Annotated in this window: 104 protein-coding genes and 1 pseudogene (2 of these 105 running past the window's edge); 40 read left to right on the top strand and 65 right to left on the bottom strand. The window is 64.2% G+C overall.

What is annotated here, in order from left to right:
* Together I3J27_RS26055 and I3J27_RS26060 are read right to left on the bottom strand one after the other, a co-directional pair.
* Nucleotides 1–336, bottom strand: partial view of a hypothetical protein gene (locus I3J27_RS26055; RefSeq protein ID WP_270161754.1) — the 5' portion only. 1,755 nt of this gene lie to the left of the window's left edge; 336 of the gene's 2,091 nt are visible here — the first part of the coding sequence; the start codon lies at nucleotides 334–336; its stop codon lies off the left edge, out of view.
* A gap of 149 nt (nucleotides 337–485) precedes the next feature.
* Nucleotides 486–2,066, bottom strand: coding sequence for an MATE family efflux transporter (locus I3J27_RS26060; RefSeq protein ID WP_270161755.1), 1,581 nt, complete (start codon nucleotides 2,064–2,066; stop codon nucleotides 486–488).
* A 133-nt stretch (nucleotides 2,067–2,199) separates the two neighbouring features.
* Here I3J27_RS26060 and rffA point away from each other — a divergent pair, with 133 nt between their 5' ends.
* On the top strand, nucleotides 2,200–3,342 hold the full coding sequence (gene rffA / locus I3J27_RS26065) for a dTDP-4-amino-4,6-dideoxygalactose transaminase (protein ID WP_270161756.1): 1,143 nt from the start codon (nucleotides 2,200–2,202) through the stop codon (nucleotides 3,340–3,342).
* A 10-nt stretch (nucleotides 3,343–3,352) separates the two neighbouring features.
* On the opposite strand, the gene I3J27_RS26070 is transcribed toward rffA, so the two are convergent.
* Nucleotides 3,353–4,060 (bottom strand): hypothetical protein, encoded by a 708-nt coding sequence (locus I3J27_RS26070; protein ID WP_270161757.1) that lies wholly within the window; start codon nucleotides 4,058–4,060, stop codon nucleotides 3,353–3,355.
* Nucleotides 4,061–4,361: 301 nt separating this feature from the next.
* On the opposite strand from I3J27_RS26070, the gene I3J27_RS26075 reads away from it, so the two are divergent.
* Complete coding sequence (locus tag I3J27_RS26075) at nucleotides 4,362–7,961, top strand: autotransporter outer membrane beta-barrel domain-containing protein (RefSeq protein ID WP_270161758.1); 3,600 nt, start codon at nucleotides 4,362–4,364, stop codon at nucleotides 7,959–7,961.
* Nucleotides 7,962–7,976: 15 nt separating this feature from the next.
* Here the strand turns inward: I3J27_RS26075 and gspM are convergent, their stop codons facing one another.
* The 9 genes from gspM to I3J27_RS26120 all read right to left on the bottom strand — a co-directional run bounded on the left by gspM (nucleotide 7,977) and on the right by I3J27_RS26120 (nucleotide 15,662).
* Nucleotides 7,977–8,570, bottom strand: a complete 594-nt coding sequence (gene gspM / locus I3J27_RS26080; RefSeq protein ID WP_270161759.1) for a type II secretion system protein GspM — start codon at nucleotides 8,568–8,570, stop codon at nucleotides 7,977–7,979.
* Nucleotides 8,567–9,604, bottom strand: coding sequence for a PilN domain-containing protein (locus I3J27_RS26085; RefSeq protein ID WP_270161760.1), 1,038 nt, complete (start codon nucleotides 9,602–9,604; stop codon nucleotides 8,567–8,569). Before I3J27_RS26085 ends, gspM begins: the two co-directional genes overlap by 4 nt.
* 1 nt (nucleotide 9,605) lies before the next feature.
* Nucleotides 9,606–10,511, bottom strand: coding sequence for a type II secretion system minor pseudopilin (locus I3J27_RS26090; protein ID WP_270172885.1), 906 nt, complete (start codon nucleotides 10,509–10,511; stop codon nucleotides 9,606–9,608).
* A 5-nt stretch (nucleotides 10,512–10,516) separates the two neighbouring features.
* A complete protein-coding gene (locus I3J27_RS26095; RefSeq protein WP_270161761.1) occupies nucleotides 10,517–11,236 on the bottom strand; it encodes a general secretion pathway protein GspJ in 720 nt (239 codons plus the stop codon).
* A complete protein-coding gene (locus I3J27_RS26100) occupies nucleotides 11,233–11,628 on the bottom strand; it encodes a PulJ/GspJ family protein (RefSeq protein WP_270161762.1) in 396 nt (131 codons plus the stop codon). Before I3J27_RS26100 ends, I3J27_RS26095 begins: the two co-directional genes overlap by 4 nt.
* Nucleotides 11,606–12,100 (bottom strand): prepilin-type N-terminal cleavage/methylation domain-containing protein, encoded by a 495-nt coding sequence (locus tag I3J27_RS26105; RefSeq protein WP_270161763.1) that lies wholly within the window; start codon nucleotides 12,098–12,100, stop codon nucleotides 11,606–11,608. The genes I3J27_RS26100 and I3J27_RS26105 overlap by 23 nt, the downstream gene beginning before the upstream one ends.
* Entirely contained in the window at nucleotides 12,063–12,518 is a 456-nt protein-coding gene (gspG, locus tag I3J27_RS26110; RefSeq protein ID WP_270161764.1) for a type II secretion system major pseudopilin GspG, read from the bottom strand. Before gspG ends, I3J27_RS26105 begins: the two co-directional genes overlap by 38 nt.
* Before the next feature lie 25 nt (nucleotides 12,519–12,543).
* Nucleotides 12,544–13,755, bottom strand: a complete 1,212-nt coding sequence (locus I3J27_RS26115) for a type II secretion system F family protein (protein ID WP_270161765.1) — start codon at nucleotides 13,753–13,755, stop codon at nucleotides 12,544–12,546.
* 218 nt (nucleotides 13,756–13,973) lie between these two features.
* Nucleotides 13,974–15,662: a GspE/PulE family protein gene (locus I3J27_RS26120; protein WP_370691865.1), complete on the bottom strand. Its 1,689-nt coding sequence runs from the start codon at nucleotides 15,660–15,662 to the stop codon at nucleotides 13,974–13,976.
* A 136-nt stretch (nucleotides 15,663–15,798) separates the two neighbouring features.
* Here I3J27_RS26120 and gspD point away from each other — a divergent pair, with 136 nt between their 5' ends.
* On the top strand, nucleotides 15,799–18,174 hold the full coding sequence (gspD, locus tag I3J27_RS26125) for a type II secretion system secretin GspD (protein ID WP_370691866.1): 2,376 nt from the start codon (nucleotides 15,799–15,801) through the stop codon (nucleotides 18,172–18,174).
* A 3-nt stretch (nucleotides 18,175–18,177) separates the two neighbouring features.
* A complete protein-coding gene (locus tag I3J27_RS26130; protein WP_270161768.1) occupies nucleotides 18,178–18,774 on the top strand; it encodes a prepilin peptidase in 597 nt (198 codons plus the stop codon).
* 112 nt (nucleotides 18,775–18,886) lie between these two features.
* Here the strand turns inward: I3J27_RS26130 and I3J27_RS26135 are convergent, their stop codons facing one another.
* Nucleotides 18,887–19,426, bottom strand: coding sequence for a tetratricopeptide repeat protein (locus I3J27_RS26135; RefSeq protein WP_270161769.1), 540 nt, complete (start codon nucleotides 19,424–19,426; stop codon nucleotides 18,887–18,889).
* A 192-nt stretch (nucleotides 19,427–19,618) separates the two neighbouring features.
* Here I3J27_RS26135 and I3J27_RS26140 point away from each other — a divergent pair, with 192 nt between their 5' ends.
* Nucleotides 19,619–20,308 carry a WbqC family protein gene (locus I3J27_RS26140; RefSeq protein WP_270161770.1) on the top strand — a complete coding sequence of 230 codons (690 nt, stop codon included), beginning with the start codon at nucleotides 19,619–19,621 and terminating at the stop codon, nucleotides 20,306–20,308.
* A gap of 68 nt (nucleotides 20,309–20,376) precedes the next feature.
* Here the strand turns inward: I3J27_RS26140 and I3J27_RS26145 are convergent, their stop codons facing one another.
* Both I3J27_RS26145 and I3J27_RS26150 read right to left on the bottom strand, forming a co-directional pair.
* Complete coding sequence (locus tag I3J27_RS26145) at nucleotides 20,377–21,297, bottom strand: hypothetical protein (protein WP_270161771.1); 921 nt, start codon at nucleotides 21,295–21,297, stop codon at nucleotides 20,377–20,379.
* Nucleotides 21,298–21,766: 469 nt separating this feature from the next.
* Nucleotides 21,767–24,124 (bottom strand): FG-GAP-like repeat-containing protein, encoded by a 2,358-nt coding sequence (locus I3J27_RS26150; RefSeq protein WP_270161772.1) that lies wholly within the window; start codon nucleotides 24,122–24,124, stop codon nucleotides 21,767–21,769.
* Nucleotides 24,125–24,399: 275 nt separating this feature from the next.
* Here I3J27_RS26150 and I3J27_RS26155 point away from each other — a divergent pair, with 275 nt between their 5' ends.
* From I3J27_RS26155 to I3J27_RS26170, 4 genes are all read left to right on the top strand, one after another.
* Entirely contained in the window at nucleotides 24,400–24,612 is a 213-nt protein-coding gene (locus I3J27_RS26155) for a hypothetical protein (protein WP_306417028.1), read from the top strand.
* A gap of 124 nt (nucleotides 24,613–24,736) precedes the next feature.
* Nucleotides 24,737–25,699, top strand: coding sequence for a methyltransferase domain-containing protein (locus tag I3J27_RS26160; protein ID WP_270161773.1), 963 nt, complete (start codon nucleotides 24,737–24,739; stop codon nucleotides 25,697–25,699).
* A 22-nt stretch (nucleotides 25,700–25,721) separates the two neighbouring features.
* A complete protein-coding gene (locus tag I3J27_RS26165) occupies nucleotides 25,722–26,387 on the top strand; it encodes an acetyltransferase (protein ID WP_270161774.1) in 666 nt (221 codons plus the stop codon).
* A gap of 162 nt (nucleotides 26,388–26,549) precedes the next feature.
* Nucleotides 26,550–27,326 (top strand): glycoside hydrolase family protein, encoded by a 777-nt coding sequence (locus I3J27_RS26170; protein WP_270161775.1) that lies wholly within the window; start codon nucleotides 26,550–26,552, stop codon nucleotides 27,324–27,326.
* Between the two features lie 3 nt (nucleotides 27,327–27,329).
* Here I3J27_RS26170 and I3J27_RS26175 read toward each other — a convergent pair whose 3' ends face one another.
* Together I3J27_RS26175 and I3J27_RS26180 are read right to left on the bottom strand one after the other, a co-directional pair.
* Nucleotides 27,330–27,995 (bottom strand): class I SAM-dependent methyltransferase, encoded by a 666-nt coding sequence (locus tag I3J27_RS26175; RefSeq protein WP_270161776.1) that lies wholly within the window; start codon nucleotides 27,993–27,995, stop codon nucleotides 27,330–27,332.
* Nucleotides 27,992–28,978 carry a glycosyltransferase family 2 protein gene (locus I3J27_RS26180; protein ID WP_270161777.1) on the bottom strand — a complete coding sequence of 329 codons (987 nt, stop codon included), beginning with the start codon at nucleotides 28,976–28,978 and terminating at the stop codon, nucleotides 27,992–27,994. The genes I3J27_RS26175 and I3J27_RS26180 overlap by 4 nt, the downstream gene beginning before the upstream one ends.
* A gap of 235 nt (nucleotides 28,979–29,213) precedes the next feature.
* Here I3J27_RS26180 and I3J27_RS26185 point away from each other — a divergent pair, with 235 nt between their 5' ends.
* Nucleotides 29,214–30,407: a CaiB/BaiF CoA transferase family protein gene (locus I3J27_RS26185; protein ID WP_270161778.1), complete on the top strand. Its 1,194-nt coding sequence runs from the start codon at nucleotides 29,214–29,216 to the stop codon at nucleotides 30,405–30,407.
* Nucleotides 30,408–30,648: 241 nt separating this feature from the next.
* On the opposite strand, the gene I3J27_RS26190 is transcribed toward I3J27_RS26185, so the two are convergent.
* The 9 genes from I3J27_RS26190 to I3J27_RS26230 form a co-directional block, all read right to left on the bottom strand.
* The gene (locus tag I3J27_RS26190) at nucleotides 30,649–31,518 is read right to left on the bottom strand and encodes an outer membrane protein (protein WP_270161779.1); all 870 of its coding nucleotides are present in this window, start codon (nucleotides 31,516–31,518) and stop codon (nucleotides 30,649–30,651) included.
* 162 nt (nucleotides 31,519–31,680) lie between these two features.
* Nucleotides 31,681–33,198: a tripartite tricarboxylate transporter permease gene (locus I3J27_RS26195; protein WP_270161780.1), complete on the bottom strand. Its 1,518-nt coding sequence runs from the start codon at nucleotides 33,196–33,198 to the stop codon at nucleotides 31,681–31,683.
* Nucleotides 33,199–33,209: 11 nt separating this feature from the next.
* On the bottom strand, nucleotides 33,210–33,752 hold the full coding sequence (locus I3J27_RS26200) for a tripartite tricarboxylate transporter TctB family protein (RefSeq protein ID WP_270161781.1): 543 nt from the start codon (nucleotides 33,750–33,752) through the stop codon (nucleotides 33,210–33,212).
* 168 nt (nucleotides 33,753–33,920) lie between these two features.
* Nucleotides 33,921–34,895, bottom strand: coding sequence for a tripartite tricarboxylate transporter substrate binding protein (locus I3J27_RS26205; protein WP_270161782.1), 975 nt, complete (start codon nucleotides 34,893–34,895; stop codon nucleotides 33,921–33,923).
* Nucleotides 34,896–35,118: 223 nt separating this feature from the next.
* Nucleotides 35,119–39,033, bottom strand: a complete 3,915-nt coding sequence (locus tag I3J27_RS26210) for a beta strand repeat-containing protein (protein WP_270161783.1) — start codon at nucleotides 39,031–39,033, stop codon at nucleotides 35,119–35,121.
* A 600-nt stretch (nucleotides 39,034–39,633) separates the two neighbouring features.
* A complete protein-coding gene (locus I3J27_RS26215; protein ID WP_270161784.1) occupies nucleotides 39,634–40,431 on the bottom strand; it encodes an enoyl-CoA hydratase/isomerase family protein in 798 nt (265 codons plus the stop codon).
* 27 nt (nucleotides 40,432–40,458) lie between these two features.
* Nucleotides 40,459–41,658 carry a pyridoxal-phosphate-dependent aminotransferase family protein gene (locus tag I3J27_RS26220; protein WP_270161785.1) on the bottom strand — a complete coding sequence of 400 codons (1,200 nt, stop codon included), beginning with the start codon at nucleotides 41,656–41,658 and terminating at the stop codon, nucleotides 40,459–40,461.
* A gap of 125 nt (nucleotides 41,659–41,783) precedes the next feature.
* Nucleotides 41,784–43,067, bottom strand: coding sequence for an MFS transporter (locus tag I3J27_RS26225; RefSeq protein ID WP_270161786.1), 1,284 nt, complete (start codon nucleotides 43,065–43,067; stop codon nucleotides 41,784–41,786).
* Nucleotides 43,068–43,121: 54 nt separating this feature from the next.
* Nucleotides 43,122–44,324 (bottom strand): pyridoxal-phosphate-dependent aminotransferase family protein, encoded by a 1,203-nt coding sequence (locus I3J27_RS26230; RefSeq protein WP_370691867.1) that lies wholly within the window; start codon nucleotides 44,322–44,324, stop codon nucleotides 43,122–43,124.
* 133 nt (nucleotides 44,325–44,457) lie between these two features.
* Between I3J27_RS26230 and I3J27_RS26235 the strand changes: the two genes are divergently transcribed.
* From I3J27_RS26235 to I3J27_RS26245, 3 genes are all read left to right on the top strand, one after another.
* The gene (locus I3J27_RS26235; RefSeq protein WP_270161787.1) at nucleotides 44,458–45,195 is read left to right on the top strand and encodes a GntR family transcriptional regulator; all 738 of its coding nucleotides are present in this window, start codon (nucleotides 44,458–44,460) and stop codon (nucleotides 45,193–45,195) included.
* 106 nt (nucleotides 45,196–45,301) lie between these two features.
* Complete coding sequence (locus I3J27_RS26240; protein WP_270161788.1) at nucleotides 45,302–48,280, top strand: FAD-binding and (Fe-S)-binding domain-containing protein; 2,979 nt, start codon at nucleotides 45,302–45,304, stop codon at nucleotides 48,278–48,280.
* Nucleotides 48,273–48,701: a GlcG/HbpS family heme-binding protein gene (locus I3J27_RS26245; protein WP_270161789.1), complete on the top strand. Its 429-nt coding sequence runs from the start codon at nucleotides 48,273–48,275 to the stop codon at nucleotides 48,699–48,701. The genes I3J27_RS26240 and I3J27_RS26245 overlap by 8 nt, the downstream gene beginning before the upstream one ends.
* A gap of 190 nt (nucleotides 48,702–48,891) precedes the next feature.
* Here I3J27_RS26245 and I3J27_RS26250 read toward each other — a convergent pair whose 3' ends face one another.
* Both I3J27_RS26250 and I3J27_RS26255 read right to left on the bottom strand, forming a co-directional pair.
* Entirely contained in the window at nucleotides 48,892–49,674 is a 783-nt protein-coding gene (locus I3J27_RS26250) for an enoyl-CoA hydratase/isomerase family protein (RefSeq protein ID WP_270161790.1), read from the bottom strand.
* A gap of 135 nt (nucleotides 49,675–49,809) precedes the next feature.
* The gene (locus I3J27_RS26255) at nucleotides 49,810–51,900 is read right to left on the bottom strand and encodes a molybdopterin oxidoreductase family protein (RefSeq protein WP_270161791.1); all 2,091 of its coding nucleotides are present in this window, start codon (nucleotides 51,898–51,900) and stop codon (nucleotides 49,810–49,812) included.
* A 233-nt stretch (nucleotides 51,901–52,133) separates the two neighbouring features.
* Here I3J27_RS26255 and I3J27_RS26260 point away from each other — a divergent pair, with 233 nt between their 5' ends.
* Genes I3J27_RS26260 through I3J27_RS26275 form a run of 4 tightly spaced genes read left to right on the top strand, consistent with a single transcriptional unit; the run spans nucleotide 52,134 to nucleotide 56,418 of the window.
* Nucleotides 52,134–53,108 (top strand): Bug family tripartite tricarboxylate transporter substrate binding protein, encoded by a 975-nt coding sequence (locus I3J27_RS26260; protein WP_270161792.1) that lies wholly within the window; start codon nucleotides 52,134–52,136, stop codon nucleotides 53,106–53,108.
* A gap of 15 nt (nucleotides 53,109–53,123) precedes the next feature.
* Nucleotides 53,124–53,594 carry a (2Fe-2S)-binding protein gene (locus tag I3J27_RS26265; RefSeq protein WP_270161793.1) on the top strand — a complete coding sequence of 157 codons (471 nt, stop codon included), beginning with the start codon at nucleotides 53,124–53,126 and terminating at the stop codon, nucleotides 53,592–53,594.
* Nucleotides 53,591–55,723: a xanthine dehydrogenase family protein molybdopterin-binding subunit gene (locus tag I3J27_RS26270; protein ID WP_270161794.1), complete on the top strand. Its 2,133-nt coding sequence runs from the start codon at nucleotides 53,591–53,593 to the stop codon at nucleotides 55,721–55,723. Before I3J27_RS26265 ends, I3J27_RS26270 begins: the two co-directional genes overlap by 4 nt.
* Complete coding sequence (locus I3J27_RS26275) at nucleotides 55,720–56,418, top strand: molybdate ABC transporter substrate-binding protein (RefSeq protein WP_270161795.1); 699 nt, start codon at nucleotides 55,720–55,722, stop codon at nucleotides 56,416–56,418. Before I3J27_RS26270 ends, I3J27_RS26275 begins: the two co-directional genes overlap by 4 nt.
* 14 nt (nucleotides 56,419–56,432) lie before the next feature.
* On the opposite strand, the gene I3J27_RS26280 is transcribed toward I3J27_RS26275, so the two are convergent.
* From I3J27_RS26280 to I3J27_RS26295, 4 genes are all read right to left on the bottom strand, one after another.
* Nucleotides 56,433–57,239 (bottom strand): SDR family NAD(P)-dependent oxidoreductase, encoded by an 807-nt coding sequence (locus I3J27_RS26280; protein ID WP_270161796.1) that lies wholly within the window; start codon nucleotides 57,237–57,239, stop codon nucleotides 56,433–56,435.
* 24 nt (nucleotides 57,240–57,263) lie between these two features.
* A complete protein-coding gene (locus I3J27_RS26285; protein WP_270161797.1) occupies nucleotides 57,264–58,556 on the bottom strand; it encodes a TRAP transporter large permease in 1,293 nt (430 codons plus the stop codon).
* Nucleotides 58,547–59,095, bottom strand: a complete 549-nt coding sequence (locus I3J27_RS26290) for a TRAP transporter small permease (RefSeq protein WP_270161798.1) — start codon at nucleotides 59,093–59,095, stop codon at nucleotides 58,547–58,549. Before I3J27_RS26290 ends, I3J27_RS26285 begins: the two co-directional genes overlap by 10 nt.
* Before the next feature lie 80 nt (nucleotides 59,096–59,175).
* Nucleotides 59,176–60,147: a TRAP transporter substrate-binding protein gene (locus tag I3J27_RS26295; RefSeq protein ID WP_270161799.1), complete on the bottom strand. Its 972-nt coding sequence runs from the start codon at nucleotides 60,145–60,147 to the stop codon at nucleotides 59,176–59,178.
* Between the two features lie 295 nt (nucleotides 60,148–60,442).
* Here I3J27_RS26295 and I3J27_RS26300 point away from each other — a divergent pair, with 295 nt between their 5' ends.
* On the top strand, nucleotides 60,443–61,219 hold the full coding sequence (locus I3J27_RS26300; protein ID WP_270172888.1) for a cyclase family protein: 777 nt from the start codon (nucleotides 60,443–60,445) through the stop codon (nucleotides 61,217–61,219).
* Nucleotides 61,220–61,229: 10 nt separating this feature from the next.
* Here the strand turns inward: I3J27_RS26300 and I3J27_RS26305 are convergent, their stop codons facing one another.
* From I3J27_RS26305 to I3J27_RS26315, 3 genes are all read right to left on the bottom strand, one after another.
* A complete protein-coding gene (locus I3J27_RS26305; protein ID WP_270161800.1) occupies nucleotides 61,230–61,958 on the bottom strand; it encodes a Crp/Fnr family transcriptional regulator in 729 nt (242 codons plus the stop codon).
* A gap of 276 nt (nucleotides 61,959–62,234) precedes the next feature.
* Nucleotides 62,235–62,369: a hypothetical protein gene (locus tag I3J27_RS26310; RefSeq protein ID WP_270161801.1), complete on the bottom strand. Its 135-nt coding sequence runs from the start codon at nucleotides 62,367–62,369 to the stop codon at nucleotides 62,235–62,237.
* Nucleotides 62,370–62,465: 96 nt separating this feature from the next.
* Nucleotides 62,466–63,179 (bottom strand): helix-turn-helix domain-containing protein, encoded by a 714-nt coding sequence (locus tag I3J27_RS26315; protein WP_270161802.1) that lies wholly within the window; start codon nucleotides 63,177–63,179, stop codon nucleotides 62,466–62,468.
* Nucleotides 63,180–63,330: 151 nt separating this feature from the next.
* Between I3J27_RS26315 and I3J27_RS26320 the strand changes: the two genes are divergently transcribed.
* Nucleotides 63,331–63,648, top strand: coding sequence for a c-type cytochrome (locus I3J27_RS26320; protein WP_270161803.1), 318 nt, complete (start codon nucleotides 63,331–63,333; stop codon nucleotides 63,646–63,648).
* A gap of 6 nt (nucleotides 63,649–63,654) precedes the next feature.
* On the opposite strand, the gene I3J27_RS26325 is transcribed toward I3J27_RS26320, so the two are convergent.
* The 3 genes from I3J27_RS26325 to I3J27_RS26335 are packed head-to-tail and all read right to left on the bottom strand — an operon-like array spanning nucleotide 63,655 to nucleotide 66,668.
* Nucleotides 63,655–64,758, bottom strand: coding sequence for an ABC-type transport auxiliary lipoprotein family protein (locus I3J27_RS26325; RefSeq protein ID WP_270161804.1), 1,104 nt, complete (start codon nucleotides 64,756–64,758; stop codon nucleotides 63,655–63,657).
* Between the two features lie 3 nt (nucleotides 64,759–64,761).
* Nucleotides 64,762–65,529 (bottom strand): ABC transporter ATP-binding protein, encoded by a 768-nt coding sequence (locus I3J27_RS26330; RefSeq protein WP_270161805.1) that lies wholly within the window; start codon nucleotides 65,527–65,529, stop codon nucleotides 64,762–64,764.
* A 2-nt stretch (nucleotides 65,530–65,531) separates the two neighbouring features.
* Nucleotides 65,532–66,668, bottom strand: coding sequence for an ABC transporter permease (locus I3J27_RS26335; protein WP_270161806.1), 1,137 nt, complete (start codon nucleotides 66,666–66,668; stop codon nucleotides 65,532–65,534).
* A gap of 195 nt (nucleotides 66,669–66,863) precedes the next feature.
* Between I3J27_RS26335 and I3J27_RS26340 the strand changes: the two genes are divergently transcribed.
* Both I3J27_RS26340 and I3J27_RS26345 read left to right on the top strand, forming a co-directional pair.
* Nucleotides 66,864–67,121 (top strand): hypothetical protein, encoded by a 258-nt coding sequence (locus tag I3J27_RS26340; protein ID WP_270161807.1) that lies wholly within the window; start codon nucleotides 66,864–66,866, stop codon nucleotides 67,119–67,121.
* A complete protein-coding gene (locus I3J27_RS26345) occupies nucleotides 67,122–67,604 on the top strand; it encodes a phage holin family protein (protein ID WP_270161808.1) in 483 nt (160 codons plus the stop codon).
* A gap of 9 nt (nucleotides 67,605–67,613) precedes the next feature.
* Here the strand turns inward: I3J27_RS26345 and I3J27_RS26350 are convergent, their stop codons facing one another.
* On the bottom strand, nucleotides 67,614–70,307 hold the full coding sequence (locus I3J27_RS26350; protein WP_270161809.1) for a bifunctional acetate--CoA ligase family protein/GNAT family N-acetyltransferase: 2,694 nt from the start codon (nucleotides 70,305–70,307) through the stop codon (nucleotides 67,614–67,616).
* A 68-nt stretch (nucleotides 70,308–70,375) separates the two neighbouring features.
* Complete coding sequence (locus I3J27_RS26355; RefSeq protein WP_270172889.1) at nucleotides 70,376–71,215, bottom strand: universal stress protein; 840 nt, start codon at nucleotides 71,213–71,215, stop codon at nucleotides 70,376–70,378.
* Between the two features lie 185 nt (nucleotides 71,216–71,400).
* Here I3J27_RS26355 and I3J27_RS26360 point away from each other — a divergent pair, with 185 nt between their 5' ends.
* Nucleotides 71,401–72,924, top strand: coding sequence for a bifunctional aminoglycoside phosphotransferase/ATP-binding protein (locus I3J27_RS26360; RefSeq protein ID WP_270161810.1), 1,524 nt, complete (start codon nucleotides 71,401–71,403; stop codon nucleotides 72,922–72,924).
* Nucleotides 72,925–72,949: 25 nt separating this feature from the next.
* Nucleotides 72,950–73,924, top strand: coding sequence for a CHAD domain-containing protein (locus I3J27_RS26365; protein WP_270161811.1), 975 nt, complete (start codon nucleotides 72,950–72,952; stop codon nucleotides 73,922–73,924).
* Here the strand turns inward: I3J27_RS26365 and I3J27_RS26370 are convergent.
* Nucleotides 73,921–75,762 (bottom strand): PHA/PHB synthase family protein, encoded by a 1,842-nt coding sequence (locus tag I3J27_RS26370; RefSeq protein WP_270161812.1) that lies wholly within the window; start codon nucleotides 75,760–75,762, stop codon nucleotides 73,921–73,923. The genes I3J27_RS26365 and I3J27_RS26370 overlap by 4 nt on opposite strands.
* A 209-nt stretch (nucleotides 75,763–75,971) precedes the next feature.
* Here I3J27_RS26370 and I3J27_RS26375 point away from each other — a divergent pair, with 209 nt between their 5' ends.
* On the top strand, nucleotides 75,972–76,700 hold the full coding sequence (locus tag I3J27_RS26375) for a CBS domain-containing protein (RefSeq protein ID WP_270172890.1): 729 nt from the start codon (nucleotides 75,972–75,974) through the stop codon (nucleotides 76,698–76,700).
* An 18-nt stretch (nucleotides 76,701–76,718) separates the two neighbouring features.
* On the opposite strand, the gene I3J27_RS26380 is transcribed toward I3J27_RS26375, so the two are convergent.
* The 3 genes from I3J27_RS26380 to I3J27_RS26390 form a co-directional block, all read right to left on the bottom strand.
* Nucleotides 76,719–77,177: a RidA family protein gene (locus tag I3J27_RS26380; RefSeq protein ID WP_370691983.1), complete on the bottom strand. Its 459-nt coding sequence runs from the start codon at nucleotides 77,175–77,177 to the stop codon at nucleotides 76,719–76,721.
* A 21-nt stretch (nucleotides 77,178–77,198) separates the two neighbouring features.
* The gene (locus I3J27_RS26385; protein WP_270161814.1) at nucleotides 77,199–78,890 is read right to left on the bottom strand and encodes a benzoate-CoA ligase family protein; all 1,692 of its coding nucleotides are present in this window, start codon (nucleotides 78,888–78,890) and stop codon (nucleotides 77,199–77,201) included.
* 147 nt (nucleotides 78,891–79,037) lie between these two features.
* On the bottom strand, nucleotides 79,038–79,529 hold the full coding sequence (locus I3J27_RS26390) for a MarR family winged helix-turn-helix transcriptional regulator (RefSeq protein ID WP_270161815.1): 492 nt from the start codon (nucleotides 79,527–79,529) through the stop codon (nucleotides 79,038–79,040).
* A gap of 276 nt (nucleotides 79,530–79,805) precedes the next feature.
* On the opposite strand from I3J27_RS26390, the gene I3J27_RS26395 reads away from it, so the two are divergent.
* On the top strand, nucleotides 79,806–80,981 hold the full coding sequence (locus I3J27_RS26395; RefSeq protein ID WP_270161816.1) for an ABC transporter substrate-binding protein: 1,176 nt from the start codon (nucleotides 79,806–79,808) through the stop codon (nucleotides 80,979–80,981).
* Nucleotides 80,982–81,011: 30 nt separating this feature from the next.
* Complete coding sequence (locus tag I3J27_RS26400) at nucleotides 81,012–81,470, top strand: cupin domain-containing protein (RefSeq protein ID WP_270161817.1); 459 nt, start codon at nucleotides 81,012–81,014, stop codon at nucleotides 81,468–81,470.
* Between the two features lie 9 nt (nucleotides 81,471–81,479).
* On the opposite strand, the gene I3J27_RS26405 is transcribed toward I3J27_RS26400, so the two are convergent.
* From I3J27_RS26405 to I3J27_RS26415, 3 genes are all read right to left on the bottom strand, one after another.
* A complete protein-coding gene (locus tag I3J27_RS26405) occupies nucleotides 81,480–82,730 on the bottom strand; it encodes a flavin-dependent oxidoreductase (protein ID WP_270161818.1) in 1,251 nt (416 codons plus the stop codon).
* Between the two features lie 139 nt (nucleotides 82,731–82,869).
* Nucleotides 82,870–83,706 (bottom strand): enoyl-CoA hydratase family protein, encoded by an 837-nt coding sequence (locus tag I3J27_RS26410; protein ID WP_270161819.1) that lies wholly within the window; start codon nucleotides 83,704–83,706, stop codon nucleotides 82,870–82,872.
* A gap of 43 nt (nucleotides 83,707–83,749) precedes the next feature.
* Complete coding sequence (locus I3J27_RS26415; protein ID WP_270161820.1) at nucleotides 83,750–84,511, bottom strand: SDR family NAD(P)-dependent oxidoreductase; 762 nt, start codon at nucleotides 84,509–84,511, stop codon at nucleotides 83,750–83,752.
* Between the two features lie 214 nt (nucleotides 84,512–84,725).
* On the opposite strand from I3J27_RS26415, the gene I3J27_RS26420 reads away from it, so the two are divergent.
* Genes I3J27_RS26420 through I3J27_RS26440 form a run of 5 tightly spaced genes read left to right on the top strand, consistent with a single transcriptional unit; the run spans nucleotide 84,726 to nucleotide 90,435 of the window.
* Nucleotides 84,726–85,523, top strand: coding sequence for an alpha/beta fold hydrolase (locus tag I3J27_RS26420; RefSeq protein ID WP_270161821.1), 798 nt, complete (start codon nucleotides 84,726–84,728; stop codon nucleotides 85,521–85,523).
* A 12-nt stretch (nucleotides 85,524–85,535) separates the two neighbouring features.
* A complete protein-coding gene (locus I3J27_RS26425; protein WP_270161822.1) occupies nucleotides 85,536–86,825 on the top strand; it encodes an acyl-CoA dehydrogenase family protein in 1,290 nt (429 codons plus the stop codon).
* A 2-nt stretch (nucleotides 86,826–86,827) separates the two neighbouring features.
* Nucleotides 86,828–88,354: a class I adenylate-forming enzyme family protein gene (locus I3J27_RS26430; RefSeq protein WP_270161823.1), complete on the top strand. Its 1,527-nt coding sequence runs from the start codon at nucleotides 86,828–86,830 to the stop codon at nucleotides 88,352–88,354.
* Complete coding sequence (locus I3J27_RS26435) at nucleotides 88,351–89,439, top strand: NAD/NADP-dependent octopine/nopaline dehydrogenase family protein (RefSeq protein ID WP_270161824.1); 1,089 nt, start codon at nucleotides 88,351–88,353, stop codon at nucleotides 89,437–89,439. The genes I3J27_RS26430 and I3J27_RS26435 overlap by 4 nt, the downstream gene beginning before the upstream one ends.
* 3 nt (nucleotides 89,440–89,442) lie before the next feature.
* A complete protein-coding gene (locus I3J27_RS26440) occupies nucleotides 89,443–90,435 on the top strand; it encodes a 3-hydroxybutyryl-CoA dehydrogenase (RefSeq protein ID WP_270161825.1) in 993 nt (330 codons plus the stop codon).
* On the opposite strand, the gene I3J27_RS26445 is transcribed toward I3J27_RS26440, so the two are convergent.
* The 6 genes from I3J27_RS26445 to I3J27_RS26470 all read right to left on the bottom strand — a co-directional run bounded on the left by I3J27_RS26445 (nucleotide 90,432) and on the right by I3J27_RS26470 (nucleotide 96,784).
* Complete coding sequence (locus tag I3J27_RS26445) at nucleotides 90,432–91,478, bottom strand: 2,5-dihydroxypyridine 5,6-dioxygenase NicX family protein (RefSeq protein ID WP_270161826.1); 1,047 nt, start codon at nucleotides 91,476–91,478, stop codon at nucleotides 90,432–90,434. The genes I3J27_RS26440 and I3J27_RS26445 overlap by 4 nt on opposite strands.
* Nucleotides 91,479–91,515: 37 nt before the next feature.
* Nucleotides 91,516–92,283 (bottom strand): ABC transporter permease, encoded by a 768-nt coding sequence (locus I3J27_RS26450; protein WP_270161827.1) that lies wholly within the window; start codon nucleotides 92,281–92,283, stop codon nucleotides 91,516–91,518.
* Nucleotides 92,280–93,065 carry an ABC transporter permease gene (locus tag I3J27_RS26455; protein WP_270161828.1) on the bottom strand — a complete coding sequence of 262 codons (786 nt, stop codon included), beginning with the start codon at nucleotides 93,063–93,065 and terminating at the stop codon, nucleotides 92,280–92,282. Before I3J27_RS26455 ends, I3J27_RS26450 begins: the two co-directional genes overlap by 4 nt.
* Nucleotides 93,062–93,907: an ABC transporter ATP-binding protein gene (locus tag I3J27_RS26460; protein WP_270161829.1), complete on the bottom strand. Its 846-nt coding sequence runs from the start codon at nucleotides 93,905–93,907 to the stop codon at nucleotides 93,062–93,064. The genes I3J27_RS26455 and I3J27_RS26460 overlap by 4 nt, the downstream gene beginning before the upstream one ends.
* 123 nt (nucleotides 93,908–94,030) lie before the next feature.
* A complete protein-coding gene (gene ilvD / locus I3J27_RS26465) occupies nucleotides 94,031–95,725 on the bottom strand; it encodes a dihydroxy-acid dehydratase (RefSeq protein ID WP_270161830.1) in 1,695 nt (564 codons plus the stop codon).
* Between the two features lie 75 nt (nucleotides 95,726–95,800).
* Nucleotides 95,801–96,784 carry an ABC transporter substrate-binding protein gene (locus I3J27_RS26470; RefSeq protein WP_270161831.1) on the bottom strand — a complete coding sequence of 328 codons (984 nt, stop codon included), beginning with the start codon at nucleotides 96,782–96,784 and terminating at the stop codon, nucleotides 95,801–95,803.
* A gap of 138 nt (nucleotides 96,785–96,922) precedes the next feature.
* On the opposite strand from I3J27_RS26470, the gene I3J27_RS26475 reads away from it, so the two are divergent.
* Nucleotides 96,923–97,858: an NAD(P)-dependent oxidoreductase gene (locus tag I3J27_RS26475; RefSeq protein ID WP_370691868.1), complete on the top strand. Its 936-nt coding sequence runs from the start codon at nucleotides 96,923–96,925 to the stop codon at nucleotides 97,856–97,858.
* A 25-nt stretch (nucleotides 97,859–97,883) separates the two neighbouring features.
* Here the strand turns inward: I3J27_RS26475 and I3J27_RS26480 are convergent, their stop codons facing one another.
* From I3J27_RS26480 to I3J27_RS26505, 6 genes and pseudogenes are all read right to left on the bottom strand, one after another.
* A complete protein-coding gene (locus I3J27_RS26480) occupies nucleotides 97,884–98,447 on the bottom strand; it encodes a flavin reductase family protein (RefSeq protein WP_270161832.1) in 564 nt (187 codons plus the stop codon).
* Between the two features lie 9 nt (nucleotides 98,448–98,456).
* The gene (locus I3J27_RS26485; protein ID WP_270161833.1) at nucleotides 98,457–99,662 is read right to left on the bottom strand and encodes an acyl-CoA dehydrogenase family protein; all 1,206 of its coding nucleotides are present in this window, start codon (nucleotides 99,660–99,662) and stop codon (nucleotides 98,457–98,459) included.
* A gap of 206 nt (nucleotides 99,663–99,868) precedes the next feature.
* Nucleotides 99,869–101,131, bottom strand: coding sequence for a CaiB/BaiF CoA transferase family protein (locus tag I3J27_RS26490; RefSeq protein WP_270161834.1), 1,263 nt, complete (start codon nucleotides 101,129–101,131; stop codon nucleotides 99,869–99,871).
* A 243-nt stretch (nucleotides 101,132–101,374) separates the two neighbouring features.
* Nucleotides 101,375–101,803: a GNAT family N-acetyltransferase gene (locus I3J27_RS26495; protein ID WP_270161835.1), complete on the bottom strand. Its 429-nt coding sequence runs from the start codon at nucleotides 101,801–101,803 to the stop codon at nucleotides 101,375–101,377.
* Between the two features lie 114 nt (nucleotides 101,804–101,917).
* Nucleotides 101,918–102,193 (bottom strand): annotated as a pseudogene (locus tag I3J27_RS26500) (phage terminase large subunit); the annotation flags it as partial.
* 386 nt (nucleotides 102,194–102,579) lie between these two features.
* Nucleotides 102,580–102,918 (bottom strand): hypothetical protein, encoded by a 339-nt coding sequence (locus I3J27_RS26505; RefSeq protein WP_270161837.1) that lies wholly within the window; start codon nucleotides 102,916–102,918, stop codon nucleotides 102,580–102,582.
* A 546-nt stretch (nucleotides 102,919–103,464) separates the two neighbouring features.
* Between I3J27_RS26505 and I3J27_RS26510 the strand changes: the two genes are divergently transcribed.
* The 5 genes from I3J27_RS26510 (at nucleotide 103,465) to I3J27_RS26530 (ending at nucleotide 107,645) form a co-directional block, all read left to right on the top strand.
* The gene (locus tag I3J27_RS26510; RefSeq protein WP_270161838.1) at nucleotides 103,465–103,935 is read left to right on the top strand and encodes a response regulator; all 471 of its coding nucleotides are present in this window, start codon (nucleotides 103,465–103,467) and stop codon (nucleotides 103,933–103,935) included.
* A gap of 230 nt (nucleotides 103,936–104,165) precedes the next feature.
* On the top strand, nucleotides 104,166–105,698 hold the full coding sequence (locus I3J27_RS26515; RefSeq protein ID WP_270161839.1) for an FAD-dependent monooxygenase: 1,533 nt from the start codon (nucleotides 104,166–104,168) through the stop codon (nucleotides 105,696–105,698).
* Between the two features lie 190 nt (nucleotides 105,699–105,888).
* Nucleotides 105,889–106,833 (top strand): hypothetical protein, encoded by a 945-nt coding sequence (locus I3J27_RS26520; protein WP_270161840.1) that lies wholly within the window; start codon nucleotides 105,889–105,891, stop codon nucleotides 106,831–106,833.
* Nucleotides 106,834–106,987: 154 nt separating this feature from the next.
* Nucleotides 106,988–107,266 (top strand): hypothetical protein, encoded by a 279-nt coding sequence (locus tag I3J27_RS26525; protein ID WP_270161841.1) that lies wholly within the window; start codon nucleotides 106,988–106,990, stop codon nucleotides 107,264–107,266.
* 187 nt (nucleotides 107,267–107,453) lie between these two features.
* Nucleotides 107,454–107,645, top strand: a complete 192-nt coding sequence (locus I3J27_RS26530) for a CsbD family protein (protein WP_212240885.1) — start codon at nucleotides 107,454–107,456, stop codon at nucleotides 107,643–107,645.
* A 180-nt stretch (nucleotides 107,646–107,825) separates the two neighbouring features.
* Here the strand turns inward: I3J27_RS26530 and I3J27_RS26535 are convergent, their stop codons facing one another.
* From I3J27_RS26535 to I3J27_RS26550, 4 genes are all read right to left on the bottom strand, one after another.
* Complete coding sequence (locus tag I3J27_RS26535; RefSeq protein WP_270161842.1) at nucleotides 107,826–108,281, bottom strand: hypothetical protein; 456 nt, start codon at nucleotides 108,279–108,281, stop codon at nucleotides 107,826–107,828.
* A gap of 71 nt (nucleotides 108,282–108,352) precedes the next feature.
* Nucleotides 108,353–109,999 carry a hypothetical protein gene (locus I3J27_RS26540; RefSeq protein WP_270161843.1) on the bottom strand — a complete coding sequence of 549 codons (1,647 nt, stop codon included), beginning with the start codon at nucleotides 109,997–109,999 and terminating at the stop codon, nucleotides 108,353–108,355.
* 353 nt (nucleotides 110,000–110,352) lie between these two features.
* Nucleotides 110,353–110,976 (bottom strand): imm11 family protein, encoded by a 624-nt coding sequence (locus I3J27_RS26545; protein WP_270161844.1) that lies wholly within the window; start codon nucleotides 110,974–110,976, stop codon nucleotides 110,353–110,355.
* 214 nt (nucleotides 110,977–111,190) lie between these two features.
* Nucleotides 111,191–111,964, bottom strand: coding sequence for a DUF4261 domain-containing protein (locus I3J27_RS26550; protein ID WP_270161845.1), 774 nt, complete (start codon nucleotides 111,962–111,964; stop codon nucleotides 111,191–111,193).
* Between the two features lie 186 nt (nucleotides 111,965–112,150).
* Here I3J27_RS26550 and I3J27_RS26555 point away from each other — a divergent pair, with 186 nt between their 5' ends.
* The 3 genes from I3J27_RS26555 (at nucleotide 112,151) to I3J27_RS26565 (ending at nucleotide 113,243) form a co-directional block, all read left to right on the top strand.
* The gene (locus I3J27_RS26555; RefSeq protein WP_270161846.1) at nucleotides 112,151–112,615 is read left to right on the top strand and encodes a GNAT family N-acetyltransferase; all 465 of its coding nucleotides are present in this window, start codon (nucleotides 112,151–112,153) and stop codon (nucleotides 112,613–112,615) included.
* A 236-nt stretch (nucleotides 112,616–112,851) separates the two neighbouring features.
* Complete coding sequence (locus I3J27_RS26560; protein WP_270161847.1) at nucleotides 112,852–113,052, top strand: hypothetical protein; 201 nt, start codon at nucleotides 112,852–112,854, stop codon at nucleotides 113,050–113,052.
* Nucleotides 113,049–113,243, top strand: a complete 195-nt coding sequence (locus I3J27_RS26565; RefSeq protein WP_270161848.1) for a hypothetical protein — start codon at nucleotides 113,049–113,051, stop codon at nucleotides 113,241–113,243. Before I3J27_RS26560 ends, I3J27_RS26565 begins: the two co-directional genes overlap by 4 nt.
* Nucleotides 113,244–113,265: 22 nt before the next feature.
* On the opposite strand, the gene I3J27_RS26570 is transcribed toward I3J27_RS26565, so the two are convergent.
* A complete protein-coding gene (locus tag I3J27_RS26570; RefSeq protein ID WP_270161849.1) occupies nucleotides 113,266–113,526 on the bottom strand; it encodes a hypothetical protein in 261 nt (86 codons plus the stop codon).
* A 123-nt stretch (nucleotides 113,527–113,649) separates the two neighbouring features.
* Nucleotides 113,650–113,690: the 3' portion of a hypothetical protein gene (locus I3J27_RS26575; RefSeq protein ID WP_270161850.1), read on the bottom strand. It continues 208 nt past the right edge of the window; only the last 41 of its 249 coding nucleotides appear in the window; its start codon lies off the right edge, out of view; the stop codon is at nucleotides 113,650–113,652.

Here is a 113,690-nt window from a genome sequence, read left to right on the forward strand (position 1 = left end):
GAAATCGATCAGTTCCGCCGTGCCGAGGAGAGGGTTTGCCCAGATGTCGACGAATCGAAAGTCGCGCAGATGCACGAAATCCAACAGATAGCCTATCCTGTGGGTGAGCGTCAGCAGCACGTACATGCCGGCCGTCGGATGCGTGATGTGATCCGGGAGCACGCCCCCCCTGATCAGCAGCACGTCGAGCGCCGTCAGCTCATCCATGTCGTCGAGCGCGTAATACGGATAACGCGCATTGTGGCCCTGGAACAGCGCCAGGCTGATGAACGCCAGCAGGACGATGACGAGCCAAGCCGGCCACCTCCCGCGGAAAGTCGATTGTTCCTGTCCCATGCAATCATTAGTTGGAGCGAAGTACATTCTGTCAAGATAGCCGAATGATCCCTCTTCCGAATCGAAAAGGCCGCAGTCTCTGTCGCTGTTTGCCTCCATTCTCCGCACAGCTACACGAATCTATGATTGCGAACTTGTGACTCGGGACCCTAGGCCGGAATCAACCACCGCAAACGCTCGCGCCGCGCCCTGCTCAGCAGCGGACTCGTCAGCACACCGACCGCGGCCAGCCAGATCGTGCACTCCACGATGAAGTGGACGAGCCCGCTCCCCGGCACGAGCGCGACAATCGCCTGCCCGATCAGCCAGCCCGACATCACGATGACGACGGCCATCAACATCAGAAATGCGACATGCCAAAGCGGCTGACGCAGGGTCTGCCGCATGATCATCAGTGCGAGCAGGCCGAACTGGACGAAGATGTCGCTCGCGACCACGGCGAGCGCGGCGCCAAGCGGTCCGAACTGCGGGATCAGGACGAAGGACAGAACCAGGAAGACGATGAGCTGAAGTCCCTTGGTGCGGATCAGGAGGTCGCCGCGATTGCTGTGGTTGGCAAAGCCCAGCGCCAGCAGCGACGGCGCCACCGCCGCAGAGCCGAGCAGCAACGTCACCGTAAGCGGCACATCGTAGGGGATGCTGCCATGGGTCCACAGCGCGAAGAAGTCCGGCCAGAACGGCAGCAGGCCCGCGACGATCAGGCAGGCGAGGCCGGTGACGAACACCGAGCCATGGGCGTAGAGCCGGCGCAGCCGCTCCTTGTCGCCGATCGCATGATCATGGCCGAGCTCGGCGGCGATCGGGAGCGTGACCTGGAGGCAGAGGCCGCGCACCAGGCTCGCGATCACGCGCGTCAGGCCCCATTGCGCCACTGCGACGCGGTTGGGGACCAGCGCCGAGACCAGCAGCACCGGCACGTTGACCAGCGCAAGCTCGGTGACGTTGGCGACCGCGAAGGGCAGCGCACGACCGAACTGTCCGGCGCTCCAGCGCAGCGAAGGCATTGCGGATGGCGGTCTGCCGGCACGGCGCAGGAACGGAAACATCCGCGGCGCGTCGAACGCGGCAAGGAAGATCGTGAACAGGAGCTGCATCGACACGAAGGCGATCGCTACTGCAAGCAGGCTGCCGAACATCGCCAGCGTGGCAAGCTGCGCAATCTGTCCGAGCAGCAGCGCGCCGTTTTGCAGCCAGACCGTCCGGCCGTATTGCCCACGCACGCGATAGAGGCCGGAAGCGAGGTTGGCGGGCAAGGTCAGCACCATGCCCAGCGTCATCACCAGCATGGCGGCATCGAAGGTCGGTGCAGCGCCAAAGCCGAGGACCGTTGACGGCGGCGCAAAGTATATCGCCGCGCACAGGAGAACACCCAGCACCGCGATGACGGCGAGATAGATCCGCAGCATGGCCGCATAGAAATTCGCCGTGCGCCCGTCGCAGTCGACGCAAGCCTTGAACGCGAGGAAGCGGTTGATCGCACGAAGCTGCAATCCGGCGTCGGCCACGACGACGAGACTGCCGGCCGCATAGATCGCAAGCCACGCCGCCAGCAGATCGCCGGTCCAGACATGCAGGAAGGCGGGGATGAGAAGCAGTTGCTGGGTCAGCCCCAGCACCATCTGGACCAGGTTTGCCGACCAGCCCCGCAGCAGCCGGCGGCCGCGGCCGGCGCCACCGAGGCCACTCGAACTGCCGGCCTCGCCGGGCGCGTCAATTTGCGTGTCGGACAAGCCGCATCCTTCCCGGCAAGCGATCGGCCCAGCGCGCCAGCGCCAGTTGATTCCCGCAACGAAAGCCGCCAATTTGACGCGATCGGATTGGGGCGTTGAAGGCGCGTCTTAAGGCGGTTAGACAGCTTAGGCAATGGCATCCGAAATCATCCCCTTCAACCGGCCCCATGTCACGGGCGGCGAGCAGGCCAATATCGAGCAGGCTCTGAAGAGCCATCACTTGTCCGGCGACGGGGCCTTCACCCGGCGCTGCCACCAATGGCTCGAACAGCGCACCGGCTGCGCCAAGGCGCTGCTCACGCATTCCTGCACCTCGGCGCTCGACCTCGCCGCGATCCTGCTCGACCTCAAAAGCGGCGACGAGGTCATCATGCCCTCGTTCACCTTCGTCTCGACGGCGAATGCCTTCGTGCTGCGCGGCGCCGTTCCTGTTTTCGTCGACATCCGCGAGGACACGCTCAACCTCGACGAACGCCAGATCGAGGCTGCCATCACCTCGCGCACCCGCGCGATCGCGCCGGTGCATTATGCCGGCGTCGCCTGCGAGATGGATCCGATCGGGACAATCGCGAAACGTCACGACCTTCGCATCGTCGAGGATGCGGCGCAGGGCATCATGGCGAGCTACAAGGGCACGCCGCTCGGCGCCATCGGCGATCTCGGCAGCTTCAGCTTCCACGAGACCAAGAACATTCAGTCGGGCGAAGGCGGCGCGCTGCTGGTGAACGATCCCGCGCTCGCCTTGCGCGCCGAGATCATCCGCGAAAAGGGCACCGATCGCGGCCGCTTCTTCCGCGGCGAGGTCGACAAATACACCTGGCAGGACGTCGGCTCGTCGCTGCTGCCGAGCGATCTGACCGCAGCCTTCCTGTGGGCCCAGCTCGAGGACGCCGGGCGCATCACGAGCGAGCGGCTTGCGATCTGGGACCGGTACCACGCCATGCTGGCGCCGCTCGAGCAGCGCGGATTGCTGCGTCGTCCGGTCGTACCCGGCCATTGCACGCATAATGGCCATCTCTATTACGTGCTGCTGCCGCCGGGCACGAGTCGCGGTGCGGTGCTCGGCAAGCTGCGGGAGGCGGAGATCCGGGCCGTCTTCCACTACGTGCCGCTGCATTCCGCACCGGCCGGGATACGGTTCGGACGTGCGCATGGCGATCTGCAGCGCACCACCGATCTGTCCGAGCGCCTGATCAGGCTGCCGTTCTGGATCGGCCTGCAAGAGGCGCAGCAGCAGCGCGTCTGCGAAACGCTCGGCGCGATTCTCGGGCGTTAAAAGCTCTTGCTCAGAGTCCGTCCGACTCGCCGTTCTTCGGCGTCGAGCGCGGCACGAAGGGCGCGAACGACGTGTCCGTCGTGGTCGGCATGGTCAGCTTGCCGCCGGCATCGGGCGGGCCGGCCGCAACCGCGGGTGCGCCGGCGGGCGGAGCGGCGGGCGTTCCGTCCGGCCGTTGCAGCGCCAACACCTCGCTGCGATCGCCCTGCTTGAGCGTCACCTCGCGCGGCTGAACCTCGGTCAGCGACCAGCCGCCGAGCGATTCGCCCTGGCGCAGGCGCACGACCTTCTGATCGGTGCGGTTCACGAAGATCGCGATGGCCTCGCCCTCGCCGACCACGGCCCCGACCAGCAGCAGCGGCGGCGGCGCCTCGACCGCCTTGGGCGGCGCCGGCACATTCACCTCTTCGACCGGAGACGCGGCCACCGCGCGCGGCGGCGGCCGGCGCATCGCCGAGAAGATCGGGCGCTCCTGGGTCACGGTCAGCGCCGAGAGCGGCACCGACCACAGCGGATTGCCGCGGGGGATCGGCTTGCTCGCAGCCTGCGCCGGCCGCGCGATCGGCCTCACTGCACCGACATCGACGCTTTCGGCGGCGCTCGGCGCGGCATCGTCGGACAGGATGTCCATGCGCGACGAGGTGGCCGCCGAGGTCTCGGCAATCCCCGCTACCGCGCACAGCACGGCCAATCCAGTCGCTCTCAGCCAGCCGGACATCGAACTTCCCTTGCAGCCGCCAGCATGCGGCAAACCCGCAGCAAGCTAATTCCGATGCGGCCGACCATCAAGCCGCGTCGAAAAGCGCCATGCCATCCGGCGGATGTTGCAACGCATGAAAATGTTGCCCAACGGCCACGATCATTGAAATTGCACGCGGAACCGCCGGGAACCCGGCGCAAATGGACGTCCGTTCATTGCGAGGCGCTGCGGCGCCGTGAGACTATGGCACGGGGCCGGGCTTTGCCACGCGCTTGAGTTGCATGTTTGCGATGATTTCATTTCCGATTTGAGAACACTGATGGCCGGACCGATGATGGCGCGTGAGAGGATCGCAAGCAGGCTGGGGTCCCTCCTCCGTCACTCGCTGGCGACTTTGCTCGCAACGACCGCGCTCGGAATCGTCGCCGCCCACGCCGTCGACGGCACCTGGACCGGCGCCTCGTCCACCGAATGGACGGATGGCACGAACTGGACATCGACTCCCGACGTGCCTGACGGCACCGCCACCTTCACCAACACCGGCCCTGCCACGGTCGACAGCAACGGTTTCGTCAACATCGGCGCCGTCGTGTTCACGGCCGCCCCCGATGCACAACCCTATACCGTCAACACCTACGACATCTTCGTGGTGAACGGCGCCGGCATCTCGAACAATTCGACCAACGTGCAGACGTTCAACGTCAACTCCAGCATGGTGTTCACCAATTCGAGCAGCGCCAGCGCCGGCAGCAATGTCGTGACGTACAATGTCAGCGGCGGCGGGATGAGCTTCGCCGACACCTCGACCGCCGGCACGGCCGCCATCACCAACAACGGTGTCGTCGAGTTCAACGGCAGCAGCAATGCGGGCACCGCCACGATCACCAACAACATCGTGTTGAACTTCAACGACACGAGCTCGGCGAACGGGTCCAGCATCACGAACAGCGCGACCGGCTTCGTGGCCTTCAACGCCTCGTCCACCGCGGGCACGTCGACGATCTCCAACAGCGGCTCGCTGACCTTCGTCAACTCCGCCACCGCCGGCAGCGCCACCATCACCACCGAGAATTTCGCCACCACGAGCTTCACCGGCACGTCGACCGGCGGCAATGCCCGCTTCATCACCAATGCCGGCGGCACCTTCGACATGTCCGGTCTCACCAGCACCGGGATGACCGCGGGCTCGATCGAAGGCGCCGGCGACTATGTGCTCGGCGCCAAGACGCTGACCACCGGCAGCAACAACCTCTCGACCCAGGTCGACGGCGCGATCTCCGGCGCCGGCGGCGGATTGACCAAGGTCGGCACCGGCACGCTGACGCTCACCGGCGGCAACACCTACACCGGCGCGACGACCGTCTCGGGCGGAACGCTGACGCTGTCGGGTTTCGGCATCCTCTCGGGCTCCAGCCTCGTCACCGTGAACGCGACGCTCGACATTTCCGCGATCACGCCCTCGTTTGCCGCCATCACGACGCTCGCCGGCAGTTCGAGCGGCGTCGTGAATCTCGGCAGCAAGTCGCTCTTCATCACCGCCGGCTCGACCGAGTTTGCGGGCGTCATTCAGGGCAGCGGTGGACTGGAAATCGGCGGCGGCATCCAGACGCTCACGGGCGTCAACACCTACACGAATGCGACCCAGATCGACGGCGGCGCCACGCTGGCCCTGAAAGGCGGCGGCTCGATCGCGAGCTCGCTCTATGTTGCGCTCGCCGGCGCCGGCGCCACGTTCGATATTTCCCAGACCACGTCCGGCGCCTCGGTTGGCGGGCTGTTCTCCTTGAGCACGGTCGGCACCGTCTCGCTCGGGTCGAAGACGCTGACGATCACCACCGGCAGCTTCTTCGGCGGCGTGATCCAGGACGGCGGCATCGCCGGCGGCACCGGGGGCAACCTTGCGATCGCAAGCGGCGCCACGCAGCAGCTCTACGGCACCAACACCTATACCGGCACCACGACCATCGCGAGCGGCGGCGAGCTGGACCTGATCAATTTCGGCGGCAGCGACGGCAGCATCGCGACCTCGAGCAATGTCGTCGCCAACGGCATCTTCGACATCCAGGGCTTGAGCGGCGGCACCTCGATCAAGTCGCTCTCGGGCTCGGGCAACGTCAATCTCGGCGCCAACACGCTGACGATCACCGCCGGCAATAACACTTTCGCGGGCGTGATCGACGATGGCGGCGCGGGCGGCGGCCTCACGGTCGCCGGCGGCACCCAGACACTGACCGGCGCCAACACCTATGTTGGCGCCACCACCATCAACGGCGGCACGCTGGTGGTGGACGGCTCGATCGTCAGCGCCTCCACCGTCAATGCCGGCGGCACGCTCGCCGGCAGCGGCACGGTCGGCAGCGTCGCGGTGACCGGCGGCACGCTGGCGCCGGGCAGCACGGCAACCCCGTTCGGCCCGCTGACGGTGAACGGGCCCCTGAGCTTCACCGCGGCCTCGACGTATCTGGTGCAGGTGTCCTCGACCAATGCCAGCCTCACCAATGTCACCGGCGCGGCCACGCTCGGCAATGCGACGGTGAGCGCGAACTTCACCTCGGGCACGCTCAAGAAGCAGTACACCATCCTGTCGGCGGCCGGGGGCCTCGCCGGCACCAGCTTCAACGCGGCCGTCGTCTCCAACATGCCGACAATCTCCGCGACGCTGAGCTACGACCCCAACAACGTCTTCCTCAACGTCAACGTCGATTTCGCGCAGGCCGGCGGCCTCAACGTCAACCAGCGGAACGTCGCCAACACGCTGACCAATTTCTTCAACGCCACCGGCAGCATTCCCGCAGCCTTCGCCGCGCTGACGCCGGCGGGGCTGACGACCGCCTCAGGCGAGCTCGGCACCGGCATCATCCAGTCCGCCATCAACGCCGACGGCCAGTTCCTCAACCTGATGCTCGACCCGACCGTGATCGGCCGCTCGGGCGGCTTCGCCAAGGCCGGCAGCGTCGCGCAATTCGCCGACAGTGACGACATGTCGGCCTACGCCAAGATGCGCCCCGCCAATGCGCGCGAGCGCGAGGCCTATGCGATGGCGAACAAGGCGCCGCTGCTGTCCTCGCAGCCGAGCAGCCGCTGGAGCGTCTGGGCCGCCGGCTATGGCGGCTCGGCGCAAATCGGCGGCAATGCGCCGGTCGGCTCGCAGGATTTGACCGCGCGGGTCTGGGGCGGCGCGGCCGGCGCCGACTACCGGCTTTCGGTGGACACGCTGGTCGGCTTCGCGCTCGGCGGCGGCGGACTGAACTACTCGCTCGCCAACGCAATGGGCTCGGGCTCGGCCGATTTGTTCCAGGCCGGTGTCTATGGCCGGCACAATTTCGGACCGGCCTACATCTCGGCCGCGCTCGCCTATGGCTGGCACGACGTCACCACCAACCGCACCGTGGCGCTCGCGGGCACCGACCAGGTCCAGGGTCGCTTCAAGGCCGACACCTTCTCGGCCCGCTTCGAAGGCGGCTATCGCTTCGCAACGCCGCTGGTCGGCATCACGCCCTATGCGGCGGCGCAGGTGACGAACTTCAACCTGCCGAACTATTCCGAAGTCAGCCTCAATGGCGGCGGTCTGTTCGCGCTGAACTATGCTTCGCAGTCGCTGACCGACACCCGCTCCGAGCTGGGCTTCCGCACCGACAAGTCCTACGCGATGCAGAACGGCGTGCTGACGCTGCGCGGCCGCGCCGCCTGGGCGCACGACTACAATCCGAGCCGCGCGGTCACCGCGCTGTTCCAGACCCTGCCCGGCACCAGCTTCGTCGTGAACGGCGCCAGGGTCGACGCCGACTCCGCGCTTCTCAGCGCCAGCGCCGAGATGAAATGGCTGAGCGGCTTCTCGATCGCCGGCACTTTCGACGGCGAGTTCTCCGGCAACGTCACCAGCTATTCGGGCAAGGGCGTGTTCAAGTACAGCTGGTGAGTGCTGCGGATCGCATTACTTCCCCGCCTGCCACTGGCCGGAGACGCCCAAAATCACCCTGACGCGGCCGGTGGCGGCCTCGTTCAGTGCGGTCGCCTGCGGCACCTGGACGTCGAGCTGATCGACGAACAGGAACGGCATGCCGGCTTCGAGATCGTAGAGCACCTTCTGGAGCGCGGGCTGGTCGAGTTCGCAGCTCACGACGAGGCCGACGAAGCCGTCCTTCACCTGCGCGCCTGAGACGTCGACCTGCGAGGACTGCACCGAGCCGCCGACATTGCCGACGGCGGCGGCAACCCGCTGCAGCAGATTGGCGCCCGCGACCGTCACCGTCGGCCCTTCCAGGAACGGCGTGCCGGGATGCTCGGCCATTGCGGCTGCCGCATTCTTGGCGCCGCCCTTGCGGCCACGCAGCTGGTCGAGCAGGTCGGAGGTCTGCGCCAGCGCCTGGCGGTGGGCAATGACATCGGCGATCGACAGGCCCGCCATCAGCAACAGCCCGCCTGTCACCGCGACGTAGAGCGTGACCGCGATCAGCGGCGAGCCGGCGAGCGCCCGGCTGACCGCATTTCCGCTTCCGATCCCTGCGCCGCTCATGCCACTGCTCATGGCGCATTCCTCGGCTCGATCTGCGCCTCGATGTGGAAGCGCTCGCCGGGATCGGAGGAGCTCCGCGTCGTCGGCGCATAGAAGGTCGCGCGGGTGAAATGCTGCGACTGCTCGATCAGGGGGATCAGCGAGGGCGCATCGCGCGTGATGCCGCCGATCTGGATCTTGTTGCCGGAAAGATGCAGCTCGGTGACATAGGTGTGATCAGGCAATATCCGGCTGAGCGATTCCAGCACGATCACGCTCGCTGCGGTCTCGTATTTGCGGCGCTCGAGCAGCGCGAGCGGCGAGCGCTCGCCGCCGTCGCCGCCGCGAAGCGCGGCACGGCGCTGGGTGATCTGGCGGTCCAGCTCGCTCTCCTGCGCGCTGAGGCTGTCGGCGAGATAGCCGGCGGCGACCGATCCGATCACCGCGGCGACCGCGACGAGGACCAGCACAGCTTGCAACATCCGGCTTAGCCGCGCGGGATCGACAGCGCCGCGCGACTTCTGCTCGAACACCTTGATATGCGCGCCGGCGGGCCCATCGGTCGCGATCGCGATCGCGGAGGGGTGGAAGCCGGACAGCGCCTCGACATAGCCCATCGCCAGCTTGCGCGGCGCCGCCGCGATCTCAGTCGTGATGCTCTCGCGGCCCTGCGCCAACGGACGGCTGCAGCCGAACACGGCCTCGCTCGCGCTCCAGGGCGTCAGCCGGTCGATCTGCGCCCGCACGATGCCGTCGAGGAAGTCCGCCGCGCGGGCCGGCAGCTCCAGCGGACGGAACAGGAAGCGCTGCGGCCGCAGCACGATCTCGACGCGGCTGCCGCGGACGATCTGCGCGAGATTGGGACTGGCGAACTTGCCGTCCTCGAACGCGATCTCCTTCGGGACGTTCTCCGACTTCGCGACCTCCAGCGCGAACGCGCCGGTCTCGCCTTCGACCAGCCGCACCACGCGCGGCGACACCATCCGCTCCAGGGTGGCCACGAGCGTGCCGGCCACGGTGCCGGTCCAGGCATCGACGATGGCGCGAAGGGAATTGAGCGAACTCATCTCACAGAGGCTTTCCGGCGGAGCCGTCGAAGGCGTTGTGCCACGACAATACACGATAGGGCTCATCGCCGCTTTCGAGAAGCAGGATGACGATCTCGGCCGAGCTCTGCCGGCGCGACGGCGCCTCGACGGCCACCGTGAGGCGGTAGGCCCTCGAGCCCTCGACGGTCGCGTTGGTGCCGCCGGCCAGAGTGATCAGGGAGCGCGGATCGATGTTGGGATCGGTGCGGTCGCGCAGCAGCTGTTGCAGCGTCTGCGGCGTCATGCCGGGCAGCGCCGCCACCACCTGCGGCGCAGCGTCGAGCACGTTCACCGCCCGCATGTTGCTGAACACGGTGACGAAAGGCAGCACGCGCTCGACCACGGCGGGCGGAATGCCGCGCACCAGCCAGAGCTCGTCGCTGTGCGGAAACGGCGCATGGCGCGGCAGATAGGACGCACCAAGCGTGCGGTAGTAGGAATCCTCCGGATTGTCCTGGCCGGGCTCCATCGACGAGCGCCAGGCGAGGATCCGGTCGGCGTAGACAGGTGCATTGTCCGCGGAAACGCCCAGCGCCGTCATCAGGCCCGCGAGGACCGCCTTCGGCGCCATGTTGAGATCGACGCGCGCGGCCTCCGAACGGAACGTCACGCTCACCCGGCCGGCCCCGACACGGGCGTTGAAGGTGCCGCTGGTCGGGCGCACGGCCTCGTTCTGCGCCGTCAGCCGGTAGGCTGCAAGCTCGAGCCCGGCATTCACCAGCGCATCGGCCTGCAACCGGTCGGAATTGACGGCGACCGTGACCGCGGTGTTGGTGACATAGGTCAGGTAGATCAGCGCGAGCGCGGCCAGCGCCGCCAGCATCCAGAGCACCGCGACGACGATGAAGCCGCGGCGATCGCGAAGCGCGCCGATCTCGTGCCTCACGCCGCTCAAAGCTGCTGCTCCTCTTTCTCCGCCTGTTGCGGCCGGCCGCGCGCCGCCACGCAGGTCGCCGCGTTCTTGGCGCGCGCGCATTCGGCCGGCGCATTGATATGCGGAACCGCCGCGGCCGAGACCGCCAGCACCTGGCCGCTGGCGCCGTCCCGCACGGTGATGCGGATACGGTCCGGCAGTTGCGGCTGGCCGCGCCAGACCGGCTGCCACTGACCATCAGGCCCGGCATAGGAAAAGCTGACGCGGAACGGCGCGCGGATCAGCACGACCTGATCGACGAAGCGGATCTGCCCGTCGGTCGGCATCGGCTGGAACGGCGCGCGCTCGCGCACCAGCGCCAGCCCCTGCGCATCGGCCTTCTCGATCAGGCGGATGAATTCGAGCCCCGGACGCGCACTCGGGCCGAGCGCGGTGCGCAGGAAGGTCACCGACAATTCGGCGCCGTCGAACAGCGGCGCCCTCGCGTCGCCGTTCACCGTCATCTGCTCGGCGACCGAGAGGTCGGCGACGATGCGGTCGAGGCCGGTGGCGAGGCGCTCGGCGCGCTGCACCCGGGCGATGCCGCGATTCCAGTTCGGCAGCCATTGCGCCGTCACCGTCGCCAGCGCCGCCAGGATCACGGTCATCAGCAACGTCGCCAGCAGCACTTCGAGCAAAGTGAAGCCGGCCTCATCGGCGAGCGCGCGGCGCAGGCGGTTGATCGCCAAACCCTTCATCGCGTGCCCCGCGGCACCAGCTTCACGGTCGTGACCTGGATCGCGCTGCCGTCGGCGCGCTGCAGGCGCAGATTAACGGCCATCGGCACGAAACGATCGGTGGCGGGATCGCCGCCGGCCACGTTCATCGGCGCGACATCGACGCGCCAGCGGCTGCCGGCGAGCTCGCCGCTCTGCCGGCCGGGCTTCAGCAGTCCGCGCGCGGGCAGGTCCGCCAGCAGCCGCTCGGCCGTGCCCGAGAGCGCCAGATGCTGGTCGATCGAGCGCGTGCCTTTCGCCGTGGTGGCGATCACCGAGCCGATCGTGCCGAGCATGACCGCGATGATCGCGAGCGCGACCAGCGCCTCGATCAGGGTGAAGCCGGCGGCGTCAGAGCAGCTTCTGCGGGACAATCTCGACGCCTCCGGTCAGCCAGTTGACGCGCACCTCGTAGCCCATGCCGGGCCGCGCCAGTGCGATCGTACCGCCGCACGACATGCCCGACGGAAAGAAATCGATCGACCGCCCGGTCGCGCGATCGGCGCAGCGCGAGGCCAGCGTCGCCTGCACGACCACATCGCCCGGCAGGCGGATGGTCCGCCCGGTGACGCCGGAGCGGATCGCGCGCGCCTCCGCGTCCACCTGCGTCACCACCCGCACCTGCCGGCGCAACGCCGCGTTGCGGTCGGCCTTGAGCAGCGCCGCGGTCTCGACCGCGTAGCTCTCCAGCCTGGCACGCGTCGTCGAGCGCGGAATCGCCGGCAGGATGATCGCTACCAGCAGGCCGATGATCGCGAGCACGCACAGGATCTCGATCAGCGCGAATCCGCGTGCGTCGCGAAGACCTTCAGCGCGCGTTGCTGACGATGTCGGCTGCCGTTCCACTGCCGCCTTCCTGACCGTCCGATCCGAGCGAGATGATCTCGTAGGGCGCGCTCGCACCCGGCGATCGATAGACATAGACGTGGCCCCAGGGATCGTTCGGCACCACGCCGCCACGCAAATAAGGCCCGTTCCAGCCGGCCTGATTGTTCGTGCGCGTCAGTCCGACGAGGCCTTCATTGGAGGTCGGATAGCGGCCGACATCGAGATAATAGAGGTCGAGTGCGCTCGAGAAGCTCTCGATCTGGATCTTCGCCGCCTTCGCCTTGGACTCGCTGAGATAGTTCAGCACCCGCGGGCCGACCAGCGCCATGATCATTCCGATGATGGTGATGACGACCAGCATCTCCACCAGGGTGAAGCCGGCCTCCCCTCGCCGCGCGCGCCGCCGGCCGCGCCTTAACGATGGATCTTTGGTCACGTCAAACCCCTCCCGCTTCCCTGTCCTAACCGACAATCTGGCTCACCGACATCAGCGCCGTCATCACCGAAGTGATCAGGCCGCCGACGACGAGCGAGATTGCGATGATCGCCGCAGGCCCGGCGATGCCGACCGCGCGGTCGAGCGTGCGCTGCAATTTGGCTTCGTAGAATTCGGCAACGCGCCCCGAGAGCATCGGCAATTGTCCGGTCTCGTCACCGAGCCTGAGCATGCGCACTGCCATCGGCGGCAGCGCTTCGGTCTCGGCCAGCGCGTCGGACAGTTTCGAACCGTGGCGGACACGGTCGGCAGCATCGCTCCAGACCGCAGACGGGCCGGTCGTCGCCATCATGTCGATCAGGATGCGCAGCGTGGTGGTGAGATTGACGCCGCTGCCGAGCAGCAGGCCGAGATTGCGGCAGAACAGCGCTGTGCGGTACGCGCTCATGATGTTGCGGATCGCCGGCAGCCGCACGATCACATTGGTGATGCCGCGGCGGATACGCTCCTGCCGCAGCACGAGCCATGTCGCGGCGATGACGGCCGCAAGGCCCGCCAGCACCGCATCGGAATTGCCGCGCAGGAAGGTCGAGATGTTGAGGAAGACGCCGACGACCGGATCGACCTTGGCGCCGAAATCCTGCAGCACGCTGGCGAACTGCGGCAGCACGAAGGTGAGGAAGAACAGCAGCACGCAGCCGGCCGCGCCGAGCACGAACAGCGGATAGCGGATCGCGTCCGACAGCCGGCGCCGCAACGCCTCGCTGCGCGCGCGCTCGCCGGCCAGCACCTCCAGCACCTGATCGAGCGATCCGGAGGCCTCGCCGACCCGGACCAGCGCGATATACATCGGCGGAAACAGCCCCTCGTGCCGCGCCAGCGCTTCGGCAAAGCTCTCGCCCGAGATGACGCGCGACCGGATGTCGGCAACGACCGGACGCAGCCGGCCGAAATCGGGATCGGCCGCGAGCAGCTCCAGTCCGTCATTGATGCGGGCGCCGGCGCGCAGCAGCAGCGCGAGATCGCGGGTGAAGATGGTGACGTCTTCCGGCTTCGGCCTGCTGAACAGGCTGAAGACACTGCCCGCCGCGCCGCCCTCTTCCGGGGTGACGTTGTCGACCAGAACGAGGCCAAGCCGCTCGATCCGCTGCGCGACGTCGCCGGGCGCGGGCGCGGCGATGGCCCCGGAGACCAGTTCGCCGTTGGCATTGAGCGCGCGGTAGCGATAATTCGGCATGGGCCTCAACGCAGGATAAGCTTGGGTTGAAACGATTGGCCGCGAAGTCGGTACACCTCTCCCGCAAGCGGGAGAGGTCGCGCCAAAGGCGCGGGTGAGGGTTCTCTCCTCTGGGGGGCTCTCGATCGCGGAGACACCCTCTCCCCAACCCTCCCCCGCAAGCGGGGGAGGGAGCATACCTCCCTCGGAGCTGCGTCTGAACCTAATCTCATCATGATCTAGCGCACCGTCGTGACGCGGAAGACTTCGGGCACGGTGGTCAGACCCGCCCGGCATTTGGCGACCGCGTCCTCCAGCATCGTCGTCATGCCGCCTCGCATCGCGGCGGCATCGATCGAATGGGAGTCGGTCTGCGGGCCGATCAACGTACGCACCTCGTCGGACATCTCTAGGATCTCGAACACGCCGTTACGGCCGCGATAGCCGGTGCCGCCGCAGCGTTCGCAGCCGCCGGCCTCGTGCACGACCTCGCCGCACTTGAAGCCGATCACGGCAAAGCGCGGATCCCTGGCGAGATCGGCCTCGGTGAGCGTGTGCGGCACCTTGCAGCGGTCGCACAGCATGCGCACCAGCCGTTGCGCGACCACTGCCCGCAATGTGGACTTCAGCAGGAAGCCCTCGATGCCGAGATCGATCAGGCGTGGCACGGCGGCCGCCGCGGTCTCGGTGTGCAGTGTCGTCAGCACGAGATGGCCGGTCAGTGCGGCATGGATCGCGATATGCGCCGTCTCGGCGTCGCGGACCTCGCCGACCATGATCACGTCGGGGTCCTGGCGCACGAAGGCGCGCATGGCGGAGGCGAAGGTCAGCCCGATCGACGGCTTGACCTGCGACTGGTTGATGCCGGGGATCTCGTACTCGACGGGGTCTTCGATGGTGAGGATCTTGCGCGTCGGCTCGTTCAGGATCGACAGCATGGTCGCGAGCGTCGTGGTCTTGCCGCTGCCGGTCGGTCCCGTGACGACGATCATGCCGTGCGGCATCGCCAGCAGCCGCGTCATCGCGCTCTCGTCGCGCGTGGCGAGGCCCAGCTTGCTCATCTCCAGCAGGCCGCGGTCGCGCGGCAACAGGCGGATGACGGCGCTCTCGCCATGCTGCGTCGGCATGGTCGCAACGCGGACGTCGATCTCGCTGCGCCCGACCCGCACGCGCGCGGCACCGTCCTGCGGCAGCCGCCGTTCGGCGATGTTGAGGCTGGCGAGAATCTTGATGCGCGAGATCAGCGCTTGCGGCGGGATGCCGTGCGGCGACGGCAGCGCGCGCAACAGGCCATCGACGCGCATGCGCACCGTGAGTCCGGCGCGGAATGGCTCGACGTGAATGTCGCTGGCTCGTAGATCCACCGCACGCTCGAGGAGATCGTTGAGCGCACGCACCACCGGCGCGCCGCTGGCGAGATCGCGCAGGCTCTCGATGTCGTCGTCGGACTGCTGCGCAATGCCCTTGCCGGTTCGATCGGCACTTGCATCATCGGCATCGGCCCGTTGATCGAGGACCGTGGTAATATCCTCATATGACGCCACGACGACATCGACCGGCGCTCCGAACACGATTTCGGCGGCGCGAATGGCGGCCGTGTCAGAGGGGTCGGCGACAGCCAGCCGAAACACGTCATTCGGCTCATAAAAGGGAAAGATGGTGGATTCACGCAGGAAACGGCGCGAAAAACCGTCGAGGCGGGGCGTGGCCGCGAGCAATTGCGGAAGGCTCAGCCGCGGCAAACCAAAATAATCGGAGACTTCATCGGCGAAGTCGGCTGCGGAAAGATCGGTGGCCTCCCACAATTCGCGCAAGGGGCGCGTGAGCGCGGGATTGGCTGACTTGTCCACATGGGCGTGCGCCCGCAGCGGCAAAGAATATTTTTCGAGGAGATGCTGCCGGAAGCTCTCTGCGGAAAGGTCTCGCATCGCACTCACAGCTTGCCTTGTTACCTGAAAGCAACAGCCTCCGCAGTCAACGGAAGGTCCTTTACCCTTGACTTATTTGTTAGCAAAAACATAATCGTGGCGCAAATTATTGCGCGTCCGAACCGAGGGGGATCGGATGCAATCTCCAGTCACACCCAGAGTTGGCAGGCGTATCTTGTTTGAAGTGGTCCAGCCGCTTTTGCGCCTTCGCTCAGCGTTGCCTGGAACGCTCGTTCTGTTGTCGTCAGCCTTCCTGCTCGCCGCCTGTATCGTGACGGCCGACCAGTCGATCGAGGCGGATCCCAAGGATCCTCGCGCGCAAGACATCGCCGACAAGATCCGCTCCCTCGATCTCCAGCCACGGCAACCCGGGGACACAGGATCGGGCGGCGTCGCCCAGGCCAAATCGTCGAGGCCGGCGATCTATCTCAGCGATGGTGCAACGCCACAGGGCGGTGCGCTTGCCGAGCGCGATGACTCCGGCGGCAGCGGCTACGACCTCAATTTCGAGAACGCACCGGTGGCGACCGTCGCAAAGGTCATCCTCGGTGACGTGTTGAACGTCGGCTACACCATCGACCCGCGCGTGCAGGGAACCGTCACGCTCGCCTCGGTGCGGCCGGTGCCCAAGGCGGACGCGGTCTACGTGCTCGAAAACGCGCTGCGCATGTCGGGCGTCGCATTGGTCCGTGATCGCACCGGCTATCGCCTGCTGCCGGCGCCGGAGGCCGGTCCCGGCGGCGTCGACCGCTCGATGAACGCGGCAGCCGGCCAGGGCATCACGGTGGTACCGCTGCGCTACGTCTCGGCCCAGAACATCTTCAAGCTGCTCGACGCCTTCGGCGTGAAGGCCCAGGCCATGCGGTCCGACAATGCCCGCAACACGCTGATCGTCAGCGGCAGCGGCAGCGATCGCGCCACCGCGGTCGACACCATTCTGTCATTCGACGCCGACTGGATGCGCGGACAATCCGTCGGCATCTTCCCGGTCCGCAACTCCACGCCCGAGCCCGTGATCACCGAGATCGAGAAGATCATGGATTCCGGCGAAGGCGGCATGAGCCAGAACGTGATCAAGTTCCAGCCGATTTCGCGGCTCAACTCGATCCTCGTGGTCAGCCAGAAGCCGGAATATCTCAAGCGCGCGCAGACCTGGATCGCGCGGCTCGACCGCTCCGACACCGACGGCGTGAACCTGAAGTCCTATCCGCTGCGCTACGGCAATTCCAAGCTGATCGTGTCGATGCTGAACGACATGCTGCTCAACCAGAGCGCGACGAGCAACTCGACGCTCGACAACGCATCGAGCCAGGTCGCGCCGGGTGCCGGGATTTCGACCGCGTCGTCCGGTGGTCCGGTGGCAGCGCTCAGCGGGTTGCCGACCGCCGCCGCCGGCGCGGCGACCCCGGTCTCCGGACCTGCCGGCTCGGCCCTCGGCGCGCGGCCCGCTCCGGTCGCATCCGCAACGCCGGCGCAGGACAATAGCGGTCTTTCGAGCGGCAGTGCGAAGCCCGGCCTCAACAGCCTCCTCCAGAATGTGCGGATCACCGCCGACGTCACCAACAACGCCGTGCTCGTCTACGCCAACCAGGAGGCGCAGCGCATCGTCGAGCAGACCATCCGCCAGATCGACCGGCCGCAGCGCCAGATCGCGATCGAGGCGACGATCGCCGAGGTGACGCTGAACGACCAGCTGAATTACGGCGTGCAGTTCTTCCTCGCCAGCAAGCAGGGCTCGATCTCCAACACCATCTCGGGCATCAGCAATGCGGCCACGGTGGGCAGCAACACCGAGGGAACGAGCAACGCGGTCAATGCCGCGGCCGGCGCCCTGCTCGGCCGCGCGCTGCCGGGCTTCAACTTCCTGATCGGCGCCGAGAACTCGCCGCGCGTCATCCTCGACGCCCTGCATGGCGTCACCAACGTCAAGGTGCTGTCGAACCCGTCGCTGGTGGTGCTGGACAACCAGGCGGCGACCTTGCAGGTCGGCGACCAGGTGCCGTTCTCGACCGGCACCGCGACCGTGCTGACCGCCAACAACACCGTGGTCAACACCATCGACTACAAGAACACCGGCATCATCCTGCGCGTGCTGCCGCGCGCCAATGCCAACGGCAATGTCGTGCTCGACATCGAGCAGGAGATTTCGAACATCGCCGCCGGCAGCGCCAATTCGCTGACGCCGACGATCTCGCAGCGCCGGGTCAAGAGCTCGATCGCGGTGACCAGCGGCCAGACCGTGCTGCTCGCCGGCCTGATCAGCGAGACCGAGAACAGGCAGCGCCAGGGCCTGCCGATCCTGGATTCCATTCCCGGCGTGGGCGATGCCTTCTCGCACCAGACCAACGCGCGCAGCCGCACCGAGCTGATCCTGTTCATCCGCCCGACCGTCATCAAGGACGGCGTCGATGCGCATGTCATCGCCGAGGAGATGCGCAGCAAGATGAACAGCCGTCTGGTCGGGACCAGCAATCCCGTCGTCACCGTGAGCCCGCCCAAGGCGGCGCGCTGACGCGTGACCGACCAGGCTCCCCACGAGGGGGTGGGGCCACCGCTCGCGCTCAGCGTCGCCCTGCTGCTGGGCGTGTTCGCAAGTCTCGTCACCGCGCCGGGCGCGGAAGGCCTGTACGGCGCGTACCTCGCCGCCCTGATGCTCGCGATCGCGGCGAACGATGCCCGCCACTACCTCATCCCGAACGAGCTGACGGGGGCAGCCTTCGCGCTCGCCTTGCTCCGCGCCGCCGCCTTCGTGCCCGATATCGGCGTCGAGGCCCTGCTCTGGCCGCTGGCCCGCGCAGCTGCCGTGGCGGTCCCGCTGCTGCTGCTGATGGCGTTCTACCGGCGCTGGCGTGGCCGCGACGGGCTTGGGCTCGGCGACATCAAGTTAGGCGCGGTCTGCGGCGCCTGGCTTGACCTGGCGACCGTGGTCGCAGTGATCGAGCTTGCGGCACTGGCCGCGATCGCCGCTTATCTGGCCAATGCTGCACTGCGAAGCAAGCGGGTCCGCGGCACAGCCTTCCTGCCGTTCGGGCTTTTCCTCGCCCCCGCGATCTGGGTCGGTTGGCTGGGGGAGAGCTGGTACACGAGCTGGTTCGGCGGCTGGCCGGGCTGAAGCGCGATGTTGTCCTGGACGACCAGCTTAAGCCGTTGATTCTACAGTCCTCGGCTACTGTGCATGGGGTTGTTTTCGACCTTTTTTTGTTTCGGGAGGCCGACGCGCCGGCTCAGGGCTCGCGGCTCGGCGCCCATTCCAGCGCCCGCAGGCGGGCTTGGGCGATCTCTCCGCGCGTCATTTTGGTGGTGACGGCATCGCGGATCCGGGCCCGCGCCTCGCGCGACGGCGGCGGCGCGGCAGCGGTCGACAGATTGAGCCATTTGGAGGCCTCGACGATGTCGCGCGGCACGCCCTGGCCGCGGTCGTAGAGCAGGCCCAGCGAATATTGGGCGCGGCTGTCGCCCTGCTCGGCCGCCCGGCGGTACCACATCGCCGCTTCCGTGTAGTTCTGCGGCACGCCGCGGCCGGTCTCGAACAGCAAGCCGAGATAGGTCTGCGCCGGCGCATTGCCGCGCTCGGCGAGCGGAATGAAGATGCGGGAGGCCGTCCTATAGTCTTGGCGCTGGTACGCGGAGAGGCCCTGGCGGAACGACTGGGCGTGGGCCGGCACCGCCGTCAGCAGCAGAAGCACGGCGACGGCCCCCAAGGCCCATCGCGACAGCCCGGCATGGCGCCGGCGCTCAAGATCATATCCGCCGAAAGACGTCATGCCGTTCCTTCCCCGCATGTCATAAGATTAGTCCGGCGGTGTGAGGGAATCCAGAGCACCGCCGGGCCGCGCCGCAACCGGCGATTTGGCGCTTTGGGTGCAGGACCGGCCCGACTATAAGGCGAGCGAAGATCTCCTCGCCGCCGCGCCCGATGCGCAGGGCCGGCCGTCACGGGCACAGGATCGCGCGTTTTGCGGATTTGCATCATCCAGTCCTGTTACATCCCCTGGAAGGGCTTTTTCGATCTAATCCGGCGTTGCGACGAATACGTGATGTTCGACCGCGCCCAGTATGTGAAGCGGCACTGGCACAATCGCAACCTGATCAAGACGGCGAGCGGCCCGGCCTGGCTGACCATCCCCGTCGTGGTCAAAGGCCGCTTCGAGCAGCCGATCGACGAGGTCGAGATTGCAAGTCCCTGGGCCGAGAAGCATTGGCGCGCGATCGAGCTCGCCTATCGCCGTGCCGCGTTCTTCGACGAGTTCGCCCCGGTGGTGAAGGGCTGGTACGAACAGGCCGAGCGCGAGAAGCGGCTGACCGACATCAACGCGATCTTCCTGCGCGGCATTGCCGGTTTGCTCGGGATCACGACACGGATGACGCGCGACACCGCTTATCCGGTGCTGGGAGCCAAGACCGAACGGCTGCTCGCCATCGCCCGTGCCGCGGGCGCCGACCACTATCTCAGCGGCCCCTCGGCGCGAGTCTATTTCGACGAGGATTTGTTCCGCGCTGCTGGTGTGACGCCGGAGTGGATGAGTTACAACGGCTATCCCGAATACAGCCAGCTGCACGGCGACTTCGTGCATGAAGTGACCGCGCTCGACCTGCTGTTCAACACTGGGCGAGACGCCGCGCGCCATCTCGATCGGAACGCCTGAAGGGCAGAAAAAACGCTCCGGACGAGGCCATCGTCCGGAGCGTCTGTTCGAAGCGGTAATGCGGCGACTTACTTCAGCGCGATCCCGGACATCGCCCCGTCCGTGGTGTTGCCGTTGAGTTGGTTGGTCGTATAGGACGACACCGTGCCCACCACGCCGGTCGCGTTGCCCTGGATCGCAGACGAGCCGACCCGGATGTTGGTGGTTCCGCCGGCGTTCTGGATACCCGTGGCGTTGTTGGAGGCCGTCGCGCGCATGACCATCAGGTCCGCGGTTCCGGAGCTGGCGGTGCCGATGATGCCGGCAAGCGTGCTGTTGGTCGCGACGCTGTCGTCGATGCTGAGCTTGACGCTGCCGCCGGTCGCATCGCCAGCGATACCGAAGGTGTTGCGATCGGCAACGACGCGGTTGACCACGCCCTTGCTCGACCCGCCAGCCGCAGGCGCAATGCGAATTCCGGCTCCGGACGAGCCGTTACCGTTGCTGAACACCGTGGTGCGGGTGATTTCGAAGCCGGTGGTGCCGGGCGCCGTGATCGAGATGCCACTGCCCGTGAAGCGCCGGATCACGCAGTCCTCGACATGGAGGAACCCGCCGTTGAGGAAGGTGACACCGTTGATGCCGGTGCCAAGGCCTTCGATATCGAGCCCCTTGAGGAAGAGGTAGTCGTTGACGCCGGCATTGAAGATGATGCCGTTGGTGCCGGACACCAGCACGCCGGCCGATCCGATCTCGCAGGAGATCGTCATCGACTTGGTGACCGTCACCGCGCCGAAACCGCCCGGATCCAGGCAGTTGATCTCGCCGGCCGCGGCCGTCTTGGAGATCGCGCCCGCGAAGGTCTTGCATGGTGCGGTGCGGCTACAGGGGTTGGCGTCATCACCGACACCTGACACCCAGGTTCGGGTCGCTTGCGCGTTGGCGGGTGCCGACGCGAGGAGTGGAACGAACAGTCCGACGGCCAAAGCCACCAAGGCAATGCGACGCATGGGTATATCTCCCTTAAAGCAGTGATGTTTGCTGGGGTAATGCAGATTTTCCGCGAGCCGATACTCGTAGCTCGGGGAGGCGTGGGACAATGGAAGCGTATTCGAAACTGACAGGCCCCCTGTCAAATTAGCGCAATTCTGATCTTGTCGCCGGCTTGTTATTATTTCGCAAGTTCTATCTCGGATCGCAGAGAGCTTTGCGACATGCCGTCGTGGAAATCATTCGATTTGCCCACAATGATCTGACGCTAGCCCACTGCACGTCGGAACCTGCTTGGATTGGTCTTTGCAACCGGGGGGAGGTTCAAGTCATGCGAGGCTTTTTTCCGCGGCTTCTCGATCGCGGAGAGCTGCGACGAATTTCGTCAGTCGTCACAAGCTCCCCCGGCCCTTGATCGGCGCGGCGGTGCGGCCTGTGACAAGGTATCGCACATGCCTGACGCGGGACGTGTAACGCAATCGCGGCTCGTCAGCTGACGATATGCCAGCCGCCGGCGGTATTTGTCGTGCCAATCTGCTGGTTGACCGCGACCTGGGTGCCGTTCATCTCCCACACCGTCAGCGCATGGGTGCTCGCGTTCTCGAACAGAACGTCGGACTTGTGGTCGCCGTTGATGTCCTGCAAGCCCGCATAGACGTCGCCTGAAGCAGCGATTCCGATCTGGGGGCTGTCGGTGATCTGCGTCCCGTTGAGCTGCCAGACGGCAACGCCTCGGGTCGTGCTGTTGACGAAGAAGAGATCGGACTTTCCGTCGCCGTTGAAATCGCCGACGTCGGTAAACTGCCAGCCACTGGCCGCGTTGATCGTGCCGATCTGCGGGCCTGCGGTGATCTGGCTGCCGTTCATCAGCCAGACCGCGGCACCGTGGGTGGTGTCGTTGACGAAGAACAGGTCGGTCTTGCTGTCGCCGTTGAAGTCGCCGGTCGCCGCGAAATGCCAGCCGCCTGCCGCGTTGATCGTGCCGATCGTCGTCGCGGACGAGACCTGCGTGCCGTCCATCTGCCACATCTGGACGTCGTGGGTCGTGTCGTTGATCAGCAGAAGGTCGGTCTTGCCGTCGCCGTTGAAATCGCCAGTGGAGGCAAAATGAAAGCCGGACGGCGCGACGCCCACCTGCGGACCAGTGATGATCTGCGTGCCGTTCAACTGCCACTCGGCAATCCCATTGGTGGTCGCGTTGACGAACAGAAGGTCGGTCTTGCCATCGCCGTTGAAATCGCCGACGTCGGTGAACTGCCATCCTCCTGCGGCATTGACGGCACCGATGACGACAGGCGCTGTGCTCTGCGATCCGTTCATCAGCATCGCCGACAGCTCGTGCGTCGTGTCGTTCAGGAACAACAGGTCGGACTTGCCGTCGCCGTTGAGGTCGCCCTTGGCGGCATAGTGGGAGCCGGTGGACGAGGTGCCGACCTGCGTGTTGTCGAGTACCTGGGTGCCGTTCATGTCCCAGACGGTGACGCCATGCGTGGTGTCATTGAGGAACAGCAGATCGGTCTTGCCGTCGCCGTTGAAATCGGGCTCGCGGGTCGCGGTGTGCCTGGCGGCGAAAGCGGCCGCCAGCGTAGCGTTCGTCACCGTGCCGTCCGCGAACTGGAAATACTCCACGCCCGTGATCGTGTCGGTGCCATCGGGGGTGCCAGAACGCTGATCGGCGATGGTGAAGGTCTGCGCGGCCGAGTTATAGACGATGATGTAATTGGCTTCGTTGCCCGAAAACACCGCCGTATCGGTGCCGGTGCCGCCGATGATGGTGTCGCTGCCGCCGCCGCCGGTCAGCGTATCGTTCCCGGAGCCGCCGTTCAGCACGTTGGCGATGGCGTTGCCCAGGATGGTGTCGTTGCCCGACCCGCCGATCGCGTTATCGATGTAGGACCGCACGTCGCCATTGTAGAGATAGGCGTTGTAAACGTTGCCCGACGCGGAATGGTCGTTGCCGAGATAGGCCAATTGGGCGGAGGAGAACAGCGACGACGCGCCGGGATTGAGATTGATGCTCAGGCTCGTCGTGTAGTTCGACAGATCGTAGGTGTCGACGCCGCCGCCGTCCCAGACCGTCTCGTAGATGCGGTTGGCGGAGCCGCCGGCGCCGCCGCCCGGCGCGAGCTGTGACACGCCGTTGACGAACTCCTGGCCCGTCGTCGGGCTCCAGGTATAGACCGTGTTGCCGCTCTGGGTCGTGTAGTCCGCGCCGTACATCGTCTGCAGCGCGAGAATATCGTTGGCCATGTAGGTCTGCGGATATCCGTAGGCCTCATTGGTGTAGCCGCTTGTCGTCGAAGCGCCGACATAGCTGCGATAGCTCATGACGGTATATTCGCTGTCGTCATGCGCGCTCGGCACCGCGACGTCGGCGACGCCGCCGGTCTCCTGGCTGTGCTTGAGGCCGAAGGCGTGACCGAGCTCGTGCAGCGCGGTCGTGAAATAGTAATTGCCGAGCTGCGCCAGCGAATAATTGTACTTGGTCCCGAACCAGATGTCGCCGCCAGCCGCATAGTTGCCGGGATAGTAGGCGTAGGAGGTCGGATTGGCCGACGGCGACTGCGCAATCATGATGTCGCCGCTGCCGGTCCCGTTGTACAGGATGGTCGCGTTGGTGTAACTGAGGATCAGCCCGATCGCGTAGTTGATCGCCGACTGCATCGCGCTCGGCGCCGAGGCGAAACCCGAGGTCGTCGGCTCGCTGCTGCCGCCGCTATAGGGATTGGTGTAGTCGCTCGAGGCGTCCGGGAAGCTGTAGGTGATCGTGCCGGACCATTTGACGCCCGACAGCAAGCCGTCGATATCCGCGTTGTTGGTGGCACTGACGGTAACAGAAGTGGCCAAAGGACTCTCCGGAGCGACACTCCCACGCGATTCGGCGCGCGGGCAAGCGATTCTAGCTTGAGATTGATACGTTTGGTTTAATTTTGGCGAAGGTCACCGGCGGTTTGCGTAACGCTCCGTTAAACATCAAATCCTGTATTGGCACCGGACCGGCCGGAGGGTTCCAACCGCTCAGCGTGGCCAGATTTGCGAAGAAAATCGTGAAAATACCCCGACACTCAGCCAGTGTGCTTGGCGTCCTGTTCGCCCTCACCAACTCTGGAGGATTGCCTGTCATGGACGGGAAAGCCAAAGCGGCCGAAAGCGGCAAAGGGGTCCGTTCACCGTCAGTTCCGCTCGCCCGGGATCCGTCCGCCGCGGTTGCCGAGGAATACGAGGCTGCCCGTCGCAAGGACACCGCGGACGCCTACGAACTCTTCATCGCACGCCACGGCGACGATCCGCTCGCCGAGAAGGCACGGGCCGACCTCAGGCGTCTGTCGCGCTGAGACGGCAGACACTGGATGGCGCTATGTTCGGGAGCCCCTCGCCGCCCGGTCCGCCGGTGGGTGACACATCCTGGCCCAATCTATACAAGTTCGGCTCAGATTGACGCCCCAACCGGAATGCCGCGTGCTCGACTTCGTTAGCCCGGAACACCACCAGCCCCTGACCCCGGCCGCGGACGGCTCGGCGCTCGTCGGTGCGGACGGTGCGCGCTATCCCATCCGTGACGGCATCCCCGATTTCGTGCCCGCGAGCGGCAGCGAGGAACCGCCGCACGGCAACCAGGATTTTTACCGCACCCGGGCGCACGAATATGATCTCGGCAACAACGTCATGTTCAAGATGCTGCTTGCCGAGGAGGAGCCGGTCCGCGAGGATCTCGCCGCGAGCCTGATGCTGCGGCCCGGCGCGCGCGTGCTGGAGATCGGCTGCGGGACCTGCCGCGACACCGTCCATCTGCTGCGCAGGGACGCAACCGTCTATGCCGGCGACCTCTCCTACGAGATGCTCGCGATCGGCAAGCAGCGGCTCCAAGACGCAGGAGCCGATTTCAGCCGTGTCCGCCTGTTCCGGGGCGATGCGATGCGGCTGCCGTTCCCGGATGGAAGCTTCGACGCGGCCTTTCATTTCGGCGGTCTCAACCTGTTTCCCGACGTCGCCGGCGCGCTCAAGGAGATGGCGCGCGTGGTGAAGGCGGGCGGCCGTGTCGTCGCCGGTGACGAGAGCGTCGGCCCGTGGCTCGCGGACACCGAATTCGCGAAGATCCTGAAGAACTCCAATCCCCTGTTCGCGCATGTGGCGCCGCTCGACAGGATTCCGGTCAACGCGCGCGACGTCAGTTGCCGCTGGGTGCTCAACGGCTCGTTCTACCTGATCTCGTTCGAGGTCGGCGCGGGCGAGCCGCAGCTCGATCTCGACGTCGAGTTTCCCGGCTGGCGCGGCGGCTCGCACCGGACCCGCTATTTCGGCCGCCTCGAAGGCGTGTCGCCGCAATTGCGCGAGACAATCGTCAGCCGCGCAGCGGCCGAGGGGATGTCGATCGTCGCATGGCTGGAGAAGACGTTGCGCAAGGCGACGGAAGCCGACTAGCGTTCGTGACGGGAGCGAGAGCGTGAAGCAGCAGATCGTCATATTCGGTAACGGCGAGATCGCCGAACTTGCGGATTTCTATTTCACGCATGATTCCGAATTCGAAGTCGCAGGTTTCACCGTCGACGAGGCCTTCCTGACCGCCACCACTTTTCGCGGACGACCAGTCGTGCCGTTCGAGACCGTTGCACAGCAATTTCCTGCCGAGCACTACCGGATGTTCATCGCAGTCAGCTATTCAAGGCTGAATGAAATACGGGCCGCCAAGGTCGCAGCGGCACGCGAGGCGGGATATCAACTCGCTTCCTACGTCAGCAGCCGCGCGACGATATTTCCCGGCCTGACCATCAAGGAAAATTGCTTCATCCTGGAAGACAACACGATCCAGCCCTTTGCCGAAATCGGGGCCAACGTCACCTTATGGAGCGGCAACCATATCGGACATCATTCGGTGATCGAGGATGATGTTTTTCTCGCCTCTCACGTCGTCGTCTCGGGCGGCGTGAGGATCGGCAGGGCGAGCTTCGTTGGCGTCAACGTCACTCTGCGCGACCACGTTTCGGTGGGACAAAAATGCGTACTGGGCGCCGGCGCGCTGATCCTGGAGGACCAACCCGACTTCTCGGTTGTTGCACCGCGCGGTACGGAGCGTTCATCTGTTCCGAGCTCGCGGTTGCGTCGCATCTGAAAGAAGCAGTTCATGCGGTGGAGAAAACTCGGCCACATTTTTGTCGCTCGCGGGCATTCGGAATCGTCGCACAGTCACGCCATCGTTCCAATCGCGAAAAGTCTGGGCGATCGCCGCTACAGGATCTATTTCACGCCGCGCGATCAGAAGAGGCGATCCAATGTGTCGTGGCTGGATATCGACATCCACGATCCGACCCGCATATTGCGCATGGCAACCGAGCCTCTCCTGTCGCCGGGCCCTCTCGGCAGTTTTGACGACAGCGGTGCAATCGGATGCTGGATCGTGGAGCACGGCGGAATCGAGCGGCTCTATTATCAGGGATGGACGCTTGGGATCACCGTCGGCTTCTATGCTGCGATCGGGGCAGCCGAGCGGCCGGCCGGCCGGCCGGATCTGCCCTTCGAGCGCGTCAGTCCTGGTCCCATCATCGACCGCTGCATGCAGGAGCCTCTCTTCGTCGCCGACCCCGCCGTCCTCATCGAGGGGCAACGATTTCGCATGTGGTATCAGTCCGGACGCAAATGGACCTTGCAGGACGGTAATGCGCTTCCCTCCTACGACATCCACTACGCGGAATCGACCGACGGAATTCGCTGGACCATCGAGGGCACGAGCGCGTTGACGTTCGAGCATCCCGGCGAGGTTGCGATCGCACGCTTCTGCCCTCTGCGCGAGGCCGACGGAAGCTACAAAGCCTGGTACTCCTATCGGGGAAACGACTGGGGCTATCGGATCGGCTATGCGACGTCGCGGGACGGCCTGGTCTGGACACGCCGGGACGAGCTTGCCGGAATCCACAACGATCCGGAGAGCTGGGAAGGCACGATGGTGTGCTATCCCTTCGTGTTTGACACGGAGATCGGCCGGCTCATGCTATACAATGGCGGCCGCTATGGTGACGCCGGTTTAGGAATGGCGATCCTCGAGCAGGATTGAGGATCATCCAGCCCGGTCGTGCCGAACGATGACCGTGAATTCGAACAGGCCATAGTCCTGAAGCAACGCCACTGATCGGCCATAGCGTCGCAAGCAGTGTGACAGCATCTCGGCGGCATCGGCATAATGGAGGTGCGCCGCGCGACGGTTGGGGTCGCTGGACAGGCTGAGGATGTTGAAGGCAAAGCCAAGGGTGCTCGCGCCTGCGAGCACGTCGATGGTACGGTGAACATATTCTGTCCACATCGAGGGTGCCACGCCCCCCCTAACGTTGAAGATGCCGCTGGCGACCGCGAAGTCAGCAGGCTCCGACGGATTGTCGCCAACCCGCCAGCGACAACCCGCCTCGCCATGGAGCCGTGAAGCCTCGGCGATCATGCCGGGCACCACGTCGTATCCCGTGAAGAGGCCGTGATAGCCCTCGGCGCGCAGGAAACGGCAAAAGTCGCCGTATCCGCAGCCAAGATCCAGTATGGACGCCCCTCGATTGCCGTCCAGCAGGCGCAAGAATTGGCGATGGCGCAGTTCGTGTGAGACCGTCCCGTTCCAGTCCACACCGCCCGACGTCGCCCCGAAAGCTACGAGCTTTGAGGCGTAGTAGGAGGTCACCTGCTTGAGAACGATATCGAGTTCGTTCGCGGAGTGCGGGCTTCCGGCATCGCTGCTCATTGCAGGCCTCGACCGGCCTCATGCCGCTGATCTCGCGACGTCACGTGGAATACGTTTTCGGCGGCTTTCGCGCGGTAGACCTCCCGTATCGTCGTATAGGGACGCCGTTTGACCTCGATGAGTATGTCGGCGATGTAGATTCCGATAATGCCGAGAACGAAAACCGTCACCCCGCCGAAGAACCAGATCGAAATGATCAACGAGGCATACCCGCTGACGCCGATGCCGGAGGTGAAGTAGCGGACCAGGATATAGAGGATCGCGAGCAGCGACATCATGAAGATCGCGATGCCGCCGTACATCACGTAATACAGCAACCGCGACGAGGTGGTGGTGAGATGCTTGACCGCCATCTCGAGCCGCATGCGGAACGAATAGGTCGTGGGCGAGGTCGCGAGCTTGCCGACCTGAAGCCCGACCTGGCGGAATCCGGCGAGCTGAAACAGGTTTCCGATCAGGAACTCGCGCTCCTCATGTGCGAGAAGCGCGTGGACATAGGCGCGGGTCATCAGCCGCGCCACCAGCACATTGCGCGGCAGCGATTGGTCGCCGAGCGCATTGACGAGCGCGAAGAAGAGCTCGCCCGTGACGCGCTCGAACAGATGACCGCGGCGAACCTCCTGAACGCCGTACACCACGTCGCAATCACCCTGCGCCAGGCGCTCGTGAAAACGCGTCAGGAGCTCCGGCTCTTCCTCCAGGTCGCTGTCGACAAGAAAGACGAGGTCGCCGCTCGCCTGTGCCAGGCCGGTCATCAGCGCCTTGTGGTGGCCGAAATTGCGCGAGAGGTCGATCACCACGACCCGCGGGTCCGCCTCGTGCAGCGCCACCGCGCGCGCAAGGCTGTCGTCGGGCGAGCCGTCGTTCACCATCACGAGCTCGACGTCGCGCGTGATCGGCTCGGTCGCCGCGATCGCGCGGCGATAGAACTCGTCGATTGTCGCCGCCGAGCGATAGAGGGTGGTGACGATGGACAATTTCACCGGAACATCCCCTTGAAGCCACGGAGCGTTGCGGGATTTGCCGCACCCGCCTCGCCCGCGCAAGGGGAATCTAGGCGCGGGATCGCGGCCGAAGCAAGCATCGAAATCGGACATCGAGATTGGGCATCGAGATTGGACATCGAGATTGGACATGGCAGGCTGCGCCGGCCGACACTTTGCCGCATGGTTTTTCGGCACTATGGTGGCTCCGCAATCTGTCCCGGAGCCTTTCACGATGCCCTTTCCGCATGCCTCGGAAGCCCTGTCGCGCTTCACTGTGCTCGATCTGACCCGTGTCCGGTCCGGGCCCACTTGCGTACGGCAGCTCGCGGATTGGGGCGCCAATGTCGTCAAGATCGACGCGCTGACCGAGGATAGCGGCGGCGAGCAGCCGGGCGGGCCGCGGCGGGGCTCCGACTTCCAGAATTTGCACCGCAACAAGCGGGCGATGACGCTGAACCTGAAGGATGAGCGTGGGCTTGCCGTGTTCAAGCGCCTCGCCGCCAAAGCCGACGTCGTGGTCGAGAATTTCCGTCCCGACGTGAAGAAGAAGCTCGGCATCGACTATCAGAGCCTCGCCGCAATCAACCCGCGAATCGTCTATGGCAGCATCTCCGGCTTCGGCCAGGACGGGCCCTATCACAAGCGGCCGGGCTTCGATCAGATTGCACAGGGCATGGGCGGGCTGATGTCGATCACCGGCGCGCCGGGCGAAGGACCGATGCGGGTCGGCATTCCCGTCGCCGATCTCACGGCGGGCCTGTTCTGCGCCATGGGCATCCTCACTGCGCTGCTCGAGCGTGAGGTGTCGGGCAAGGGCCAGTGGGTGCAGACCTCGCTGCTCCAGGCCCAGATCTTCATGCTCGACTTCCAGGCCGCGCGCTGGCTGATGGAGAAAGAAGTCGCCAAGCAGGCCGGCAACAACCACCCGACCAGCATCCCGACCGGCGTGTTCAAGACCTCAGACGGCTACATCAACATCGCCACCACGGGCGGGCGGATCTGGGAGCGCTGCGCGCAGGCGATCGGCGCGCCTGAGCTGTTTGGCCATCCCGACTATGCAACGGCACCTGGCCGTTCCAAGAACCGCGACGCGCTCAACGCCGAGATCGAGAAGCGCACGGTGACGAAGTCGACCGAGACCTGGGTCCGCGAGCTCAACGAGGCCGGCGTGCCGTGCGGGCCGATCTACGCCATCGACCAGATGTTCGAGGACGCGCAGGTCAGGCATCTCGGCATCGCGCAGGACGTGCCGACCGACGACGACCGCCACATCCGTCTGGTCGGCCAGCCCGTGACGCTGTCGCGCACGCCGAGCAGGATGGTGGCGCGGCCGCCGGAATTCGGCGAGCAGACCGACGAGGTGCTGAAGGAGTTCGGCCTCAGTGCCGACGAGATTGCGAAGCTCCGGGATGCCAAGGTGGTGTGAGCCCTTCGCTTGACGGGTCGCGAACGAAAAAGCCCGGCGCACGTGCCGGGCTTTTTGATTCGCGTATGAGTTTTCGGCTTCGCGTCCCGCGTTCGAAGCTCAGCCGTTCGAAGGGCGCAGGCATGCATTTGTGCGCACGAACCGGGCGGGTGTGATGCGGACGATCTCGAAGATCGCGTTCAAGAACGACAGAGCCCGGCGCGAGGCCGGGCTTTGCTTCTTGTTGACGCCTTTGTTGGTCTCAGTACTTGGCAACCACCGGGCCGCCGAACTGGTAGTTGATGCCGGCGCGCAGGATGTGGTCGGTGAAACGTGAGGAGACGTTGGCTGCGATCGTGGGGGACGGCGCCAGCGAGAACGGACCGGCCGAGAAGCGGCCGAGATCCATGTAGAGATATTCGAGCTTGGCGCTCCAGTTCTGGGTGATCTTGCCTTCCACACCCGCGCCGACGGTCCAGCCGACGCGCGTATCCGACGTCGAGCTGGTCGCAGCGACCGCGACACCAGCAGGCGTGAAGCCGGCGATGGTACCCGTGGTCTTGATCTCGCCGAAGGCCACGCCGCCGGTGCCGTAGAACAGCACCTTCGGCGTCGCCAGGATGCCGACTCGGCCGCGGACCGTGCCGAACCACTGGAGCTTCTGGTCGATCGTCAGCGTGGTGCCGGCGGCGGCGCCGGCAGGGAGGGCGGTCACGCCAGGAAGACAGGCTCCGCCTGCCACTCCGGTGGGGGCGCAATTGAAAACAGCGCGGCCCCTCTCGTCCGACCAATTCAGGTCGCCCTCGATGCCGAACACCCAGTTGGCACTCTGCCAGTTGTAGCCGGCCTGGCCACCGGCAACGGCACCGTTCATGTCGAACGACGCATTGGTAATGGAACCTGCCGGAGGCACGATCACCGCACCGGTCGCCGTGTTGTTGTAAGTGACGTCGGTGCGTGAACGACCCCAGCTATAGCCGCCATTGCCGCCGATATAGAAACCGGTCCAGCTCCAGACCGGATCAACCATGACCGGTGCCTTGACGTAAGGTCTTGCCGCCAGATCAGCGGCCAGCGCGCCCGTCGCAAACAGCGACATCGCCGCTGCCATTCCAATCACGATCCGCTTCATGGAGAACTCCCCCTCCGCACGATTTTGTGATGAAAACATACGCCGGGTGGCGCCCGGAGACTGTGCCGGGCCAGCAACAAGCAGAAACAATCGGGGCGTGTGGCATTGCGGACTACAACGACATGCTGCCCTTATATTATTGAATTTGAAAATTGTTTTGGCTTACGCCGATGTCGTTTTGGACCCCTGCGTCAATCCGCCACGGGCAAGCAAGCCGTCGATCACGGGCCAGAACAGCAGCACGATCGCCAGGGTCGTGATCGAGCCGACCAGACCGTTCGACCAGAACACCCCAAGGTTCCCGCCGGAACCGATCATCGACAGGCGGAAGGCATCCTCGGCGCGGTTGCCGAGCACGAGCGCCAGCGTGAACGGCGCCAGCGGAATGCCGATCTTCTTGAAGACGTAGCCGACGATGCCGAAGCCGAGCATCAGCCAGATGTCGAACATCGCGTTCTGGATCGCATAGGCGCCGATCGCGCAGGACACCACGATCATCGGCGCCACCGCGGCGAACGGCACGCGCAGGATCGAGGCGAAGATCGGCACCGTCGTCAGCACCAGCACGAGACCGACGACATTGCCGAGATACATCGAGGCGATCAGGCCCCAGACGAAGTCCTTGTGCTCGACGAACAGGAGCGGGCCCGGATTGAGCCCCCACACCATCAGGCCGCCGAGCAGGATCGCGGCGGTGCCGGAGCCGGGAATGCCGAGCGCCAGCATCGGCAGCAGCGCCGAGGTGCCGGAGGCATGCGCCGCCGTTTCAGGGGCGAACACGCCCTCGATCCGGCCCTTGCCGAAACTCTCGGGCTCCTTGGCAAAACGTTTTGCCAGATTGTAGCCCATGAAGGAGGCCGCGATCGCACCGCCCGGGGTGATGCCGAGCCAGCAGCCGATGAAGGAGGAGCGCAGCAACGTCACCCAGTATTTCGGCAGGTCCTTCCAGACGCCGAGCACGACGCGCAGCGAAATGCTCGCCGCATGTCCCCGCAGCGCCAGGCGTTCCTCCATCGTCAGCAGGATCTCGCTGATGCCGAACAGGCCGATGACGGCGACGAGGAAGTTGATGCCGCGGAGCAGCTCGGCCGAGCCGAAGGTCATGCGGAGATTGCCCGACACCGTATCCATGCCGACGCCGGCGAGCAGCAGCCCCAGCGACATCGAGATGACGGTCTTGTGCTTGGCCTCGCGCCCCAATCCGACGAACGAGCAGAACGTCAGGAGATAAACCGCGAAGAACTCCGGCGGGCCGAACTTCAGCGCAAAGGACGAGATCATCGGCGCAAGGAAGGTGATGAGGAGCACCGCAACCAGCGAGCCGATAAAGGACGACGTGAACGCCGCGGTCAGCGCCTCCGCCGCCCTGCCCTGCTGCGCCATCGGATAGCCGTCGAAGGTGGTCGCGACCGACCAGGCCTCGCCCGGGATGTTGAACAGGATCGAGGTGATCGCGCCGCCGAACAGCGCGCCCCAGTAGATGCAGGACAGCATCACGATCGCGGAGGTCGGATCCATCGTGAAGGTCAGCGGCAGCAGGATCGCCACGCCGTTGGGGCCGCCGAGCCCGGGCAGCACGCCGACGAAGATGCCGAGCACCAGCCCGACCATCATCAAGACGAGCGTCTTCCACGTCAGCAGGACGGCGAAGCCGTGCAGCAGGAGACCGAGAGCTTCCATCGCGGGCCCGCCTAGTGGCCGAAGGCCGCTTCGAGCGGCCCTTTCGGCATGATGACGTCGAAGGCGATATCGAAGGTGACGAACATGATCGCCGTGAACACGAGGGCGGTGAGCAGCGACTTCCACAGCGCGATCTTGCCGACCAGGCGCATAAAGCCCGCGATCAGCAAGAAGCTCGCGACATAGAGGCCGAGAAACTGGGTCACCAGGCAGAACAGCAGCGTCGGCACGAACACCGCCATCACGCGGCGCGCCTGCGCACGCGTGACGAAGGTCTCTGCCGCCTTGCGGTGCGCGATGAGCGCCACGATCAGGCCGTAGAGGCTGCCGCCGCCGAGAATGACGGAGAGATAGAACGGGAAATAGCCGGGCTCGGGCCCGGTCGAATCCCAGGAGGCGCCGGTGCGCCAATTGTCGTAGCCGAGCGTTGTGGCCAGCGCGAGCAGGAGGAGACAGACCACGATCTCGATCGTGCCGGAGGAGACGACGGAGGGCGAGTCGTCTTCAGGCGCGGTCGGATCGTCGACGACGATTTCAAGATCGGTTTGGGACATGAGCTCTGATGCACGTCTGGGACTTGTTCACCTCTCCCCGTTCTTACGGGGAGAGGTCGGCGCGAAGCGTCGGGTGAGGGACTCTCTCCCCGGACTCGACTCGTGGAGAGAGCCCCTCACCCCTGCCCTCTCCCCGTAAGAACGGGGAAAGGGAGAAGAGGGAGACGACTACTTCGCGACGAATCCGGCTTCCGTCATCAGCGACTTGTTGATGGCGTCGTCCTCTTCGAGGAATTGCACCATGTCCTTGCCGGTGAGGAAGATCGGCTTCAGCGCCTGCTTTTCCATGTAGTCCCTGTATTCCGTGGTCTGCGTCACCTTCTGGAACAGATCGACATAGAACGCCTGCTGCTCCGGCGTGACCTTGCCGGGCAGGAACATCGCGCGCAGCATCAGATACTGGACGTCGACGCCTTCCTCCTTGCAGGTCGGGATGTCGGCCCAGGACTGCGTGTCCGTCACCTTGCTGGTGTAGGAGATACGCTCCTTGTCGAACACGCAGAGCGGACGCACCTGGCCGGCGCGCCAGACTTCGAGATTTTCGCTAGGGTTGTTGACGTTGGACTCGGTGTGGTTGCCGACGAGCTGGGTCGCGGCCTCGCCGCCGGACTTGTAGGGCAGATAGGAGAATTTCGCGCCGGTCTTCTGCTCGAGGAAGACGGTCAGCACGTGATCCTCGCGCTTGGAGCCGGTGCCGCCCATCTTGAACGGCGCGCTCGCGGCCTTCGCGGCCGCGACGAACTCCTTCACCGTCTTCGGGCCGGCGCTGTTGTCCCACAGCACGAACTGATCGAGCGCGATCACCGAGACCGGGGTCAGCTCACGCCAGTTGAACGGGATCTTCGCCGACAGCGGCAGCATGTAGATCAGCGAATAGGCGATCAGCACCTTGTTCGGATCGCCCTCGCTGGACTTCATGTACATCAGCGCTTCTGCGCCCGAGGCGCCGCCCTTGAGCGAAACGACCACCGGCTGCTTCATCAGATTGTTCTTCTGGATCGCGGCCTGCATCATCCGCGCCATCTGGTCGGAGGCGCCGCCCGCGCCCGCAGCAACCACGATCTCGACCGGCTTGGCCGGTTCCCAGCCGGCAAACACCGGCGTGGCGCAAAGTGCCGCCGCCAGAACGACCGCGGCCTTCATTCCATGTCCCACGCGCATCTTCCCTATTTTCTTGTTCGGATTGGCAATTCGCGAAGTCGAGCGGACTGCATTGTGCGGGCGAATGCCGGCCAGTTCAAGCCGGGCCGGCGCCGCCACGCTTATGACTTTGGAATGAGGCCGATTGCAAGCACGACCTGCCTGCAAAAAAGCGCGGGCCCCTTGCGGAGCCCGCGCCCGTTCGGAAAGCAAATGCGCCGGCCCGCTACACCAGCAGGATGTCGTGCGGGTTGATCACCGCCCCGGCCTGGACCACGACGACCGCGACCGCCGAGCCCTGTGTGCCATCCGCGCTGAAATAGAGCGTCTGGTTGCCCGTATCGAAGTGGAATTCGGCCGCGCCGGAGAAGGTGTTGTCGGCCGAGGTCTCGAAGATCGACGTCACGTCCATGCCGGATATCAGGCCGCCGCCAAAACTGCTTGCCGAGATGGCGATGCGGTCGTGCTCGGTGGTGGTGTTGAAGTCCACGATCTGGCCCGGCGCTGTGGGTGGTTGAAGGAACGCAAACACATCGTTGCCGCTGCCGCCGGTCATGACATGGCCGGAAGCCGTCCCGATCAGGACATCGTTGCCGCCTGCGCCATTCAAGGCCTCGGTCCCGTTGGTGGCGACGATGATGTCGTCGCCGCCGGTCCCGTTCAGCACCGAGGCGCTGGCGGCGTTGTTGATCACGGTCGCGGTCGCGCTATTGGACGATGTCGTCATCCCGTCGGAGGCCGTGTAGTCGAACGAGCCGCCGGCCGTTGCGTCATCGGTGAAGAAGGCAAAGCCGAAGGCAGTCCCTGCGCTGCCGCCGGAGCTCGACGTGACGGCGCCGAGCGAGTGGCCGTCCGTGGTGTCGGGGTCGGTGTCGTTCAGTGCCAAAGCCCAGGCGGCAATGGCGACCGAGCCACCGGCACCGGCATCGGTGACGACAGTTTCGCCCACCGCGGTCGGCGCGTCGTCGGTGCCGTCGATCGTGACGGTGACGTCCTGAATGACAGTGCCGCCGTGACCGTCGTCGACCGTGACGAAATAGTCCTGGGTCAGCGTCTGCCCCTGCCCCAGGAACTGGATGTCGGCGTTGTTCACCGTGAAATGCCAGCCGACCGAACCCGCCCCGCCGGACTCGCTGACCGGATCGAGCGAGAACGTGCCGACATAGTTGCTGTCTGCGGGCACGAAGCTGACCGTGTGCGTATCGGTCGTTTCGGCATCGGAGAACGAGAACGAGCCCGAGGTGGACTCGGTCGCCGGCCCCGTCGCCGGACTGACGTTCACGGAGTCGAGGATCATGCCGTCCGTGAAGTTGTTGTAGGTGAATTGCAGCGTCGAGGTGGACAGCAGGGGATCGCCGGTGACGTCGAACGCGTAATGATGAATGCCCGGCGTGACGCCGGTCGACATCAGCGTGACGCCGTCCCAGACCACAGAGAACGGCGTGCTGATCTGCTCGGGATCGCCGATGAGGTCGAAGCTGAGGAAATAATGCTGGCCGGGCGTGGTCGCGATGGCCTGTGAGAGCGTCTCGTCGGAGTCCGTCGGGGCAAGCTGCACCGAATAATGGCCGAAGCTGCCGCCGAGCTCATATTGCAGGACGTGAATGTGCGACCCGCTGACACTCCAGCCTGTCAGATTGCCGGTCTCGAAATCGCCGTTGACGATCGAGGCGGGACCGGCATCCTCGGTGACCGATCCGCTCACATTGGCCGACGTGACGATGGGATAGTCGTTGGTGCCCGCGATATTGAATGTCAGCGTCGTCGTGGCCTGATGGCCCTGGCCGTCGTCGACGGTGAAGTTGAAGATATCGCTGACATTGTCGCCGGCCTGGAGCGGATCGACGGAGGCGTCGGCGTAATAGGCGTAGCTGCCGTCCGAACTGAGCAACAGCGAACCATGGGCGCCGGCAACCATCGTGCCGACATTGGCGGCGCTGCCGTTCACTTCCGAGATGGTGCGCGGCGTCGACAGGTCGATCGGATGGCTCACGTCGGAGATCGCGCCGCTGGCGAGCACGGTGCCGGTGTCGGGCACCGCAGTGTCGGACGTCTCCACCGTGACCGGTGTCACCAGCAGCGGGTCCGAGGCACCGTTGATCGTGACCGTCACCGTCTGGGTCGAGGTCGTGCTGCCGTCGGCGACGATGACGTCATATTGCACCGTGAGCGTCTCGCCGGGGCTGAGGAAGTCGAGGTCGCCGTCCCGGATCGAGAAGGTCCAGTCGATGCTGCCCGTGCCGGTTCCGGTTGAATCGTGCAAAGCCGTGGTGAGCGCATTCTGGAGGTCCGCCAGTGTCTCCGACGGCACGAAGTCCGGGTCGAACGACCACACGGCGGAGTTCAGCACGACGCTGACGGAGTGAACGTCCGACAGGTCGACGTCGCCGAAGCTCAGCGACCCCGTCGGCAGCGGGCTCGTCGTGTCCATCGCATTCGACCCGGTCACGCCGGCCTGCTCGGACAGCGAGGCCGAGCCCGGTCCGCCGGTCATTGCAACGGCGTCGTTGGCGCCGGTGATGACGACGGAGACGGCCTGCGTCGAGCTTGTCGAGCCGTCGGCGACCTTGAGGTTGTAGTTCACCGTCAGCGTCTCGCCCACCGCGAGATAATCGAGATCCTGGTCGGGAATCGCGAAATTCCAATCGATGCTGCCGCTGCCGGTGCCCGTGGAATCGTGCAGCATCGTCGTCAGCGCCGCGGCAAGATCGGCCTGCGTCGCGGCCGGCGGCGTCGGGCCGGAGCTCGAATCCAGCATCACCGTCACCGTGTGCGTATCGTTGGTGTCCTGGTCGGTGAAGGCGAGCGTGCCGGCCGGAATTGTCGGCGTCGTGTCGGGCACGGACGAACCCGTGGTGGCGTCCTGCTCGGCCACGGTCGAGGATTCCGGACCACTGGTAATGACGACGGGATGATTGACGCCGAGGATCGTGATGGTGACGTCCTGCGTGGTGGAGCCACCGTGGCCGTCGTCGATCGCCACGTGATAGACGAGCTTGAGCGTCTCGCCGCCATTGAGGAAGTTGGTCGAGGAATTGGCCAGCGCGAAATTCCAGTCGACCTCGCCGATCAGATGGCCGGTCGAATCCTGGAGCGAGGTGCCGAACGCGGCCAGCAATTGCGCATTCGTCAGCGGGATCGCGCCGCCGCCCGAGCGGGTCGCCGTGACCGTGGTCGAGACGGTGTGCGCGTCGGCAAGATCGATATCGGTGAAGAGCAGGCTGTCGCTGGCGTGGAGATTGCCGTTCGGATCGACATTCTGGTCCTCGACGAGCGCCGCCGATTCCGGGCACGACAGGTAGATCGGCTTGTCGTTGGTGCCGACCACGGTCACCGTGACCATCTGCGTCGAGATACCGCCGGCGTGGTCATCGAGCTGCACCGTGTAGGTGATGTCCAGATGCTGCCCCTCGGCGAGATAGTCGAAAGCGAGATCGGGCGCGGAGAAGGTGGTGTTGATGGTGCCGGTCGATGAGCCGGACGTCTTGACGACGTTGTCGACGTGGTAGAACGACATCAGCTCGGCCTCGCCCCATGGGCCCGGCAGCAGCCCCGCAGTGGCGCCGGCGGCGGACACGCCGATCACGGTCGCGCTGTGCCCGGTGTTGGCGAGATCGTCGTCGGTGAAGTTGAGCGCGACACGAACGGTGTCGGGCGTGAGCGACAGCGTCTGATTGGTCTGCTCGGTGACGGTCGCAGCCGTCGTCATGTTGATGACCGGCTTGTCGTCGGTGCCGGTGACCGTGATCTTGACGGTCTGGATGGCGAAGCCGCCGTGGTTGTCGGCGACCTTGACGTCGTAGGTCAGGACTAGCGTCTGGTTCTTGGCTAGGAAGTCGAAATCCTGGTCCTGGTCGCTGAAGCTCCATTTGAGCTGGCCGCTGCCGTTTGAATCGCTCAGAATCTGCGACTGCATCGCGGTCTGGAAATGCGCAAGCGAGGCGGCAGGGACGACCGTTCCGCCCGAGACCACCGCGGAATGCAGCGTCGCGGTCGTCGTGTGGGTGTCGGTCTTGTCGCTGTCCTTGAAACTCATCGTTCCCGACAGCGTGTGCAGCGTGGTCGAATCGTCGAGATTGGCGAATTCGGTGAAGCTGCCCGTGGCGGATGACGAGGTGAAAACCGGCGTATGATTGGTCATGAAAAAATCCCTGCCTGCGTTGCCATGAAGGCGCCGCCGCATGATGGCGCGGCGACGTGACTAATCGGTCTGAGAAATCAGACGAGACTCAAACGGTCTTGAAGCAAAGGCCTTGAATTGAGGGCGTTGGCTTGAGGGTCTTGGTTCAGGAGTTCTGGCTTGTTCGCGAGGTCGTGCCTGGCGTCGGGATGGTCAGCAGCAATGAAAATTCTGGCGCGGCTCGCGTCGTGAAAAACTACGTCGCTACTTCTACAGTTCAATTTCAGTTCGATGACATCGGTTGCAGGACGGTCGGTCAGAACGCACGACGAAAATCAAATCACCCAATTCGACTGGACTTAAAATCACTTGCTGGCCGGCCTGTCGGCTCGAAAATACGAGACGGCATCATGCAACCTCCACGATCTTATGCCCGAGCTTGTCGCGCCGTCAACGTGAACGCGCAGGCGCGCACGCGCACAATTGCGGTTCCGGGCGCCGGAACCGCCTGAAAGACCTGCGACAAATGGAGATCGCGTCAAACGCCTGACGATCGACGTCAGCGATCGCATCCGCCTTTCGCGCCACTTCAAGAGCGGCGCAAAAAGCAAAGGACCCGCGCTACCTGCCCTGCCAGTTCGGCGTCCGCTTGTTGAGGAAAGCGTCCATGCCCTCGCGGAAATCCTCGCTCATATAGGCATTGAGGATCAGGTCCTCGCCCTCTTCGCGCGACAGCGTACGGCGGATGCGGCGCACCGCCTCCTTGGTCGCTTCGAGCGTGAGCGGTGCATGGCTTGCGACCAGCTTTGCTGTGTCGTCGGCGCGGCGCTGGAGCGTCTCGACGTCGGGCACGATTTCGTTGAGCAGGCCGAGCGACAGCGCTTCCTGTGCCTCGACGAGGCGTGCCTTGAAGATCAGATCCTTGGTCCGGGCGGGACCGACCAGTGCGACGACGCGGCTGATGTTCGACATCGACAGGCAGTTGCCGAGCGTCCGCGCGATCGGAAAGCCGATCCGCGTCGTCTCGGTCCCGATGCGCAAGTCGCAGCAGGCCGCAATGCCGGCGCCGCCGCCGGTGCAGGCGCCCGCGATCGCCGCGATCACGGGCACGCGGCACTGCTCGAGCGTGCCGAGCACGCGGTCGATGCGGGCCTCGTAGTCGAGCGCGTCCTGCGCGGTCTTGAAGGCGCGGAACTGAGAAATGTCGGTGCCGGAGGCGAAGGCCTTGTCGCCGGCGCCGGTCAGGATCAGCGCCTTGATCGAGCGATCGGCGTTGATCTCCTGGCAGATCTCCGCCATGCGGTCATACATGGCGAAGGTCATGGCGTTGCGCGCCTGCGGGCGGTTGAAGGTGATCCGCGCGATGCCATCCTGGACGGAGTAGAGCAGGTCTTCGCTGGTCGTCGTCGGTGCGTTCATTGCGCGCTCACTTCAGTGTTGTTGATTTTATGCAACCTGGGCCTTGGCCATCGGCACCGCGTCACGTCCCTTCAGGACGTCCATGGCCGCCAATACGCCGCCGCTCCGGTGCGGAATCTTTGCAAGATCGAGGCCCATCTCGACGCCGGCGAGCGTGCCCATCAGCATCAGATCGTTGAAATGACCGATATGGCCGATGCGGAACACCTTGCCCTTGACCTTGTTCAGGCCGGTGCCGAGCGACATGTCGAAGTTTTCCAGCACCACCTTGCGGAAGGCGTCGGCGTCGTGGCCATCAGGCACGCGCACGCCGGTCAGCGCCGGCGAATGCGCGGCGGGATCGGCGCACTGCGTCTCGAGGCCCCAGACCTTGACCGCGGCGCGCGTCGCCGCGCTGTGGCGCTTGTGGCGGGTCCAGACGTTTTCCAGCCCCTCCTCTTCCAGCATCTTGACTGCTTCGCGCAGGCCGTAGAGCAGATTGGTCGCGGGCGTATATGGGTAGGTGCCGAGCTTGTTGAAGCTGATGACCTCCTGCCAATCCCAATAGGAGCGCATGCCGGGGTTGGCCTTCGCGACCGCCAGCGCCTTCTCCGAGACGGCGTTGAAGCCGAGGCCCGGGGGCAGCATCAGGCCTTTCTGGGATCCCGCGACCGAGACGTCGATGCCCCAGGCATCGTGCTCGTATTCCATCGAACCGAGGCCGGAGATGGTGTCGACCATGAGCAGCGCCGGATGCTTGACGCGGTCGAGCAGCTTGCGCACGTCGAGCGGCGCCGTCACGCAGCCGGTCGAGGTCTCGTTGTGGACGACGCAGACCGCCTTGATCGCGTGCTGCTGGTCGGCGGCGAGCCGGTTCTCGATCTCGGCGAGGTCGGCGCCATGGCGCCAGTCGCTCGGGATGAAGTCGACGTCGAGCTTGAACTTGTCGGCGATGCCGCGCCACAGCACGGCGAACTGGCCGGTCTCGCACATCAAGACCCTGTCGCCGGGCGAAAGCACGTTGACCATCGCCGCTTCCCAGGCGCCGGTGCCGGACGAGGGGAAGATGATCACGGGCTGCTTGGTGCGGAACACCCGCTGCATTCCGGCCAGGACGGCGAAACCGAGCTCCGCGAACTCCGGACCGCGATGGTCCAGCGTCGGCATGTCCATCGCCCGCAGCACCCGGTCGGGCACGTTGGTCGGTCCTGGAATCTGGAGAAAATGCCTTCCAGTATGCACGGTCATCGGCGTCCTTCCCGGTCTTGCCTTGGTTTTGATGGCCGCCGAATAGCACCATTTGACTGGCTTGTCCCCTCTCCTAAAGGCGTCTTCCATGCATAACCGGCGGCCTTGCTCCGGGCGCGCTCCCCCTATTCCGCGGCCACCACCCGCCCCGAGGGAACGCTCCCCTCGGCCTCCGTGAACGGCCGCTCGGGATGCATCAGGAAGGCCGAGAAGCCGCCGAGCAGCAGCAGCCCCATCGACATCAGGAACGGCAGGTACCAGTTGCCGGTGGCGTCGATCACGAAGCCGGCAACCAGCGGGGAGACGATCGCGGCGAAGGCCGAGCCGGTGTTCATGAGGCCTGAGGCGGTCCCTGAATATTTCGGGGCGATGTCCATCGGGATCGACCACATCGGGCCGATCACGAGCTCGGCGCAGAAGAAGCCGGCCGACAGGCACAGTGCGACGATCGTGATGTCGTGGACGAACAGGATCGGAAACAGCGAGAGCAGCGCGCCCGTAAATCCCGTAACCGTGACGCTGAGCCGCGCCAGGCGGACATTACCGGTACGGTCGAGGATCTTGTCCGAGAGCACGCCGCCGACGCTGTCGCCGACCACGCCGGCGAAGAACACGCCGGAGGCGAACAGCGCCGAGTTCTTGATGTCGAGACTGTAGTTGTTCTTGAAGAACAGCGGCAGCCAGTTGAGATAGAGCCACAGGCACCAGCCGTAGCAGAAATAGGTCAGCGTCACCGGCCACATGCGGCCGAGCAGCGGGCCCCAGGGCACGCGCGGCCGCTCGCCGGTCGGGCGCGGCGGCAGCGCGGCGAGCTCGGCCTCGGTAATCGAAGCATGCTCCTTCGGCTCGTTGCGGAAGTACCAGACCCAGACGACGCCCCAGATCAGGCTGACGAAGCCGAGCACGACGAACGCCCCGCGCCAGGTCAGCCACAGGATCAGCAGTGCGACCACGGGCGGCGTCACCGCATTGCCGAGCCGCGCGAAGGAATGCGTCAGTCCTTGCGCAAAGCCGCGGCGGTTCGCGGGCGTCCAGTATTGCATTGCGCGCGTTGCGGTCGGGAACGTCGCGCCCTCGCCGAAGCCGAGCGCGAAGCGGGCGACGAACAGCGCGGCCAGGCCATTGACGAAGCCGGTCGAGATGGTCGCCACCGCCCAGATCATTCCGCACCAGAACAGCGTCTTGCGCGGCCCGAAGCGATCGCCGACCCAGCCGCCGATCACCTGGAACAGCAGATAGGGGTAAGCGAAGGCGGAGAAGACGAGGCCGAGCTGGGTGTTCGACAGGCCGAGCTCCTTCTGGATCTCGCTCGCGGCGGTGCCGATGTTCACCCGGTCGACATAGGTGATGAAATACATCGCGCAGAGCATCGCCAGCACGACATGCGTGGCCTTGAACCTGATACCCATCTCCACCCTCCCTGTTTGCTTTTTTGTGATTGTCGCCTGCGTGCTTCGCGCGATCTAGGTGCCGACCACTTTCAGGTGTGGCGACGCATTGCCCTGCGGGCGCTGCTCCAGCAGCTTCATCGCGGCGTCGACGCCGCCGGCGCGGTACGGCACGCCCGCGACCGACAGGCCCATCTCCACGCCGGTGAGCGCGCCGAGCAGCGTCAGCGCGTTGCATTCGCCAAGATGGCCGATGCGGAAGACTTTTCCCGCGACCTTGGACAGGCCCGAGCCGAGCGACATGTTGTAATTGTCGAGCACGACTTTCCGGAACTGATCGGCGTCATGTCCCGGCGGCATCAGCACCGCGGTGAGCACGGGCGAGAACTCGGCCGGCTCCTGGCAGAGGATCTCGAGACCCCAATGATTGACGGCGGCGCGCGTCGCAGCAGCCAGCCGCTGATGCCGCGCGAACACGTTTTCGAGCCCCTCCTCCAGCAGCATCGCGATCGCCTCGCGCAGGCCGTAGAGCAAGTTCGTTGCCGGCGTGTACGGGAAGAAGCCGTTGGCGTTGGGCTTGAGCATCTCCTCCCAGTCGAAATAGGAGCGCGGCATCCCGTTGCTCTTCGCCGCCGCGCGCGCCTTCTCCGAGATCGCGTTGAAGCCGAGACCGGGCGGCAGCATGAAGCCCTTCTGCGAGCAGCTGACGCTGACATCGACCTTCCACTCGTCATGGCGGTAATCCACCGAGCCGAGCGAGGAGATGGTGTCGACCATCAGCAGTGCGGGATGGCCCGTGCGGTCGATCGCGGCTCGGATCTCGGCGATGCGGCTGGTGGCTCCCGTCGAGGTCTCGTTGTGCACGACCATCACGGCCTTGATCGCGCGCGCGGTGTCGTCGGTGAGCCTCGCCTCGATCACGGCTGGATCGGCGCCGCGGCGCCAGTCGCCCGGAACGAAATCGACCTCGATGCCGAAGCGCCCCGCCATCTGCCGCCACAGCGTGGCGAAATGGCCGGTCTCGACCATCAGCACCTTGTCGCCCGGCGACAGCGTGTTGACGATCGCGGCCTCCCAGGCGCCGGTCCCTGAGGAGGGGAAGATGATGACCGGGCCCTTGGTCTGAAAGATTGTCTGGCTACCTTCGAGCACGGCGCGGCCAAGCTCGCCGAATTCCGCGCTGCGGTGGTCGATCACCGGCATATCCATGGCGCGCAGGACGCGCTCGGGGACCGGGCTCGGGCCCGGAATCTGAAGGAAATGGCGTCCCTGGTGCATGAAAATCTCCCTGGCGGCGGGTTCTGGCCGGCTCTGAACGCTATTTTGCATTCATTTTTTGTCCTTTCAATCGAAATTTGGTATTCGATTGTGGATGTCGACGCGACCAAACGGGCAAACTATTGTGCTGCAAATGAAATCCACGATTCCCGACACCGGGGTTCCGATCGCCCCGCCCGCTGCAAATGGCGGCGACCGCCAGGAGGCCTCGCTTCATGGCGAGATCCTGCTGCGGCTGCGCGACTACGTGGTCGAGGGCAACATTCCCGACGGCGCGCGCGTTCCCGAGCGGCAACTCTGCGAGATGCTCGGCATCTCCCGGACACCACTCCGCGAAGCCTTAAAGGTGCTCGCCGCCGAGGGCCTGATCGAGCTGCTGCCGAACCGCGGCGCGCGCGTGCGCCAGCTCAGCCAGCGCGACCTCGAGGAGCTGTTCGACGTAATGGCGGGGCTTGAGAGCCTGGCCGGGCGCCTTGCCTGCGAAGCCATTACGGACGCCGAAATCGCCGCAATCGAGCAACTGCATTACGAGATGTACGGCCATTACCTGCATCGCGACATGCACGGCTATTTCCAGGCCAACCAGCGCATCCACGAGAGCATCGTCGCGGCCGCGCGCAACGAGACGCTGAAGATCGCTTACGCCAACTTTGCCGGACGCATCCGCCGGGTCCGCTACTCCGCCAATTTCGCCCGCAAGCGGCAGCGCTGGGCGGAAGCCATGCGCGAGCACGAGGCCATCCTCGATGCCCTGCGCCGCCGCGCCGCCAGCGAGCTGAGCGACATCCTGTTCCAGCACCTGCGCAACAAGCGAGCGGCCGCAATCGAGCACCTGACCGAGCCCCAAGAGGACGCGCCGGCCTCGCCCTGAGGGCGATCGGCTTGCTCATTTTGAATTCATAATATAATCGATCAGGAAAGATAATGAATAACTCAGCAGGGCTGAGCCGCCTCGCTGAGGCAGTCCGGGATCAGGAATGACAAACGCCTCCTCGCTCGAACGGCGCCTGCGCGCGGAAATGATAGGCGACGTCCTGTTCGACGGCTTCAGCCGCGGCCCCTACGCCACCGATGCCTCGTTTTATCAAATCATGCCGGCCGGCGTGGTCGTGCCGAAGACCATGGACGAGGCCCTGCGGGCGCTGGCGATCGCTCGGGACGAGGGACTGAAGGTCACCCCCCGCGGCGGCGGCACCTCGCAGTGCGGCCAGACCGTCAATGACGGGCTCGTGGTCGATCTCTCCAAGCACCTCACCCGCATCCTGTCGCTCGACGTCGCGACCCGGACCTGCGTGGTCGAGCCCGGCATCGTGCTCGACGACCTCAACCGCCAGCTCAAGAAACACGGCCTGTGGTTTCCGGTCGACGTCTCCACCGCCTCGCGCGCCACCATCGGCGGCATGGCCGGTAACAATTCCTGCGGCGGCCGTTCACTTCGCTACGGCACAATGCGCGACAACACGCTGTCGATGGAGGCATCGCTCGCCGACGGCACGCTGAGCCGCTTCGGTGAGGTCTCGCGCGACCTCTCGGATCTCGACGCCGGCGACAGCACCCGCGCCCTGTTCCGCGACATGCTCGATCTCGGTACGCGCGAGGCGGATGAAATCGCGGCGCGCTTCCCAAAGGTGCAGCGCCGCGTCGGCGGCTACAATCTGGATGCGCTGACGCCGCGCAACGCGCGCAACAACATGGCTCATCTGCTGGTCGGCTCCGAGGGCACGCTCGCCTTCACCACCAAGGTCGAGCTGAAATTGTGGCCGGTGATCCGCAACAAGGCGCTCGGCATCTGCCATTTCGGCAGCTTCTACGAGGCGATGGACGCGGCCCAGCACCTGGTCAAGCTCAAGCCGATCGCGGTCGAGCTGGTCGATCGCACCATGCTGGCGCTCGGTCGCAACATCGCTATGTTCAGGCCCATCATCTCCGCCGCCATCAAGGGCGATCCGGATGCCGTGCTGGTGGTCGAATTCGCCGAAGAGGACCAGGCCGACAATCTCGCGCGGCTCAAGCAGCTCGGCGAGCTGATGGGCGATCTCGGCTTCGGCTGGAACAACGAGACGCGCAAATGGGGCGGCGTGGTCGAGATCACCGAGCCTGCGTTGCAGAGCGGCATCGCCGATTTCCGCGCCGCCGGCCTCAACGTCATGATGTCGATGAAGCAGGAGGGCAAGCCGGTCTCCTTCGTCGAGGACTGCGCGGTGCCGCTGCCGCATCTGGCCGACTACACCGCGCGCCTCAGCGAAGTCTTCGCCAGGCACGGCACCAGCGGCACGATGTACGCCCATGCCTCCGAAGGCTGCCTGCATGTGCGCCCTGTGCTGAATTTGAAGCTGGAGAAGGACGTCAAGGCGATGCGCGCCATCGCCGAAGAGGCCTTCGCATTGGTGCGCGAATACAAGGGCTCGCATTCCGGCGAGCATGGCGACGGTCTGGTGCGCTCCGAATTCCACGAGACCATGTTTGGCGAACGCCTCGTCGCCGACTTCAGGGAAGTGAAGCAGCGCTTCGATCCCGGCGGCGTTCTCAATCCCGGCAAGATCGTCGACGCACCCAAAATGGACGACCGCTCGCTGTTCCGCTTCAAGCCCGACTATCGCGTCGGCGAGCTGAAGACAAAACTCGACTGGTCCGCGTACCCCGGCGCCGGCGGCGGCTTTCAGGGCGCGGTCGAGATGTGCAACAACAACGGCGCCTGTCGCAAGCTCGAAGGCGGCGTGATGTGCCCGTCCTACCGCGCGACGCGCAACGAGAAGGACGTGACGCGCGGGCGCGCAAACACGCTGCGGCTCGCGATCTCCGGCCAGCTCGGCCCTGATGCGCTATCCTCCGACGAGATGATGGAGACGCTCAAACTCTGCGTCTCCTGCAAGGCCTGCCGCCACGAATGCCCGACTGGCGTCGACATGGCCAAGATGAAGATCGAGGTGCTGGCCGCGCGCGCAGCCTCGCGCGGCCTGACGCTGCGTGACCGCCTCGTCGGCTATCTCCCGCGCTATGCCGGCATCGCCGCGCGCTTCGCGCCGATCGCGAATTTGCGCAATCGTAGTCCGCTATTGCGAAAGCTGTTCGAGCGCTTTGCCGGCATCAGCGCACGCCGGGCACTGCCCGCCTTCCGCAGCGATGTCTTTGCGCCGCCGGCTGAAGCCGTCGGGCCGGAAACCGGCCGCGAGGTCGTGCTGTTCGCCGACACCTTCAACCGCATCTACGAGCGCGAGAACCTCGACGCCGCGCTGCGCGTGCTCGCGGCTGGCGGCTATCGGGTGCATCTGCCCAAGCCTGCGGGCGGAAGCCGCCCGCTCTGCTGCGGCCGCACCTTCCTGTCCGCCGGACTCGTCGACGAAGCGAGGTCCGAGCTCGATCGTCTCGTCGCCGCCTTCGCGCCTTTCGCCGCGCGCGGCGTGCCGATCGTCGGCCTGGAGCCGAGCTGCCTGCTGACGCTGCGCGACGAGCTTGCCTCACTGCGCAAGGACGATGACGCCAAGGCGGTCGGCGCCCATGCGCTGACCTTCGAGGAGTTTCTGGTGCGCGAGGCGGAAGCCGGCCGGCTGCAACTGCCGCTCGGCGCCGTCGCTGAGAAGGCTGTCGTCCACGGCCATTGCCATCAAAAATCCTTCGGCGCCTTCAAGCCGGTCGAGCAGGTGCTGCGCCTCGTTCCCGGGCTGAAGGTCGAGACCATCGAGTCCAGCTGCTGCGGCATGGCCGGCGCCTTCGGCTATGGTGCCGACACCTATGATGCCTCGATCGAGATGGCCGAGCTGTCGCTGCTGCCCGCCGTGCGACGCGCGGAACAGAACACGCTCGTCGTCGCCGACGGCACTTCATGCCGGCACCAGATCCACGACGGCACCCAGCGCGAGGCGCTTCACGTCGCGCGCGTGCTGGCCATGAGCCTCGACCGCGCCGCGCCCCAATCCACAACCACTCCCACGACAAAGGAAACCAGCCATGGCTGACCTCACACTCAACACCGCCCGCAAGATCCTCGACGCCGCCCTCGCAAAATCCACCGAGCTGAAGTTGAAGCCGCTGGTCGTCACCATCCTGGACGCCCGCGGTGTGCTCAAGATCGCCGCCGCACAGGACGACACCAGCCTGATGCGCGCCGAGATCGCGCACGGCAAGGCCTATGGTGCGCTCGCACTCGGCATGGGCTCGCGCGCGCTGTACCAGCGCGCACAGGAGCAGGCCTATTTCATCGACGCCGTGAACACCATCGCCAAGGGCGCGCTGGTGCCGGTCCCCGGCGGCGTGCTGATCATGGACGGCACGACCTTGCTCGGCGCCGTCGGCGTCTCCGGCGACACCTCCGACAATGACGAGGCCTGCGCGGTGGCGGGCATCCAGGCGGCGGGGTTGAAGGCCAACGCGGGGTAGCTCGTCATTCCGGGGCGCGTCGCGCTAAACCATCACCGTCACCCTGATGAGGTGGCCGCTTCTTCAGCGGCCCTCGAAGGGCGACGGCGCGGCTGCATCGCGGCCGTACACCCTTCGAGGCTTCAGGTGCGATGCTAGCCGCATCGCACCGCTTACACCTCAGGACGACGGACCGACCAGCAGCGCCCCTCTACCTTCCCGTCCAGACCGGCTTCCGCTTCTCGCCGAACGCCTTCAGCCCCTCCTTGGCGTCCTCGGTCATCGCGAGCAGCGCGATCTGGCTTTCGGTGTAGGCGATGCTCTCATCGAACGACATCGAGGCGATCGCGCGCATCGCATACTTGCCGCGGCGGATCGCGGTCGGGGATTTGTCGACGATGCGGCCGATCAGCCAGTCGACTTTGGCGTCGAGCTCGGCTGTGGGCACGACATAGTTGAGCAGCCCCGCCCCTTGCGCCGCTTTCGCGTCGAACGGCTCGCCCGTGAGCGCCCATTCGTTGACGAGGCGCGGCGGCGCGATGTTCTGCAACAGGCTCAGCACCTGCATCGGAAACACGCCGACCTTCACCTCCGGCAGGCCGAAGACAACATGATCGGCAGCAACCGCCATGTCGGTCATGCAGAGCAGGCCCATGCCGCCCGCCATGCAGACGCCATTGAGGCGCGCAATCGCCGGCTTGGTTGCGTTCTGCGACAGGCGCAGCAGATCGGCATAGTCGACATTCGGCTTGGAATGATCCATCGCGAACGCCGCGCCGGAGTTCTGCAAGTCCGCGCCGGCGCAGAACGCCTTGTCGCCGGCGCCGGTCAGCACGACGACGCGGACGTCCTTGTCGTCATGCGCGTCGCGATAGCCCCTGGTGATGCCGGCGATGACGTCACCGTTCAGCGCGTTGCGTTTCTCCGGCCGGTTGATGGTGATCCAGAACGCCTGCCCGCGTTTTTCAGTGATAACGGCTTGGGTATCGGTCATGGCACGCTCGCTTCCTTGCTCCCGTTTGGCAGCCATTTGCGGCAGCCCGGGCGACAGGTGCAAGGGCAATCTGCGACGCGGCGCCGCTTTAGCGCCTCGACACAAATTTGCAGACGATCGGCGCGCGAATGCGTCTCAGGCCGAGGCCGCTTTTTTGATCCAGACCTTGTTGTCGTGGAATGCGGCACCACCGATCGGCGCGATCGTGTCGGCTCCCGTCAGAGTATTAATGCCGCGGCCGCCGATATGATTCTTGTTGGGATGCACGGACTCCGCGATCAGCACACCACGCCGCACGCCCTCGAACAGCGTGGCAATCAGCGAAGTTTCGCCGCGGCTGTTGCCGAGCGTCACCGCATCGCCATCGACGATGCCAAGCACGGCTGCATCCAGCGGGTGAATCATCACACTGGCCTTGCCTTCGCGCGCCTGAGAAGACGGCGTCTCGTTGAAGGTGGTGTTGAGGAAGCTGCGCGAGGGGCTGGTGGCGAGCCGGAACGGATGAGCCTGGTCGCTATGCTCGATCACCGCCCAATGGTCCGGCAGATCGGGCATCTTGTCGAAATCGCCCATCGTCTGGCCGAACGGCGGATGCGCCCAATCCGCCCTGAAGTGGAATTTCCTGTCGGCATGGGCAAAGCCGTCGAGATAATGCGAGGTGCGGAAGTCCGGCTGCAGATCGCGCCAGAGGTCGGCTTCGAGGCCGCCAATGTCACCGTGGTTGCTCAGCTTCAAGGTCGCGTCGATCAACTCGCGCGGCGTCAGCTCGAAGCCCGGATGCCTGGCGCCAAGCCGCGGCGCCAACGCCTGCAACACCTCGTGGTTCGAGCGGCATTCGCCGGGCGGGTCGATCAGCTTCGGTCCGACCGAGATGTGCTGGTGGCCGCCGCCGTAATAGAGGTCGTCATGCTCCATGAACATGGTTGCCGGCAGCACGATATCCGCCATCAGCGCCGTCTCGGTCATGAACTGCTCGTGCACCGCGACGAACAGGTCCTCGCGCGCAAAACCCTCGCGTACCAGCGCCTGCTCCGGTGCCACCGTCATCGGGTTGGTGTTCTGGATCAGCATCGCCTTGACCGGACCCTTGCCAAGCAGAGCCTCGGCATCGCCGGTGAGGATGCGGCCGATCTGCGACTGGTCGAGCGCGCGCGTGGTCTTGTCGATCGCGTCGTGGCCCTCGATGATGGATTCGTTGAAATGCCACAGCGCGTAATTGTTGAAGAAGGCGCCGCCGCCTTCATATTGCCAGGCACCTGTTACCGCGGGAATGCAGTTTGCCGCATGCATTTGCGCTGCGCCGTTGCGCGAGCGGGTGAAGCCGTAACCGAGGCGGAAAAACGTCCGCTTGGTCTCGCCAACCGCCTTGGCAAAGGCCTCGATCTCCGCCGCCGGCACGCCACAGATCGCAGACGCCCATTCCGGCGTGCGTGTTTGCAGATGCGCCTCGAGCTCGGTGGGGCAGTCGGTGTATTTGTCCATATAGGTGCGATCGGCATAGCCGTCGCGGAACAGGACGTGCATCACGCCGCAGGCAAACGCGCCATCGGTGCCGGGGCGCAGGATGATCTTGATGTCAGCCTGCTTCATGGTCTCGTTGTCGTAGATGTCGATCGCCGCGATTCTGGCGCCGCGCTCCTTGCGGGCGCGCGCGGCGTGCGTCATCACGTTGACCTGGGTGTTGACGGGATTGGTGCCCCAGATCACGACGAGATCGGACAGCGCCATCTCGCGCGGATCGACGCCGGCGATCTTGCCGGTGCCGATCGCAAAGCCGATGCGCCCGACATTGGCGCAGATGGTCTGATAGAAGCGCGAATATCTTTTCACATGCGTGAGGCGATTGAGACCGTCACGCATCACCAGGCCCATCGTGCCGGCGTAGTAATAGGGCCAGATCGATTCCGCGCCGAATTCGCGCTCGGCCTGGTTGAAGCGCTCGGCGATCTCGTCGAGCGCCTCGTCCCACGAAATCCGTGCGAACTCGCCCGAGCCCTTCGCACCCGTGCGGCGCAGCGGATACATCAGCCGCTCGGGGTGATGGATGCGCTCGGCATAGCGGGCGACCTTGGCGCAGACGACGCCAGCCGTATAGGTCTGCTTTTTCGAACCGCGAACGCGGCCGATGCTACGGCCTTCGACCACCTCGACATCGAGGGCGCAGGCCGACGGGCAATCGTGCGGACAGGTCGAATGGCGGATCTCGATCTTGGCGTGCTGGTTCATGTCAATTTCGTAACACCAAAATACCTGTCAGCCGAGGGCATTTATCCGGCAGCGCCCATGCGATTTGCTCAAACCGCATGCGCCGCCGGTTCCTGCCGCGACCGCGAAATATGGCGTGGTCACACCGCAAATCGCGCGATATTCCCTGCCAAATCGGCCTTGTCAGGCGTCGACAGTCCGCACGCCCAGCCGCTACAGTACCGGCCAATAAAAACGACATCAGGGAGGTGGGCATGACAGCCCGAAGCTTCATGCCGGCGCTGGCCGCCGGCTTGCTCGCCATGTTCTCCGCAGCCCCGTCCCTGGCACAGGAATACCCTACCCACGCGGTCCGGATCGTCGTGCCCTTCGGCGCCGGCGGGCCGGCCGATGTCGCGGCCCGGCTGATCGGTAACGTGCTCCAGGAGAGCTTTGGCCAGCCCTTCGTCATCGAGAACCGCACCGGTGCGGGCGGCGTCATCGGCACGGTCGAGGCGGCAAAGTCGCCGGCCGACGGCTACACGCTACTGATGATGTCCAACACCCAGACCGCGAACGAATCGCTGCTGACGCCGGACAAGCGCAAATACGAGCTGATGCGCGACCTCGCGCCGATCGCGCCGGTGAACTATTCCGATCTCGTCATCGTCGTAAACCCGCAAGTGCCGGCGAAGACGCTTGCCGAGTTCATCGCGCTCGCCAAAGCGCAGCCCGGCAAGCTGAACTACGCCTCCTCCGGGCAGGGCACGCCCTATCACATGGCCGGCGAGCTGTTCAAAGCCATGGCCGGCATCGACGTCGTCCACGTCCCCTACCGCAACAGCGGCGAGGCGCGCAGCGGCGTGATCGGCGGACAGGTGCAGATGATGATCGATGCGGTGCCGGCGATGGCGCCGAACATCGGCGAGAACCAGGTCCGCGCTCTCGCGACAACGGGTCAGCAACGCTCGATCGTGCTGCCGAACGTGCCGACCGCCGGCGAGGCGGGTGTCGCGGGCTATGAGGCGACGATCTGGCTGGGCCTGATGGCGCCCGCGGGCACGCCAAAACCTGTCATCGACAAGCTCAACGCTGCCGTGAACGCGATGGTGAAGCGACCCGACATCATAAAACTCTGGACCGAGCAGGGTGCCGTACCCATGTTGATGACGCCGCAGGAGTTCGACGGTTTCCTGCGCGGCGACATCGAGAAATGGGCCGATGTCGTCAAGAAATTCGACAAGTCGTGAGGCCGTAGACCGGTAATGCCTGTCATTGAATTCCAGCTTAACGGCGCCGCGACGGCTGTGGACGCCGATCCGGATCAGACATTGCTCGACGTGCTGCGCGGCCGGCTCGGCATCACCGGCCCGCATTTCGGCTGCGGAGCCGGTGAGTGCGGCGCCTGCCACGTCATGGTCGACGGCCGCGCGATGGCCTCCTGCGACATGCCGATGTGGTCGGTCGCGGACAAGGACGTCGTCACGGTAGAAGGCCTCGGCACAGTGGACGCACCGCATCCTCTCCAACGCGCCTTCATCGCCGAGCAGGCCATGCAATGCGGCTATTGCGTCTCGGGCATCCTGATCAGCGCGGCGGCGCTGCTGAAGCGCAATCCGTCGCCGACGGAAGCGGAGGTGAAAGCGGCGCTCGATCGCAATCTGTGCCGCTGCGGGTCGCATAACCGCATGGTCCGCGCCGTACTAGGGGCGGCCTCGGAGATGGCAACGTCATGAGTGCACCGTCCCCTGCCCCGAAACTGCCGGTCAGCCTCGCCGCCAATCCAAGACTCTCGTCCTGGGTGACGTTCACCGGCGAAGGCCGTGTCGTGATCTCGCCCGGCAAGGTCGAGATCGGCCAGGGCATCGTCACAGCGCTGGCGCAGATCGCCGCGGACGAGCTCGATGTGGATATCGTCCGGATCGAGATGGTCCGCGCCTCGACGGCGACGAGCCCGAACGAAGGCGTCACCTCGGGCAGCCTGTCGATCCAGCAATCCGGCCGCGCGCTGCGCCACGCCTGCGCCGAGGTGCGCCGGCGCTTCCTCGTCGCCGCATCGGAACGCCTCGGCGTCGATGCCGCGCTGCTCGGTATCGATGACGGCACAATCTCGGGCCCCGGCAATGTCAGCACCAGCTATTGGGAGCTGGCTGATGACGTCTCGCTCGACCACGACGCCACGGCGGATGCGATAGCCAAGAGCGTCACCCAGCGCGGGCTCGCTGGACAATCCGTCCAGCGCGTCGACATTCCCGACAAGGTGTTCGCACGGCCGCGCTTCATTCATGACAGCACGCTGCCGGGCCTGCTGCACGGACGTGTGCTACGGCCGGACATCTCGGGCGCCAAATTGATCGCGCTCGACGAAGCGGCGGCGCGCGCGGTTCCCGGCCTCGTCGCGATCGCCCGCGACGGCGGCTTTGCCGGCGTGATCGCCGACACCGAAGCGGCGGCCGAGGCTGCGCTGAAGGCCCTGCGCAAGGGCGCGACATGGTCGGCCGGCGAGCCGCTGCCCGATGAAGATGATCTCGCCGGATTCCTGAAGAGGCAGCCGGTCGAAACGACCATCATCGACACCCGGACTGCGGACACGACGCCCAAGCACGCTCAAACCCTGCGACAGCAATACACCCGCCCTTACATCGCACATGCCTCGATTGCGCCGTCCTGCGCCATGGCCCGGTGGAACGGCGATCGTGTCCATGTCTGGACGCACAGCCAGGGCGTCTACCTGCTGCGCGCCGATCTCGCCATCGTGCTCAAATTGCCGGTCGAAAACATCGTCGTCGAGCACATGGAGGGCGCCGGCTGCTACGGGCACAATGCCGCCGATGACGTCGCGCTCGACGCCGTGCTGCTGGCGAAAGCCGCCGGTGGTCGTCCGGTCCGCGTGCAATGGTCGCGCCACGACGAGATGTCTCACGCGCCGTTCGGCGCGGCCATGGCGATCGAGATCGAGGCCGATCTCGATGCCGACAAGGAGATCGTCGGCTGGCGCCATGCGATCTGGAGCAACGGCCACGCGGCACGGCCCGGGCGCGCGGCGCAGCCCGCACTGCTCGCAGCGACCGAGATCGCAAACCCCTATCCGCGCATGATCTCGACCAACCCGCCGGCCGCCAATGGCGGCGGTGGCGACCGCAACTCCGTTCCGCTCTATGACTTTCCGGCCTGGACGATCACGAGCCACCGGCTGCTGACCATGCCGGTGCGCACCTCGGCGCTGCGGACTCTCGGCGGGCAAAGCAACGTGTTCGCCATCGAATCCCTGCTTGACGAGATCGCCGCGCTGCGCGACGAGGACCCGATCGCGTTTCGCCTGCGGCATTTGCGCGACGAGCGAGCAAAGGACGTCATCCTCGCCGCGGCGCGACGCGCGGCATGGAAGCCGCAGAAGCGATCCGGCATCGGTCATGGCATCGGCTTCGCCCGCTACAAGAACACGGGGGCCTATTGCGCCGCGATTGCCGAGATCGAAGGCACCGACGACATTCGCGTGACGCGGCTGACGCTCGCGGTCGATGTCGGCGAGGCCATCAATCCGGATGGCGTCATCAACCAGATCGAGGGCGGCGCGATCCAGGCGACGAGCTGGGTGCTGAAGGAGCGCGTCCGCTTCGACCAGACCCGCATCATTTCGACCTCCTGGACGGACTATCCGATCCTCACCTTCAGCGAGGTGCCGGTGGTGGACGTCGAGATCATCCAGCGGCCCGAGATCGAGCCGGTCGGCGCCGGTGAGGCCGCGCACGGCCCGGTGACTGCGGCGATCGCCAATGCAGTCTACGATTGCCTCGGTGTGCGCGTGCGAGACCTGCCGATCAAGCGCGACAGAATCATTGCAGCCATGGAGCTTGCATCATGACGACAGTGAACATCCTGAGCGGCGGCGCCGCGCAAGGACTGGTGCGCGGCCTCACTGAGCCCTTCAAGACGCAGACCGGATTCGGCATCGACGGCGCATTCGGCGCGGTCGGTGTGATGGCCGACAAGCTGCGCGCCGGTACGCCGGCCGATCTCGTCATCCTGACGCAGGCGCTCCTCGCAAAGCTTGCCCAGGAGAAGCTCGTCATCCCCTCCTCGATTGCGGATGTCGGCCGGGTCGAGACTGCACTGGCGGTTCGCAGTCGCGATCCCAAGGTCGCGGTGAAGACCGAAGCCGATTTGCGCGAGGTGCTGCGGGCAGCCAACGCGATCCACGTCCCCGACATGAAGGCTTCGACCGCGGGACAACATTTCGCAAAGGTGCTGGATCGGCTCGGCATCGCCTATGAGGTCGCATCGCGCCTCAAGATTTTTCCGAACGGCGCGACCGCGATGCGCGAGCTTGCATCGTCAACCGCGACGCATCCGATCGGCTGCACCCAGGCGACCGAGATCATCGCGACCGATGGCATCGCGCTGTCGGGGTCTCTGCCGCCGGGCTGCGAGCTGGTGACGATGTACACCGCCGGCGTGACAACGCGGGCCACGCATCCGAGCGAGGCGGCCGCACTCATCGCGCTGCTGACTGGCGCAGATCACAAGGAGCTGCGCCAGCGCGTGGGCTTTGCCGGCTAGATGCGGATGGCCGCCTATTTGTGCAGCTGGGTGAGGCCGGTCGGAGGGCCGTCGACCGCGGTCCAGCCGCCGTCGACGAACAGCGTGCTGCCGCTGACATAGCTGGCGGCGTCCGAGGCGAGATAGGCCACAGCGGTCGCGACCTCGTCGGCGCTGCTCCAGCGGTTGAACACGGTGTGGCCGGCGTAGAGATTGTAGATGTCGGGGCGCTGCTTGAACGGACCGGTCAGCGCGGTCTCGGCGATGCTCGGCGCGATCGCGTTGACGCGCACGCCGGCATGGCCGACCTCGGAGGCAAAGCCCTTCACCAAGAGGCCGATCGCGGCCTTGGTCGAACCGTAGACGCCAAGGCCCGGCTCGATCGTCACCGCGCGCACCGAGGAGCAGGCGATGATGCTGCCGCCCTTCTGCGCGACCATAATGCGGCCGAAGGCCTGGAAGAACCAGACTGTGCCCTTGACGTTGAGGTTGAGGACGCGGTCGAGATCCTCCTCGGTGTAGTCGAGGATGGTCTTGCGGATGTTGAGCCCAGGCGTCGTCACGGCGATATCGAGCCGTGGAAATTTCTGCATCACGGCCCTGGCCAGCGCATTGACGTCCGCAGCGCTCGCGGCATCGCAGCCAGCTGCTTCCGCCCAGCCGCCCTTGTCCCGAATGCCGGCGGCGGTCGCCTCCGCGGCGTCAAGCGCGCGATCGGCACAAACGACACGAGCGCCGAGCCCGGCCAGCGCCTCGGCCGACGATTTGCCGATGCCCGATGCGGCGCCGAGCACCACGGCCGTCTTGCCGGTGAGATCGAAGAGCTTGCGATAGTCAGTCACTGACAGAGTCTCCCTGTGTTGCTGCTATCCCTTGTAGCCCATCAGCAGGCGGGGCAGCCACAGCGAGAATGCGGGGACGTAGGTCACGAACATCAGAGCAGCGATCAGGGCGGCGTAGAACGGCAGGATGGTGCGCATCACCGCGCCGACCGAGATGCCGCCGATGGCGCAGCCCACGAATTGCGTGGTTCCGACCGGCGGGGTGTTCAGCCCCAGCGCGCAGTTGATCAGCATCAGCATGCCGAACTGCACCGGATCCATGCCTGCCTTCATCGCGATCGGCAGGAAGATCGGGGTGCAGATCAGGATGGTCGCCGCCATGTCCATGAACGTGCCGAGCACGAACAGGATGACGTTGATGAGCAGGAAGATGACCCAGGGCTGCGACGACACCTTGCTCATCATGGCGCCGGCGAGGTCGGCCACCTCATAGAGCCCCATCAAATACTGGAACATGGTGGAGACGCCGATCAGCAGCAGCACCACGCCCGTCGTCTTCACCGCCTTGGCCGCCGCCCGCAGGAAGTTCGGCAAGGTCATGGTACGGTAGATGAAGAACGTCAGCAGGATCGTGTAGGTGACCGCGACGGCTGCGGATTCGGTTGCCGTGAAGACGCCCGACAGGATGCCCGTCAGGATGATGCCGACGATCAGAAGGCCGGGCATTGCGGCCGCGAACGAGCGGAATACCTCGGCCCAGCCCGGGAATTTGCCGGCCGGATAGCCGCGCTTCACCGCGACCGCGTAAGCGGCGACCAGCATGCACACCATCAGCACCAGCGCCGGCAGGAGGCCGGCGGCGATCAGCGCGCCGATCGAGACCTTGCCGCCGGCGGCGAGCGCATAGATGATCATGTTGTGGCTGGTCGGCATCAAGGCTCCGACCAGCGAGGCGTGAGTGGTGACGTTGACGGCGTAGTCGGTGTCGAAACCTTCCTTTTTCATCATCGGGATCATCACCGCGCCCATCGCCGACACGTCGGCGACCGGCGAGCCGGAGACGCCGCCGAACAGCGTACAGGCGACCACGTTCGACATGCCGAGACCGCCGCGGATGTGTCCGACCAGATTCTTGGCGAGCTGCACGATCTTGTCGGCAACGCCGCCATGCAGCATCAGCTCACCGCTGAAGACGAAGAAGGGAATCGCGAGGAACGAGAAGATGTTCATCCCCGACATCATCTGCTGGAAGATGACGGCGACCGGCAGGCCTTCGTACAGGATGGTGCAGATCGCCGAGAGGCCGATCGCGAAGGCGACCGGGACGCCAAGGATCAGGAAGCCGAAGAAGGTGGCGCCGAGGATAATCAGTTCCATGAGGGGACGACCTCTTCGCCGCGCAGGAGAGCAATGATGTGCTCGATGGAAAAGGAGACGATCAGGACGCCGGAGGCAATCAGCGGCACGTAGCGGATGACCTCAGGCAGGCCGAGATTGGGGATATGCACGGTCCCGACCGACGCACCGAGAATCCAGCCATTGTAGACCATCGCCACGCCGAAAATCGCCACCAGAACGTGGATCACGAGTTCGATCTTCTCGCGCATGTGATCCGGGAGCATGACCAGCAGACTGTCCATGCCGATGTGCCCGGCATCGCGCACGCCGACCGCGGCGCCGATCAGCGTGACATAGAGGATCAGGACCAGCGCAAGGTTCTCGGTCCAGGTCGGGCTGGAATTGAGCACGTAGCGTCCGAACACCTGGTAGAACACGATGGTGACGATGACGAGCAGCCCGGTCACCGACAGATACATGCCCAAGCGAGCGACGACGGCATTGATTCGCGACAACAGGCCGGTCGACGGGCGCCCGGCGACCTCCTGCTCGTGGTCTGCGACATGTGGGTCTGTCATTCCAGCGTCTCCTTGCCAGCGTCTCCTTGCGAAGGTCCGGTGCCGCCTCGCGGCAACACCGGACCCCGACGCTTACAGTCTTACTTCGTGTCCTGGATGCGCTTGACGAGGCCCTTCAGCTTCTCGTCACCGGCGAACTTGTCGTACACCGGCTTCATCGCGTCGACGAATTCTGCCTTGTTGGCGATCGTGACGACCTGAACCCCGGCCGCTTCGACCGTCTTGCGGGAGGCCTGCTCGCGCTCGTCCCAGAGCTTGCGCATGACCGGCACCGATTCCTTGGCCGCCTTGCGGACCATCGCCTGGTCCTCCTTGCTCAAGGTGTCCCAGACCTTTTTGGACATCACGAGAACCTCGGGCGCCAGCGAGTGCTCGGTCACGTTGTAGAACTTGGCGGCCTCGAAATGGCGCGAGGATTCGTACGAAGGCCAGTTGTTTTCGGCAGCGTCCACGAGGCCGGTCTTGAGCGCGGTGTAGACCTCGCCATACGGCATCGGCGTCGGGTTGGCCCCGAGGCTCTGGATCATGCCGACCCACAGGTCGGACTGCTGGACGCGGATCTTCAGGCCCTTGAGGTCCGCGAGCGACTTGACCGGCGCCTTGACGGTGTAGATGGAGCGGGCGCCGCTGTCGTAATAGGCAAGGCCGACCAGGCCTGCGGGCTCCATGGCCGCCAGGATCTCGTCGCCGATCGGCCCGTCGAGGACGGTGCGCATGTGCTGCGTATCCCGGAAGACGAACGGCAGGCAGAGAGCGATGGTCTCGGGCACGAAGTTGTTGAGCGGCGATGAGTTGATCCGCATCATGTCGAGCGCGCCGATCTTGAGCTGCTCGATGGTGTCCTTCTCGGATCCCAGGGCGCCGTTGGGAAACACCTTCACGCCGAGCTTGCCGCCGCTCGCCGTCGCGAGCTGCTTGCCCATGAACTTGACGGCCTCGACGGTCGGATAATCGGCGGGGTGGACGTCGGCGGAGCGGAAATCGCGAGCAGTCGCCAGGGGCGCTGAGAGCGCCAGTGCAACGGCTGTGATGATACCGGTGAGTGTCTTCATCTAGGCTTCCTCCTGGGTTGATTATGTCGTTGTCGGCAAGTGCTGCGAGCCGCCTTGGGTCGCTCCACCTCAGTCGTGAAGTCAAGCGCCAATGTCGTCCCTAGGGCGGGCGGCATTCTCTGTCCAAGCCAAATCCGGCATCGATCAATGCAACAGTTGCATCGATCAATTTCTGGCGCAATTCGCATTATGGGGGGTAAGGCGGGCACGCTGACGTCGCCAGCCCGTGACTTGACGCCGGCAATCGAGGCCCCTCAAGATGACAGACACAGCGGACTACCCCGAGGGAATGCCCATGCCGCGGAAGCTGATCGATATTTCGGTGCCGCTCAGAAACGACGTGACGGCCGATCCGCCAGGCAACCATCCGACGATCCAGTATATCGATCACCAGCAGGGCCTGCCCCGCATGCTCCAGTTTTTCGACGGGCTCAAGGCAGACGATCTGCCGGATGGCCAGGGCTGGGCCGTCGAGCAGGTCTCGCTGTCCACCCACAACGGCACCCATCTCGACGCGCCCTGGCACTTCCATCCGACCATGAACCGCGGCGAGCGGTCATGGACGATCGACGAGGTGCCGCTGGATTGGTGCCTTCAGCCCGGCGTGAAGCTCGACTTCCGGCACCTGCCGGACGGCCGCGTGGTGACAGCCGACGACGTCGAGACCGAGTTGAAGCGCATCGGCCACACGCTGTCTCCCCTGGAGATCGTCGTCGTCAACACCAGTGCCGGCGCGAAGTTCGGCCGGGCCGATTACGTCAACTCCGGTTGCGGCATGGGCTATGAAGCCACCATGTATCTGCTCGAGCGCGGCGTGCGGCTGACCGGCACCGACGGCTGGAGCTGGGATGCGCCGTTCGTCTACACCGCGAAGAAATATGCCGAAACGAAGGATGCCGGCCTGATCTGGGAAGGCCACAAGGCGGGACGGCACATCGGCTACTGCCATCTCGAGAAGCTGCACAATCTCGATCAATTGCCTTCGACCGGGTTCACGGTCTCATGCTTCCCGGTGAAGATCGAGCGGGCCTCCGCGGGCTGGACCCGCGCGGTCGCCATCATCGACGATTAGGCGAAAATATTCACTCGCCGTCGAGGCCGCTCTCGGCGAGCTCGCGCAGCGCATCGGTATCGAGCACGACGATGGCGCCGTGCTCGAGGCGAACCCAGTTGCGTCCGGCCCAGGCGCGCAATTGCTTGTTGATGCTCTCTCGCGTCATGCCCACCATCTCACTGATCTCCTGCTGCGTGATGGCGAGCGTGCCGCTGCCGGAGTCGAACTTGCGCTCTTCGGTGAGACCGAGCAGCGCGCTTGCGAGCCGGCCTGGAAGATTTTGCAGGATCACCTGCTCCACCTGCTGGCTGGTCCAGCGCAGGCGCGCACAGAGCAACTCGATGAATTTCATCGCCAGCGCCGGCTGGCTCTTCACGAATGGCAGGAAGTCCCGGCGATCGATGATGTAGAGCTCGCAATTGGTGTTGGCGGTCGCGTCCGCCGAACGCGGCGCGCCGTCGAGAACTGCGATCTCGCCAAAGATTTCTCCGGGGCCGATCAGATTGAGAATGGCGTTCCGGCCATCAGGGGACGAAGAGGAGATCTTCACTGTCCCCGTGATCACCGCGAACAGATTGTTGCCGGGATCGCCCTTGGCCGCGATCGTCGCGCCGCGCTTGACCGTGGTGTGCTTGGCATAGCGGCAGAGCTGATCAAGCGCCTCCGGCTCCAGATCTGCAAAGATCGGGTGCTTGCGCAGGACCGATAATTTGTTGCCCGCAGCTTGTCGGGGGTCGCCGGTCTTGTCCTGAGGCACGCCGCTGGGCTCCTAAGACTGCGAGGCACTGGAGTTCCTGCGTAGTCAACGTTGCCGGGCTTTTCAACCACAAAGCATGCGCGCTGTTTGAGGCAAATGCGCGGAAAAGCCCGCGCTGGCGCGAAGTCCGCACCCGGAGGATGAGCCAATGCGTCCCCGTCGATGCAGAGTTGCAGCAATCGCGCGCCGGATTGCGTTGAGGCGCTGCCGAGCGGCCAAGAGCTGACTGTGGCGACACCACCTGCAGCACATACCGCAGAAAACGGCGGCTGGATCTCAGGGATTGCGACGCCTGGCGGCCGGGTCGAGCCGGCCCGCGCTTGTCTGCCGGTCTGCCCAAGCCAGAGCCCCGGCGAATGTGACAAAGATGGCCACGACAATGATAGTCACGAGCAGCGCGTCGGTCGGCATGATGCCCTCCCCCGATTGTCTTGGGCATTGTCAGCGACGCGCGGCTGCCGTCATTGATCAGGATCAAAATTGGGGCCGCTGCGACGGGATCGGGCGTCAGGCCGCGGCCAGGGCCTCGACCCTGGCCGGATCGAGCAGGCTGATGCCGCCATGAATGATCTCGATCACCCCGTGACGCTCCAGCTTGGTGAAGGTGCGGCTGACGGTTTCGATGGTCAAACCCAGATAGTCGGCGATGTCCTGCCGGCTCATCGGCAGCGGAACCGTGTCCGACAATCCCTTCAGTGAGAGCAGACGGTCGCGCCAGCCCAGCAGAAAGGTCGCGATCTTCTCGTCGGCCGAGCGCCGACCGAGCAGGACCATGTGATCGCGCGCGTGGCTCAACTCGCGAATCGCCAGCTCGTTGATCCGCCTCAACAGATGCGGCCGGTCCTCGATGAAACGGCCAAAGGGCACTTTTGCGAACTGGCACACCGTCACCGCGCCGATTGCATCTGCCGAAAAATTGTGCCGGCCGGAAATATTCATCCCCAGGAAATCGCCTGGTAGCGCAAACCCCACGATCTGCCGTCTTCCATCGGGAAGCAGCTTGTAAAGCCGCATGACGCCATCGAGGAGATTGTAGAAGGAGGTCGTGATGTCCTCCTCGGAGAAGACGGTCTCGCCTCCGTCAAAATGGACGCGGCGCCCGAGATGCTCGAATTCCCTCAGCTCGGCCGGGTCCAGCGACGAGCAGACCGCGAAATCGCGGACCGCACAATCGCTACAGAAATGCCCGTTCGGCTCGATCGTCACCACGGAAGCCTTCATCCACCGCTCCAAACGCCGGCTGCCCACATCAGGCCGAGTCCACCGCGCGAACGGCATTTTACTGCACTGCGCCAAAGGCGATTGATCCAGATCAATTTTGGTGGGCATGGCCGCCTTATTCTGCCCGCAGAGTTCGATGGGATGACTTTCCATGCTGCAAAGCGCACTGCGTCACGGCCTGATCGGGCTGCTTCTGATCACGCCTGCGCTGGCGGCCCCGACCGCCGAACAACGCGGCAAGGCTTTTGCGCAAGCCAATTGCGCGCGCTGCCACGCCATCGACCGTGGGTCGAGGAGCCCGCTCAAGATCGCGCCGCCGTTGCGTACGCTGCACAATCGCTATCCGATCGAGGCCCTCGAGGAGGCACTGGCCGAAGGTATCTCGACCGGACACCCCAGCATGCCCGCCTTCGAGCTCGACCCGGACCAGATCCACGATCTCCTGTCCTACCTGAAGACGCTGGAATAAAAGGCGTCAGACCGCCTGCACCGTCCAGCCGATCAGCTCCTTGGCGATGCGGACAAAGGCCACATCGAATGCGGCGACCGCCGCGGCCGGCTCGACCTTGTCGAGCTTTTCGCCGGCCTCGATGAGGCGCGAGGCAATCACCTTGCCGGTCTTGTCGACGATCCGCGCCGACAGCCCGATCTCGACCCGCGTCTCGCCCTCGGTGGCGATCCGGAAGCGCCTGATGTCGATCAGGAGCTGGTAGTCCGCCTGGCCGAGATCGCTCGTGCGCAAAGGTGCGTGGGCGATGTCGTAGTTCTCGAAACTGTCGATCAGCCGGGCCTGTACCAGCTTTGGAATGCTGTCAGCCCAGAGGAAGTCTGCAAAGCCCGGATTGTCGCCGCCGGGTGCGAACAGCATGCGCTGAGTCTGAAGCATCGCGACAGCGGTCGGCTCGGGAATGGCCAATGACGCGGACAGCGTCTTGCCGACTGGTCCCAGATTCTGCGGCGTGCGCAGGTCGTAGGTGATCTTCTGTGCAGGCGTCCCGCCGCCGGTCATCTTCTCGAGGCCCGCCAAGATGCCGTCGATCTTGCCGGTGTTGCGCGCCAGCCCGTCGGAGAACGTCTTCAAATTGGCGATGGTGTCCTTCAGCGGTCCGGAATTGTCCTCCAGCACCGTGTCGACCCGCCGCAGCGCGTCGCGCGCGGCCTGCGTCATGCTCTGGCCTGCGCCGGCCTCGGCGATCAAGGTCAGGGGCTCGCCGGATTTGGCGACGATCATCCCGCCCTCCAGCGTCACCACGGGCACGCCGGTCAATCCCTGGAAATCAAGCCCGACCTTGGTGTCGGTGCGCACCGGTGTCGTCGCGGCGACCGAGATCGTCGCATTGACGAAGCGCGGGTTGTCCGGCGCGAGTCCAAGCTGGGTCACCTCGCCGACCCGGATGCCGTTGAATAGCACGCCGGCACCGACCAGCAAGCCCGGCACCGGTCCCTGGAACTGCACGTGATAGTTCGTGCGCGGCCCGATGCCGCCGGTGTTGTTGAGCCAATAGACGAAGCCGAATACCGCAATGATCGCCGCCAGCACGAAACTGCCGATCAGCACATAGGGAGCGCGGGTTTCCATGTCTCATCTCATCTCGTGTTGGAGCATCTGCGAGCGCTTGCCGTGGAAATAGGCGCGCACCCAGGGATGCTCGGATTGCAGCAGTTCGCGCATCGGGCCGATCGCGACGATCCTGCCGTCTGCGAGCGCGGCGACGCGGTCACAGACCGTGGTCAGGCTCGCAAGGTCATGGGTGACCATGAACACGGTCAGCCCCAGGGTCTTTTGCAGCGTGCCGATCAGCGCATCGAAATCGCCAGCGGCGATCGGATCGAGGCCGGAGGTTGGCTCGTCCAGAAACAGGATCGGCGGATCGAGCGCGAGCGCGCGCGCCAGTGCCACGCGCTTGGTCATGCCGCCGGAAAGCTCCGATGGATATTTGTCGGCGTCCTGCGCCCGCAGCCCGACCATCTCGAGCTTGGCGATCGCGATCTCGTCCATCAGCTCCTGCGAGAGCACCAGATTTTCGCGGAGCGGAAACTGCACGTTCTGGCGGACCGTCAGCGAGGAGAACAGCGCGCCCTGCTGGAACAGGATGCCCCACGTCGTGGCCGCGCCGTCCTTGCGACCGCCGATGGGCTGTCCCATGACCTCGATGGTGCCGCCTTGGCACGGGATGAGGCCGATGATGGTGCGCATCAACACCGACTTGCCGCCGCCGGACGCCCCCACCAGTCCGAGGATCTCGCCCCTGCGGACATCGAGCGACAGATGGTCGAGCACGGTCTGGCGGCCGAAGCCGACCACGAGGTCGCGGACGCGGATAGCCAACTCCTCTTGCGTCGCGTCCATCATCACATTCCGATCGAGGCGAAGAAGATCGCGAACAGGCCATCGAGAACGATCACCAGGAAGATCGACTTCACCACCGACGTCGTGGTCTGCCGTCCCAGCGATTCCGCGCTGCCCTTCACGCGCAAGCCCTCGCTACAGGCGACGATCCCGATCACCAGCGCCATGAACGGCGCCTTCAGGATGCCGACCTCGAAATGGGTGACGGAGATGGACTCATGCAGCCGCGCGATGTAGATCGCGGGCCCCATATCGCCGTAGAACTGCGCGACCAGGCCGCCGCCATAGAGCGCCGCGATCGATCCGATGAACGCTAGGATCGGCAGCGCGATGACGAGCGCCGCGACACGCGGCAGGATCAGGACGTCGACGGGATCGAGCCCCATGGTCGAGAGCGCGTCGATCTCCTCGCGCATCTTCATCGAGCCGAGCTCGGCGGTGTAAGCGCTGCCCGAACGTCCCGCAACCATGATGGCAACGATCAGCACGCCGAGCTCGCGCAGCACGAGGATGCCGACCATGTCGACCGTGTAGGACTCCGCACCGAACCTAAGAAAATGAAAGAACCCCTGCTGGGCGATGATGGCACCGATCAGGAACGTGATCAGCACGACGATGGGGATGGCCTGCCAGCCGATGCGGTAGAGCTGGTAGACCAGCGAGGTCAGCCGTAGCGACCGTGGCCGGCGCAGCACGCCGATCACGGCCACGAACAACGCGCCGAGCATTTGCAGAAAGATCGTGATGTCCTCGCGCGCACCGACCGCGGACTTGCCGAGATCGCCGAGCCTGAGCAAGACAGGATTTGGCGCGGCGGCCGGCGCCGGCGTATGGCGGTTGACCTGACGCACCTCGTCCATCAGGCCGCTGAAATGATCGGCGACGCCGACGAATTCGGCCGGTCTGCCAGACGATGCGGCCCGGCGCGACAGCTTCTCCAGGACCCAGGCGCCGAGCGTGTCGAGCGCGCTGACGCCCGACATATCCAGCGTCACCGCGAGGGATCGATCGACGTCCGCGCCGACCGAACGGGACAGCGTCTCGAGCACCGACACGTTGGCGGCAGTCCACGGCCCTTCCGGGCGCAATTTCAGCACATCGCCGGAGGGCGTTGCCAGCAACAGCGGTTCGGAGTTCACGCTTCCACCTCGTCGGGACAATCGGTCCCCATTCAGCCGGGACTTCTAGGCCAGCATGTGGCGACCGGGTTGACCTGTCTCAAGACCGGGGGTCGCGCCCCGCGTCTTGACGCAAATCAAGCGCGGCCCCGCCGACCGGTCTTAGGTTTGTTCTCATTCAATGGAGGCATCAAATCCATGTTCGATAGTGACAGGATGAGCGAAGAACTGAGAACGCTGAAGGTGGATGTCACGCGCCTCTTGAGCAGCGTCGGCGAGGAGATGTTCGACAGTTCGAAAGACCGGGCCGAAGCTCTGGCCGACCAGATCAAGGCCGCGCTTGCCGAGCTCGGCGAGACCGTCAGCGACGAAGAGGAGCAGCTTCAGGACCTCGTTGCAGAGCGCCCGATCACGTCGCTCGCCTCCGCCTTCGCACTCGGCGTGGTCGTCGGCTTCATGCTGAGGAGGCACTAGGTGAATACGGAGAACGTCGTCAAGCATCTGCGGGTGCTGTGGCGCACCGACAGGATCATCGCGGACATCAGGCTGCGCCATCTGCTGATGGGCCTCGGCCTGCGCGCCTTTGCGGCGCTGATCGCCGCATTCGGGCTTCTGATGCTGGAGCTGTCGGCCTATTTCGCACTGGTGCAGATCTGGAGCGCGATCGCCGCGGCCGCCGCTCTCGGCGCGATCAATTTCGTCATCGCGGCGATGTTGTTTGTCGTCGCCGGCCGGTCTCCATCCGGCCGCGACATCGAACTCGCCAATGAAATCCACGGCGCCTCCATCGAAGCCCTTCAGCTCGAGGCACGCGCGCTTCAGGTTCAGGTGAGCGGCGCGGTTCACCATCCGCTCGGCACAATTGTGCCGGTGCTAGTGCCGCTGATCGCGATCATCGTTAAGGGCTTGCGGAAGACCTCGAAGGAAGCTGCGGCTTCGCCCGAAGCGCGTTCGTAATGGAAGCGCTCAGAGCTTGAGCCGGACGTCGCAGATGTCGGGCTCGGCCGGATCCGGCTTCACCTCGAAACCGAGCTGCCGGCACATCTCCAGCATCACGCTGTTCTCCTTGAGCACGTCGCCCGAGATCGCTTTCAGCCCTTCCGACCGCGCATAGTCGATGATGAGCTGCATCAGGGTCCATCCGAGACCTCTGCCCTTGAGATCGGACCGCAGCAGGATTGCGTATTCGCCGCTCTCGTAGACCGAGTCCGAATGAAGCCGGACCACGCCCACCATCTCGCCGGTCTCCTCGTCGAACGCAATGAAGGCCATCGCGCGCGCATAGTCGAGCTGGGTCAGGCGCGCGATGAATTCGTGGGTGAACTCCTTCATCGGCGCGAAGAAGCGCAGGCGGAGGTCATGCGCCGTGACGTGACGCAGGAACTCGTGGATGGTCGGCTCGTCCTCGGGGCGCAGAGGCCGCACGAAGATACGCCAATCGCCCTTCAACGCCAGGCGGCGCTCCCATTGCGACGGATAGGCACGGACAGCGAAGTTGGCCGGGCCGGAGCCTGCGAATTTCCGCTGCGCAGGCCCCACCGCGACACGGGCATCGACCGCGGTCACGCCGGTCTCGTCAGCCAGCAGTGGGTTGATGTCGAATTCGCGGATCTCGGGGATGTCGGCCGCCATCTGGGCGAGCTTGACCAGCACTGTCGCGACGGCGTCCGGCTTGACCGCGGGCACGTCCCGATAGGCCTTCAGCAGCCGTGACACGCGCGTGCGATCGATCAGGTCGCGGGCGAGCTGCAGATCGAGCGGCGGCAGCGCCAGTGCCTTGTCGTTGATGATCTCCACGGCCGTCCCGCCGCGGCCGAACACGACGACGGTGCCGAAGGTGGGATCGTCGGCGAGACCCAGGATCAGCTCGCGCGCCTTCGCCTTGACGACCATCGCCTGCACGACGACGCCCTCGATGCGGGCTTCGGGGCGCAGCTTCCTCGCGCGCGCGAGAATGTCCGTGGCCGCCGCGCGCACGGCCTCCGGCGTCGTCAGGTTGAGAACGACACCGCCGACGTCCGACTTGTGGATGATGTCGCGCGACATGATCTTCAGCACGACGGTGGCGCCCTGCGCGAACATTTCATTCGCATAGGCCACCGCCTGCTCGACATCGGTCGCGGCACAGGTCGGCACCATCGCAATGTCGTAAGTTTCGAGCAGATGCTTGATCTCGACAGGATCGAGCCATTGGCGGCCGTCGGCAATGGCCGCGGCGACGATCTGCCGGGCGGCCCGGGCGTCGGGCACGAAAGTGTCGGGCATCGCTGGCGGAACCTGGCTCAGCTCTTCGACCACTTCGCGGTGCCGAACCAGATGCATGAAGCCGCGCACGGCGTCATCCTCGGTCGGATAGTTCGGAACGCCGGCGCCTGAGAGCGCTTGAATGATGTTCTGATCGGCTCCGACCCATGCGGCCAGCACGGGCTTAGCCCAACTGCGGTGCCGCTCGCGATATTTACCGACGAGCTCCGTCACGGTCGCCGCGATGTCGGTCGCCGAGGCAATCGCCGTTTGCACGTTGAGAACCAGGATTGCGTCATTGTCGGAATCGGCGAGCAGCACTTCCAGCGCCGCCGCGTAGCGCGATGCATCGGCATCACCGACGATGTCGACGGGATTTGCGCCGGACCAGGTCGGCGGCAGCGCGCCGTCGAGTTTTTCGCGGGCCTCTGCCGAGATGGTCGCCGGAATTCCGCCAAGCTCGACCAGCCGATCGACGGCGAGGACGCCGATGCCGCCGCCATTGGTCAGGATGGCGAGACGCTTTCCCGTCGGCGATTCGACACGGCCGAGCGTCTCGGCGCAGTCGAACAGCTCGCGCAGATCGGAGACCCGAAGAACGCCCGCGCGGCGGAATGCGGCATCATAGACGGCGTCGGCGCCGGCGAGCGCGCCGGTATGCGTCGCGGCGGCCTTCGCCCCCTGCGCCATGCGGCCGGACTTCACCACGACGACCGGCTTCACGCGCGCTGCGGCACGTGCGGCCGACATGAACTTGCGCGCATCCTTGATGGCTTCGATATAGAGCAGGATCGCGCGGGTCTTGTGATCCATCGCGAAATGGTCGAGCAGATCGGCAATATCGACATCGATCTGATCGCCGATCGTGACGATGCCGGAGAAGCCGACGCCGCGCTGCGCGGCCCAATCGACCATGCCGGCGGCAATCGCGCCCGATTGCGAGATCAGCGCGAGGTTGCCCGCGCCGGGCATGTGCGCGGCGAAGCTGGCATTGAGGCTGACGCCGGGCATCATGATGCCGAGACAGTTCGGCCCGATCAGCCGCATGCCGTATTTGCGGGCCGCGGCGATTGCGGCCTCATGCAGGGATCCCGGTCCATGGCCGAGCCCGGCCGAGACGATCAGCGCACCCGCCGTACCGCGACGCCCGGCCTGATCGATGATGCCGGGAACCTCGCGCGCGGGCGCGGTGATAACCACGAGCTCGGGCACGAAGTCCAGCTTGTCCAGGTTCTTGACCGCGGCGATGCCGCCGATCTCGGCATGGCGCGGATTGACGAGACCGAACTGGCCCTTGAATTCGGCCTTGCGGATGTTCTCCAGCACCGCACGCCCCACGGAGACCGGACGTGCGCTGGCCCCGACAAGCGCGACCGACCGTGGCGACAGCAGATTCTTCAGACGATAGGTGGACATGACTGCAAATGCATCCGATCGGTGGCGGTTCCGATGGTTGAAGATCAGGCCGGCAACTGACGATGCGGCTAGTGCGAGATCATAACCCAGCACGGTGGCTGGCCAATGACGGTCTTTGTCACACCGCCCCAGACGATCTCGTTCAGGCGCGAATGATGGTAGGCGCCCATCACGATCGCGTCGATGGCATGGGAATTCGCCCAGCTTCCGAGCACCTTGCTGATCGAGCTGCCGCTGCCCTTCACCGCCTCGAACGAGGCATAGATCCCGTGTTCCCTGAGGTGATGGACGAGACTCAGGCCCGATTGCGTGATCGCGTCGGTCTTGTCGTCCGCCACGGTCACCACACGGACCGAGGTGGCAGCCTGAAGGATCGGCAACGCATCGCCGACTGCCCGCGCGGCGCGGGCGGAATGATCCCAGGCGATCATGACATTCTCGAATTCGGGTCGCAGCTTGTCGACATGTTGTTCCGGGCAGAGCAGCAGGGGCCGGCCGGATTCGAACAGAAACGTTTCGATGATGTGCTCGGTTCTGCTGTCATGCGGCTTGACGGGGACCAGCGCGAGATCGCTGAAACGCGCGTGCTCGGCCAGGATCGACGCGATCTGGTCAACCGGCACCTTGGCCGACCTGCTTTGGGCGCGAATGTTGGCTCGGGAGGCTGCACGGGTGAAGGCGTTCAGGAGTTGCTGCACGTCGCCTGGCTCGCGCGAGCCGCTGGCCTCCGCAGAATCCTGATCGTCGGGGAGTATGACCTTCGGCCGCACGAAGACGTCTTCCTCGAGCGCGAGCGCCGTGATCCTGGCGCCGAGATCGGCGGCGAGAGCTACGCATGTCTCGATCGCCGCGAGGGTCGGCTCGTGCGGTTGACCGACGAGCGGCAGAAAGACGTCCTTGATGGGCATCAGGGTTCTCCTTGCCGGCCAAGATAAGCCGTCTTTCGTCGGGGATGCTTGATCCTGCTCAAGGCGGGAAATGCCACACAGCCCGGCCAACGACAGGTTTTGACTGATGTCAAGGACTGGCCGCGATCCAGCCCTAAGGGTTAGCCTGCCGCCTTGCTGCTGACGCATCCGGATAAGCCCGCGAGATGACGGACGATTCTGCCACCCAGGAACGGGTCTTCCGAGCGCTAAGCGAGCTGCCTGGCGTGAAGCGGATCGACACGCACGCGGCTTCGGTGTTTCTCGACGGCACCCGCGCGCTGAAGATCAAGCGGGCTGTCATGTTTCCGTTCCTCGACTATTCGACGCTCGAAAAGCGCAAGGCGGCCTGCGAGGAGGAGATCAGGCTCAACCGGCCGCTCGCGCCGCAAATCTATCGCCGCGTCGTGGCGATCACGGAGGAGCCGGATGGATCGATCAAGATCGGCGGTCGCGGCCGTCCGGTCGAATATGCGGTCGACATGTCCCGCTTCGACGAAAGCCGGACGCTGGACCATCTGGCCAAGGCCGGGCCGCTGGACGCGGAGCTGGCCGCGGCCATTGCAGACGCGATCACAGCATCGCACGAAAAAGCGACGATCTCGGATGGCACGGCGTGGGTCAATTCCATTCCCGCCCTGATTGACGGCAACAGCGCCGGCCTGCGCCATGGCGACCATCTCGAGGCGGCCGCGGTCGGGCCGCTTGGCGAAGCCTCCCACCAGGCTTTCCTGCGCGTCCGCGCTGCACTGAAGGAACGTGCGCGCCAGGGCTTCGTGCGCCGCTGTCACGGCGATCTGCACCTTGCCAATATCGTGCTGATCGACCGGCAGCCCGTGCTGTTCGACGCGATCGAGTTCGACCCGCAGATGGCGACGGTGGACGTGCTCTACGATCTTGCGTTCACGCTGATGGATTTGCTGCATTACGACCAGTCGGTGGCAGCCAACCTCGTCCTGAACCGGTATCTGGCCGCAGCGCCCGTTGAGACCCTCGACGCGCTGGCAGCGCTGCCGCTGTTCATGTCCATTCGCGCGGCGATCCGTGCACAGGTGGCGCTGGCGCGATTGACGCGACCTGACGCCGACGGCCCCGGCATTCTCGGCGAGGCGTGCCGTTATTTCGACCTCGCCCGGGCGCTGATCCATCCGCCAGCTCCCCGCCTGATCGCAGTTGGCGGACTGTCGGGCACCGGCAAATCCGTGCTCAGCCGCGCGCTGGCGCCCACTGTGGTGCCGCAACCGGGCGCTATCGTGCTGCGCAGCGACGTCATTCGCAAGCAGCTGTTTCAGGTGGGACACACCGAGCGGCTGCCGCCGTCCACGTATCGGCCCGAGGTGACGGCGCAGGTCTACGAGGTTCTGATGCAGCGCGCCCGGCAGGTGCTGGCGCAGGGTCATTCCGTTATCGTCGATGCCGTCTTTGCAAGCGAGTCCGAACGGGACGATTTGGCTGCCCTGGCACTCGCGTGCGGCGTGCCGCTCAACGGACTATTTCTTGTCGCGGACCTCGCGACCCGGCAGGCGCGAATCGGCAGCCGCCACAGCGATGCGTCCGACGCCACGCAAGAGGTTGCCGCGTTGCAAGAGCACTATAATATCGGCCATCTCGGTTGGGCGACGATCGATGCATCCGGGACACGAGCGCAGACGCTTCAGCGCTGCCGGGACGCGATCGCTGAGGGCAAATAAGGCAATCTGATTGGCGCGGGCTAGGATGGCACGATCCACCACGAGTTCGACTGCGACCGCTCGCGCCCGGCCCGCGGCGCGGCGTAACGCCCTGCCCGGCCGCCTCAGCCCCGGCATGGCCTGCGACACCGCATTCCGGATCATCGCCCGCCGTCATCTCGATGCCGTCCTCGCCCAGCATGACGGCACCTGCCGCGGCGACCCCGAGGCGCTGCACCAGATCCGGATCGCCCTGACGCATCTGCGCACCGCCATCCGCTTCTTCTCGCCCATGGTCGATGACGCGCTACGGCCTGAAGTCTGGGCCGAGCTGAAATGGCTCAACAGCCAGCTCGGCATGGTCAGGGACCTCGACGTGGCGATCGACCGGGTCATCGCCGAGAGCGGCGGCGAGCTCGATGTGATTGCAGAGCTTCAGCATTGGGACGAGAAGCGCGCCGAGAGCCACCGCCTGCTCGCACGCGCACTGCAATCGGCGCGGTACCGCCGTCTCGTCGAGCAGACCTCCGGCTGGATCGAGAGCGGCCCCTGGTCGACGAGGCGCAGCAAGGAGGCCATCAGGCTGCGCCGCTGCTCGCTTGCCGACCACGCGACGGCGCAACTCACCGAATGGGAAACGACGCTGCTCAAGAAGGCGCGAAAGCTCCGCAAGCTCGATGTGGAAAAGCGGCACAAGCTGCGACTTCTCAACAAGCGGCTGACCTATTCGGTCGAATCGCTCGAGGATTTGTTCGCCGACGAATCGTTGACGAAGCAGAAGGCCATCCTCAAGCAGTTGCGCAAGGCGCAAAAGTCGCTGGGACAGTTGAACGACGATGCGCGAGGGCAGACGCTGGCGGCCTCACTGAACGAGGCCGTGCCGGAGGCGGGAATTCGCTTCCTCAATCGCAAACGGGAGAAGAAACTGCTGCGAACCGCTTCGAAAGCCTACCGGAAACTGGACGAAGCCAAGCCGTTCCGCTCCTCCGACCTCGCGCCGAATGCTGAGCCCGAGGATTAGGTTTTGACGTAGTCTCCTGGCGCATCGGGCAGGCCGGAGACGTCTCCAAGCCCGATCTGCGGTGGGTCGCGGGGCTCGCCCGAACGCGCCGTGAGCCAGTCGGTCCATTCCGGCCACCACGATCCCTCGACATGCGGCGCCAACTCCAGCCATTCGTCCGGGCCGACATAGGGCGCGTCCATGGCCTTGGTCATGGCCTGATAGCTGTGCCCGGGCTCCTCGGGAGGCGCGACCACGCCGGCGTTGTGGCCGCCACTGGTCAACAGGAAGGTCACATCGGCATCGACCTGATAATGGATTTTGTAGACGGACCGCCACGGCGCGACGTGATCGGCGACCGTGCCGACCACGAACATCGGCGTATGAATGTCGGAAAGTGAAATACTCCTGTCCTCGACGCGATAGCGGCCTTCGGCCAGATCATTGTCGAGGAACAACTTGCGCAAATATTCTGAGTGCATGCGATAGGGAAGCCGCGTCGCGTCGGCATTCCAGGCCATCAGGTCGCTCGGAGGCGCGCTCTCGCCCATCAGATAGTCATGCGACAGCCGCGACCAGATCAGCTCGTTGGAACGCAGCAGCTGGAACGCGCCGGCCATCTGCGTCGTATCGAGATAGCCGCGCTGCCACATCGCATCTTCGAGGAAGGCGACCTGGCTCTCGTTGATGAAGAGCGTCAATTCGCCTGCCTCGGTGAAATCGGTCTGGGCGGCAAGGAGTGTGACGGTGCCCAGCCGCTTGTCGCCATCGCGCGCCATCGCGGCGGCAGCGATCGACAACAACGTTCCGCCCAGGCAATAACCGAGCGCATGGATCGTCCGGTCCGGAATGATCCGGCCGATCGTGTCCAGCGCGGCCATCACGCCGAGCTTGCGATAGTCGTCGAACGCGACATCCCGGTCCTTCGCATCCGGGTTGCGCCATGAAATCGCAAACACGGTGAAGCCCTGACCGGTCAGATGTTTGACCAGCGAATTCTGCGGCGACAGATCGAGGATGTAGTACTTCATAATCCAGGCCGGCACGATCAGGATCGGCTCCGGCCGCACTTGCGCAGTCGTCGGATAATATTGGATCAGCTCGATCAGCTCGTTGCGGTACACGACCTTGCCAGGCGACACCGCCACCGTCTTGCCGACGACAAATTGCCCGTCGCCCGCCGGCTTTGCGGCCGAGAACAGGCGCATCAGATCGCTGCACCAATTCTGCCAGCCGAACACGAAATTCTCGCCACCGCTCCGGAATGCCTTCTCCAGCACCTGCGGATTGGTCGCCGCGAAATTCGACGGCGCCAGCGTGTCGAGCATCTGGCGCATCGAAAACTCGACGATGGCCTCATTTGCGCGCGACACGCCGCGCACACCGGTCGCGGCATCGTGCCACCAGCGCTCCCCGAGCAGAAACGCCTGCGCCAGCAGATTGAACGGCGCGATCTCCCATGACGGTTCCTTGAAGCGTCGATCCCGCCCCTGTGGCTGAATCACGGACCACGGCTCCTGCCCCGGCGACGTCGCATGCGCGGCGGCTTCGATGAAGCGGCGGGAATCGCGCAGGACATTGCGCGCGATCTCGATCCGGCGCTCCGGCGCTGCGGCGAGATGCAAACTCCAATCGAGCCAGGCGAGCGACAACGCCGCCGGCGATATCCCACCTGTGAAACGGGCCAACATCGCGTGGAAGGCGCGGTCGAGAGTGTATGGCTCCGGTGGAGGCAGGGAATCGGCCGCAACCGGCTTGCTTGCTTGCCTTTCGGGTCTCGGGGAGACGACAACGGGATCGTCCGAGACAGGCCGCGCCGCCGGCTCTTCAGCCCGTGGAAATATCTGCACGACGCTCATGGCGAAATGTTCCTGCGGACTGCTGTTTACGTCGATCGCAGCATATGGCGACGCTTCGGCTACGCGTTGAGCTGCATCAAATCCAGGCACGGATCACAATTGCTTGGCCGGCAACAGCCGACTTTGTCCGCTTGACCTGGGTCAAGCTGCACCTCGGCGCTCACGCTAGGTTTTGCGCAACGAAATGCGACAAGCCAGCGGAGTTTTCCATGCGCGCCCACCAGATCATGACCCGGTCGGTCATCTCGGTCACCCCCGACACCAGCATCGTCGAGGCGGCGAACATCATGCTGAAACGGCACGTCAGCGGCCTCACAGTGGTGAATGATGCCGGCAAGCTGGTCGGCGTCGTCTCGGAAGGCGACTTCATCCGCCGCAGCGAAATCGGCACCGGGCGCGAGCGCGGACGCTGGTTGCGGTTCATCCTCGGGCCCGGCAGGTCCGCCAACGATTTCGTGCACGAGCATGGCCGCAAGGTTTCGGAAGTGATGACCGCCTCGGTCGTGACGATCACCGAGGACACGGCGCTTGCCGAGATCGTCGATCTCATGGAACGGAACAATGTGAAGCGCCTGCCGGTGGTGCGCGGCGACAAGGTCGTCGGCATCGTGTCCCGTGCCAATCTGCTGCAGGCGGTGGCTGGGCTCGCCCGCGAGGTGCCGGATCCGACCGCCGACGACGATCACATTCGCAGCCGCATCATCGACACCATGGAGAAGAACGACTGGTGCCCGTTCGGGCTGAACGTCATCGTCCGCGACGGCATCGTACATCTCAGCGGTGTCATCACCGAAGAACGGGCGCGGCAAGCCGCGGTCGTCGCAGCCGAGAACGTCGAAGGCGTGAAGAAGGTGCACGACCATCTGTGCTGGGTCGACACCATGTCCGGCGTCTATCTGAACTCGCCCGAGGACGATGAACTCGCCAAAGCGAGCTGAGCGCGAGCGGAACCCGGCTTAGCGGGGAATGACGGCGGTGGCCTCGATTTCGACGCGTGCCGCCTTCTCCACGAGCCGAACGACCTGAACCAGCGCCATCGCGGGATAGTGCGCACCGAAGATGGCGCGGTAGACCTTTCCCAGCTCCCTCAGGTTCGCCAGGTATTCGTCCATATCGACGACGTACCAGGTCAGGCGCACGAGGTGCTCGGGCCGGGCACCGGCCTCCGCGATAATAGCCGCGATGTTGCTCAGGGTCTGGCGCACCTGCGCCACAAAACCATCCGCGAGACGCTCCTCGGAATCCCAGCCGATCACGCCACCGGTGACGACGATCCGCCCCTCGGCGGCCATCCCGTTGGCATAGCCCTTCGGCACCGGCCAACCCGACGGCTGGAGCACTTGCACCCCGAGCTGGGTTTCGTCCTCGGCTGCGGTCGGCAGCACTGCAAGCTGCGGGCCTTTCGGCGTCGTCACGGACAATTCTCTATCCTTCTCTCATTCCGCCGCGACGCCCGAAGACGTCACTGCGGCCTGCGCCAGTTGCCGCAGGGCAAAGCGCTTCAGCTTGCCGGTCTCGGTCTTCGGCAATTGCGTCACGAACTCGATTGCGCGCGGATATTTGTAAGGTGCTATCTCGCGTTTGACGTGTTCCTGCAACTCGGCCACGAGCTGCGCATCAGGCGTCACGCCAGGTGCGGCGATGACATAGGCCTTCACGATCATCCCGCGCGCCTCGTCCGGCGCACCGACCACGCCGCACTCGGCGACGGACGGATGCGTGAGCAGCGCCGCCTCCACATCCGTACCCGCGATATTGTAACCCGCCGACACGATCATGTCGTCGGAACGCGACTGGTACCAGAAATAGCCGTCGCTATCCATCAGATAGGTATCGCCGGTGATGTTCCAGCCGTTCTGGACATATTTGCGCTGCCGCTCGTCGGCGAGATAGCGGCAACCAGTCGGACCGCGCACAGCGAGCTTACCCATCGTGCCCGGCGGCAGATCATCGCCGTCGTCGTCGACGATCTTGGCCTCATAGCCCGGCACGGGCTTACCCGTCGCACCGGGACGGATCTCGTCTTCCGTCGCGCTGATGAAGATATGCAGCAGCTCGGTCGAACCGATGCCGTCCATCAGCTTGATGCCGGTGGCCTTGAGCCAGGCGTCGAATGTCGGCTTGGGAAGGGTCTCTCCGGCGGAGACGCATTTGCGAAGCGAGGAGATGTCGCGGCCTGCGAGCTTGCCGATCATCGCACGGTACGCGGTCGGCGCCGTGAAGCAGACCGTGGTCTTGTATTGCTCGATCGCCGACAGGATATCGTCCGGCGTCGTCTTCTCCAGCACGACGAAGGAGGCGCCGATGTGCATCGGAAACAGTACGCCGCCGAAGCCGAAGGTGAAGGCCAGCGGTGCCGAGCCGACGAAGCGGTCGTTCTGCCCGGCCCGCAGGATGTTGCGCGCATAGCCGTCGCAGACCGCCAGCATGTCCCGGTGGAAATGCATCGTGCCCTTGGGATCGCCGGTCGTGCCCGAGGTGAAGGCGATCAAACAGACGTCATCGGAAGCGGTATCGACCGCCCCAAACTCCGGGCTCGCATCTGCAATCAATGCCTCGAGCGAGTCCGCCGCGCCGTTGCCCCAATAGACCACGTGCTTGAGACCGGGCGCTGCCGCCTTCGCCTTCTCCATCTCTTCGGAGAGCTTTCCGTCGCAAAGCGCGAGCGTGATCTCCGCCTTCTGGATCGGATAGGACAGCTCCTTGGCACGCAAGAGCGGCATGGTCGCGACGACAATGCCGCCGGCCTTGATCACCGCCAGATAGGTCGCCACCATCATGGGGTTGTTGGCCGAGCGCAGCAGCACGCGTCCGCCGGTCACGAGACCCAGCTTGCCGACCAGCACATTGGCGATGCGGTTCACCAGCGCTTGCAGCTCGCGATAGGTGTAGCTGACGGCCGGGCTGATGACGCAGGACGCGTCGCCGTGGCCCTGCTCGACCCAGCGGTCGAGGAAATAGCTGACGCAGTTCAGTCGCGGCGGATAGTGCAGCTCCGGCCGCGTGAAGATGAATTCGGGCCAGAGCTCACGCGGCGGCAGATGCTGCCGCGCGAATGTATCGACATGGGCAGTCGCGACGTTGCCGTCATGCGAGTCCGTCACTTGAACCTTGGCGGCGTTGGCCATCGCACGCTCCTTTCAGCATGGATTGCACCCGGCAGCACGATCTGAGAAACATTTTAGGCTTAAAACAATTTGGCGCAATAGCGGATTTTGGGCATCCAATGCATTTTCCTGCGGCAAATGGGATTGGCAGGCGCGTCGCCCGCGGGCCTAGGCCCGGCGGCGGCCGGCCGATTTCTGCGCCGACGCCTTGGTCTTGGCGAGCAGCCGCATCAATTCGCGCACGTCCTTCGGCGTCAAATCGGCGAAGAGATCGGCAATCCAGGTCTCGTGCTCCGCAGCCATCTTCCGGAACTCGGCGCGACCAACCTTCGTAAGCCGGATCACCTGGACGCGGCGGTCTGTCTCCGAGGTGCGTCGGTCCAGATGGCCCGATTCCACCAGCCGCTCGACGAGGCCGGTGACGTTGCCGTTCGACACCATCATGCGTTTGGAGACGTCGGACAGCGTCATGCCGTCGGGCGCCTTGTCGAGCTGGGCCATCAGGTCGAACCGGGGTAACGTGACGTCGAAGCGCTGCCGCAGACGGCCGCGGACTTCACCTTCGATCAAGGTCGTGCAGGTGAGCAGGCGCAGCCACAGCCGAAGCTCTTCGGCGTGGTCCTCCGGAGTTTCGACGGCCTTGGTCTCGGAATCGAGCATTCGATGCAGCCACTCACGGCCGGCATTGGCGCCGGCACGGATTCCCCAACGTTTTGAGCTTCAAATAAATCCGTGCCGGCCGCAAGCCCAAAGCTGCAACAATCGACCGCAGGCGAATTTCTTTAGGCTTCAAATAATTGGCGTGCCGCTTGCATGCGCGGCTGTCCGCAGGATGGCGACGCTTGAGCTTTGCTTGCCGCGGCAGCCATCATCGGCATAAGCTTGAATTGGAGTACGTGGCTTGCAGCGCAGGCCCGATCGGCACGAGGACAGATCATGAAGACGCAAATGACGATGGCCGCAGCCGCGTTGCTGCTCGGCACCGCGGTGAGCCCTGCCCTCGCCCAGGAGAAAATCAAGCTGGGCGTGATCGTGACCCTGTCGGGACCCGCCGCCGCACTTGGCCAGCAGGTCCGCGACGGTTTTGCGCTCGCAGTGAAGGACCTTGGCGGCAAGATGGGCGGCCGCGATGTCGAAGTGATCGTTGCGGATGACGAACTGAAGCCGGATGCCGCGGTCACCAAGGTCAAGGGCCTTCTGGAGCGTGACAAGGTCGACTTCGTCGTCGGTCCGATCTTCTCCAACATCCTCCAGGCCATCCACCGGCCCGTCACGGAGTCGAAGACCTTTCTGATCAGCCCAAATGCCGGCCCGTCGACCTTTGCCGGCAAGGACTGCAACCCGTTCTTCTATGTGACCTCGTACCAGAACGACCAGGTGCACGAGATCCTCGGCAAGGTCGCGCAGGATCGCGGCTACAAGCGCATGTACCTGATGGTGCCGAACTATCAGGCCGGCAAGGATTCGGTGGCGGGATTCAAGCTCGACTACAAGGGCGAGATCGTCGAGGAATCCTACATGCCGCTCAACACGCTGGACTTCCAGCCGGAGCTGTCCAAGATCTCGTCACAGAAGCCGGATGCTCTGTTCACGTTCATGCCGGGCGGCCTCGGTGTCAATCTCGTCAAGCAGTACCGGCAGGCCGGCCTTGCCGACAGCATTCCGGTGCTCTCGGCTTTCACGGTGGACGAATCGACGCTGCCGGCGCAGCAGGATGCGGCGGTCGGCATGTTCGGCGGCGCGAACTGGGCGCCCAATCTCGACAATCCCCAGAACAAGAAGTTCGTCGCGGCCTATGAGGCCGCCTACAATGTCGTGCCCGGCACCTACGCCTTCCAGGCGTATGACGCTGCCATGTTGATCGACAGCGCGGTCAAGGCCGTGAAGGGCGACCTCTCGATCAAGGATGCAGTCGGGACCGCACTGAAGAAGGCCGACTTCACCTCGCTTCGCGGCGCCTTCAAGTTCAACACCAACGGCTATCCAATCCAGGATTTTTATCTGACCAAGGTCGCCAAGCGTCCGGACGGCAAATTCCAGACCGAAATCGTCCAGAAAGTCTTCGAGAATTACGGCGACCGCTACGCCAAGGACTGCAAAGCGGCGAACTAAGCCGCCTGTCGCGTTTAAGGGAGGACTTCAATGAGCAGCGAAATCACCGGCATCACGCGGGCCAATGAGGGGATTCAGGGCATTTCCTGGAACATTCTCGGCCAAACTTATGTGCCGAAGAGCAACACCGAGCACAGCTTCTCCTGGCACGCGACGTTGCCGCCGGGCACCTTCGTGCCGCCGCACATCCATCCCGACCAGGATGAGTATCTCTACATGCTGGAGGGCAAGCTCGACTTCATGCTCGGCAATTCGGAAGCGCAAGCGACCGCGGGCGATCTGATCCGGCTCGGCATGGGCGTGCCGCACGGCATCTTCAACAAGTCGGAGCAGACCGCAAAAGTGTTGTTCTGGGTCTCGCCGAGCCGCAAGTTGTTCGACCTGTTCTGGGGCCTTCACAACATGAAGGAACAGAAGCCGGAGGACGTGGTGGCGATGGCCGCCGAGTTCAACATCCACTTTCTGCCGCCGCCTCCCGGCGCCGGCTAGCTGCAGGTCTTAAGCGCGCACAGCCGCAAGTCCCGGCACTGCGGCGAAGCCTGCCTTGGTGGCATAGCCGCGCACGATCGCCTCGCGCTGAGAATAGCTCAGCACATTGTCGATATTGTCGAAGCCATCGGGCGCGAGCTGCTCGACGGCGTCGATGACACCCTCGGGGCCGCCGCGGCGGTTGGAGCGGACGATGTCCGCAGTCATCGGCAGGCGCTTCTTCTCGTATTCAAGCAGCGCCTGGCGCGGATGCTCGGCGCGCACCAGCGCGTCGGCAAGACAGCGCGCATCGAGGATGGCCTGCGAGGCGCCATTGGATCCGACAGGATACATGGGATGGGCGGCATCACCGAGCAGCGTGACGCGCCCGGACGACCAGTACGGCAAGGGATCGCGGTCGCAGGTCGGATATTCGTAGAATTCGGGCGTTGCCGAGATCAGGCTCTTGACGTCGATGTAGGGCACCGAGAAGCGCGCAACGTGCGGCATCAGATCCTCACGACGGCCGGGCCGCGACCAGTCTTCCTTCCGCGGCGGCGGGGCGTTGCCCTCGCCGACCTTCACCAGCACCGCCCAATTGGTGAGACGGCTCGCCGGGCTCGATCCCTCCGCGATCGGATAGATCACCACCTTGGCATTGAGGCCGCCGGCAACGATCATCGACTTGCCCGTGAGGAACAGCGGCCAGTCGCGCGCACCGCGCCACAACATCAGGCCGTTCCAGCACGGCGGCCCCTCGCTCGGGAACAGCGTGTCGCGAACGCGTGAATGGATGCCGTCAGCGCCGATCAAGATATCGCCGCGCGCGGTGTGGATATGCGCGCCGGCACGGTCGAAGAAGTAAGCGGTGACACCGCCCTCGTCCTGCGTGAAAGCGCCGAGCCGGCAGCCGGTGCGGATTGCCTCGTGCCCGAGCCGCTCCTCGACGGCGCGATGAATGACGCCCTGAAGGCGGCCACGGTGAATCGAGAATTGCGGCACATCGTGGCCGGCGTCGATGCCCCGGGCTTCGCGCCAGACTTCCTGGCCATGGCGGTTGAGGTAATAGAGCTGATCGGTGCGGATCGCGACGTCGTCGAGCTTCTGGAGCAGGCCGAGGCCGGCAAGCTCGCGCATCGCATGCGGCAACGTGTTGATGCCGACGCCAAGCTCGCGAATGGTGTCGGCCTGCTCGAAGATCTCGCAAGCCAGGCCGCGCGAGCGCAGCATCAACGCCGTGGTGAGACCACCGATACCGCCACCGACGATAATCGCCTTCATCGCCTCAACTCCACTCAATACACAGGCAACGGGGTTAACGTCGCACGGGCGGTCACTCCGCCGCAAGCGGCTTTGTCGCCTCCGCCTTGAGCTCGGCCCGGGTCTTGGGCTTAGCCTTAATCGGGCGCAAAGCCGGGGTTCAGTCGCCCCGGAAGACCGGCTTGACCTTGTTGGCAAAGGCCTCGAAAGCCCGCTCGAAATCCGCTGTGGTCATGCAGAGGGCTTGAGCAACCGCCTCAGCTTCGATGGCTTCCTCCACCGACATCGCCCATTCCATCGCCAGCATCCGCTTGGTCATGGTGTTGCCGAAGGTCGGCCCTTCCGCGACCTGTTTGGCCAGGAGCTGCGCCTGAGGCAGCACCTGTTCCGGCGTGACGATGCGGCTGAAGAAACCCCAGCGCTCGCCCTCCTCCGCGGTCATGAACCGGCCGGTAAAGAGCAGCTCCGAGGCGCGGGATTGCCCGATGATCCGCGGCAGGATCGCGCAGGCGCCCATGTCGCAGCCGCCAAGGCCGACCTTATTGAACAGGAACGCCACCTTGGCGCCGCTCGCGGCAAGCCGCATGTCAGATGCCATGGCGATGATCGCGCCGGCGCCGGCGCAGATGCCCTCGACCGCGGCCACGATCGGCTGCGGGCAGGCTCGCATCGCCTTGACGAGATCGCCGGTCATCCGCGTGAAGGCGGTCAGCCCCTTGGTGTTCATCTTCACGAGCGGGCCGATGATCTCGAACACATCGCCACCGGACGAAAAATTTCCGCCGGCGCCCGTGACGACGATGGATTTGACTGCATCATCGAAAGCGCAGGCGCGGAAGAAGTCGGTCAGCTCGCGGTAGCTCTCGAAGGTCAGCGGATTCTTCCGCTCAGGACGGTTGAGCGTCACGGTGGCAACACCGTCGACCACGGCCAGCAGAAAATGCTGCGGCGAGTAATCTGCGAGCGGCACGGTCACGGGATTGGCTGGTCTGCTCATGCGATCTCCTTAAATTGCTTGTTCCGCGCCTGCGCTACACACGCTAGATCTCGCCACCGGCCACGGCAATCGCCTGCCCGGTGATCGCGCCGGCGCCCTCACCGCATAACCAGAGCACGGTGTCCGCCACTTCCTGGGGCGTGATCAGTCGTCCCTGCGGATTGTGCTTTGCCAGCTCGGCGATCGCCTGCTCCCGGCTTCGGCCGGTCTTCTTCATGATGTTTTCGATGCTGCCTGCGACCAGATCGGTGTCGGTGAAGCCCGGACACACCGCATTCACCGTCACGTTGCTTCCGGCCATCTCCAGAGCGAGCGAACGCACGAGACCGACCACGGCATGCTTGGCAGCCGCATAGGCGCTGACATAAGCATAACCCTTGAGCCCGGCCGTCGATGCGATCGCAACGATGCGGCCATAGGGTCGATCCTTCATTCCCGGCAGCACGCCGCCGATGGCATGAACCACGCCCATGAAATTGACGTCCATCATGCGTGTGAACAGGGCGCTATCGGATTTCGAGAACGGCGCGGATTCGGCGCTGCCTGCATTGGCGATCAAGATATCGATCGGTTTTCGTGCATGAGCTTCAGCGATCGTGGCCTTTAGACCGGCCTCGTCCGAGACGTCGGCGACGGCAACAAAATGCGCGGCTCCTGCACTGACGGCCTCTTGGAGAATCGCGGCGTTCCGGCCAAGGACGGTCACCGTTGCACCTGCCTCGACGAGAGCTGCTGCGATGGCGCGGCCGATGCCGCGGCCGCCGCCGGTCACGAGCGCGTGTGGCGAATGCGGCAATCCGGACATGCGCTGGCTCCCTTGCGTTCTGCTGATCGCTCTCTCGATATATTTTAACCTTCAAACTTTTGCAAACAAAGGGGGCACAGCATTGCGAATGGCTGCACGCCGAGGACCGGCCCGAAAATTGCTTTAAGTATAAAATTATCGCTTCCCATCCCCCGCAGGCCTGTTAGCATCAAAGGGCCAAGCAAAAGGATGTCGCGTGCCGCAGCCTGCGCCAATGATAACAACGGACGGCCGCTTCGCCTATGAAGCCGCAGGCGACCCGAGCGCGATACCCCTGATTTTCCTGCATGGCATCGGCGGCGCGGCGCGGGCCTGGCGACAGCAACTCGCCACGTTCGGCAACCAGTTCCGCGCGATTGCGTGGGACATGCCGGGCTACGGCGGATCGGCGCCGCTCGCCAGCGTCAGCATCACTGCCCTGGCAGAGGCACTCCAGCAATTCATCGAGCAGATCGGTGCAAGCAGGCCCATTCTGGTTGGCCATTCGATCGGCGGCATGATCGTCCAGAAATGGCTGGTGCAGTTCCCAAAGCTGGCGCGCGCGGTGGTGCTGGCGCAGACCAGCCCGGCCTTCGGCAAGGCTGACGGCGACTGGCAGAAATCGTTCATCGCGGCGCGGCTCGGGCCACTCGATCGCGGTGAGACAATGAAGTCGCTGGCGCCCTCGCTGGTGACGGAACTGGTCGGCGACGATCCGGATCCGAAGGGAATGGAGCTTGCACGCGAATGCATGGCAAGCGTGCCGGAGGCAAGCTATCGCGCCATGATGCTGGCTCTCATCGGGTTCGATCAGCGCAGCGCACTCAAGGATATTTCCGTCCCGACACTGCTGCTGTCGGGCTCCAGGGACAACAACGCGCCTGCGCCGATGATGGCGAAGACGGCGACCTACATTGCTGCGGCCGACTATGTCGAGCTCGCCGGCGTCGGCCATCTCGCCAACCTTGAACGTCCCGATGCCTTCAACGAGGCCCTCGGCCGGTTCCTGAACTCTCTTGCGACCAAAGCGTAAGGTGACTGCGCAATGATCATGCAAGTCAGCAAGACGATCGGCACGACCGACAAGGTGGTGCTGGATACGCCGATCTTCGATCCCGTCGCATTCCGCCTGAGCGACGAGCAGGCCGGCATCATCGCGCGCGCCCGCGAGATCGGCCAGAGCGTATTTGCAGGTCGCGCCGCCACTTACGATCGCGAGGCGACCTTCCCGACCGAGAATTATCGCGACCTGCATCGAGTCGGCCTGCTCGGCATTGCCGTGCCGAAGAAGCACGGCGGCCTCGGCGCGAACTACCAGACTTATGCCTTGGCGGCGGCCGAGATCGGCCGCTATTGCGGCGCGACCGCGCTCACCTGGAACATGCACGTCTGCTCGACCCTGTGGTCAGGTCCGCTGGCCGACGATCTCGACATGGACGCGGAGACCCGCGCCGAGCACGAGCGGCGGCGCGCGGTTCATTACAAGCGCATCGTCGAGGACGGCGCGATCTACTCGCAACCCTTCTCCGAGGGCGGCGCTGCGGCCGCAGGCGGCGTCGCGTTCGGGACGGAGGCAAAGCCCGTGAAGGGCGGCTGGATCGTCAACGGCAAAAAGATTTTTGCATCGCTCTCCGGCCACGCCGACTATTACGGCGTGCTTTGCACCGAGATTGAAGAAGGCGAGAAGGCTTCGCGTCGGAACACGCTTTACCTCGCCATCTCCGCGAAATCGGAAGGCGTCTCGGTCGTCGGCGACTGGGATCCGCTCGGCATGCGCGGAACGGTCTCGCGGACGCTGTTATTCAAGGACGTGTTCGTGCCGGAGGATTCTGCGCTGATGCCGCGCGGCGTCTATTTCCAGGCCGCGATGCGCTGGCCGCACATGTTCCTGACGCTGTCGCCGACCTATATGGGCCTCGCGCAAGCGTCCTACGATTTCACCGTGCGGTACTTGCGCGGCGAAGTGCCGGGCATGCCGCCGGTCAAGCGCCGGATGTACCCGACCAAGCAGATTGCGGTCGCGCAGATGCAGATCAAGCTCGAGCAGATCAAGACGATCTGGTTCCAGGCCGTCACCGAAGCCTGCGCCAATCCGAGCAAGGAGCAGGTGCTGCGCGCCTATGCGGCGCAATATTCGGTGATGGAAGGCGCCAATGAGCTCGCGGCCCTCGCGATCCGCACCTGCGGTGGTCAGGCCATGCTCCGGTCGCTGCCGCTGGAGCGGATCTATCGCGACAGCCGCTGCGGCTCGCTGATGCTGCCCTGGACGGCCGAGCTTTGCCTCGACCGGATCGGGCGCGAGGCGCTGTACGAGGCCGGCGAAACGGATGACTAACGGTGGACCTCTGTAGTCTGATCGATCGCAACGCGGCGTTCTCGCCAGACAAGACAGCCATTGCCTTTGAAGGGGAGCGGCTGAGCTATGCCGCATTTGCGACACGGATCGAGCAGGCGGCGATCGCGTTGAAGCAGGAGCTCGGCGTCGGCCGCGGCGACCGCGTCGCAATTCTGAGCCTGAACCGGCCGGATTTCCTCGTCCTGCTCTACGCATGCGCGCGGCTCGGCGCGATGCTGGTGCCGCTGAACTGGCGGCTGGCCATCGCCGAGCAGCTCTTCATTCTCGCCGACGCGGGCGCCAAGGTGCTGGTGCTCGAGCAGGCGTTCGAAAGCGTGCTTCCCGAACTTGCGCCGGGGACTGCGGTGGTCGGCTTCGATTTCGAGCCGCCGTGCGGCACGGCCTTCGAAAGCCTGCTGGCTCGCAGCGAAGGCAACGGGAGCAACCCGCACACCGATCTCTCCTGCCCGCTGTTGATCGTCTACACCTCCGGAACGACCGGACGGCCCAAAGGCGCCGTGCTCCGCCAGGAGGCCCTGTTCTGGAACGGCGTCATGAGCCAGCACATGCACAACATGACGTCCGACGATCATGTTCTGACGGTGCTGCCGTTCTTCCATGTCGGCGGCCTCAACATCCAGACCACGCCAGCGCTCCAGCTTGGCGCGACCGTCACGATCCATGCCCGCTTTGCGCCGGATACCGCACTTGCGGCCATCGAGCGGGAGCAGCCGACACTGACAGTGATGGTGCCGACGATCATCCAGGCCGTGAGCGAGCATCCCGCCTGGGACGCCGCCGATCTCTCGTCGCTGAAAGCAGTCGCCACCGGCTCGACCATCGTGCCGCCGCACCTGATCGACCGCTTTGTCGCCCGCGGCGTGCCCGTGCTTCAGGTCTACGGCTCGACGGAAACCTGCCCCATCGCAATCTACACCCGGCTTGGCGGCGATCTATCGCGCGCGGGATCGACGGGACTTGCCGGCCTGTGCTGCGAAGCCAAAGTGATCGATCAGGCTGGCAACGAGGCCTCGCCGGGCACGCCGGGGGAGATCGCGGTGCGCGGCCCCAACGTGTTCTTTGAATATTGGGGCAATGCGGACGCCACGCGCGAGGCGCTGCACGACGGCTGGTATCGCACCGGCGATATCGGCCTGTGCGACGCCGACGGCTATTTCTGGGTGCGCGACCGCAAGAAGAACATGATCATTTCCGGCGGAGAGAATATCTACCCAGCAGAGGTCGAGCGCGTCCTGCTCGAACATCCCGATGTCAGCGAATGCGCCGTGATCGGCCGCTCGGACCCGCGCTGGGACGAGGTGCCGATCGCCTATGTTATCCGCCGATCGGACAGCCGGCTGGAAGCGGCGGAACTGAGAGCGCATGCTCAGACACAGCTCGCCCGCTACAAGGTTCCGCGCGACATCGTCTTCGTCACCGACCTGCCGCGCACCGCGCTGGGCAAGGTCCAGCATTTCCTGCTGAAGCAGGTTGACGCTCAGTCACGCGCGCAGGGAGAGGCATCTTGAAGATTGCGGTTCTGGGTGGAGGAAACGGCTCTTTTGCGGCCGCCGGCGATTTTGCGCTGTCGGGACATGAGGTCCGGCTCTGGCGCCGCGACGCAGACCACGTTGCAGCCCATCGCTCTGCCGGCTCGCGCATCCTGGTCAAGGATCATAATGGCGCTCACGACGTGGAGCTCGCGCTGGTCACGACCGACATCGCCGAAGCGGTCAACGGCACGGAGCTGATCCTGGGCCCAGCCCCAGCCTTCGCACAGCCGGACATTGCCCGCCTGCTCGCCCCGCATTTGCGGGACGGTCAGGTCGTATTTCTGCCGCCGGCGACATTTGGCTCGATGATCTTCGCGCAAGCCGCGCACGACGCAGGCAACCGTGCTCAGGCCAGCTTTGCCGAAACCGGCACGCTGCCCTGGCTCACCCGCAAACATGGGCCGTTCGAAGTCGCGATCACCATCCGTGCCAAGCGGCTGCCGGTCGGCGTGTTTCCGCTCGATCGGGCGCCGCACGCACTCGAGGTGATTGGACGGGCTTTCCCCGGCGTGATCGAACCGTGCGGAGATGCTCTGTCCGGCTCGCTGATGAACGCAGGCCCGATCATCCATCCGCCGCTGATCGTGATGAACGCCGGCCCGATCGAGCACTTTGAGCGATGGGACATCCACAAGGAAGGCACGCAGGCCGCGATCAGGCGGGTCACCGACGCGCTTGACGCCGAGCGGATCGCGGTGCGCGAGGCGCTTGGATACGGCGCGCCACATTTTCCGCTCGCTCACCACTACGCGAAGGAAGGTGAGATCTGGATGTATGGCCGTGGCTCGCATGACCGGTTGACCGATTCAGGCGACTGGCGCGAGCGGATCGCGCTGACCGAGCACCGCTACATGAGGGAAGATTTGCGGCTTGGGCTATCGCTGCTCGTCTCCGTCGCCGCCCTGGCGGGTGTACCCACGCCGCTGGCAAGAGCATTCCTGGCCATTGGTGGCGCCGTCTGCGGGGAGGATTTTGCACGAGGTGGGCGGACGCTCGAAACGCTCGGACTTGGCAAGCTCGGCAAGGCCGAACTGCTCACACTTCTTCGCACGGGATTTTGACCGATGACCAACCGCGCCAACATTGCCTGTCTCGGGGCCGGCCGCATGGGACGCGGCATCGCCGTCGCATTCGCCTATGCGGGCCATACAGTCACGATGATCGACATCAAGGCCCGTTCCGCAGAAGATTTCACCAAGCTTGAGGCGGACGCGCTCGGCGAAGTCAGAAAGACCTTTGCCAGCCTGTCGAGGCTGGGGTTGCTGACCGAGGCAGATGTCGCCCCGCTCATCGCTCGGGTCTCGGTGGTACCGGCGAACCAGAGCGGCGCAGCGCTGTCGAAAGCCGGAATGGTCTTCGAGGGCGTTCCCGAAGTCGTCGAGCTCAAGCGCGAGGTGCTGGAGGCGGCCTCAAAACAGGTCGGTCCGGACACGATCATTGCCTCGACGACGTCGACCATCCTCGTCGACGATCTCTCAGGTGCGATTGTGAATCCTCGCCGCTTCCTGAATGTGCACTGGCTCAATCCAGCCTATCTGATCCCGCTGGTGGAAGTCTCGCCCGGCAAAGCCACCGATCCCGCCATCATCGACGAAGTCAAGGCGCTGCTCGAGGGCATCGGCAAGGTGCCGGTGGTCTGCGCGGCGACGCCCGGCTTCATCGTGCCGCGCATCCAGGCGCTGGCGATGAACGAAGCCGCACGCATGGTCGAGGAAGGTGTCGCTAGCGCCGAGGAGATCGACAAAGCGATCCGCTACGGTTTCGGCTTCCGCTATGCCGTGCTCGGGCTGCTCGAATTCATCGACTGGGGCGGCGGCGACATCCTGTACTACGCCAGCCGGTATCTCGAGGGTGCGCTCGGCAGCGACCGCTATCGCGCACCAGACGTCATCTCACGCAATATGCATGAAGGCCGGATCGGCCTGCGTACAGGCGCAGGCTTCCTCGATTATTCGGGCCTTGATGTCGATGCCTATCGCGTGAAGCGTCTCCAGGCCATGGTGGACCTGCTCCGGCACTTCGACCTGGCACGCCCACCCGTACTCGACCGTAACTAGCCGAAGACGTCCTGAAGCACACCGTCGCGAACGACCGCGACACCATCGAGCTCGATCGTCGTTCCCATCATTGGCAGATCGAAATGCCCCGCCGTGTAGCGGCCGGCGAATTCGTTCGCACCGGTCGAGAACAGGAAATTGCCCGACACCGCGCGAATTTCGGTGCCGTTGGTGTCGCGCTGATCGTACATCGACAGCGCCTCGTAGCGCGCCGCCGGGTTCATGCCGAAGCCGACATGCGAGACCGCATAGGCCTCCCGATCGCCCCAGGCCGCGAGATAGGCGCGCATCATCGCGGCATCCGTCCCCTCGCCTTCCAGCTCGACGACGTAGTCGTCCTTCAAAGTCATTATCACAGGCGACGTCAGGTAGCGCTTGAAGGTCAAATTGATGTCCCCGGGCGCCATCACCAGCGTGCCGTTGATCGTCCCGCTCTTGGGAAAGCTGACGACGATGCCACCGGGCCAATGCGCCAGCGTGCCGGGCTTGTCGGTCCAGCCCCACACCCCGACCGTGGACGCTCCGACCATGTCGACGTCCAACGCAGTGCCCGCTTTCGAGGTGACACGCATCCGCTTGGTCCCGCGCAGCATCTTTGCCGCCGCGCGAACGCGCTTCTCGAGCGCGGGATCCGGCACCATGCGCTCTAGCGCCTCGGGATGCTCGTTGGAAATCACCAGGATGCGCGCACCGGCCTTCAGGATCTCGGGCGTCTCCACGGCGTGCATCAGGCCCTCGATGGTGCAATCCACCACAAAGCCGGCCTGCTGAAGTGCGGTGATGACCGGGCCAAGCCGCTGGATCGCCTCGCTCGCACCTGTCGAGCGAACCGGCACGATATTGCGATTGCGCGGCGTCGGCATCACCACATGAAATGGCCGCGCGCCCATCCGCAACAGGGCGAGCTCCGCCAGATGAACATTCAACGCACGCGACTGAGTTTCCGAGAGGATCGCGGCGGTATCGCCAGCCTTGACGGCGCAACGCTCAAAGATCTCGCAGAATGCCTCGATCCATTTTGCCTCGATGCGATCAGCCAGCATGGTTCACTCCCGGTCTTCTGGTTTCGTGTTGATCAGTTCACGCTTCGGGGAAGCCCCGCAAGAGATAGGATCGCACAGCGCCCAACAGGCCGTTCAGGATCAACCCCAGCAGCGAGATCGTGATCAGCGGCACGAACATGTCGACGGCCTGAAAGGTCCGAGCCGCCGTGACGAGCACGTGGCCCAATCCGTCCGTCGAGGTGATCATTTCAGCCAGAAACACGACGATGCAGGAAATGACAAGGCCGATCCGGCATCCGGTCAGGATCGACGGCATCGCCGCCGGCAGCACCACCTTGAACAGGATCTCGTAGCGCGATGTCCCCGCCGCCATGGCCGACCAGATCAGCTTCTGCTCCACGGTTGATGCGCCGTAGTAGGTGGATAGCAGAATGGGAAAGAGTGCGTCCGCAGCGACCAATGTGATCTTCGAGCCATGACCGAAGCCAAGCAGCAGCAACAGCGCCGGATACAGCGCGACTTTTGGCAACGGCGCCAATACCCGTACGATCGGCCGAACCACAGCGTTGACCGCTGGACTAGCGGCAGCGGCGATTCCAATGCTGACACCGAGCACCACCGCAATCGCGAAGCCGGCAAACAGCCGGATCAGGGTCGCCGCGATCTCCTGCTGGAACGTCCATGTCACGAGCTGCTGCAACAGCCGACCGAAGACGTATCCCGGCGGCGGCAGCAAGACCGCGGGCGCGAAGCCGAATGACACGAGGCCTTGCCACAGCCCGATCACCAGCACGATCGGCGTGAACCCGAGGACGACGTTTGTTGAGAGAAGGCGCGACATCATGAGAAGCTCAGCGGCATGTCGAACTGAGGCTCAGACCAGCGCACCAGCCGCGCGCGGACCCGCTCGAAGATCGCGTCCAGGCAGATTCCCATCGCGCCTACGATGATGATCATCGCAAAGACGGTGTCGTACTGTCCCATGTCGAGCGCGTTGAACAGGATGTTGCCGGCGCCGGACTGGCGGGCGATCATCTCGCTGGTGATCATCGTGATGAGCGCCAGCACGAGCCCCGTACGGCACCCGGTCAGGATCTCCGGCAGCGCCGCCGGCAGCACGATCCGCACCAGCTGTTGCACGGCCGAGAGGCCCATCGCTGCGCCCGACCACAGCATCTTCTCTTCGACCGCCTTGGCGCCTTCAAAGCTGTGATAGATCACGGGCAGGCTGACGCCGAGAAAGATCACCAGCGTCTTCGTGATGTCGCCGACGCCGAGCCACAACATGATTATCGGCATCAAGGCCGCCTTCGGCACCGGGTAGATCACCATCAAGAGCGGATTGAAGAAGGCCGCGACGGCCCGGCTACGGCCCATCAACAGACCGAGCGGAATCGAAACGAGCACGGCTATGCCGAACCCGATCGCCATGCGGCGGAGCGAGGCGAGGATGTTGATCAGGGATTCCTTGTCGCCAAGAATGTCCGGAATTGCGCGGATCGCCTCGATCGCCGTCGGAAAGCTATCGTTCTTCAGGGCGAGCGACGCAACCTGCCACACTGCCAATAGCCCGATACAAGCCAGCACCGGCGCCGCGCGTCTGACCAAGGCAGCCGGCGACATCATGAAGCAGATCCGGCTTCGTCGCTCTCGTCGAACATGCGCTCGATGTCGACGACGTATTTCTGGTAGCGCGGATCGAGCAGCAGCTCGTTGCGCCGGCGCGGCCGCGGCAGATCGATATCGATGACCTGCCGGATGCGGCCTGGCGATTTCGACATCATCACGACCTTGTCCGAGAGGAAGACAGCTTCGTCGACCGAATGGGTGACGAACAACACCGTCTTGCGGTCACGTTCCCAAATGTTCAGGAGATCGTTCTGCAGACGCGTCCGGGTGTGAGCATCGAGCGCGCCGAACGGCTCGTCCATCAGAAGGACTTCGGGATGGTAGGCGAGCGTTCGGGCCAGCGCCACGCGCTGCTTCATGCCGCCCGAAAGCTCCTTGGGATAGAAGTTCTCATAGCCCTTGAGGCCGACCATCTCGATCAAGGACCGGCTCTGCACTTCCGCCTCGGCGGTGCGCACACCCTGCTGGCGCGGGCCGTACATCACGTTGCCCAGCACGGTCTTCCATGGAAATAACGCGAACTCCTGGAAGACCGGACCGCGATCCGGCCCTGGGCCCGTAATCGCCCGTCCTTTCATCTTCGCTGCGCCACCAGTCGGGCTGACAAAACCGCCGACGATGTAAAGCAGAGTCGACTTGCCACAGCCGGACGGACCAAGGATGGAGACGAAGGCTCCTTCCTCGACCGTCAGCGAGATCTCCGATAACGCCAAATGATCCTTGCGCGCCGAGGTCTGGAAAACCTGCGAGACGCGGTCGATCTCGATGATCGCAGAAGCCGGCTTTTGTGACGTCACCGGTCTCACCCATTCATTCGGTCTCGGAGGCGCTACCGTCATCCCAGCTCACTTCACTTGCGCGCGAACGTCGCGCAGCCGATCTGCTGAATGTCCTCCATCAGCGGCACGAGCTTAGCAAGAAACTTGCCAGAGGGGCGGGCGTTTTCGCGCGAGTGCGGCGCGTCATTCGAACCACGGCCATTCCGCCGGGCCCTCGTGCGTGACAGCTCCGCCCGGCGCCTGTCCAACCAGTCGCGCGTACTTTGCGAGCGCACCTGCACGATGGCGCGGCGGGCGTTGCTTCCAATCGCGTCGCCGCGAAGCGAGTTCGTGCTCGTCGAGCAGCACATCCATCCGCCGGTTCGCGGCATCGATCCGAATCGCGTCGCCATCGCGAACGAGCGCCAGCGGACCGCCGACAAATGCCTCAGGAGACACGTAACCGATACACATGCCCCGGGTCGCGCCGGAGAAGCGCCCATCCGTGATCAGGGCCACCTTCTCGCCCATGCCCTGCCCGTAGATCAGCGCAGTGACGCCGAGCATCTCGCGCATGCCGGGACCGCCGACCGGCCCTTCATTGCGGATCACGAGAACCTCGCCCGCCTTGTAGCTGCGGTCCCGAACGGCTTTGACACAAGCTTCCTCATCTTCGAAGACGCGCGCAATGCCCTCGAAGAACTGGCTCTTCAAACCTGCAACCTTGATGACCGCACCGTCCGGACAGAGGTTGCCCTTCAGAACTGCCACGCCACCGTCGGGCATGATCGGCGCGCGGGACGCGTAGACGACCTCGCCATCAGGTGCATTGGCCGCCTCATATTCCTCAGCGAGCGTGCGACCCGTGATGGTGATGCAGCTGCCATCGACATGACCGCTCTGGATCAGCTCGCGGATCACCACGGCAGCACCGCCAATATCGTAGACATCCTTGGCCGTGTATTTTCCGCCGGGTCGCAAATTTCCTATCAGCGGGGTCCTTGAAAAAACCTCGCCGACGTCATCGATCGTGAACGCAATACCGGCCTCGTTCGCGATTGCCGGCAGATGCAGCGCGGCATTGGTCGAGCCGCCGGTCGCAGCAACGATCGCCGCCCCGTTCTCCAGGGATTTCCGCGTCACGATGTCGCGCGGCAGCGGCCCGTCACGCTCCAGCATCTCCATGATCAGCCGCCCCGCGCGCCGCGAGATCTGCGCACGCTCAGCATAGACACCCGGCACCATCGAGACGTTGGGAATAGTGAGTCCCATCGCCTCCGACACCATTCCCATCGTATTCGCCGTGAACTGGCCGGCGCAGGCGCCGATGGTTGGCAGGCAGGCGCGCTCGATCCGCTCGAGCGTCGCGCTGTCGATCTCGCCGGTCATAAAGCTGCCGACAGCCTCGTAGGAATCGAGTACCGTCAGGGTCCGCCCGTCCACGCGACCCGGCAGCGAGCTGCCGCCGTAGATGAAAATCGACGGCACGTTGCAACGAACCATGCCCATCATCACACCGGGGAGCGTCTTGTCGCAACCGCCGTAGCCGATCAGCGCATCGTAGGCCAGACCATGGACAACGGCCTCGATCGAGTCGGCGATCAGCTCGCGCGAAAACAGGGAGAACTTCATCCCTTCGTGGTTCATGCTGATGCCGTCGGACACCGACACGGTCGAGAATTCGCGCGGCGTGCCGCCGGCCTCCTCGATTCCCGTCTTGGCCGCGGCCACCTGGAAGTCGTGGGTCATGTTACAGGGAGTCTGCTCGCCCTTCATGCTGACGACGCCCACCATCGGCCTCGCAATCGCAGCGTCATCGAGCCCCATTGCGCGCATGAAGGCTCGGTGCGGCGCCCGGTCGAGGCCGCCTGTCGTCACCCGTGATCGCAACTTCTTCATAAGTGCATCTTCTTCATGCAACGTCCCCATGCGGGGCGCCGCGAACGTCTTGTTCGGGTGGATTCGCCCGGCCGCCTATTCCAACGGCGCGACGATCGTCGGGTGCTTGAACTGCGCGGCGTCCAGCTTCGGCAGCATTCCGGTCTCCGCGTAGATGTCCAGCATCTTCTGGATCGCGGGGAAGTTCGGCGCGGCGCCCGGATCGCGGCCGAAATCGTTGTCCTTGAGCAGATAGGTCTCGAGCACCGGAATAGGCGCCTTCAGAACTTCATTGACGACTTTTAGCGTCTCTTCTCGATTAGCCAGCGCTTTCTTCATACCTGAGGTAATGTCACGCACGTAGGCCTTCACCGCATCGGGGTTCTTGTCGACGAAATCGGCACGGCAGGCTTCCAGGATGTGGACGATATTCGGCATCGCCTGCGATAGCGAGAACAGCTTGCGGGTGCCCCCCTTCGCCTCCGCGCGCGCGGCGAACGGCTGGTTCATGTTGACCGCGTCGACACGGCCCTGGCGCAACGCGTCTTCGGAGACGGCAAAGCCGACCTCAACCAGCTTGATATCCTTGGCCGGATCGACGCCGTTCTGCTTCAGAAGCAGGTTGAACGGACCTTGCGTGCCGCCCCCGATCACGGAAATGCCGACCGTCTTGCCCTTGAGATCGGCAATCGTCTTGATCGGCGAGTCATCCATCACAGCCCAATAGACCGAAAAACCGCCGGGCTTCTCGAAGACGTGCTGTGCCACGATGTAAGCCTTGAGATTACCGCCCACCACGCCGTTGGCGAGCGACAACGGCGCCTGCGTCGCGCAATCGAGAGCGCCAGCTGCCAATGCCTGCGTCATCGGCGCGGTGCCCTGAAACTGGGTCCATTCGATGTTGTAGGCCTTGCCGATATTGGGGAATTCGGCCGGCCTGCGCATCATCCAGTACTTGGATTCCTCGGCAGGGATCGTCCAACCGACGCGGATGGTCTGCTGGGCCCATGACGGACCCGCTCCCGCGCTCAGGGCCGCTGCGGCCCCCAAAGCCAGGATCCACTTCGAAACGGTTCGCATCGTGCCCACTCCGCTGCTCCAGCGCCGACCGGCGCCACCAACCCGACCGCCGTAAATGTTTCATGGTTCAAACAATCAGGCAAGCCATGCGAGCCCGGCGGTGTCGCGGTTCGACCTACGATGTATGGTAAGGCCGCGTTGCGCTGCGACGGAAGGAGGCAACCTATGGCTGATGCGAGCAAGATAAACCCGCCAGGCGTCGAGAGGCTTGGCTATCTCGGCCTTGGGCTGATGGGAACGCCGATGACCCGGCGCTTGCTCGACGCCGGTCATCAGGTCGCAGTCTGGAATCGTTCGGAGGGTAAGGTAGCCCCGCTCGTCGCGGTCGGCGCCAAACACGCAGCCAAACCTCGTGACCTGTTGGCGGACTCAGATATCGTCTTCATGTGCGTGACGGATGCCGCCGCTGTCGAAGACGTGATCTTCGGGTCCGAAGGTCTTGCAGCGGCTCCAGGCGCAGGCAAGCTCGTGGTCGACTTCTCGTCGATCCATCCCGACGCTGCGCGCGACCTCGCAACGCGACTGAAAGCAGCGAACGGCGCTGGCTGGATTGACGCGCCGGTGTCCGGCGGCACCAAGGGCGCCGAGGAAGGCACGCTTGCCATCATGGCCGGCGGAGACGCTGCCGACATCGAGCGGGTGCGGCCGTACGTCCTGGCGATGGCCCGGAGGCTCACCCACATGGGGCCCACCGGCGCGGGACAGACGACGAAGCTCTGCAACCAGGTGATCGTCGGATGTGCGATGGCCGTGCTTGCGGAAGCAACGCGCCTTGCGGTGAATGCCGGCATTGACGCCAACCGATTGCCCGAAGCCCTCGCCGGCGGCTTTGCGGATTCCATTCCACTCCAGCTGTTCGTGCCGCGGATGGTCCAGGGCATTCACTCGCCGCCGCTCGGTCACATCGCCACGATGCTCAAGGACCTCGATACGGTCGCCGATGTCGCACAGACGACGTCGACGCCCGTACCAATGGCATCGCTTGCGGGACAACTTTTCAGGCTGGCCAAAGCCGCGCGCGGCCCGGACGCAGATGCGCTGGAGATCTACAAGCTTTCAGCAACACAGGGTTAAGCCGTCGAACGCGACCTGAAGTGCACTACGGCGACTTCTTGCGCTCATCGTCAACCAGGAACCGGCCATACGTCCCACGCGCAAACAGCAGTGGTTCCCCGGTATTGTAGGCATAAGCCTCGACCGCACCGAGAAAGATCACGTGATCGCCGCCATAATAGCGGTTGACGGAGCGACACTGAAAATTGGCGACGCTCTCAGCGAGCACCGGAGCGTCGCCAAGACCCGGTATCCAGTCGACGCCGGCGAACTTATCCTCGGACGATTTTGCAAACTTGTTCGCAAGCGCCTGCTGTGAAGCGCCGAGTATGTGAACGGCGAAATGGCTGGCGTTCTGAAACACGGTCAGGCTCGAGGAATAGATTCCGAGGCTCCAGAGGACCAGAGGGGGGTTCAGGGAGACCGATGCAAACGAATTGCAGGTGATACCGTAAGGCTTTCCATCAGCGGCCGTGGCGGTGATGATCGTTACGCCCGTTCCGTATGCGCCGAGCGCGTTGCGAAAATCGCGGGGATCGATCGGCGAGCTGTCGCTCGCAAGCTCGTTGGCTGGATCGGGAATGGCCGGATGCTTCGGCAGATCATTCATCAGCCGGCCTCACAGCGTGAGATTCTCGGACGGCAGGCCCAGAGCCACGCGTCCATAGTTGGTTCCAGCCGCATCGAAATTGAACGCAAGATGCGAATTGATCGCGTGCGCATCGCGGAATTGCCGCTGCAACACCCCCGACGTGAACAGACCACGCGCCCCGCTCGCCGCAAACAGCATCGACACAGCTTCAGTGCACAGATTGACCGAGAAAGCTCCATCACGCCGATACTTGGTCTTTCTGGCCATGTTTGGAATATGACCAAGGCACGCGTCCGCCATGGCCTCGATGCAGGCCGAACGCATGATCAGACGCGCAGCATCGATCTTGGCCGAAGCCTCCGCGATCTTGATCTGCGTGCTTTGAAAGTCACTGAGCTTGGCGCGGTTGTAGGTCGATATGCGATGACGCGCGACATCCGCATAATCGTCGAGGCAGGCTTGCGCATTCCCGAGCGCGACGCCGGAGAGGACGTAGGGAAACAGCGAAAACACCGGCAGCGTGTACGACGGGTTGGGATTGACTCTGCTTCCGGGCGTCGGGCCGCCGGCAAGATCGCCCACCGCGACCGTCATGTAGTCGGGTACGAAAGCATCCCTGACTTCCACGTCGCAAGAACCGGTACCGCGGAGTCCCGCGACATTCCAGGTGTCGAGCACCCTGTAGTCGCCTTTCGGCAGCAGAAAGATTCGATACTCGACGCCATCCGCCTCGTCGTCTGAGTAGACAACGCTCGCAAGCATGTTCCATTCGCAGGAGGCAACGCCGGAAGAAAAGGGCCAGCTGCCGTGCAACCGATATCCGCCCTCGATCCTCGTGGCGCGACCGGCCGGGAAAATAAACGAGGACGCAATCAGAGCATCCGGATCGCGGTCCCACACGAGATCCTGCGCCTGTTGCTCGAACATGGCGAGCATCCAGTGATGGCTTGCCAGATTGGCGAAATTCCACGCCACCGACGCGTCGGCCCGGCCGAGCAGCTCGGCGCAGTCGACAAGGGCGACGTAGTCAAGCTCGGCGCCGCCAATGCGCTTCGGCTGGAGCATCCGGAACAGTCCGGCGTCGTGCAGATCCTGCTCGGTTTCGGGCGGAAGCTGCCGCAGCTCCTCCGTCCGCGCCGCCCGCTCGCGCAGCCGCGGCGCCAGCGCCCCGGCCTTCGCGATCATGGCCGCATAGGCTCGTTCACCGGCTTCCTGCCCGGTGGGCTCGCCCATGCTTGGCTCTTGACCCGGCGCCATTGGTGTCCCTCGCTTCGACATAGTTATGCGGCGGGCAGTTCGCCAAATCAAGCCGAGCCAATGTCAACGGGAGCCAGTCGCCCGAGATCTTGGTTGCTCGAAAGATGCAATGCGGCGGACGCCGGCATCGCAAGGGAAGACCTGCAAGTCAGGCGACACCTCGTCCCATGGGCCAACCAGGTTCAAGCCGACGTCGAAGGCTTCCCAAAGACCCCCTTTTGCGTGAGCTCCGAGATCCGACGCTCGTCGTAACCAAGCGTGTCACGCAGGACATCCTGCGTGTGCTCGCCTAACAGGGGGGCGGCAGCGGGATCGACCGGCCCGGTCAAGCTCATGGTGATCGGCGGCTCGATGTTGGGGACCCATTCCGCCGTAGGATGTGGAATCTGGCTCAGGCGATGGCGCTCGCGGGCCTCGGGTGCATTAAACCCCTCTTCGACCGTCCGGAGATAGCCGACCGGGATATTGGCCAGCTTCATCTTTGCCATCCAGTTCTCGAGGGTATCGCTTGCGAAGACCTCTGCGATGGCTGCCCGCAGGAGCTCCTTGTTTTCGGAGCGCGATTTGCGCGACGCGAACTGCGGATCGGTGATCAGATCGGGCCGGTTCAGCACCTCGACCACCAGCCGGCGATAGAGCCGATCGTTTGCGCAGGCCATGTAAAGCGGCCCATCGGAGGCTTCATAGACGCCGACGGTGGGGGACCCACTCGGCGAATTGCCGAACCGGCCGGGGTTCTCACCGTTGATCAGATAGGCCATACCGTAAAATCCGGTCATGCCCATCGCGACGTCGAACAGGGCGACCTCGACATGCTGCCCGCGGCCGAGCCGATCGCGCGCCAAGAGTGCCAGCAGGATGGCGTTGCAGGCGGACATCCCGGTCGCCATGTCCACGATCGGCGGGCCGGTACGAACCGCCGGCCCATCTGCAAACCCGTTGAGCGACATGAAGCCGCTTTCCGCCTGCGTGATGGGATCGAAGCCTGGGCGCGAGGCGAACGGTCCGGTGCGTCCGTAAGCCGAGATCGAGCAATAGACGAGCCGCGAATTGAACGGCGCCACCGTCTCGTAGTCGAGGCCGAATTTCTTCATGACCCCGCTGGAAAAGTTCTCGACCACCACATCCGCCTTGCGGATCAAGTCCAGCGCGATCTCGCGCGCCTCCGGCATGGTCAGGTCGAGCGCAATGCCGTGCTTGTTGCGGTTCAGACTGAGATAGGCGGCGCTTTCGCCCCCGATTTCAGCGTGCTCATAGGCTCGCGTGTCGTCGCCGCCGTCCGGATTCTCGATCTTGATGACGCGCGCACCGAAATCGGCAAGTGTTTGTGTGCAGGCCGGCCCCGCCACAACGCGCGTAAAATCGACCACCAAAAGACCATCGAGCGCTGTAGGCCCGCCCTTCGCCCGCGACGAACGTTCCGGAAGTTGAGGCTTGGTGGGCATCGACGACGTTCTCCCTTACATCGGCTTATGGTTGCCGAATTTCCTGCAAGAGCAAACTTAAAGCCCGGCGCCGCCGACTTCGCAAGTGCTTCGGCCACATCGCTTCAATACGCGAAAAAGGGGCCCGGCAGCCATCAAGCTGCCGGGCCCCTTGGAAATTTCGGTTGTACGAAGCCGCGCCGCGTCGAGCACAGGCCATGCTGTCTTGCGAAAGAGCACCTTCCGCGCCACGGGAAACCCAGCTTAACGCAGCCACTTTCGCCAATAAAGCGTATGCGACCAGGCCCAGGGCACTTGGGGCTCGAAGAGCCGATAGCCCGCCTGAATGAAATTATTGGCAGATATCGCATTGTCCGTCGTATCGGAGACGATGCTGTCCCATCCGAGACACCTTCCTCTCGCCTCGACGACCCGCATCAACCTGCGCTGAAGTCCCCGCCCCCAGTGCCGCTGTAACACACCGACCCTGGAGAAGTAGCCGCCATTCCGAACATGCGTCGACGGCACGACACCGGCAAACGCTACCGCCTCATCGCCGTGATAGGCGAGCCACCACGCCCCCAACTCGAATTGCGGCAAGGCAGCTGCATCGAAGAACGTCAGCTGATGCAGATCGGCCAAGGTGTCAGCAACGTCGTCATCGGATACATCGACGATACGAATTCTGTACATGAGACGGCCCGTCGATGAGGATTGACACGAGTGCAAACGCAGCGATCTCGCTGCAGTACAGGCCTACTTGCCCAGCACGACCTTGACGCCCAGCCAGACCGCTCCCATCAGACCGGTGGCGATCTTGTCGCTGAAAAATTTGAAGCCGTGGCCGAGGCCAAGGCCCGCGATCTTGCCTTCGATCAAACGCTTCGACGATTGCGCCAGCGTGCGCTGCGCCTCGCGAATGCAGACCGCGAGCGTGCCGCGCTCGGCCTGGCAGGTCTCGACCAGGAGCTCGCCGAAGAAATGCGATTTGCCCGAGCCGCGTCCGCCGTAAACGCCCTTGTAGCGCGCAGGCTTGAGCAGCGGCTCGAAAATCTTGGCGGTCGGGATTTTCAGGATCGACAATGGATACGCTCGCTCGCCCTCGGGCAGGCCGGTGCGCCTGCGCCACATCGCGGACCAGTCTTCGTTGTTTGGGGAGTCGGATTGTCCCTGCAGGGTTTGGCTCAGGTCAGGAGAGGCCGCATTTTCGGAGAATAACGGGCATTTCACCGGCGACGGGCGAGCGCTGTCCTATTGCAGCGACAAGGTGCAGCGCGCTTATGCCGCGCAACACCGGGCAAATAAGCAGACCAGGAACTAGCCCAAGGATCATCGAAACAAAAACCCGCGGCCAATTGCTCGGCGCGGGCTGAACCAACTAAATCTCGATGATGGCATTCTGCCGGTGTTTTGCCCGACGTGTCAAACGGCCAATCGCGGGCACCTCCAAAATCGACATCGCCGGCAATTCAAGCGTCGGGAGCAACATCACCGCCTCCCGAGCTTCCCGGATACACGATGATGCGCTCGATCCGGTGAATCAATTCCAGCACGCCGTTTTCGTCGTTCTCGATCGGTTGCGCGGCCTTGCCCCAGCCGCGATCGAGGATCGCGTTGGCCGCAGAGACACGGGCAGCGGGCGTTGCATCGTCGCTGCGCATGATGCCGACCAGCACCCTGAGTGCGGTCCTGGTGTGGCTGCGCGCAAGCGAGCGAATTTCGGTCAGGGTGCGGGCGCTGGACGTCTTCCTTCGCGCAGGGACGCGAACCGGCGCGCTGACGAGCGCGCATTCGATCTCATCGCTCATGAAAAAGTCTCCCACAGCACGATCGCAACCAGGCCCGCGAGCGCGAGCGATATCAGATAAGCGGTCATCATCTCTCCTCGAGAAAAAAATGCGCGGCAGATCGCGAGACGAAGCGCGATCGTTTCGGGCGCGAACCCTATCTCCGTGTCTCCCGGAGACCGCAGCGGCGTGGGCGAACAGCGCCCAGCGCCGCGAGGCCGGCACGTTCGCGCGTGCACGGCCAGCAATGGTACGGACGACGGCGCGCCGATCGGCGCTCCAGGTTTGACGAGTGCGTGGCCGCAATGCGCCGCCGCCGTCCGATTCTGGAATCGAGAACGAAAAAACCCGCGGCGGATGTCTCCGCGCGGGTGAACCAAACTCGTCTCGATGATGGCATTCTGCCGGTGTTTTGCCCGACGTGTCAAACGAACTTACGGGCCAGGCGAACGTTAGCCGATCAGAAGGATCGGCCAATGCCCCCTGAGACGACGTCACGAAAGACAAGCATGCCGAGAGCCAAACCGCGCATCGACAAGACGCGCGACACGCACCGGCGGACGGCCCATGTCGATGATGCCATTCTGCCGGTGTTTTGCCCGACGTGTCAAACATCAGGGCATGCGAGCAAGCCTTCGGAACTTACCCGAAGCGAGCTGCGTTTATTTCGACATCAGAAGGAACGTTCGCGCGATGAGCCACACCGTCCTGGTTGTCGACGACGACCCCGCTGTCCTCGGCGTGATCGTGGGCATGCTGGAAGATCTCGGCTGCCAAGTGGTCAGCGCCGAAAGCGGCCCGGATGCACTCGACCGGCTCGAGGAGAACCAGGACATCTCCATCCTGATCACGGACATCAACATGCCCGGCATGGACGGTCATGAACTGGCCGAGCTGGCAAAGCGCGTCCGCCCGGAGTTGAAGGTGCTCCAACTGTCGGGTCGCGAACCCCGGCGCGGCGGCCTGCCGATGATCAGAAAGCCGTTCTCGTTCGAGGAACTCGCCGACATCATGCAGCGAACCACCGGCATTTGCTGAACATCATGCCCAAAAGAAAACCCGCAGCGGGTTGCTCCCGCGCGGGCTGAACCAAACTCTTTCGATGATGCCATTCTGCCAGTGTTTTGCCCGACGTGTCAAACACTGCCGGGCGCGAGACGAGGACATCCCTCCTCCCAGCTCAATATGTGGTGCGCGAGGGGCTTGCTTCAAGCCCCCGCTCCTGCCGTAGAACCCGCGACCCAGCCAACACATCGAGGGGTCACGACATGCCTGTATTGCTTCCGACGTCCCGTTCGCATCAGCAGGCTCGTCGCGCCGGCGCGAGCAACGCGGCGATGACCGATCAGTCCGTCGTGATCGCCGGCGGCGGTCCGACCGGCCTGATGCTTGCCGCCGAGCTGGCGCTCGCCAATGTCGACGTCGCCCTGGTCGAGCGCCGCGCCAACCAGGAGCTGGTCGAGACGCGCGCCGGCGGGTTGCACGCGCGGACCATCGAGATCCTCGATCAGCGCGGCGTCGCGGATCGCTTCCTGCGCGAAGGACAAATCGCCCAGCTTGCAGGCTTCGCCTGGACGCGGCTCGACATCAGCGACCTCCCGACCCGGCACCCCTACGGATTGGCGCTGCGGCAAAACCATATCGAGCGCATTCTGGCCGGCTGGGTCGAGGAGCTCGCGGTGCCGGTCCATCGGAGTTCCGAGGTCACGGGCTTCGCACAGGACGAGACCGGCGTCGACGTGACGCTGTCGGGCGGCGAGACGTTGCGCGCCAATTATCTGGTCGGCTGCGACGGCGGCCGCAGCCTGGTGCGCAAGGCCGCGGGCATCGACTTCGCCGGCTTCGAGCCGACGCTGAGCAACCTCATGGCCGAGGTCGAGATGCGCGATGAGCCGGTCTTCGGTCTGCGCCACGACGCGCTCGGCTTTCACGGCCTCAGCAAGACCGAGAGCGGACGCGTGCTGGTGGTCGTGACGGAAGCAACGCTCGCGCGCGAGGGCGCACCGACCTTGCATGATCTCAGCGACGCGCTCGTCGCGGTCTACGGCACCGACTTCGGTGTGCAAAACTCCGCCTGGATCTCCCGCTTCACCGATGCGGCACGGCAGGCGGTCTCCTATCGCAGGGGACGCGTGCTGCTCGCCGGCGATGCCGCGCATATCCATCACTCCGTCGGCGGGCAAGGCCTCAACACCGGCGTGCAGGACGCCGTCAATCTCGGCTGGAAGCTGGCGCAGGTGGTCAAGGGCGTCTCGCCCGAGAGCCTGCTCGACACCTACCATTCCGAGCGTCATCCCGTCGCCGCGCGAGTGCTGCGCAACACCATGGCGCAGATCGCCCTGCTCCGCCGCGGCGACGACGGCCTCAAGGCCGCGCGCGACAGCGTCGCCGAGCTGCTCGCCCTGGACGCGCCGCGACAGCGCTTCGGCGCGATGATGAGCGGGCTCGACATCCGCTACGATCTCGGCGAAGGCCACGCGCTGCTCGGCCGCCGCATGCCCGATCTCGATGTGATGGTCGAAGGACAGAAGCTAAAACTGTTCACGCTGCTGCATGGCGCGCGGGGCGTGCTGCTCAATTTCGGCAAGGCCGGCAGCATCGACGTCACACCCTGGGCCGATCGCATCGGCATCGTCGACGCCGCCTGTGACGAGGCATGGGCGCTTCCGGCCATCGGCGATGTCGCTGCGCCAGGCGCCGTGCTGGTGCGCCCCGACGGCCACGTGGCATGGGTGGGCGACGAGAGCCAACACGGACTTGAGGATGCGCTGACGCGGTGGTTCGGACCCGCTGCAGCCTAGCACACGAATGTCTCACGCACCTCGAAACAAGAAGGCCCGCAGCATCCCGCGGGCTTGATCCAAACTTCTTTCGATGATGCCATTCTGCCGGTGTTTTGCCCGACGAGTCAAACCTGCCCGCTGGACTTCCGCGTCGGATTCAACCAAACTGCAAGTTGTATTGTAGAAACAGTAAAATTTGAGTTTGCCCATGATTATACCCGGCGCTCCTGTTCCTCCCCCTCTTCCTCCTGCCGATGCTCCCACTCCTGCTTCAAGCAGCATCTCTGGCGGCATGGTGGCTTTGGCGTTGGCCGTAGCTGTCTTACTTGTTAGCGGATTTACGGCTGCTGTTTATTATGGGTCGGAAATTCAAGCGTGGCTAAATAAACACGGCTCGACGGAGTCGGCTTGGAACACCCCTGCTGGAGAAGAACTAATTAGAGCAAACCACCTGCACTTCCTAATTGCCTCAACAATCAGTCAATGCTTCCCCGGCGTTGATTTAGCTTGGGGCAGGGACGGCCCACCGTCCAACGTTTCAATTCCACTGATCCTGGGACTTCAGCCAAGCGGCGAGATTCAATGGCAATCAACGAAGTCGGTGGGTAAGACTGCCACAATTAAACTGACGAATTACCAGCGAACAGTACTCGCCCTAAGCAACGGGACAACATTGCTGCGTATGCAGTTGGCGAGCACGGCTGCAGACACTAAATTCACGAGAAACTTGCTTCAGACGCTGATCGTTGCTGTGAGTGCGCTTACGACGATCCTCGTCACGATGAAGTCAATAATTGACACGGCAGCGTCGAGCAGGACCAGGACCATGCTTGGCATCTTTGCAATAATCGTGGCCGCCGCTGGGACCGCTTTGGCGAGCCTCAATACGGCCGTGACTCCCGGTGAATCCTTCGCCAAAGCGCAACATGCCTTGACACAAGCACGACAGGTTCAACTCGATCTGAATCTTCTTGTCGCCAGCGACAAGAGAATTTGCAAAGAATTCGATCCGGACAAAGCCAACGACCCGCTGGCGAAGAAGATGGCGGAACTGTCCAACAAGGTGAAAGAAATTGTGGCCTCTTCGGAAACAACTGGCACAACTTCGGGAGGCGGATCTCAGACTGGGCAGTCATCTCCCTCTCACCCCTAAACTTCGTTCCGACTCTTCATGGGTCCACCGAAGCCAACGGGCCAAATCAGAGTCCCTCTTGGACGTACAGGCCCAAGAAGCCGCGATTTCGTTGGAACGCTGCATCATGGCAATAATTGAGAAGGCGGGGCGAACTCTCTGGAGGAGGAAGGCGATGCGTTCGATTTTGACGTTGAGCGTTTTGATAAGCCTGTGCGCGGTTGCGAACGCGGCAACCGTGCATCATGGGCACCACCGGCACGCGGTGCATCGTTCGCATCATCACATGATGTACCCATCAGGTCGAGCCTCGGGTTTTGCCTATGCGCCACGTCAATACTACCGGTCCGCACCATATTACCAAGGCTACAGCGAGCCATATTATGGTGCTTCGCAGGGCTACGCGCCTGGCGAGAAGCAGAGATTTCTTGAGAGCGTGCTCAACCCTTATTAGGGCGCGTACTCATAAATCGTCGGCGATGTTCGCTTCGCGCCGCGGCCAACCAAATTTGTGCAACTGCAACAAATGTCGCGATGGCCAAATTCAGAAATGCGTACGCCATGTCCGGATTTGGTCTCCGAGGAACGACTACGCTGGTCCTCTGTTGGTCAATTCATTCGGACAGCAAAGGAACACGATCATGGACCGTGAACACGTTAAAGGCGCGGCCGACAAGGCCAAGGGCGCAATCAAAGAGGGCGCCGGTAAGCTTACTGGCGACAAAGATATGGAGGCCGAAGGCAAGATCGATAAAGCTAAAGGGGCCGCCCACAACGCGGCGGGCGACGTGAAGGATGCAGCACGGGATGCCGCTGACGCCTTGAAAAAATAGCGAAGACGTAAGACCAAACTGCCGCCTCCGGGCGGCCATTTCTTTCGCATCGGGCTCTTTCACTGGGGTCCACGACCTAGTTTGTGCGGCGGGATCGCATTCGGCTCGAACTCTTGTTCTCAAGCAATGCGTGATCGGGATTGTCAGGCGCCATTGAGGGCCCCGTCCCCGGCGGCAGCATCACTTGTGAAGTCTCAGGAGGGTCGGTTGCGTCGTCTTCAACGGTGAACATCGGATCATCGGGTGCACGATCACGCGTTCGATTCGATGCAGCAATTCGAGCGGCGCCTTGTCGGTTGCCAAGGGCTGCACCGGCTTGCCCCATCCTCTGTCGAGAATAGCGTTTGCTGCGGCAACGCAGGCAAACGCATTCGTTGTCTCTCGCTGCATGATCGAAACAAGCACATTGAGCGCGGCTTCGGTCTTGGTTCTCGCCAACAACTCAATGTCCGCCGTCGTGGGAGCTTTAACATCTTCGCTGGCCACGCGCTGTGCAATCGGCTGATACAACTCAACTCGTCTGTTCACCCTGCTGGTCATTCTGCATTCTCCAAGTAAACGCAGAAATTCAGGAAACAAAAAGCCCGGTGCGGATTGCTCCGCGCGGGCCGAACCAAACACTTTCGATGATGCCATTCCGCCGGTGTTTTGCCCGACGTGTCAAACGACTGGTCGCGAACGATACATGCACGGCGTGGCATTCAGTTTTACTCCGAACGAAGTAGTGGCCGTATCCAGCGCGAGAACCACTCCTCAACGTCATTGCGTGGACTGCCAGGACCATCCACTCCGAAGATCGGTGGCGGAACGAGGTAGCTCGGCTCATCCGCGAATATGCTTATCGGCTTGCTCGTCTGCGGTGGCCGACCGTCAGCGGTCGGCACGGTCCAGTTGCCAAACCGCTCGTTGAATTCCGTGGAAGGCAGATACGGCACTGGCGCGCTCCCCGATGTGAAGACGCTACCCGCGTTCGACTCGTTGACGCGGGTAAGGCGCCGGGCCTCTTCGGGCGCGACTGCTCGAGGTGCAGGAGTGTCCGGCACTTTGTCCACGTTCGCGGGCTGGGCAGGCACAGTGCCAGTTGGCGTATCGGTCCAATTTCCGAAGCGATCGGTAAAGGTAAGGGCCCGCTCGGTTTTCGAGCCAAGAACCCTGCTCTCGCTTTGCGGTGATCCAGACTGTTCGAGAAAATTGCCCCAACCATTACCAAGGGGTTGAGCAGGAGGGCTAACCGCGAACGGGTTGTAAGGAGCCGCGCCGTTGAAAAATACGCTGCTGTCTGCAACCATGTTATTGCTGGAACTGGTTGCCGAGAAAGCGGGTCGGGTGAGGGCGGCAGTAGCCAAGCCTGAGAGCAAGGCAGCGCCAAGGCTTTGTGTTCCAGGTGCCATCATGGCGCCCACACCAAGCACACCTGCTCCCATCAGCAACGCAGAACCTTGATCAGGAGGTGCCTGCGGTCCAAGCACCTGCGATCGATCAGAGAGATACGTGAGGGGCTGGCCTACCTCTGAATGGAATTGCGATACTTGTGGCTCCGGCGGCATGGCCACGCTCGGAGGCACTTGCATCAGACCTTGCCAATCTGAGGGAGGGACCGGAAAGCCTGGCAGTCCATAGGTGAGAAGCGGATTACTTGGTGTAAACCCTTCCGGCTTGTTCAATCCCTCAAGAGAAGGCGGAATGAAACCGGGCAAGCGAGCGTCGACAAAGGGAGGAACGAGGCCCGGAAGTCCGGGAACAGGGCCGACAGGGGTGAATTGCAGCGAGATCGGGGAGCCGCCCTTCTTGAATCGGTTTAAAAGTTGGATCCTTTCTGCCATGCTGAGAACGCTGGTCGGTGACAGAAGAGGGAAATCCAAGGCCGCGTCCGGCTGGCCGGCGTTGGAGAACTGGTCGATCGTCTCCTGCATCTGCTGTATTTGCGTTTGATTGTCGGCGGCATATTTTCTCCAGTTTCCGAACCATTGCTCATTCGCCGCATTTGCCTTTTCTAACGTCATCTCCCTAGGGGTGTTGGCAAATAGATGGCCGTTCGCCAACGCGTACTTGGCAGCAGCCACAAGTGCGTTCACATCCGAAGCTATCTCATCCCGCTCACGCGTATCACCAGCAAGAGCCGCAGCGTACCTTGGAGATTCTTGGACCTCCTTTAGATACTCGCAGAATCCCTTGTAGTACTTTCCGAGATGCCCACCCGTATGGGGGCTCGCACTTAGATCGGTTGCCAGCCTCTGAGTCGGGGGTAGAGACATACGATTCCTGATCGCGTCAAGATTGAACCTATCAGCCAAAAAATCGATGACCGGGTGGCCGGCGAAATGCTTGGGAAAGACGTGATGATTTGGAAACATGAAACCGCTACTTCCTGCCGTACGCCGGCATCCGAGCTGCTCCTGAGTTGCAGCCGGTGTTTCTGATTTTGAATGCTTTTGAGTGGCCAGCCGCGATTGAAGCCGGCGTGCTGCGCGTCATATCGGGACGGCCGAACCAGAAGACCTTGCTCCTCGGCACATATCCGCTGTCGACGTCGGCGTCTGCTGGACCACATCGGGACAGCAGCAATTTGGGCTACAAATGAGATCAGGGATTCCACCGGCGCTGACGTCGCGCAAGCGGACTTCGAACGCGCAATTTTCGCCGCAGCGAATGGCTGAAGCCAACGCGACCTTAGACGAGCCTCAACGCTAGACTGCTACGATCGGGATCACCCCCAATTGACGTAGGGATTTCCGAATCTCAAACCTCTCAGCCCGGCAGCCTTACAGGCGTCCTTCATTGCTTGATCGCAAACAACTCGATTTAAAAAGCGGGCTCGGAAAATATGAGCCGAACCGATGGCCTCTTCTCGAAAGACGAAGCTGGAAGTCGCCATGTTATCGTACCGCCTGAAATCTGTCCCATCATCCAGGATTACGACGTTCGACTTTTCCTCGTCGATGACATCGAGCTGGCGCACGATGTCGCAAAGCCAGTAAACAGGTGCACCCCCACTCAGTGACCGCGTTTCGCACCTCAGGAACGCCACACCGTCTCTATCGACGGCCTCCAGAACGTTCTTCATCCGATCAGACACGAGCCAAAAGTCGTGAAACAGCTCCCAATCGACCGGCGGCCGCCCGAGAGATTTGTCGATCAGCAACCGTGGCGTTTCGGCGAGCGGAGGAAAGCTTCGCTTGCCCCGTGGTGAATGGAGGGGGACCCGGCCGGCGCCAAGGGCGACCAGATTCTCCATTTCCCAACCGGGGGGCTTGTGAATTCTGAAATCCAGTCCGACTCTGTAGAGTTTCGGCGCCTTTTTCTTTCGCCTTTCATTACCGGACGCGGCCATTGATTATCGCTCCCTTCGCCTATCCGCTCGGATCATCGCATTTATCGCGCCGAAGGCAGAACCAATTCCAACGCCAACAATAAAGCCCGCGGCATCCGCCGCGGGCTTTATCCGAACTGATCTCGATGATGCCATTCTGCCAGTGTTTTGCCCGACGTGTCAAACAATCGATCTGAACGGAATGCTCGCAACCTCTTTCGAGATCCTCCCACGCTCACACCAGATCGTCGCTACAGAAAAACACGGGCATGCCACCGAACTGATCGGAGTTCTTGTGTCGAACCGTGAAGCGCTCGCGCGCGCTGCCGCCAAACGTGTCACCGTTTTTGACCACAGGGCCGTGCTCGACCAGATAGACGGCTAGACCGTCCACCTTGCTGACGAGTGTTGGAAGGGGCAGCTTGTGGGTCTCGAACTGAATTTCACGTTCGCTGAAGGCCGAAAGTCCCATCGTCACTGCGCCAATGCCCGACTCTGATCGGAACGGGAGTATGTCGATCCACAGCGAGACGGGATAGTCGGGGTATGGCGCAAACGATCGGCTGGACAAGTCCAGCCAAAGATCCGCGGATCGTGCGACCTTGCCATTCCAGACCACGGCGCAACATTGCGGCATGGTCGCGATCAACGCGCCGATGACGGCCGTCGTCAGACGAGCGGTCGGCACTGCTTGCTGGTTTTGGCCGAGCACCGAAACGATCAGATGCCCCCGGTGGCGCGCCGCGACCGCCTTGGCCTGCGGCCATATCGTGGACGCGCGCGACCACAGGCCGGGATCCTCCGGAATGGGTGCCGGCATCGACATCACCGCCACAAGTTCGTTGCCGCAACGAATGAGCGGCGAACCCTGGCGAGCTCCTTCCTCGCCGCCTCCTTCCACCTCCATCGGCAGTTCGGGATCTCGCGCGCGGATAGCCGCGGCGAGCGCGACCATGTCGGGCGTTGCGGGAGATTCCAACAAGACCAGGGCGAGAAAAGACTTACTCATCGGTCGCCTCAGACGTTACAGGCGTGACTGATGATCAATCACGGCTCGCTCACAGGTTGAGCTTTTGCAGCATAGAACAAAACAGGAACAATGTCAACGCGCGTTCGCCGCGCACTTCGCTCTTCCGGCGTTCTCCAGATTGCGCGAAAGTCCCGCATGCCCTGCCAATATCCCGAACCCACACCCATGTTCTCAATCCACGTCGACGACCTCACCTCTGAGCCGACCCGCCGCCTGCTCGCGCTGCACCTCGCCGGCATGCACGCGAGCTCGCCGCCCGGCAGCGTGTTCGCGCTCGACCTCTCCGGGCTCACCGCGCCCGGCGTCACCGTCTGGTCGGTTCGCGAGGGAAGCGAGGTGGTCGGCATCGGCGCGCTGAAGGAGTTCGGCGACGGCAGCGCGGAGGTGAAGTCGATGCGGACCCATCCCGATCATCTGCGTCGCGGCGTCGCGGCGCTGCTGCTGGACCACATCGCGCGCGAGGCCCGCGCGCGCGGCCTGAAGCGCCTCAGTCTCGAGACCGGAAGCGGACCTGCGTTCGAGCCGGCGCTGGCGCTGTATCGCAAATATGGCTTCGTGAACGGCGACGCCTTCGCCGACTACCGGCCGAGTGCCTTCAACCAGTTTCTGCACCTGAAGCTCCCGGCTTGATCGTATCGCATGACCTCGTCGCGATCGCGCTCGGGGCAGGACATGAGTAATCGGCTCAAAAGGCTCAAGCCTCTCCCGGCCGGCCGCTGAAGGATTCTTCGAGGCACCCAACAAATGATGGCGACTCGGCGCCGGCACAGGCGTAGGGTTCGATCATCACCGCAAGGTCCGTGGCATTCACCGGTGATGAGAACGCCGATTGCGCTCCCGCCCTGCTCGCATGAGGGAGTAGCGCCATGCTGAAACGTCGTCGTTTCAAGCAAACCAAGACACTTCAGGAGCGGCTGGCCGACGAGGCCGCACGGCTTCGCACGGAAGCCGGCGCGCTGGCGCCCGGACGCCGCCGCGAGATATTGCTGCGCCGGGCGCGGCAGGACGAGACGGCCATGCAGATCGAGGCCTGGCTGCATTCGCCCGGCCTGAGGGCGCCGACATGACCCAGCAATACCGCGCCTATCTGATCGGGCAGAACGGCGTCTTCCAGTCCGCCGAAGCGTTCGAGGCCCAGTCCGATGCATCCGCCCTCGAGGTCGCTCAGCAGTACACGCGCCGCGGCGATGTCGAGGTATGGCAGCTCAGCCGCAAGATCGGCCTCGTAAAACGCAACGAGCGGACCGGCATCGCCTGACGGGCAATTGTGCAGCCCGCGCTTACGCCGCCTGCGGCACCTGCGCCGCCGTCCGCTCGACCCGTCCTTCCAGCATCGCGATCGAGGTGCGCAGATTGTCCCTGCGCGCGCGCAAGGTCAGGGCAAGCATGGAATAAGTGGGGCTGCCGGGATCGTCATTCCGGGCATTGCGCTCCTCGTCGGCGATGTCGCGCTCCAGCATCTGGAGCCGCCAGCGCAGGTCGGAAATCAGGGCATGGAGCTGCAAGGACGCGGACGCTTCGAAACGGGACGTTGACTGCATGGGATCGCCTCAATCTGGAGCAGCCCGAATGGCCGGGCCGGGATTGAAAAGCTGTGCAGCAAGAGGGATGCCAATCGGGTCGTACCACCGTTCGGGCGAACGAAGCGATACCAGGAACCAGCCTTACTCTTCCGCGAGCTTCGCCTCGATATAGGCATCCACCG

Source organism: Bradyrhizobium xenonodulans, from assembly GCF_027594865.1.
In the GTDB taxonomy this organism is placed as follows: domain Bacteria; phylum Pseudomonadota; class Alphaproteobacteria; order Rhizobiales; family Xanthobacteraceae; genus Bradyrhizobium; species Bradyrhizobium xenonodulans.

Excerpts from the sequence above, each read along its gene's own strand:
- I3J27_RS26555 (WP_270161846.1), top strand. The coding sequence starts at position 112,151 with ATGTTCTCAATCCACGTCGACGACCTCACCTCTGAGCCGACCCGCCGC.
- I3J27_RS26525 (WP_270161841.1), top strand. The coding sequence starts at position 106,988 with ATGCGTTCGATTTTGACGTTGAGCGTTTTGATAAGCCTGTGCGCGGTT.
- I3J27_RS26440 (WP_270161825.1), top strand. The coding sequence starts at position 89,443 with ATGACCAACCGCGCCAACATTGCCTGTCTCGGGGCCGGCCGCATGGGA.
- I3J27_RS26455 (WP_270161828.1), bottom strand. The coding sequence starts at position 93,065 with ATGATGTCGCCGGCTGCCTTGGTCAGACGCGCGGCGCCGGTGCTGGCT.
- I3J27_RS26540 (WP_270161843.1), bottom strand. The coding sequence starts at position 109,999 with ATGTTTCCAAATCATCACGTCTTTCCCAAGCATTTCGCCGGCCACCCG.
- I3J27_RS26245 (WP_270161789.1), top strand. The coding sequence starts at position 48,273 with ATGGCTGACCTCACACTCAACACCGCCCGCAAGATCCTCGACGCCGCC.
- I3J27_RS26485 (WP_270161833.1), bottom strand. The coding sequence starts at position 99,662 with ATGGGCGAGCCCACCGGGCAGGAAGCCGGTGAACGAGCCTATGCGGCC.
- I3J27_RS26265 (WP_270161793.1), top strand. The coding sequence starts at position 53,124 with ATGCCTGTCATTGAATTCCAGCTTAACGGCGCCGCGACGGCTGTGGAC.
- rffA (WP_270161756.1), top strand. The coding sequence starts at position 2,200 with ATGGCATCCGAAATCATCCCCTTCAACCGGCCCCATGTCACGGGCGGC.
- I3J27_RS26365 (WP_270161811.1), top strand. The coding sequence starts at position 72,950 with ATGGCACGATCCACCACGAGTTCGACTGCGACCGCTCGCGCCCGGCCC.
- I3J27_RS26230 (WP_370691867.1), bottom strand. The coding sequence starts at position 44,324 with ATGCACCAGGGACGCCATTTCCTTCAGATTCCGGGCCCGAGCCCGGTC.
- I3J27_RS26565 (WP_270161848.1), top strand. The coding sequence starts at position 113,049 with ATGACCCAGCAATACCGCGCCTATCTGATCGGGCAGAACGGCGTCTTC.
- I3J27_RS26225 (WP_270161786.1), bottom strand. The coding sequence starts at position 43,067 with ATGGGTATCAGGTTCAAGGCCACGCATGTCGTGCTGGCGATGCTCTGC.
- gspD (WP_370691866.1), top strand. The coding sequence starts at position 15,799 with ATGCAATCTCCAGTCACACCCAGAGTTGGCAGGCGTATCTTGTTTGAA.
- I3J27_RS26155 (WP_306417028.1), top strand. The coding sequence starts at position 24,400 with ATGGACGGGAAAGCCAAAGCGGCCGAAAGCGGCAAAGGGGTCCGTTCA.
- I3J27_RS26295 (WP_270161799.1), bottom strand. The coding sequence starts at position 60,147 with ATGAAGACACTCACCGGTATCATCACAGCCGTTGCACTGGCGCTCTCA.
- I3J27_RS26400 (WP_270161817.1), top strand. The coding sequence starts at position 81,012 with ATGAGCAGCGAAATCACCGGCATCACGCGGGCCAATGAGGGGATTCAG.
- I3J27_RS26480 (WP_270161832.1), bottom strand. The coding sequence starts at position 98,447 with ATGAATGATCTGCCGAAGCATCCGGCCATTCCCGATCCAGCCAACGAG.
- I3J27_RS26215 (WP_270161784.1), bottom strand. The coding sequence starts at position 40,431 with ATGAACGCACCGACGACGACCAGCGAAGACCTGCTCTACTCCGTCCAG.
- I3J27_RS26545 (WP_270161844.1), bottom strand. The coding sequence starts at position 110,976 with ATGGCCGCGTCCGGTAATGAAAGGCGAAAGAAAAAGGCGCCGAAACTC.
- I3J27_RS26260 (WP_270161792.1), top strand. The coding sequence starts at position 52,134 with ATGACAGCCCGAAGCTTCATGCCGGCGCTGGCCGCCGGCTTGCTCGCC.
- I3J27_RS26350 (WP_270161809.1), bottom strand. The coding sequence starts at position 70,307 with ATGTCCACCTATCGTCTGAAGAATCTGCTGTCGCCACGGTCGGTCGCG.
- I3J27_RS26495 (WP_270161835.1), bottom strand. The coding sequence starts at position 101,803 with ATGTACAGAATTCGTATCGTCGATGTATCCGATGACGACGTTGCTGAC.
- I3J27_RS26570 (WP_270161849.1), bottom strand. The coding sequence starts at position 113,526 with ATGCAGTCAACGTCCCGTTTCGAAGCGTCCGCGTCCTTGCAGCTCCAT.
- I3J27_RS26420 (WP_270161821.1), top strand. The coding sequence starts at position 84,726 with ATGATAACAACGGACGGCCGCTTCGCCTATGAAGCCGCAGGCGACCCG.
- I3J27_RS26085 (WP_270161760.1), bottom strand. The coding sequence starts at position 9,604 with ATGAGTTCGCTCAATTCCCTTCGCGCCATCGTCGATGCCTGGACCGGC.
- I3J27_RS26250 (WP_270161790.1), bottom strand. The coding sequence starts at position 49,674 with ATGACCGATACCCAAGCCGTTATCACTGAAAAACGCGGGCAGGCGTTC.
- I3J27_RS26175 (WP_270161776.1), bottom strand. The coding sequence starts at position 27,995 with ATGAGCAGCGATGCCGGAAGCCCGCACTCCGCGAACGAACTCGATATC.
- I3J27_RS26240 (WP_270161788.1), top strand. The coding sequence starts at position 45,302 with ATGACAAACGCCTCCTCGCTCGAACGGCGCCTGCGCGCGGAAATGATA.
- ilvD (WP_270161830.1), bottom strand. The coding sequence starts at position 95,725 with ATGAAGAAGTTGCGATCACGGGTGACGACAGGCGGCCTCGACCGGGCG.
- I3J27_RS26490 (WP_270161834.1), bottom strand. The coding sequence starts at position 101,131 with ATGCCCACCAAGCCTCAACTTCCGGAACGTTCGTCGCGGGCGAAGGGC.
- I3J27_RS26120 (WP_370691865.1), bottom strand. The coding sequence starts at position 15,662 with ATGCGAGACCTTTCCGCAGAGAGCTTCCGGCAGCATCTCCTCGAAAAA.
- I3J27_RS26095 (WP_270161761.1), bottom strand. The coding sequence starts at position 11,236 with ATGAAGGGTTTGGCGATCAACCGCCTGCGCCGCGCGCTCGCCGATGAG.
- I3J27_RS26375 (WP_270172890.1), top strand. The coding sequence starts at position 75,972 with ATGCGCGCCCACCAGATCATGACCCGGTCGGTCATCTCGGTCACCCCC.
- I3J27_RS26460 (WP_270161829.1), bottom strand. The coding sequence starts at position 93,907 with ATGACGGTAGCGCCTCCGAGACCGAATGAATGGGTGAGACCGGTGACG.
- I3J27_RS26195 (WP_270161780.1), bottom strand. The coding sequence starts at position 33,198 with ATGGAAGCTCTCGGTCTCCTGCTGCACGGCTTCGCCGTCCTGCTGACG.
- I3J27_RS26530 (WP_212240885.1), top strand. The coding sequence starts at position 107,454 with ATGGACCGTGAACACGTTAAAGGCGCGGCCGACAAGGCCAAGGGCGCA.
- I3J27_RS26535 (WP_270161842.1), bottom strand. The coding sequence starts at position 108,281 with ATGGCATCATCGAAAGTGTTTGGTTCGGCCCGCGCGGAGCAATCCGCA.
- I3J27_RS26210 (WP_270161783.1), bottom strand. The coding sequence starts at position 39,033 with ATGACCAATCATACGCCGGTTTTCACCTCGTCATCCGCCACGGGCAGC.
- I3J27_RS26300 (WP_270172888.1), top strand. The coding sequence starts at position 60,443 with ATGCCGCGGAAGCTGATCGATATTTCGGTGCCGCTCAGAAACGACGTG.
- I3J27_RS26270 (WP_270161794.1), top strand. The coding sequence starts at position 53,591 with ATGAGTGCACCGTCCCCTGCCCCGAAACTGCCGGTCAGCCTCGCCGCC.
- gspM (WP_270161759.1), bottom strand. The coding sequence starts at position 8,570 with ATGAGCAGTGGCATGAGCGGCGCAGGGATCGGAAGCGGAAATGCGGTC.
- I3J27_RS26550 (WP_270161845.1), bottom strand. The coding sequence starts at position 111,964 with ATGAGTAAGTCTTTTCTCGCCCTGGTCTTGTTGGAATCTCCCGCAACG.
- I3J27_RS26275 (WP_270161795.1), top strand. The coding sequence starts at position 55,720 with ATGACGACAGTGAACATCCTGAGCGGCGGCGCCGCGCAAGGACTGGTG.
- I3J27_RS26310 (WP_270161801.1), bottom strand. The coding sequence starts at position 62,369 with ATGCCGACCGACGCGCTGCTCGTGACTATCATTGTCGTGGCCATCTTT.
- I3J27_RS26235 (WP_270161787.1), top strand. The coding sequence starts at position 44,458 with ATGAAATCCACGATTCCCGACACCGGGGTTCCGATCGCCCCGCCCGCT.
- I3J27_RS26075 (WP_270161758.1), top strand. The coding sequence starts at position 4,362 with ATGGCCGGACCGATGATGGCGCGTGAGAGGATCGCAAGCAGGCTGGGG.
- I3J27_RS26325 (WP_270161804.1), bottom strand. The coding sequence starts at position 64,758 with ATGGAAACCCGCGCTCCCTATGTGCTGATCGGCAGTTTCGTGCTGGCG.
- I3J27_RS26135 (WP_270161769.1), bottom strand. The coding sequence starts at position 19,426 with ATGACGTCTTTCGGCGGATATGATCTTGAGCGCCGGCGCCATGCCGGG.
- I3J27_RS26255 (WP_270161791.1), bottom strand. The coding sequence starts at position 51,900 with ATGAACCAGCACGCCAAGATCGAGATCCGCCATTCGACCTGTCCGCAC.
- I3J27_RS26285 (WP_270161797.1), bottom strand. The coding sequence starts at position 58,556 with ATGGAACTGATTATCCTCGGCGCCACCTTCTTCGGCTTCCTGATCCTT.
- I3J27_RS26560 (WP_270161847.1), top strand. The coding sequence starts at position 112,852 with ATGCTGAAACGTCGTCGTTTCAAGCAAACCAAGACACTTCAGGAGCGG.
- I3J27_RS26520 (WP_270161840.1), top strand. The coding sequence starts at position 105,889 with ATGATTATACCCGGCGCTCCTGTTCCTCCCCCTCTTCCTCCTGCCGAT.
- I3J27_RS26340 (WP_270161807.1), top strand. The coding sequence starts at position 66,864 with ATGAGCGAAGAACTGAGAACGCTGAAGGTGGATGTCACGCGCCTCTTG.
- I3J27_RS26290 (WP_270161798.1), bottom strand. The coding sequence starts at position 59,095 with ATGACAGACCCACATGTCGCAGACCACGAGCAGGAGGTCGCCGGGCGC.
- I3J27_RS26415 (WP_270161820.1), bottom strand. The coding sequence starts at position 84,511 with ATGTCCGGATTGCCGCATTCGCCACACGCGCTCGTGACCGGCGGCGGC.
- I3J27_RS26190 (WP_270161779.1), bottom strand. The coding sequence starts at position 31,518 with ATGAAGCGGATCGTGATTGGAATGGCAGCGGCGATGTCGCTGTTTGCG.
- I3J27_RS26355 (WP_270172889.1), bottom strand. The coding sequence starts at position 71,215 with ATGCCCATCAAGGACGTCTTTCTGCCGCTCGTCGGTCAACCGCACGAG.
- I3J27_RS26070 (WP_270161757.1), bottom strand. The coding sequence starts at position 4,060 with ATGTCCGGCTGGCTGAGAGCGACTGGATTGGCCGTGCTGTGCGCGGTA.
- I3J27_RS26515 (WP_270161839.1), top strand. The coding sequence starts at position 104,166 with ATGCCTGTATTGCTTCCGACGTCCCGTTCGCATCAGCAGGCTCGTCGC.
- I3J27_RS26445 (WP_270161826.1), bottom strand. The coding sequence starts at position 91,478 with ATGCTGGCTGATCGCATCGAGGCAAAATGGATCGAGGCATTCTGCGAG.
- I3J27_RS26450 (WP_270161827.1), bottom strand. The coding sequence starts at position 92,283 with ATGATGTCGCGCCTTCTCTCAACAAACGTCGTCCTCGGGTTCACGCCG.
- I3J27_RS26115 (WP_270161765.1), bottom strand. The coding sequence starts at position 13,755 with ATGCCGAATTATCGCTACCGCGCGCTCAATGCCAACGGCGAACTGGTC.
- I3J27_RS26505 (WP_270161837.1), bottom strand. The coding sequence starts at position 102,918 with ATGAGCGATGAGATCGAATGCGCGCTCGTCAGCGCGCCGGTTCGCGTC.
- I3J27_RS26385 (WP_270161814.1), bottom strand. The coding sequence starts at position 78,890 with ATGGCCAACGCCGCCAAGGTTCAAGTGACGGACTCGCATGACGGCAAC.
- I3J27_RS26320 (WP_270161803.1), top strand. The coding sequence starts at position 63,331 with ATGCTGCAAAGCGCACTGCGTCACGGCCTGATCGGGCTGCTTCTGATC.
- I3J27_RS26405 (WP_270161818.1), bottom strand. The coding sequence starts at position 82,730 with ATGAAGGCGATTATCGTCGGTGGCGGTATCGGTGGTCTCACCACGGCG.
- I3J27_RS26390 (WP_270161815.1), bottom strand. The coding sequence starts at position 79,529 with ATGCTCGATTCCGAGACCAAGGCCGTCGAAACTCCGGAGGACCACGCC.
- I3J27_RS26205 (WP_270161782.1), bottom strand. The coding sequence starts at position 34,895 with ATGAAGGCCGCGGTCGTTCTGGCGGCGGCACTTTGCGCCACGCCGGTG.
- I3J27_RS26410 (WP_270161819.1), bottom strand. The coding sequence starts at position 83,706 with ATGAGCAGACCAGCCAATCCCGTGACCGTGCCGCTCGCAGATTACTCG.
- I3J27_RS26510 (WP_270161838.1), top strand. The coding sequence starts at position 103,465 with ATGTCGATGATGCCATTCTGCCGGTGTTTTGCCCGACGTGTCAAACAT.
- I3J27_RS26395 (WP_270161816.1), top strand. The coding sequence starts at position 79,806 with ATGAAGACGCAAATGACGATGGCCGCAGCCGCGTTGCTGCTCGGCACC.
- I3J27_RS26360 (WP_270161810.1), top strand. The coding sequence starts at position 71,401 with ATGACGGACGATTCTGCCACCCAGGAACGGGTCTTCCGAGCGCTAAGC.
- I3J27_RS26330 (WP_270161805.1), bottom strand. The coding sequence starts at position 65,529 with ATGGACGCGACGCAAGAGGAGTTGGCTATCCGCGTCCGCGACCTCGTG.
- I3J27_RS26220 (WP_270161785.1), bottom strand. The coding sequence starts at position 41,658 with ATGACCGTGCATACTGGAAGGCATTTTCTCCAGATTCCAGGACCGACC.
- I3J27_RS26370 (WP_270161812.1), bottom strand. The coding sequence starts at position 75,762 with ATGAGCGTCGTGCAGATATTTCCACGGGCTGAAGAGCCGGCGGCGCGG.
- I3J27_RS26185 (WP_270161778.1), top strand. The coding sequence starts at position 29,214 with ATGCCCTTTCCGCATGCCTCGGAAGCCCTGTCGCGCTTCACTGTGCTC.
- I3J27_RS26425 (WP_270161822.1), top strand. The coding sequence starts at position 85,536 with ATGATCATGCAAGTCAGCAAGACGATCGGCACGACCGACAAGGTGGTG.
- I3J27_RS26200 (WP_270161781.1), bottom strand. The coding sequence starts at position 33,752 with ATGTCCCAAACCGATCTTGAAATCGTCGTCGACGATCCGACCGCGCCT.
- I3J27_RS26470 (WP_270161831.1), bottom strand. The coding sequence starts at position 96,784 with ATGCGAACCGTTTCGAAGTGGATCCTGGCTTTGGGGGCCGCAGCGGCC.
- I3J27_RS26315 (WP_270161802.1), bottom strand. The coding sequence starts at position 63,179 with ATGAAGGCTTCCGTGGTGACGATCGAGCCGAACGGGCATTTCTGTAGC.
- I3J27_RS26145 (WP_270161771.1), bottom strand. The coding sequence starts at position 21,297 with ATGCGTCGCATTGCCTTGGTGGCTTTGGCCGTCGGACTGTTCGTTCCA.